The organism is Neobacillus sp. K501 (assembly GCF_053749995.1).
Genome location: NZ_JBSLYA010000005.1, coordinates 55,784 through 170,235, shown reverse-complemented (window position 1 = coordinate 170,235; position 114,452 = coordinate 55,784). Strand labels below are relative to the sequence as shown.

The window sequence follows — 114,452 nt, the reverse complement described above, 5'->3', positions numbered from 1 at the left end:
AAATTCGGAAATTTACTAAAATCATAAAGTTAAATTTTTACATTCATATATTTACTTATTTTAAGAGATTCTAACATACCTTATTCCAATTAGCCTTAATTTAACTTAACTAACCCTAATCTCATTCATTTATTGAAGTTTATTATTATAAATCAGGTCCATACAAATACGTTTACAGAGGAAAAATATTGAAAACAAAAAAACTGTTAGGTTTATCCCCAACAGTTTAAAAATGCTGTTAGCTATCTATTTTTTAACACCTTTAATGGTGAAAATTCTTTATGCCGATCTCGAACATCATTTCCGAAAAGATTTACGTATGTCTTTACTATTTCCATACTTGAATGACCTAGAATGGCTTGTAACTCAAATATATTTGCCCCCTGCTGAACACTAAGTTTTGCAAATGTATGCCTAAACGTATGACAACTGCAGCGAACGTCCTTTAATTTTGCCATGCCTCCATAAGTAGTAATCCTTTGCTGAACGCCCCTTCTTGTTAATCTAGTACCATCTACAGTGACAAATAAAGCGTCACTTTCAACATATCCACGAATAGCAATATATTTCTTTAACTGGTCTTTCATAACCTTCTGAATAGGCACTAAACGTTCCCTGTAACTCTTAGCGTTCCGGATACATAACAGATTATCTTCCCAACGAATATCAGCTAATGACACACCCACTAACTCATTCACACGTATTCCAGTTTCAAGCATTAACATCATTATGGTATAGTCACGAACACCAGTAAAGGTTTTTAAATCAGGCTGCTTGAATAATTTATTTAGCTGTTCTTTTGAAAAGGTCGCTATGATGGTTTTCCTATCCTTCAATAACTTGATATTTTCCATTGGATTTACTGGAATATGTTTAGCCTTGTAAAGAAAGTTATAGAACGTCCTTAATGCCCTCAAGCGAGTATTTATAGTTACTACCTTAAGACCCTTATGGTTCCGCATAAAGAGTATTACGTTTTCTTTTATATGTTCCTCAGTAACCTTATAAGGCTTTAATACAGTAACATTTATTTCCTGTACAGTTAATGAATTAAGAAAAGCCTGAAATTCATTCAAATAATACTTAATAGTGAATGGTCGGAGGTTTCTTAATTCGCAATCCTTAACAAATAGATCAATAGCGTCTTTAAAAGTTTCAACATATACTTTACTTTTTTTCTCGATAATCGCCAGTTCACTTTCATCCAAGACATTTTTCCTTCTTGCCATAATTAAACAACCCTTTCCTACTTACACACACGACTGTATGCACACGATTTTAATATATTTTGTCGTGTGAAAATTGAAGAAAAAAACAACAAAAAACGCCCCTACAATAACTGTAGAGACGTTAAATTAACGTTGATATTACTTAATTCTTCTGTAATTGACGATAATAAAAAAGAATAAAAAGTGATACCGGTGGTCGGGGTCGAACCGACACTCCTTGCGGAACACGATTTTGAGTCGTGCGCGTCTGCCAATTCCGCCACACCGGCATTTGGCAGGGGTAGTAGGAATTGAACCCACACCAAAGGTTTTGGAGACCTTCGTTCTACCTTTAAACTATACCCCTATGTAAATGGTGGAGGGGGACGGATTCGAACCGCCGAACCCTGAGGGAGCGGATTTACAGTCCGCCGCGTTTAGCCACTTCGCTACCCCTCCACTGAAGGAAAACTTTATGAAAAATAATATGGCGGAGGAAGAGGGATTCGAACCCCCGCGCGGTTTAACCCGCCTGTCGGTTTTCAAGACCGATCCCTTCAGCCGGACTTGGGTATTCCTCCGCAGTATAAATATTTGGTAGCGGCGGAGGGGATCGAACCCCCGACCTTACGGGTATGAACCGTACGCTCTAGCCAGCTGAGCTACACCGCCAAATATAGGATATAAAATTATGGTGGAGCCTAGCGGGATCGAACCGCTGACCTCCTGCGTGCAAAGCAGGCGCTCTCCCAGCTGAGCTAAGGCCCCAAATTGTTGTTTAGGAATGGTCGGGAAGACAGGATTCGAACCTGCGACCCCTTGGTCCCAAACCAAGTGCTCTACCAAGCTGAGCTACTTCCCGATATAATATGGCGCGCCCGAAAGGAGTCGAACCCATAACCTTCTGATCCGTAGTCAGACGCTCTATCCAATTGAGCTACGGGCGCATATATTATTAAATGGTGCCGAGGACCGGAATCGAACCGGTACGGTAGTCACCTACCGCAGGATTTTAAGTCCTGTGCGTCTGCCAGTTCCGCCACCCCGGCAATTCATTTGGAGCGGAAGACGGGATTCGAACCCGCGACCCCCACCTTGGCAAGGTGGTGTTCTACCACTGAACTACTTCCGCATATAAAACTGATTGGTGCGGGTGAAGGGAGTCGAACCCCCACGCCTTGCGGCGCCAGATCCTAAGTCTGGTGCGTCTGCCAATTCCGCCACACCCGCATACTAGAAAACGATTTTACTAACTTCACCACTTCGCAGCGGCGACATTGATAATATTACAATGGATTCCGACAAAAATCAACACTAAATTTAAAGTTTTATTTTGGAAATAGATTTCCTCCTGATCGAGGGTATGGGAATAGCCGTAAAGAAAAAAATAGGTTTATATCCTTTTTTATGGGAAAAAATACATTAAGTAAATTGTTTTCAATTAATAGGGAGTTGATGTAGATTGAGTTTTAAAAAAGAGGAAGAGAAATTAAAGGAGCTTGAACAACACACATCTGATTCAGAAAAAAGTAATAGCATCCCTGAATTTGATGTCCATGGGACCGCACTTAATGATATCCACAGTCTATTCGAAAGTTAAAACCCTTTGCACTGTGCAAAGGGTTTTTCTTATTTAAATTCAAGGACAACAGGACAATGATCGCTACCCATTATTTCTGCATGAATGTCGGCTGTTATTAATCGGTCACGGAAGCTAGCTGAGACAATAAAGTAATCAATACGCCAGCCAATATTCCGCTCACGGACCTTATTCATATAGCTCCACCATGTGTAGGCTCCCTCTTTTTCAGGATTAAAGTGTCGGAAGCTATCAACAAATCCATTTTCCAATAATGATGTCATCTTTCCACGTTCTTCTACGGTAAAACCTGAATTACCATGATTAGATTTTGCATTTTTCAAATCAATTTCCTGATGTGCAACATTTAAATCCCCACATAAAACCACTGGTTTATTTTTATCCAATTCTTTAAGATGTAAAAGGATTCGATCTTCCCACTCTAAGCGGAATGGCAGCCTTGCCAAATCTCTCTGAGAATTAGGGGTATAAACATTGACTAAATAAAATTCATCAAATTCTAAAGTTAGGACTCTTCCCTCTGCTTCAGAATCTTCCTCACCTAATCCATAGCGAACGGAAATAGGTTTGACCTTTGTGAAGACAGCTGTACCAGAATACCCCTTCTTGACGGCATAGTTCCAGAATTGGTGATATCCCTCTAATTCAAGGGCAATTTGCCCTTCTTGCAATTTGGTCTCTTGAACAGAGAAAATATCGGCATCTACCTCTTTAAAATAATCCAAAAACCCTTTATTGACACAAGCCCGCAGGCCGTTAACATTCCATGACACGAGTTTCATACTTGATTCTCTCTCCCTTACTGCCTCGTAATCTATTTTTTGTATGACAGCATTTTATCACAAAACAAGACAACTCGCAGTTGCCTTGTTTTAAGGTATGAAATATTGTTCGACCAATTTTCCTGAGAATAGTTGTGAAACTGGGACTATCTTGATATTTCTCCTATCAAACTCTTCCATAGATTGGAAAACACCCACTGAACACACTTTACCAGTTACGCCAACATGTCCGATCGCAATTCCTCTTCCCGTGATTTCGGTAATCTTGGCAAGTTCGATCATTTGTTTTCTTACATGGGAGGAGGAGGAAATATCATCAAGAAATACATCCCTCTTTAATAGCGGAACCCCTAGTTCCTTTGCCACTTTCGAAAATTTTGATTTCGGGCTTGTGGCACTATCAATAATATACAATTTCTTTTCCTTAGCCACCTCAACAATCGCTCTAACGATCTCTTCATTTTCAACAGCCAAGGAACCCATATGATTATTCATTCCCACAGCATGTGGAACGGTTTTAAGCGCTTCTTTTACTCGTTGCTTTACTTCTTGATGAGAAAGATCAACCGTAATCGGTTTCGGTCCAAGCCATGACCGCTTTCCTCTCTTCGGCTGCATCGGCAAATGCACCATTACCTCAATCCCATTTTTATGAGCCCATTCCGCATGTTCCTTCGAGTTTTCTGTAAATGGCATGACAGCCGCTGTAATCGGAACTCCACCTTCTAAAAAATCCCTTACACCACCGGTTCCTCCTCCAAAATCATCAATAATAATCGCTGCCTTCAATGATTTGGGTTGTTTTTTTTCAGCCATTACAGGATCATGAGCCGAAAACAGGAACAATGAAATAAGCAATAGTGCTAACTTTTTCATAAAAACCCCCAAGAGTCGTTTTTAATATAATTTGCCCTTTAGGGGTTGTATCATTCTAATCGGCACAAAAAAGAGAGCTATTTACTAGCTCCCTCGTTCTTCTTATTCTGCATCAAAGACCTTTACTTCAACCATTTTATCGCCATTACGCATTGCCTTTGCTGTTTCAAGTCCAGAAGTTACTTGTCCGAAAACAGTATGGACACCATTTAGGTGAGGTTGTGACTCGTGGACAATGAAGAATTGGCTTCCACCAGTATTTCTGCCTGCATGTGCCATTGATAATGAACCTGGAACATGTTTGTGTGGGTTTCCTTCTGTTTCACAATTGATTGTGTAACCTGGACCACCCATCCCTGTTCCAGTAGGATCCCCACCTTGGCTTACGAATCCAGGAATAACTCGGTGGAAAACAACACCATCATAGAATCCTTCGTTTGCTAATTTTTCAAAGTTTGCAACAGTACCAGGTGCTTCTTTTGCAAACAAATCAAATTCAATTTTCTCGCCATTCTCCATTACTATGTATCCTTTTTTAGCCATGAAAAAACATCTCCTTTATGTAAAAACTCCTTACTATCATACACTTTTTAAAATCGAAAATAAAGTTTGATGTTTATTTCACTCAATCTGTGGTAAAATAACTCTACCCCTTCCGAACATTCGCTTGTTGCGGGACACTTAACCACTGTACGGACGGAAGGGGTACGTTGTGCCGCTCTTCCGCGACATAACAAGAAGCCAAGACTGCGGTCTTGGCTTTTGTTTTTATCTAGACTTATTCATCCATTGCGAAAAGGCAAAAATGACCGTTAAAAAAAGGAGATAACCAAAAAACGAGTAAATATGCTTCCACTCATCCGAATGCACGAAAAAACCAAACAACTCAGCAAACCTTTCAAAAATCGGCATGACTAAGCTTAAAAAAACTACGATTCCCACCTTCCCCCAGTTATTCACTTGATTCATCAGATGTAGATAAACAAAAATCATAATGGGCAAAGCTGCGAGGTTGAAGGCGATATTGATAGAAAAAACCTCCGGAATCGGCCGAACTGGAAACATGTACATTTTTGTTCCAACCAAATAAAGATCCAGATACGTTCCAAGTAAAGCAGCTAAAAGTACCCCTGGTCCATAGGCTTTAATCCAGGATCGAGATGACTTTTTTGGCAAAGGCGGCAAGCTCGAGTCTTTCAAGTGTTTTGCAGTATTCATCTTTAATCTCCCCACTGATTATTTCTGTGTGTTCAGAGAGATAATCGGCCACTTCTACATCCTTTAACCAATCTCCCTTTTCCGCTTCCTGATGATCAACATTTTTCCAAGCTGAACGTAAATCGGGACTGTAAATTCTTCTTGCCCCCCGTCTTAATTTGCAAGAATGGAGGCGGAGTTGGTAAACAAAACCAGGTATCCCTTCGTTCACATTATTAAAAATATGAGGCCAATAATCTTTTCTTGAGCCGGTATGCGGCTGACTTTTTGCCCATTCCACTACTTGCTTTAAAAATGCCTGATTTTGAAAAAGCAAAGTATACAAGCGTTTCCCTAAAAGAATGCGTTCATGCAAGGATCCAAAATGATGGAGTGTCAGTCCGACGAGGGAATTTTTTCGATATGGAAATAGAATATGATTAAACGAAAGAAGGTCTTGAAGCTTAAACTCCAAAGTATTCAGCACATTTTTTTGATAGAGGGGATTTTGAATCACCCTTTGTTCCAAATAACTTTGTTCATTGATAATCATCCCGACTGTGAGAATGTAGGGATCTCCACTCCTCCAGAATTCATTCCAAACAGTCTCCATAAAGGCGGATATGTTCAGATGTGGAAATAAATAAAACAGCGGTTGATTTCTTCGCAAGCTCTCCCTGTAGAGGAGAAATTGTGGAAAAGCATCTTGGAAAATCAACCAATTCCCGCGCTCTAAAAAAGTAAAATAGTCATTTCGTTCGCTTCTAGATAATAACCGTGTAAGCAGATCCCCTTTTAAATCGGTCATATTCCAGCCTCCATTTCTGGAAACCATATGACCTAAAAATGCCCAGTGAATCGTTGGATGGTTTTGGTAAAAATCAAAATAGGCTTTTGTCCTAGTTACATTGTTTTCGTTTAATTCTCTCGTATCATTTTTGATTTGCTCTAATAGCGTTTTTTCCTCCATGGTTAAAGGATTCAGTAACAGCTTTTTATTCACTTTTTTCCTTAAATCCTCCTTAATCCGTTCAATAGCGGTTCTCTCCCGATTTCGTATAAAAAAAATGACCGTTCCCTCCCTTCACGAATTCTCAATCCCTTAATGGAATATGTATAGATGAGAATAATTAACTGGGAGAGGAATGAGTGCAGAATATGCGGTCAACGAAAAAAGGCATCAACTGGATCATTGAAAGGTTAAGAAAAGATCAATCTCCCGATGGTTCATGGAATTATCCGTTTGTGACGGGAATCTCTACAGATGCTTATATGATCATTTTATTACGGTCATTAGAAATAAATGATGAAGAATTAATACAAGGTCTAGCGGCTAGAATTTTGTCTAAACAACAGGGGAATGGAGCATGGAAGCTTTTTTATGATGAAGGAGAAGGCAATCTCACGGCAACTCTGGAATCCTATTACGCGCTGCTTTATTCTGGCTACTATGATAAAAATGACAACAGACTCCGTTCAGCCAAAAAATTCATTTTAGCAAATGGCGGTTTAGAGGGAGTAAATATGTTCACAAAGATCATGCTGTCAATTACCGGGCAATACCAATGGACCTCGTCTCCCCCTCTGCCCATCGAGATCATTTTACTACCGCTTATTTTTCCAATAAACTTTTATTCCTTTTCTGTTTTTGGAAGAGCCAATCTTACTCCCATCATGATTCTCGCTGATAAGAAATTCGCATTAAAAACAAGTAACAGCCCTTCCCTTTCAGACTTGCACATAAGTAGAGATATTGAGATAGAGGATTCGTGGGTTCGTTCTCATGAATTGAGGTCCGTATTATCCTTTCTGGAAGAAGGTGTAAAAAAATTAATTGGAATTCCAGAAAAGCTCCACCAACTGGCATTAGAGCGGGCCAAAAAATATATGCTCGATCATCTTGAGGAAGATGGTACTTTTTATAGTTACTTTAGTTCGACTTTTCTAATGATATTTGCCCTTCTCTCACTTGGATATAAGAAAGACGACCCTGTCATTACGAAAGCTGTCGAAGGTTTGCTCGCGATGAGGTGTGATATTGACGGTCACCCCCATATGCAATATACAACCGCAAATGTTTGGAATACTTCACTCATTGGCTATGCCCTTCAAGAGGCGGAGGTCTCATCTATTGATGAAATGGTTGTGAAAGCAAATCGTTTTCTTTTACAAAAGCAGCAGGTTAAATTTGGAGATTGGGTGATTCATAATCCCACTACCTTACCTGGCGGCTGGGGTTTTTCTCATATAAATACAATCAATCCTGATGTGGACGATACATCTGCCTCACTCCGCTCCATCTCACGAATTGCCGCAAAGGAAGGTCATGCATGGGACAAAGGCGTAAACTGGTTACTTTCGATGCAGAATGATGACGGCGGCTGGCCGGCATTTGAAAAAAATACCGATACAAAATTATTTGAGTTTTTGCCAGTGGAAAAGGGGGAGTTTATCCTAACAGACCCTTCTTGCGCCGATCTTACGGGTAGGACATTAGAATTCCTCGGCCAATACACGAATTTGTCTCGAGAACATAAAGCGGTGAAAAAGGGAGTCACTTGGCTGTTGAAACATCAAGAAGAGGATGGCTCGTGGTATGGAAGATGGGGAATTTGTTATCTTTATGGTACATGGGCAGCAGTCACAGGATTACTAGCAGTTGGCGTTTCACCTAATGATCCCGCAATCCAAAAAGCTCTTAAATGGCTGCGGAGTAAGCAAAACAAAGATGGCGGTTGGGGGGAATCCTGTCATAGTGATCGCAAGAAAACATTTGTAGCACTTCATTCTAGTACATTAACTCATACAGCCTGGGCATTAGATGCTATCATTACAGCATCTGATAAGCCAAAAGCCGAAATCCAAAAAGGAGTGGCCTTTCTACTAGAATCATTGGATAAGGATGACTGGACAACCGATTATCCAAAAGGACAGGGCATGGCTGGCGCCTTTTATATCCATTACCACAGTTACCGCTATATTTTCCCATTACTAACATTGGCACATTATCGTAATAAATTTGAAAAATGAATCGACGGCTTCTATTTTTCCGCAAATAATTACCTTTTGGAATGAAGAATCCAAGGTATGGGAATCATTGATCCTGAATGATTCCCGCTAATCCTAAAAATTTCAACCAACAGGCATCATTCCACCTGATATTCCCGAAATCAGTATCATTTTAATAGGTTAAGCCCCTTATAAATTTCAACAATCTCCTCAAGCTTCATTCGAACAAGTCCGCTTGAGGATGGTGCGACAAAATCAATCGTACCTGGGACAAGCACCGTTTCTTGTTTCCCCCAAGGGACCTTTTTCACCCCACTGTATTGCTGATATACTCCTTTTCCTACAAAACAAACGATCTCCGGCCGAAATTTTTTAATTTTCTTCCGCAAAATTTCCTTTCCCTCACGATATTCTTCCTTTGTAATCTCATCCGCTGCTTTTGTTGGTCTCGCAACAATATTCGTCAGACCCATTCCTAGCTCTAGCAGTTTGTAATCTTCTATAGCTTCAAATTTACGAGGTGTCAATCCAGCTTCAAACAGTATTTTCCAAAAGCGATTATTGGGATTAGCAAAATGATGACCCATTTCGCTTGAACGAATACTTGGATTAAAACCAACAAATAAGATTTTTAAATTCGCTTTTAAATGATCGTTAACTAATTTCAACTTAGCTCCTCCATTCATGAAAAGGATTGACCCCATTTTACTTTATTTCCTTGCTTTTTCTCAATTAAGTTCTCCGATAGGATGTGATAATGGTTGCTATTAATCCGACGATCGACACAATTAATAATGAATAAAGGAGTCGGGGTTCTTGAAGGATGAAAAGACTTGTCATAATAATAATCAGATCCATGATAAAAGCGATAATCCCAACATTTATTTTCGACCACTTGGCGATTAGGAGTGCGAGTAAGTCCATCCCTCCTGGACTGATATGATTTCGAAGCATGGTACCTACTCCAAGGCCAACAAAAGTACCACCGATAATAACACTGCTGATAATCGGCATATGAAAGACATCATTAAGCGGCACCAGCAATTCAATCATAACCCCTGAAGTGAACGCCCCGATGATGCCATACAAAAAATAAAAATAGTCTGTTTTTAACGCATATAGATAAACGGGAATATTTAAGAAAATGAACATCAGCCCAATTTTTAAATTCCATAAATAGTTTAATAGCAGGCTGATGCCAAACATCCCGCCATTCATTAAATGGAATGGTAAGATAAACCCATTAATGCCGATACCAATCATCGTGCTTCCGAATCCAATAACCACTAGTTTTTTCAGCATGTGATCCATCCCTTGTCCAAGTTCTCTATATAACCACATATATGACAAGATCATGGACTTCATGCGGGATCGAAATAGAAAGAGAGCCGCGTATTAGCAGCTCTCCTAAATGTATTAAAAGGTATTATAAATATTGGCACACTCTTCTCCTGTTGGCTCGTAAAAACAGTGAAGTTTAAATCGTCCCACAAACGGCTGATTATACCATGTTTGTGGACAATCCCCTGGTGGTCGAAAATACCACAGACTGAATTTTGCAGGCCAGATTCTATCTCCAGCAATTGCCCTGCGTGCAAGTCGCCGTTCCACTTCTCGTGCTCCCTGGTAAAAATATCCCTTTGTCGTTGCTTCAAATGCATGTGGCTGGTAGACCATTTGTGGAATCGTCCGAAGCCCTTTAAAATCAGAGCAGTTGGCTCGAATCCGATTGATTCCGACATTTCCAACCATGAGCATCCCCTGTTGACCTTCGCCTTCCGCTTCCGCTCTCAGCAGCCTCGCCAAAAGGTCAATATCCGAAGACCTAGCTTTCACTACTGCCATGTTGTCACCCCCGATGTGTGTTCACCCATATAATATTCGTGAACCACCGAATTTGACGATGAATTATTCTATACAACTTCCTCCAGTTGTTTATACCAGTGATCCCTTTCGCTCTCTAGCTCTGCTAATTCAACATACAGTTTCTGAAGTACTTCAACATCTATCATGGTATCCATTTCTTTTTTCAGCGAAAAAATATTAGCTTCCAATTCTTCTAGTTTCAGTTCAATTTCCTCAACTGATACGGTGACCGTTTTTGGTTTCTCTACCTTTTTGGTTGTTTTAGGAGCGATAGGACTTGGTACTGCTGTGGAAACAGTCGTTAATTTTCCCTTTGCCCAGTCGTAACTCCCATCAAAAAAATGAACCTTGCCTTGATTGAGCCAATAAATTTTCGTAAACAACTTATTGAGAAAATAACGGTCATGGGAGACAGCCAAGATCGTACCCTTAAATTGTTCCAAAGCCTCTTCGAGCACTTCACAAGAATCAATATCCAAGTGGTTGGTTGGCTCATCTAGAACGAGCAGATTAATATCCGAGTACATCAACTGGGCTAGTCGGAGACGCATCCTCTCCCCGCCGCTTAATTGGTTGACCTTCCGAAATACAGCTGGCCCGTAGAATAAGAAGCGCGCGAGTATATGCCGTGCTTCCCCTTCGGTCACCGTGACTTCTGAGCGAAAAACATCAATTAATGTTTCATCTTTCATATCATGAAAAACATGCTGAGATAAATAGCCAATTTTTACGTTACTTCCAACCTTAACCATCCCATGGTCTGCTTCACATTCTTGAAGGATCATTTTTAACAGTGTTGATTTCCCGGTGCCATTTTCACCGACAATCGCAGTCCGGTCTTTAAATTGAACATGCATATCCACCTTATCAAATAGAGTCTGACTGCCGAAGCTTTTTGAAACATTCTCCATTACGATGACATCTTTCCCACTACGGTCATACGTATCAAAATCAATCGCCATTTTCTTGACATCAATCTTAGGCCGATCGAGCTTCTCTATCCGATCAAGTGCCCGTTGCATATTGGTTGCCCGCTTATGAAGGGCTGCACTCGGCGGGTTGGCACGATTGGCCCAGTCACGCAGTCGTTTGATTGCTTCTTTCATTTTTTTAATTTTGCGTTGCTGCTCCTGGTATTCCTGAAACTCCCGTAACAGTCGTTCTTCTTTTTCCTTCACATAACCGCTAAAGTTTGAATGGTAAAGGTCGATTTCACCATCTTCCATTTCAAGAACCTTCGTGACGACCTCATCTAAAAAATAGCGGTCATGGGAAATCAGAATAATGGTTCCAGAATACTCCCTTAGGAAAGAGCCGAGCCATTCAATCGCCATTAAATCTAAATGATTCGTTGGCTCATCCAGTAATAACAGATCTGGTTTCTTTAATAAACTTAACGCAAGGCCTACTTTCGTCTTTTCCCCGCCGCTCAGTAAAGCAAAGCTTTTTACTAAAAGGTGGGTGATTTTTAATCCATTGGAGACACGGTCAAGCTCTGCATCCATCTCATATCCACCATTTAGAATAAAATCATCCTGAAGTTTTCCATATTGATCCATCAGTCGTTGTAAATCGTTTGGGGCGATTTCTTGACTCATTTCCATTTCTAGTTCCCGCAATTTTATTTCCGTTGTAACCAATTGCTCAAAGGCTGTCTTTAACACCTCTTTTACCGTCTTATTTTGAAACTCTGGAATCTGAGCAAGATAACCGATCTTTAACCCTTTTTTCCAATGAATCACACCTTCATCGACAGTGTCTTGATTGGCCAGCAGCCGCAATAACGTTGTTTTTCCAGAACCATTTCGGCCAACTAAACCAATCCGATTGCCTTCATGAATTTCAAACGATAAATCTTTAAAGATGCTATTTCCACCAAATGATTTTGCTATATGATTAACACTACAAACGATCATGTTCATTTCTCCTTTTTTTGAACACTCTCTAAACACAAATAAGCAGCTTGCATCCATCGATACCCGCTGCTAAAAAAGAGCATGAAAAAAGAGGGCATCCAAGCACCCTCTAATTACCTGATCACTGGGTAAAGAGATGTGTTTCGTTCTATTTCACTATGCAGTTTCGAAAAAAGGGCAGACTCCCCCCTTGGAAAACTACATCATGAAAAATTGCACGGCACAAATAAAGGGCCTCTAACCACTGGGCACGTACAATCATCGAACGTTTCATCTCTTTACACCTCCGTTCCATTTCAAGATACTACCATTGTATAAAATCTGGATACTCATTGCAAGCCTAATTATCTGATTAATCGAATGATTCAATGTAGATATTTTTTTCTGGCAGAAAATCTTCGACGATAAACAAATTTCCTCACATTATCCTCAAATAATTTGTCATCATAGGCAGCAAATAATAATGATTGGTAATCAGGAAAATGATCCATGACAAAAAGGGCGAACTCCTTTCGTCCACCCTTTAATTTATTCTTAAATTCCTCTGTATTCAGAATGTTTTCAAGTTGATTCTGATAAAATCCCTTCGTGTCTTCCCATTTCTGCTTTCTTTTCTCTAAAATGTCCTGGGCATAGTCTGGCAGTTTTTCAATGACTTGATCAATATAGCCCTCTGACCACATGAGCATTTTATCTTTCTCAGGAAGTTCCATCACCATTTTCATCAGTTGGACATCATCTACGTCTTCACTCGCTGCATATCTTCCAACTTGATTCACCTATTTCACCTCGTATCTTTTAGCCTGTTACCGTTTCAAAAGAATTTTCAATATCATAATCTTTTTTCTTCTCTTCTAACCAGGTTGGATACTCTGTTTCCATTTTTTCCTCGAGCAAGGTTTCCTTCATTTTATCCTTACTATCTTCGAAATTTGCTTCTTTCGCTTCTTTCTTGTCCTCTACCTTAATAATATGATACCCATATTCTGATTTTACTGGGTCACTAATTTGATTCACAGGTAATGTAAACGCAACCTCGTCAAATTCGGCTACCATCGTACCTTTTTCAAAATACCCTAATTCCCCGCCGCTTTCCTTCGTGCTTTCATCCGTTGAAAATTCTTTTGCTAATTCAGCAAAATCTTCCCCGGCATCTAATTTAGCCTTAATTTCTTTTGCTTTATTTTCATCTTCCACAAGAATATGGCTAGCTTTAACCTGTTCGGCTTCACCTAAACTGTCTTTGTTTTCATCAAAGTACGTCTGCAAATCTTCATCAGAAATTTCAATTTCCTTTTCTAATAATTTTCGCAGTGTTAAATAGTTCGTAATATCATCTTTTAGTGCCGCAAGTGTCGTATTATTAGATTCTAGCATTTGGTTAAATGCGTCTTCACCGCCATATGATTCCTTCAACTGGTCTAGTTCTTTATCTATTTCCTTCGTAGAAATGGTGATCTTTTGCTTTTTCGCTTCCGCAACAACAATTTTATCTGCAATGATTTGATCAACTGTGGCAGCACCATAAAGTTCGACCATTTCATCATAAAGTTCTTCCTTACTAATGGACTCACCATCAAACTTAGCAATTGCATCATCTTTAACAAGTGTTAAACTCAGAAAAACAACCACCACTAGAATGAAAGCGGTCATGATAATAAACATTTTCTTATTATTCTTAATAAAAGCCATTCAATTTAATCTCCCTCAACCTATTTTGAAAGTTGGACAGTAATGGTTGTTACTTCACCGTTACGATTCACTTCCATTTTGATCTCATCTCCATTTTTCACTTCAGTATATAAATACTTTCTCAATTCTGTGGAATTGGCAATTTTCGTTCCATTCATCGAGACTATAACGTCCTTTACCTTTATACCAGCCTTTGCTGCAGCAGAATTGTCTTCTACAGTAGTAATCATGACTCCGCCATCTACATTAGCTGGCCAATAAAATTCTGGGATTTGCTCTAAATCTGCTAGACCGACACCTAGATACGGACGCTCAATTTTCCCATTTTCAATCAATTCGTTTACGATTGGGATGACATCATTGCTCGGTATGGCAAATCCAATACCTTCTACACCACTTTCCGCTATTTTTAAACTATTGATCCCGATGACAAGTCCTTCAGGATTGATTAATGCTCCACCACTATTTCCTGGATTAATCGCCGCATCGGTTTGAATGACATTGGTATCCCAATTACCTGCAGAGGTTGAAACAGCGATGCTGCGATCAATGGCGCTAACAATCCCTTGGGTAACTGTCCTTGATAGTTTAAGTCCAAGCGGATTCCCAATGGCGTATACATCATCGCCTGGTCGAAGTCCAGATGAATCTCCAAACTGTGCGGTTGCCTCTACATATTTGGCATCAATTTTTAATACTGCCAAGTCAGTTAAAGCATCTGTTCCGACAATTTCAGCTGATACCTTTTCGCCATTATATAAAGATACGTCCAATTTAGCTGCACCTTCCACTACGTGATTATTAGTCACAATGTAGGCAATATCATTCTTTTTCTGAAAAATCACACCAGAGCCTGTACCACTTTGAACCGTTTCGGATGAATTAGAACTGCCATAAAAGTTCCGACTTTGTTGCTGCTGATAATTCTCAATCCCGACAATCGTTTTCGAAAGCTGTTCCACTGTGTCCGCAATTGAGCCATTCGATTTAGACGAAGTCTGTTGGAGAGAAACAGGTTTTATTGCTGAATCATTTGTACTTTGAACTGGACTCTCCACCTTTGATTGGAAGTTTTCCATATAATCCGTGTATGGAAGAATCGTTAAAGTCAACACCGAGCCAACTACGCCTGCAGCTACCATGGAAGCAAGGCCTTTGAAATTTCTTTTTTTGTTACTTTTTTTCTTTTCAATCCGATTATTCATCGTTGATTCATCGCTAGCACTTATTTCTGTAAAAGCACTTTCGTGACTTTCAGCAGGTTGCTCAGGAATTCGTTCACTGTCCACGACATGACGATTCTCAATATAGCTTGGTTCAGTTTCCGTTTCGTTTAAATATTTATCATCAGATTCTTGATTATTCGGCTCTTTTTCAAATTCATTGAAATTCATCTTCCTTCTACTCCTTCACAGTAAATCATTTATATATCTATACTTTAGCCAACAATTATGAAAAAACTGTTAACAAACTTTAAAGCAAATTGGAAATAATTAAGAAAAAAGTAGCAAAAAGCTGCAGGAATGTCCTGCAGCTCAGCCTTTAAAACGTATGACAAACTTCGTTCCTTTCCCTTTTTCACTAAATACATGAATCTCACCGTTATGAAGCTGCACTAACTGCTTGACAATGGATAGACCTAGACCAAATTCACCATATGGATTCGTGGTTCTTGAAAGATCAGCTTTATAAAAACGACGCCAGATGTTCTCGACTTCGCTAGGATCAATCCCGATACCAGTATCTTCGATTTCGATGATTGTATCCTTCTCTTCCATTCTACCTCTAATCCAAATGTTCCCATTTTCCGTAAATTGGATACTGTTTTTAATAATATTTATTAAAATTTGAACGAGACGATCATAATCCGCATTCACCATCGTCCTATCATCAGCGACGACAATAATTTCAATATTTTTTTCATCAGCTTGTGGCGACAATTGTTCTTGGATGATTTCAAACAGCTCGACTAACTGAATATCTTCGCGAAATAACTGAATTTGATTGGAACGAATTTTTTCATAATCCAGGTTTTCATTTACAAGACGAATCAGCCGTTTTGCTTCTTGACTGACTAATTGAATTCCTCGTTCCTTATCCTCTTCTGGAATCATGTCATTTTTCAAGCCTTCAACCACGCCGCTAATGGTCGTTAACGGGGTCCTCATTTCATGGGAGACATCTGCCATAAATTGACGCCTGCGGTTCTCCAGATTTTCAATTTCCTCCATTGAATGATTTATTTTTTTAACCATATGGTTAAAATCATTGGCTAATTCACCGATTTCATCAAAATTAGAGGAAGGTACATGGACATGATAATCTCCGGCTGAAACAGCCGATGTTGCTTCACGGAGACGCTTGATTCGATTCACATGGATAAACGATAAAAGCAAGCTTAGGAGAAAAGATACTCCAAGTGCAATCAATATCGCGTAAAATAAGAATTGATTGACTTGCTTAATCATTGCGCTTGAGCCACTTATTGGAGATGTTAATAAAATTCCCCCGACAAATGTTCCCTGGTTTTTATACGGTATAACAACAAACGTCATACCCTTATCATATCTCTTATAATCACTTAGAAAAATAATTGTTTTTCCATTCTTAACTTGTTCCCACTCATCTTTATTCAATTCAATGCCCGGTCCTTTTTTTCCAACCGAATATAAACGAGCCTCCTCGTCAAAAACACTAAAACTGATATTTCTAGAGCTTAGAACATTGCTATATTGATTGAGAATTTGATCCTGTACAGCCGGCGAGTTCCTATCAATGTCTGATAAAATCGCTTTTCCATATGTTAAAAGCTCATCCGCTTTGTTTTCATAAACCAAATTCCCAACATAATGCGAAAACATCAAACTTAATACTAAAAAGGCGACGATAATAATACTAATATGGCTAATAAATTGCTGATAAATATAGCGAATCCTAATCGGCTTTTTGCGACTCATCAAACTTATAACCTACTCCCCATACGGTGTGGAAGAATGGTTGTGATTCCAATTCGACTTTCTTTCGCAGTCTCTTAATATGAACATCAACCGTTCGTTCATCACCATAAAATTGGTAACCCCAAACCCGCTCGAGAAGCTGCTCACGGGAAAACACTTGGCGCGGATGCTCAATCATATAATAAAGAAGATCAAATTCCTTAGGGGTTAGGTTGGTGATTGGCTTCCCATCCACCATCACTTCTCTCGTGTTTTTACTAATTTTAAAATGCTCTGTCTCTAAAAAATCAATAGGCTGGCTCTGTGTCACTTGCGTTTGAACCCTACGCGTGACGGCCTTAATTCTTGCCATTAATGTTAACGGACTAAAGGGCTTTGTTACATAATCATCGGCGCCCATTTCTAGCCCTAATACTTGGTCAGACTCGGTATCTTTGGCTGTCAGCATGATAATCGGTACTGTATGTTTTTCTTCTCTTATTTTTCGGCAAATCGTTACTCCGTCCATTCCAGGGAGCATCCAATCGACTATTAACGCATCCCAAGTGCCTGACTTAAAACGGTTATAACCTTCTAAACCGTCATTGACAAATACACCTTCAATTCCTTCTTTCGCAAAAAACATTTCGATCATGGAACAAACACTTGTATTATCTTCGATCACTAATATTTTCAAATTGTTCATCTCCTAATACACAAAACTATCCTTTCCTTCAGTTTATACCATTTTTCAACCATATCAACTAGGTAGCCCAATCTTCCCAGTGATTTAATAATTTGTTCATAGTTTATTAATAAAAAAAAGAGGCTTGAAAAGCTTCAAGACCTCTAACGTTTCTTATACTTTTATAGGTGAACCATTGAATAGGGCTACTGCATTTGTACCCAGCATTTTTTCAAGCTGAACTTCTGTTATTCCATTTTCTCGCAATAACGGCAGGATATTCTCAAATATATGGGACGGTTGCCAGTTCGCCATAATTTGGGAAACTTCTTCATTCATCACAGGCGCCCGGCCGAGCCAAACGATGATCGCATCATGTGACAATAGGATTTGGTCCTCATAGCCATCGGCAATTAATGACAACAATGTTGTTACCCGTTCTTGATCAAACGGAGCTCCGACTAACACTTGTACACCAAAACGGTCAAAGCCAATCCGAACACCTTGATCCATGACTTCCTTATGGTAATTGGGATCTGTGTTTCCACACATATGACCGATGATGATTTTGCTTGGATCGACACCAAGCTCAATTAAGTATTTCGCCTGTTCCTGCCCCATTGTTCCTTCCTGCGTGTGCGTTAGTAGAACAATTCCCGTTTCTTTATGAACTCTCGCGGCAGCACGGAAAAACATTTTCTCGTACTCCGTTATTTTATCCTTACTAGAAGCTAGCTTTATGATACCTGGTTTGATTCCCGTTCCTGCAATTCCCTCGGCAATCTCCGTTTTAAACATTTCATAAATATCTTCTTCTGCTGTTCCGAGTCCGTAACGTAGTTGAAAATAGGGTGGTGCACCTTCGCCTTCATAATAATAGCCGGTAGCACAAATAATTTGCAGCCCTGTTGCCTCAGAGATTTTCTTTAAAAATAAAGGATTTCGCCCACATTCATTCGGGGTCGGATCGACCACTGTTTGAACTCCGAAACTCATCATCTGCCTGGCGGCTCCAATCGCAGTCTCTAACGCTTCCGCTTCGTTAAAAGCGCCTAATGTGACATCTCCTTGATAGCCTGGATAACCGAAGGCAAAATGCTCGTGAATTAAGGTCTTACCTAGTTGATCAACAGAAATTGGGCCAGTTACCGTTTCAACCATTTCCATCCATGCTCCACCCTCTATATTAGAATTATGGTTCTAAAATCAACTTACCCATCGTTCGGCGAGACTGTAGGAGTGTATGAACCTTCGCTGCTTCCTCTAACGGGAATACACCGCCAATCGTAAGCTTTAACTTGCCTTCCGCGAGAAATGTTAGCAACTCTACTAAGCTTGATTGAAATAATTCTGGTTTCCTCATAATTTGCGGTAAGAAAAAGCCAATAACTGATTGGTTTCTTCCCATTAATGCCCCTGGATAAAATTTCGCTTGTTCGCCGCTCGCTGCACCGAAAATGACCAAACGGCCAAAGGTAGCCAGGCATTTTAAGGTTTGATGAAAAACCTCGCCACCCACCATTTCAAGAGCAACATCCACACCTTTTCCACCTGTAGCTTCAAGGACTTGCTCCACCCAATTGGACTCGGTATAGTTAATCAGGACATCCGCCCCCATTTCGCTGGCAAGTTCTAATTTTTCTGCCGAGCTAGCAGTCGCAATAACTTTTCCGGCACCGAATAATTTTGCCAACTGTACAGCAATGGTTCCCACACCGCCGGCTGCAGCATGTACGAGAACCGTTTCCCCTGCTTCTAAACGACCCATTGTTTTCAAAATATGATAAGCGCTTAGCCCTTGAAGCGGTAAAGCCGCTGCATTCTGATAGTCTAAATTCTCAGGTAGCGGGATTAATGAACGTTCATCAGCAAGAGCAAAATCAGCGTAACCACTTGATTCAATGAGTGTTACCACGCGTGTTCCTGGCTTCACCTTTGTTACTTTCTCTCCTACTTCAGTGACGATACCCGCAATCTCTGCTCCTGGTATAAACGGCAGTGGCGTTTTAATGACATATTTCCCTTCTCTCCGGGCTGTGTCGGCATAATTCACCCCAATTGCCTTGATTTCAATTAAAACTTCATGTCCTTTTGGAACTGGCCGCTCTAATTCAACTAGTTGTAATACCTCGGGACCGCCATACTCTTGTAATTGAACCGCTTTCATTGTAAGCTCCTTTTCTACCTGCCCTTAAATGCTGGTTTTCTTTTTTCTTTAAACGCTGTAACGCCTTCTTTATGATCTTCTGTTTGCACCATTAATACTTGGGTAAGACGCTCTTCTTCTAGAATCTCTTCCAATGTAGAAGTTAACGAATGATCGATTAACTTCTTAAGTTTCCCGTATGCTCTTCCAGGTCCATGGGCTAATTTTAATGCAAGCTTCGTCGTTTCTTCCTGAAGCTTTTCAAGCGGAATCAGCGCATTAATCACACCTAATTGATAAAGTCGCTCTGCAGGAATCGGCTCTGCACTAAAAAAGAACTGCTTCGCTAAATGAGGACCAATTAATTTTGGAAGAAAATAAGAACCACCGCCATCAGAGACAAGCCCCACTTGAGAAAAACTTAGTGCGAACTTACTATCCTCTGCTGCCACGATTAAATCGCAAGCTAAGGCGAGATTAACTCCAGCTCCAGCGGCAAAGCCATGAACAGCCGCAATGATCGGCTTTTCCAGATTCTTCATTGTCAGAATGAGTTGGTTTAATTTGCCGACATGATCATATACTTGAGTCGGACCGGCTTGCCCCATTGTTTTGACATCTCCACCAGCACTAAAGGAACGACCGGAACCAGATAGTACAATGACCTGAACATCATCATCATTTTGCGCCTCACGTATAGTGTTGGTTAATCCTAATATCATTTCCGGACTAAAAGCATTTAAACTTTCTGGGCGATTTAACGTTAAGGATAAAACAGGGCCTAATTTCTCCACTAATAAATGTTCTTGGGTCATTCCAATCATCCTCTCAAAATATTATTTTATTAACCAGCCACCATCTACTAAAATATCAGAACCAGTCATATAGGAAGCTTCACTAGAGGCCGCAAAGGCGATGACATTGGCAATTTCCTCAGGATTCCCCACTCTCCGTAGAGCCGTATTTCGCTCTATCGCTCGGACAAATTTCTCATTTTGGAGCCCTTGCTCGGTTAAAGGTGTTTCAACAAAACCTGGTGATACGGAATTCACCCGTATTCCATAAGAAGACAACTCGAGCGCGAGCGACCTCGTGAAATTGATTACAGCTGCTTTCGCTGCACTATAATGCGGGATTTCCGCACCTGCCTGATGCCCAGATAAAGATGCAATATTGACAATGGCACGGTCTCGCTCGTCGCGCATTGCTCCTTCGGTCATGATTTTTCCAAGTGCCTGTGAGACAAGAAAGACACTTTTTAAATTGACATTCTGAATATCATCCCATTCTTGAGCAGACATTTTTAATATTCTTGTATGAGACGATCCACCAGCATTATTGATCAATACATGTAAATCTCCATATTGCTGCTCAATATACTCTGCTAATTCCCTGACATCACCAGGATCGGTGACATCAGCTGCGAAAATTTCTGCCCTCGGAATTTTAAAGCACTGATTGATTTCACGCGCTGCTTCCTCGAGCTTTGCCCTTGTTCTCCCGACGAGAATCACCTTTGCCCCTTCACTTGCAAGCCGGTGGGCAGCAGCCTTTCCTATTCCACTGCCTGCTCCGGTTACTACCGCAATTGCTTGTTGAAATCTCACGTAAACCGCCCCTTTTTACGAAAATGCAATGGTTGTTGCGTGATTGATTAGTACCTTTACCTTTTCATTCAAATTGGCAAAGCGCAAATCACTCGTCTGCCCTTTTTTATATCGGTAGTAGATTTGCTGACAAATCACCGCCAATTTAAAATAGGCAAAGGTTAAATAAAAATTCATATTCGTAATATCCCTGCCGCTTTTCTGGGCATAACGTTCGATGATTTGCTCTCTAGTGAAGAATCCATCTTGGCAGGTTAGGTTAGAACCCATCCCTATTTGGAAATCTTCAGGGTCATCCGCTTGAATCCAATATCCAAGTGCAACCCCAAGGTCTGCGAGTGGATCGCCGACTGTTGTCATTTCCCAATCAAACAAACCAACCATCTCCGTTAAGCTATCGTTGAACATCATGTTATTGAATTTATAATCATAATGAATTATGGCTGCTTCATGTTTTAAGGGAATATTATCAATCAGCCATTTTCTCAAAGATTCCACGGTATCAATTTCCTCGGTTTTTGCCCGGTCATAGCGGCCAATCCAGCCATGAACCTGTCTTTCCATAAAGCCCTCCGGCTTACTCAATCCAGTAAGACGGGTTTCCTTGTAGTCAATTGAATGTAATTCAACGAGCTTATCTACCATCAATTCTGATATTTTTTGGCAAAGCTCTTTGGTTACTTGAATCCCCTCAGGGAATATCGTATCAATCACTACACCACGTTTACGCTCCATAATGAAAAAGGGGCTGCCAACCAATTCAAGCTGATTTGAAAACAGTAGCGGCTTAGGCGCGGCAGAATAAACGGGATTCAGCTCCGAAAGGATCTTGTATTCTCGTTCCATATCGTGAGCTTTAGGTGCAACCGGTCCGAGCGGCGGCCGCCTTAATACTGCTTCCCAATCCCCCATTTTTATCTGATAGGTTAGATTCGAGTGTCCAGCGGAAAATTGTAAGATTTCAAGAGGACTGTTCGGCAGATTTTGGATCGATTCTCGTAAGAACCCTTCTAAAACAGCTAGGTTTAGTTCCTCCCCTTTACGAACAGGAATGGTATCCTTACTCATTTGATGAGGCATCATATCCCTCCAATCAATTCAAAAAATTCTGATATTTACATCGAGACTTCTAGATTAACCTCTAGGAGTGAACGAAATAATGCTGTAAACCTTCTTTTAATATTTCTGGGAGCGGTTCACTTTGCTGCTTTTCAAAATCGAAGCAAACCATAATGGCATTACCTTTAGCAATGAGTTTGTCTGTTTTCGCATCGATAATATCATGCTCGATTTGGAAGCTTTTCGTGCCAATTTTTGAAACATACGTTTTGATCATAAGCGTTTGGTTAAAGTACCCTTGGCTTAGAAAATCACATTTTGTAGAAGCAAGGATAAAATTCCACGCTTCAGTATTCATATCGAATCCTAATACTTCGATAAAACGAATCCGTGCTTCCTCTAAATAAATAAAATAACTGGTGTTATTAATATGACCGAGAGCATCGGTTTCGCTGAAACGAACATTTACTTGAATTTCATGCATGAACTTTATCACCTCATAATAGCGAACCAAGGAATACCAACCAGTTGGTATGTAATTGATAAAAGGGGAGAGGCTTGTATTCACAAACCCCTTTTATCATTTCTTCAATTCGCTTGGATTCCCTCTAAAATCATTTCGACAAAAATTTCGGCGACTTCACGATCAGTGGACGCACCAGCTGGATTAAACCAATGATAACTCCAATTGGCTGCTCCAAGTATTCCAAAGGTAATAATTGGCGCATTGATATCTGCTCTAAATTCTCCATTATCAATTCCTGCTTTGATTACATTCTCAATATTAAAACGGAATTGATCACGTTTTGGAATGATTAAATCAAGGCGTTCTTTACTTAAGTTTTGAATTTCTCTAAAAAAGATTTTTGCAGCAGATCTCTGTGTTTTAATATTGCTAATCAGCATATAAACAATCTCAAACAACTTTTCTTTACAACTAGTATCAGCATTAATAATTTGCTCTTGGTAGGCTAGTAAACCATTGATGTATCCGATGTTAATATCCATCAAAAGTTCTTCTTTACTGGAAAAGTAATAGTAAAAAGTTCCTTTCGTTACACCAATGGCATCCACGATATCCTGGATTGATGTTTCAGTAAATCCCTTTTTTTCGAATAATCGGATACTTTGTTCTGTTATTTTTTCTTTCACCTTAAAAATCCTCACAATCTCTAATATGTCTAGTGAAAATTATATCATAATTTACTAGCCCAGCCATTTGAACAGACTTCTATATTATTTTACCGTTTCTTCTCTTAAGGAACGGCGAAGAATTTTTCCTACGGCTGTTTTTGGCAGCTGTTCACGGAATTCAATGATTCGTGGAACCTTATAAGCTGACAAATTTTGCTTGCAATATTGAATAATTTCCTCTTCAGTGGCTGATTTCCCCGCTTTTAACACGAGACATGCCTTGACGTCTTCTCCTCTATACGGATCAGGTACACCGATTACAACTGCTTCTTGAATAGCAGGATGTTCGTATAATACTTCCTCAATATCCCGAGGGTAAATATTAAAACCACTGGCAATAATTAAGTCTTTTTTCCGGTCAACGATATACAGGTAGCCATCCTCATCGACTTTCCCGATATCACCAGTGAATAGCCAGCCATCCCTTAGGGTATTGGCCGTTTCTTCCGGCATATTCCAATATCCCTTCATAATTTGCGGCCCTTTAATAATAACTTCACCCAGTTCACCCACAGGAACTTCGTCTGTCCCCCTTCCAACATCAACAATTTTATATTCTGTAGATGGCACTCCTATTCCTACACTTCCAGGCTTTCTATCTGCGAAAGGTGGATTACAATGAGTAGTTGGAGATGCTTCTGAAAGTCCATAACCTTCTAGAATCTTAGCACCTGTTTTTGCTTCAAAATCACGAAGTAATTCTACTGGCATCGGTGCGCTGCCGCTATTACATGTTCTTATACTTCCAAGTCCATACTCTTCTGCATGCGGATGGTTCGTTAGTGCCACATACATGGTTGGAACCCCAGGGAAAGTCGTTGGTTGTTCGGTTTTGATGGTATTTAGCACTTCTTCTAAATCAAAACGAGGAAGCATAATCGACTCAGCACCAGTAAAAATACACAAATTCATGCAAGATGACATCCCAAAAACATGGAATAGTGGAATGACCGTTAAACAGCGTTCTTTCCCAAATTCCATTTCATGTTTAAAAAATTCATAGCTTTGCAGGACATTCGCTAAAATATTTCGGTGTGTCAGCATCGCACCCTTAGACCTGCCTGTTGTACCGCCTGTATATTGAAGAATAGCTACATCATGCTCTGGTTCAATTGTTACCGGGGTAACTTTTCCATTCCCATCTGCAAGGAATTGTTCAAAGCTGCGGTCAGGTGAAAAATCATGACCAGCTGGTTGAAGACTGACGACAATAATATTTTTTAAGCTAGTGTTTGCCTGTACACTTTTCACTCTAGAATAGAAAGCATCCATAACAATGATCGTTTCTGCTCCGGAATCGGTCAAAATATACTCAATCTCCCGCTCCACACTCATAGGGTTAACTTGAGTAACAATGGCCCCGGCACCCAGAATACCATAATATGAAATGACGTATTGAGGGCAGTTTGGCAGCATGATCGCCACCCTGTCACCTTTCTGCACTTGATTCTGCTGGAGTGCTGAAGTAAAGCCTTGTGCTAATCCGAGTAATTGCTGATAACTAATTTTATCACCGAAGAAAGAAAGAGCGTTATTTTCCGGATATTTCGCGGTCGTTTCTTGAAGAATTTGGACCACAGTTTTATCTGGAATGGATATCTCTTTTGAAATTGTGTCTGGATAATGTGCTAACCATGCTTTCTGACCCATCGAATTCCCTCCGAAATTATAAACTTTAGTATTAAAATGTAAGACCGCCGCCGTCTACTGACAGGGTCGCACCAGTAACAAAAGACGCTTCATCAGAAGCTAAAAATAACACCGCATTTGCAACCTCATCAGGGTTACCAATTCTCCCTAGTGCATTCGCCCGCGAGATAATCGGCCATTTCCGTTCATCCTGCTTCCAGTCCTCAATGATATTGGTATCAATCACTCCAGGAGCAATTGCATTTACTCGAATATTATTTTTCCCATATTCAAGTGCTGCATTTTGGGTTAACAGGACAACACCTGCTTTGGAAGCATTATAGGCTGCTTGATATTTTTTGCCCTTTAACCCTAGTAAACTAGAAGTATTAATAATTGCCCCACCGCCAGACTTGATTAGTTCAGGAACTGCATATTTGATCCCTAGGAAAACACCCTTTAGGTTAATATCAATAACTCTGTCCCATTCTTCTTCATCAAGATCAACACTTTTCACTTCTGAATTAGCTATTCCAGCATTATTAAACAAAATGTGCAATCCACCAAAGGAGCTAACCGTTGTGTTAACAGCGTTACTAATTTGCTTGGCATCCTTCACATCTGTTCTGATAAAAATGGCTTCTCCGCCATTATCCTTAATCAAACTGACGGTTTCTTCGCCACCTAAGGAATCTAAATCAGCCACTGTCACTTTGGCACCTTCTTTGGCAAAGCGAATCGCCGTCGAGCGTCCGATACCGCTGCCGCCGCCTGTTACCAATGCAACTTTTCTCGATAATCTCATTTTTTTTCACAGCCTTTCAAACTAGCAAACTATTGGTATTTTCTAAGTTCAAGCTTTGCAAGTTGAGCACGATGGACTTCATCAGGACCATCAGCAAGTCTCAACGTTCTAGAACTTGCCCACATTGCAGCAAGTGGGATTTCATCCGAAACTCCAGCTCCGCCAAATGCTTGGATCGCACGATCAATGACCCGTAAAGCCATAGATGGAGCCACTACCTTGATCATTGCTATCTCCGTTTTTGCCTCTTTATTTCCAACTGTATCCATCATATAAGCAGCTTTTAAGGTAAGCAGTCTTGCTTGCTCGATTTCAATTCTTGAATCCGCAATCCATTCTTGGATTACTCCTTGAGAGGATAATGGTTTTCCAAAGGCGACACGATCCTGAACGCGCTTACATAAAAGTTCAAGAGCTCGTTCTGCGGCGCCAATTAATCTCATGCAATGATGGATTCTACCTGGTCCTAATCGACCCTGGGCAATCGCAAAGCCTTTTCCTTCTCCCCAGAGGATGTTCTCTTTCGGAACACGAACATTTTCATAATTGATGATTCCATGTCCATGTGGGGCATGATCATAGCCAAACACCGGCACCATTCTTTCAATCGTTACCCCTGGTGAATCAAGTGGTACAAGAATCATCGATTGCTGCTCATGACGATTAGCATTAAAATCGGTTTTCCCCATCACAATTGCAATTTTACATCGTGGATCTCCAGCACCAGATGACCACCATTTACGGCCATTAATAACGTACTCATCACCATCTCGTTCAATCCTGGCCTCAATATTCGTTGCATCCGATGAAGCCACCGCTGGTTCTGTCATCGAGAAGCAAGAACGAATTTCTCCTGCTAATAAAGGTTTAAGCCATTTTTCCTTGTGTTCCTCCGTTCCATAGCGGACAAGAACTTCCATATTACCTGTGTCAGGAGCACTGCAGTTAAACACTTCAGGTCCAATCGGAGAGCGTCCCATGATTTCACATAATGGGGCATATTCTTGATTCGTCAGCCCTGCTCCATATTCACTCTCTGGTAAAAATAAATTCCAAAGACCTTCTGCTTTCGCTTTTTCCTTCAGTTCCTCCATAATCGGTGGAACCGCACTCCAGCGGCTTTCCTGTTCATTTAATTGCTGCTCATAAACTCGTTCGTTCGGATAAATATGTTGTTCCATGAAGTTAGAAAGTTTTTCTTGCAATTCCTTAACTTTTTTAGAATATGAAAAATCCAATCTCTCCACCTCTTTCTACATACTAACCAGTTGGTATGCTACAAGTACTATTATACCTCCAAATATTAAATATTCAATTTATTTCTTAATATTCTAAAAAAATTTAAAGCAGATGTAAATGATTACGACTCTGCTTTAAAATCTTTTTTGCGCTTTCTTTTGTTTATTCATGATATCATGCGATTTTTCAATAATATCGGTTAAGACATCCCCTTTATAGATCCGTCCTAATTTTAGATTTTCTTGATAATACTCAACGATTTCATCAAGCATCGCAGCTGTTTCTTTTGTAATTCTTACATTTAATTGAATTCTACCGTTTTCAACCAAGATTGACACTCCCTATCATATAAATAGCACACTGCTAGCACTTTGCTTTATTTCGAGTAATTACTTGATAATATACTATCATTCTACATTTCTTTCGCCTATTATCGCAAGAGATTAAAGCAAAATAGGGCTGTCGTCCTGACACCCCTTTTGCGTATAGAATAAGTTGTTGATTTGCACTCCATTCAACGAAGTTATAATGGCTTTGCTTTAAATGACGATCGTTTCTTCTTTTGATTTTTTTGCATTGTGATTATGAAACCAATCATTTAATAGCTTCATTAATTCTGGATGGACTGGAAGGTCAGCCTCAGCAAGGATATCCTTTTTGGCTGATAAAATGTTGGATGTAGTAGACTGAAATTTTAAGGAATGCCCCATATTTTCAACAACATGGTACTCGGCGTCACTCTTCACATACTTAGGCAGATCTTTTAGTACCTCTGGGTTAGCTTGAATGTCTCTTGCGCCGGTTATCGCTAAAACGGGACATGTCACCTTAACTAAGTCCTCTCTTGCATTATAAGAAAAATGTTCGCGCAGCCATTTTGCATTCGTCTTCATACCGCTGACTCTGATAACATCTTCTGTCGATCGAAGCACTTTCTCAATTTGTTTTTGTGCTTGTTGTTCCACTTTTTTATGTGTTCCTAATAACCGGAGCAAAAATCCTTGAAACCCCTTAAGCCTTATAATATCTTCGGTAGCAATTTCTCTTTGGCGCTTTAATGCTTCTGGTAACGTCTCGACAGCACCTGCTAGTAAAATTAACCCTGCAAGTGGTTCACGTGCTGCTATGGCTGTACCTATGAATGCACCCTCACTATGACCTAAAACCATCACCTTGTCGGGGTCCACTTCAGGCACTGTTTTTAAGTATTGTACAGCTGCTCTAGCATCGTCAATCAAATCCCATAGACCCGTCGCTAAGTAATTCCCTTCGCTTTCTCCTACCCCGCGTTTATCATAGCGCAAACTTACAATCCCTAATGAGGAAAGAAACTCTGCTAATTGACGGTACAAGCGTAAATCTAATTTTTTCGATACTTTTCCGTTTCGGTCGATTTTTCCTGTCCCTTGAATGATTAACACAGCTGGATTCTTTTCAGCTTGCTTCTCAGGTATATTTAACGTCCCATTAATTGCCACCTTACTTTGAATCGTTACTTCTCTCTCCCTAAATTTCATTCAAATAACCCCCTTTATTTTCCCTTTGGCTCTGGTATCATCATGGTCGCTACCGTTCTTCTTCTTCTGTTCTCAGCTGGCTGATTATGAAAAAACTTAGAATAGACGGTTGTAAGTTCCTTGAGAAACTCATTAAATTCCACATCACTTAAGTAAATGGAAGCTTGGCGAAAAGATACCCCGTCAGCAAGAAAATCTACTTTTTCTTGAATAACATATCGTTCAAATTCCCCCATTAAATTGGCCATATATTTAATAAACAAGGCCATTTTTTCATCTTTCGGCAGGATATTAATTTCATCTGGACCAATTACTCCCGCATTTGGATCCTGCATCGAATAGACTTTTTCGACTGTTCCCCGTACCGGTATTTCATCAACAATATGAATGACCTCCGCTTCTACTAATTTTTTTATGTTTCGATATAGAGAAGCTTGCGGTATATCTGGAAGCAATTCCCTCAATTGCTGGGCTGAAAGCTGACGATTAATTAAAAATTGAATAATTCTCATCCGAACGGGATGTAAGATTACGTCTACTGTTGATTCTTTCGTCATGTATTTGAACTCCTGTTTTTTTATTATCATTCTCAATAATGATAATATTATAGTTTTTGATATTTGTAAAGGTAAAAAAGGAAATTTTTTCATTTCTTATTTTTACATGAAAAGGGATTTTTCGACTAAATCTATCTTGAGGAGGTTTGGCCCATGATTTTAGCTTGGATTTTAGGAACATTGTTACTTGGCTATCAAGCACCCGCATCCGATAGTTTAACGATCACATTGGAAGGACAACCGGTAGCGACTGTTAACCGCTTGGATTATACTGTCGGAAATACGGGGATACCACTTATCAATTCCAATAAATTAAACCATTTGCTTGAAGACCTTAATAAGTTAGTTTCAATCCCACCTAAAGATGCAGCATTAGATATACACGAAAATATTATTCCGGAAAGGATCGGTTCTACCCTTAATCGCAGAGCTTTTACAGCGCAATTTTATGATTATTTTTTAGGTCATAACATGAAACAAATAGAAATACCTGTTCTTTCCGTCTACCCAAGAGTCGATAGTGAAATCCTTTCAGAAATTCGAAGTAAAAGGATAGGTCGATATATCACTTCTTATAATCCTAGAAATTCAAGACGTGTGAAAAATATTCAATTAGCAACCGAGGCCATTAATAATACTGTCGTTTTTCCAGGTGAGAGCTTTTCATTCAATCGCATAGTGGGGAAAAGAACAGCAGCTAAGGGATATTTAAAAGCAAAAGTGATCGTTAGAGGAGAATATGCAGAGGATATTGGCGGAGGTATTTGCCAAGTATCCTCTACATTATTTAATGCCGTTGATAGTGCAGGACTGAAGATTGTCCAGCGATTTTCACATAGCAGGCATGTCCCTTATATTCCCCCAGGCCGGGATGCAACGGTAAGCTGGTATGGACCCGATTTTGTCTTTAGAAATAGTTATCATCACCCTGTTTTGATTCGTGCCAAAACGATTGGAAATTTAGTCGTCATTTTAGTCTATTCTTCAGAGGAAATGGAATATTCACCTCGTAAAGTTCCCTTTCCACCCCTGTAAAAAAGCCCGCAAAAATGCGGACTTTTTTTACTTTCTATTTTTATCATTTTTTAACGCACTGGCCAATAATTCTTCGGAAAACTCAGCTAACGCGAGGTTGGTCATCCCATTTCGTGAATTCATATTCTGTTGAAAAGGCAGTGCAATGTCTTTTCTTCTTCCTCTAGTCATTCCAAACACTGCTGCGCTTAATCCGAGTCCAATCAGAGAGGCCCACATTGTCCCGCTCCTCTTCCGTTTTTTAACAAACATATTGAAAAACGGAAGTTTTAATATGTCCCGCATCCAAAGCACTCCTTTCCTTTAGAGATGGAAAGATAAAATACCCTTCCATTAGCTTAATCTGTACATTAACGGTGAAAATATAAATGGAAAACAACTTATTCTTTGTAATTTGCTTACAATCTACAGCCAATTAATCTTTTGTTTTTTTGTGTCATGAACAAAGTATATAATCATTCATTCGTCAAAGAATAAACGTGTGAAAGGATGAGGTGATGGATGGAATGGATAAAACTTTGGGTTATCTTCGTGAGATTTTATCTAATTATACGGATCAACACTCTGAAGGCCGACAGCTATTTCGGAAATTATCGGAAGGAAATTATTCCAATGAGGGGATGTTTGTCAGGGACCTAACTAGTAAGGAGATCGATTTTTTAAATCATATTCTTCCGAAAGAAATTAACTATGCACAGGAAGAACAAGATGAAAAGCGCGCTTATCAACTAAACGAAGTTTATGAATTATTACTTTAACAATGAAAAGAGATGGCAACTGAGTTGACCATCTCTTTAATCGGGAAATATAAGAAGATTTTCCTAAAAATATTTCCGAGGTAAGCGCAATGTACGACAAAAGTTGAGATGTGAAATTGGATGTTTTCTTCATTAAACGACAGGATATGAGGTAAATTGATTCATTTCCAGGCGCTTCCGACAAAAAACACTATTTTTTATCAACTATCCTTCTTGTTCGATTTCTTTAGTCTTCCCGAATCCTTTAATGCTTTTTTGATGATTAATTCAATTTGGGCATTCACACTACGAAATTCATCCTCTGCCCATTTTTCCAGCGAATCATATACTTCCTGGTCCATTCGTAGTAAGAATCGTTTTTTTTCAGCCACTAGATCACAACCCTTAGTAAATCGTTCCTGTGTTGATGACAGGCTGGCTCCCCTTATCAGCAACTAATGCTACCATTAAGTTATTTACCATTTGTGCTTTCTTTTCTTCGTCTAGCTCGACAATTCCTTCAGAACTTAATTGATCTATCGCTGATTTTACCATTGAAACGGCACCGTCCACAATAACCTTCCTTGCAGCTAGGACTGCTTTTGCCTGCTGTCTCTGTAACATCGCATGGGCAATTTCACTTGAATAAGCTAAATGCATGATCCTCGCCTCGATAATTTCAACACCAGCAAGCTCCAGTCTTGTTTGTAAATCCTTTGTCAATTCATCCGCCACCTCGTCTGAATGCTGACGTAATGAAATTTCATAATCATTATTAAAATTATCATACGGATACTGACTAGCGATATGGCGAAGACCCGTTTCACTTTGTGTATGAACAAATTCTTTATAATCTTCCACATCAAAGACCGCTTTCGCAGAATCAAAAACTTTATAAACAACCACTGCAGCAATTTCAATTGGATTTCCTTCTAAATCATTTACTTTTAATTTATCACTGTTAAAATTGATAACTCTTAAAGAAACGTTTTTCCTAATGGTTAGTGGAACGCTCAACCAAAAGCCTTCCTGTTTAATAACACCTAAGTAGCTCCCAAAGAGGGTGAACACTTTTGCTTGGTTGGGCTGAATGATGGTGAAGCCCGAAATAAGGAGAAAAGTAAGAACTCCAAATAAGATTGCTAAGACTAAGGCTAGTATACTTTCATTCAAACCAAATTGTATTAAGTTCCAAGCAGTTAATGCCCCACCGAGCAAAAACAGAAGTACTCCTAAAAAACCATTGACCTTAAACATTTCTTTCTCTTTCATACGATCACTCCTCGTAACATCTTCCTTATATCATTATGATATCACTTTGTTATCAAAAAGGAAAGCCTAAAAAAGCTTGCCGAGCCCCGGCAAGCTTTTAGTGAATATCTCTTTTCTTAAATCTTCCGCCACGAACTTCTGCAATATCTGCAACCGCAAGAAAGGCCGTTTCATCACTTTCCGTAACAATTTCTTTTAATTTTGCTTCTTCAAGACGATTGATCACACAAAAAATGACTTGCTTATCATCTCCAGAATAAGCGCCTTCACCATGTAAATACGTAACACCACGGCCAAGACGATTCATGATAGCATCGCCAATTTGTCTCGCATTATCACTAATAATCCAGACTGACTTAGACTCATCAAGCCCTGTGATGGTAATATCAATTGTTTTATAGGCAACAAAATAGGCGATTAATGAATACATGGCTCGATCCCAGGAGAAAACAAAACCTGCACTACCAAGAATAAATAGATTAAAAAACATAATGATTTCGCCAACTGAAAATGGAAGTTTTTTATTAAAAAGAATGGCTAATATTTCTGTACCATCGAGTGAGCCGCCATAACGAATGACCATGCCTACCCCAATTCCAAGGACAATTCCACCAAATACAGAGGCGAGTAATATATCCTGAGTAAAGGCTGGAACAGGATGTAGTAATGTAGTTCCGATTGAAAGGATGATAATTCCATAAAGTGTAGATAAAGCGAAGGTTTTTCCAATTTGCTTATAGCCGATAAAGAAAAATGGAATGTTTAGGATAAAGATAAATAGACCCAATTTCCAACTGGTTAAATAGGAAAGGATAATCGAGATTCCAACGATACCACCATCAATAACATGATTTGGAACAAGAAAGATTTCAAGCCCCACTGACATTAATAGTGCACCTAGTGTAATGAGTAATGCCCGCTGCAGAATTTTCCCTTTTGTCATGCTGCGGTGCTGAATTGGAATATTCCCCATGATCCTTTCCTGTTGTGCGTTTAAACTCATCTTCTGAATTTCTGACATTATCTGGCCCCTTTCGTATGAACTCCTGATTATAGTATATCAAACAACGCTTTCATTTTTATTTTTTTATGCATATACCTCCCATTTTTTTTACCTTTATACAAAGAAAGAAGCCGCCTCAAATGAGACAGCTTCTTGGCAATTAACCTCTTAGGGGACCCAACCATGACATTAGCCAAATGAACATTCAAATACTTCAAATTTAAAAGTATTTTTAGCTAATGTGTGCTTGTTCCGTTGAAGGAATTAATTCACATGATATTCAATGGAATTCAAATTCCTTTAAAGAAACATTTTTTTGGCCAAACCGGTAAGACTCAATTCCATTAGCGTGGATCCGCTTCTTGGTAATGAAGTATTTGATTGGTGATAAAATTTTACTGATAATAGTCATTCATCAGTTCATTTATCTGTAAATCGATTTCCTAGTAACCCTTTATTAAGTGCCTAACATAAAGGATCTGTTAATGATTTACTCGTTACCAAATCAAATCACATTACTCCACTTCCCCACTATTATTAAGGGAAAACCTTTTAACACTCGTTCACAAACGGAACGAACACCTATGGTTGAGCCTCCAAAGAAGTTAATTTATTTTTTCTACACTCTTATTATATCACCTAATTTATATGATGAATGCACAGGTTGTGACAAATCGATGAACTTTTCGAAATATTTATAATACTATTCAAACGTAATACTATTTAAAAGATATTGAAATTTTAATCCCACTTGATTAACCTATTAACTAGGTTAGGGGGAGATTATGATGATTAGGAAAATGACAAAAAATGATCATGAGCGGGTTTTAGCTTTTTTAAGTGAAGAACCTTCGATAAATTTATTTATCATTGGAGATTTAGAGGTATTTGGATACGATTCTGAGTTTCAGGAAATCTGGGCCGAACTGGATGACCAGGATGAAATAAGCGCCGTTCTTCTAAGGTTTTATCAATCCTTCATTCCTTATGCTAAAGAGGAATTCGATGTTAGCAGCTTTGTTTCGATTATGAAAGATTATCCCCAGCCTATTTATCTGTCCGGAAAAACTGAACTTGTAGAAAAATTTGAAGTCTTTCCAGAATTAAAGCTCGGGAAAAAGCAAGTAACACTTTTTGCTGAATGCTTGTCAGACTTATATCTTGGTTCCAATCGACACGAAATTAAAAAAGCAAGCTTAGACGATGTAGACCGGATTATCGAGCTCAGAAGCAGCATTGAGGAATTCACACTTAGAAGTGATGCCAGAGAAATCTTAGTCCAATCCATGAAAACCAATACATCAAGAACCTATTATATGGAGGAAAACGGCATCATGTCAGCATGTGTTTCAACCACTGCAGAAAATTCACTTTCTGCAATGATTGTTGGTGTCTGTACAAGAAAAGAATTTCGACGGCAAGGACTCGCAACGGCGATCATGCAAAGACTGTTTAAAGATGTACTAGCAGAAAATAAGGTCCTTTGTTTATTTTATGACAATCCAGATGCAGGTCGAATTTATAAGCGGCTTGGATTTAATGATATTGGCAAGTGGACAATGCACCGATAATGATTTCCTATTTGCAAAAAAAGGGTCTTCCGTAACGGAAGCCCTTTTAATCTACGATTGGATTTTCAAAATTATCTTTCATAACGATATCGTGCTTCTTCACTATTTCTTCAATACGATATTGGTTTTCTGACAATTTGTCATTGAAGGGAATCGTTATCACTTTTCCATCCTTCATTTCAAATTGAAACTGGTAGTAGCCAGTAGACCCCTGATGGTTGCGATAAACCTTATGTAAGGTTTCTACATTTTCCCAGCGGAACTCTCTTTCCTGAAAGCCAGTGATAAAATTATAATGAATTCCTTTATCATCGAGATAATAATAATTTGTCATACTTAAAATAAAAAACGGAATACTTAGTAGAACTAAGCTAGCAATGATCCATTTATAAACACTCCCTTTCCACTTTTGTTTAAATATTAGATAGAAAGTAAACACGGTCGCAATAAATACCATTCCTGACATAAATACGAGATATGCTGTAAACGGCGTTGTAAAAAACCAATGTGATTTCGAGGTATAGGCCATGCTTTGATAGCTGGCTATCACCACAAAAGGTACAAACAAGCTACTGATGTATAAGATGATCGTATATGCTACTAATTTCACTTGACTTTCCTCAGATGCTTCTCTGTTTCTGGCTAATAACAATTTTTTGCCCCCTTTTCAATATCCCATTTTGAATATTATAAAAATTAAGATAGAGCGATTACAGTAAATTTACATTATTTCTTACACTTATACTATAATTTTCCAATACTTTTTTTACATATAAGAAGCATTTTCTCGTCAAACTATATCATGGAAATTTATTTTACTAAGAAAGAAGGATAAACATGACTGTAGGAACACAGGTAAAACAAGCAATGGCTAGTTTAAAAAGTGCTCAAGCTAGTTTTGAGACGTTTGCATTGGCAACAGATAATCAAAATGCAAAAAAACTATATCAACAAGCTGCACAACAGACCCAATCCGTTCTGGATAGTCTCGAACCACGATTACAAGAAATAATCAGTGAAGAACCGCAATACAATCAATAATTCTTAAACAGGTTGGCTTTTAGCCAACCCATTTTCTATTCCCTAGCAGAAAGGAGTTATTCCCGTGACCGTTGGTTCTGAGGTTAAGCAATGCCTTAGTAATATCAAATCAATTGAAGCGCAGTTAACATCACTCGCCTTAAATTCTCTTGATGAAGGTGCAAAGGAAGTATTCCATAATACGATGTTAACCATGACCAGCGTAAAAAAGGACTTACAAGCTCGGGTTTTGGAACTCGAACGACTGGAACCGCAATACAGAGGCAATTGATCATTGAGGTGAAAACATATGCCAGGTTGGATTGACATTTTTATTCGTTCTTTCGTCTTCTTAACACTTTTGTTTTTCATTACAAAAATTTTGGGGAAAAAGCAAATTTCTGAACTTTCATTTTTCGAATATGTTTCTGGTATAACGATTGGCAGTATTGCTGGTGAAGCGATAACAGGTCTGGAAAAGAATATATACCATGGAATTTTAGCGATCCTCATCTTTGGATTAATCACCCTGTTATCCGACTACTTAGCGCTAAAAAGCAAAACCATACGTGACTTTATTGATGGTAGAGGAACGGTTTTTATTAAGGATGGGAAGATATTAGAAGAGAATTTAAAGAAAGAAAAATATACCATTGATGAATTAAATGCACTACTCCGTCAGAAAGATATCTTTCGTGTTGCTGACGTGGAATTTGCGGTACTCGAGCCTAGAGGAAATTTAAGCACTTTATTAAAAAGAGAATATCGCACATTGACACCTAAGGATGTTCATTTAACAATGCCAAATGAGAAAGAGCCGCAAACGGTAATTATGGATGGAAGCATTTTAGATGAAGCCCTAAGATCAGCAGGTAAAAGCAGAGGTTGGTTGGACGCCGAATTAGCAAAACTAGACGTTACCCTTGATAATGTATTCTTAGGACAAGTAAATTCATATGGGGAATTAACGATTGATCTTTATGATGATAAGCTACAAGTCCCTTTACCTATGGGCCGCCCCTTATTATTGGCCACATTGAAAAAAACACAAGCTGATTTAGAAATTTTTTCATTAGGGACTGAAGACGAAAAAGCAAAATCGATGTATAGGAAGAACGCGGCTTTGGTTCAAGAATCCATTGATACACTATCACCGTACCTTCATGGTTAAAAAGAGGACCCTATCATCATTGGATTAGGGTCCTTCTTTTAGGCACTTACTTTTTTGCTTTTCGGAAGAACGGACTTGTGTGAAACATAGCTATGTAGGATCATTCCGCTCATAACTAGAACCATTCCGCTCCATGAAATTGCGGATGGGAAGGCGGTTTTCAAAAGCAGCAGTTCCCCAACTAACGCAAATAATACCTCCATTGATTGTGTTGCCTCAACAGCTCCAAGCTTTTGCATGTTTCCTCTGACAAGATCAGTCGCTTGAAAAAATAAAACGGTCGCAATTACCCCTGAGGTGATCGCAACAAGGCCTGATTGTACTGATTGCCCGAATGTTGGTGGTCCTGCCGTAAGCAATCCATATACAGCTAAAGCTAACCAAAGTGGTAAACTGGCAATCGTCATTCCTAGAACTCGTTGGTAAACATCCAGCCGTCCTCCGCAAAGATCCATCATCTTTCGATTTCCTAAAGGATAAGCAAATGAGGCAATCAAGATTGGCACTACCCCTAAGAATAATTCCGCAGCAGATAGCTGACTGGCTTGGTCAAGCTGCATCAATATAATCCCTAGCAAAATGATTAGCGACATCGATAACCCTTTAAAAGGGATTTTCCCTTTCACCTGTACAGGACCTTTTTCCGTCATAATCGTCTCCATGAACAATGGTGCCAGTAATGATCCCGAGATTATCGTAATTTGCCAGGTGGAAGCAATTAGCCACCCAGGTGCATAGGCTGCTGAAAAACATATCGGTCCGTAAAACAAACCAAATCCCACTATACTCCACAAAACCCACTCGCGAGGATTCTTTTTCATTTCCAAAATCAACGGCTTCAGATTCTTTCTTCCCAAAACAATGATTAAAAGAAAAGGAATCATGAAGAAATATCTCAGGGAAGCACTCCAAATCCAGCTTCCACCTTCTAATTCCATGGATCTATTTAAAATAAACGTAAAGGCAAAAAAGAATGCGGCAAAAACGCCTAAGATGATTGGACGCATGTATAATTTCTCCTCTTACATCAAATTCATTTTTACATTATAACAGATTTCTGAATTCTTTGTTAATAACTATCAAAGAATAGTTCCGTTTAATCGTGCATAAATTATTCTGTCATTCAAAAAAGTTTGAAACTTTCTTACGATTCACTCGTACATTTGAATGGAATTTATTTTTAAAAAGCGAGGTAGATAACATGTTTGGAAAAGTGGCTTCTGATATTTTAGGTTTAAGTGATGTAGGTTCGGTCATTAGACCAGAAAATTATGACAAGGTTGATGCTGATGATTATGTTATGCATGAGGATAATGAAAAGATCTATTTTTTAATAAAATCCAAATCAGATGAATATTGCTTTACCAATAATGCGCTAATTCATTTAGATGGTACGAGTGCCGCGAGTAAAAAAAGGATGCTCCACCGCTATAGTTATGTGAAAAACAAAATTTCTGATGTAAAGCTTGAAACAGCCGGAACTGTCGACCTTGACGTTGAAGTCAAATTTAAAATCGGCTCACAGCCATTTTCCATCGATGTTCATAAAAAACATATTGAAGAAGTAAAGGATTTGTACAAAGCCCTTATCAAAATTTCAGAAATTACGCACGAAAACGATATTTCGCTTCAATTTGCAAAACAAAGTCTTGATGTTGCTTCCACGACATTAGGCCGTGTGACAAGTCCCGACAGTAATTTGGTGGTGCAATTTAAAATGTTAAACCAAGCAGCATTTGAATGGTTAGAAAATACGAAAAAGCAATACTGTGTGAAAGACTTTGGCTTTGTTTTTGAAAAATATATTAATAATTAAGCATAAAGAAATACCTCTAGTTCACTAGAGGTATTTCTTACGTTGTGCTAGGACGGTGAAATAGCCCCATCACTTCTATTGTTTCGGTTATATTCACAAATGCTTGCGGATCCACTTCTGTAATAAGAGTCTTTACATCATTTAATTCGTAACGTGAAATGACGGAAATTAGAACCTGCCGGCTATCATTTGAATAGCCTCCAACACCATTCATAATCGTTAATCCGCGATATAAATTCGTCAATAAGTGCTGGCGCATTTCCTCCCCTTTTTCGGTAATGATCATGACCGTTAATTTAACATGATCCGTATAAATCGCATCCACTACTTTCCCAGTGACAAAGATAGAAACAAGTGTATATAGGGCAGAATCCCAATCAAATAAAAATCCACTTATGACAATCACAATGGCGTTCATTCCTGATAGTAAGATTCCTATTGGAAAATCTCTCTTTCTCGAAACAATCATTCCAATAATATCAAAGCCACCAGTTGATCCAGAGCACCGAAACACAAGTCCGACACCAAGACCCGTTAAAGCACCCCCGAAAATAGATGAAAGAATCTTGTCATCCGCGACGATATGTACCGGAACAAGATAAAGTCCTATTGATATTATGACAACAGAAAATATCGTATTCATAATAAATTTTCTACCGAGCATTTTATAACCAATAATGAGTAAAGGAAGGTTTAATAGAAAGTTGGCCAACCCTGTATCGAGAGGAGTAATCATTCCTATTATCATGGAAAGGCCGCTCATCCCACTGCTTAATATTTCATGGGGGATTAAGAATAGGTTAAACGCTGAAACAATTATGAAAGAACCAACAATCAATCCAAGAAACTGCATGATTTTATCCTCCTAAAGCAAACGCATACTTAATAAAAAATAATACCCTATTCAATCAATCCATGTAAATATAATAGTTTTTTATAATAATAATTAATAATCAGTAAAATTATCCAAAAGTAATAGATTTATTATTCTGCATATTTCATTATTGGTTGACTTAATAGAAAAATCCATTAAAATTTATTATTAGATTAATTGAATATGATAAATCCTCATCAAACCGATGAGGTAGAGGTCGCGGTTTTTATAAGTAAAGCGGACGAGATGCTGAGACATCCATGACTCCGTTTAAAAGGAAAAATCGCCGAAGTTTGCTTTCTTCTCTGGAAAAGCAGGCTGGGGCTGTCTCCAAATAGGAACAGAACTGTCACAATTGTCCCTACCAGTCAATTGTGTTGAGCTATCTTTCGGAAGGTATGATGCGGGGTATTAGGAATGCCATCGAATCTTATCGGTGGCATTTTTTGTATTCCAAACTCCTTCTCGAAAAAGAAAAACAAGAAAAAGGAGTTATTTTCATGCAAACAGCACAGGTAAGAAAAGAGTCTGTTCAAACCCAAACAATTGAACAGCCAACAACCGAACTAAGACGCGGATTAAAATCCCGCCACTTAACAATGATTTCATTAGGCGGAACAATTGGAACTGGTTTATTCCTCGCCACTGGCGGTGCCATTCATTCTGCAGGTCCAGGTGGAGCCCTTCTAGCCTATCTCATTATTGGTGTAATGGTTTACTTTTTGATGACAAGTCTTGCGGAGATGGGAGCGTACATGCCAGTTGCTGGAAGCTTTAGTACGTACGCAACAAAGTTCGTTGATCCTTCCCTAGGTTTTGCCCTTGGTTGGAACTACTGGTACAACTGGGCAATTACGATTGCCGCAGAATTAGCTGCCGTAACCATGGTCATGAAGTTTTGGTTTCCAGACAGCCCATCCTTATTATGGAGCAGTTTATTTTTAGTTATTATTTTTCTGATCAATTATCTTTCTGTAAAAGGCTTTGGAGAAACTGAGTATTGGTTCTCTTTAATAAAAGTTGTAACGGTCATTATTTTCATTATTACTGGCACATTAATGATCTTCGGTATTATGGGTGATCACGCAGTTGGTTTTGAAAACTTTACGATTGGTGATGCCCCATTCAATGGCGGATTTATGGCATTGCTCGGGATTTTTATGGCAGCAGGTTTCTCCTTCCAAGGAACAGAATTACTTGGTGTCGCTGCTGGCGAAACCGAAGATCCAGGAAAATCGATTCCTAAAGCGGTAAAAACGGTGTTTTGGCGAATTCTCTTATTTTATGTGTTAGCGATTCTTGTTATCGGATTGCTGATCCCATATACAGATAGTAATTTAGCAAACAGTGATGTTACCGTTAGCCCCTTCACACTCGTATTCGAAAATGCCGGGATTGCATTTGCTGCCTCCGTCATGAATGCGATCATTTTAACAGCTTTATTATCAGCAGGAAATTCAGGTATGTATGCCTCTGCTCGTATGCTTTGGGATCTAGCTCGTCAAGGCAAAGCACCAAAATTCCTTGGTAAACTGAACAAACACGGCGTTCCTGCAAATGCACTCATTGCAACTGCATTAGTTGGGTGTCTTGCGTTTCTTGCCTCCTTCTTTGGCGACGGAACCGTTTATGTATGGTTATTAAATGCTTCAGGTATGTCCGGTTTTATCGCATGGCTCGGGATCGCCATCTGTCACTACCGTTTCAGAAAAGCATTTCATGCTCAAGGAAAAGATTTAAGCGTTCTGCCTTATCAATCGAAATTTTTCCCATTTGGACCGATTTTCGCATTTGTTCTTTGTGGAATTGTTGTTCTCGGGCAAAATTACTCCGCCTTTATGGGTGATCAGATTGATTGGAAAGGTGTTTTGGTATCATATATTGGACTACCCTTATTTTTGATCTTATGGCTCGGCTATAAATTCACGAAAAAAACCAAAGTCATTCCATTAGAGAAAGTAGATTTAGAGGTATAAAGGTTAAAAACACGCGAATTGGTCGCGTGTTTTTTTGTATGTGGATTTGGTTATGACCGGATACTTGGCTGGTATGACCGTGAAATGAGGAATTATGCTCGAATTTTTTAAAAATATGACCGACTTTCCGTTATTTATGACCAAAATAGTGAACATTTCGTGACAACTACCACATCCACGCCACCCATCAAATAACAAAAAGCAGACCCCATAATGTTCGGATCTGCTATAAATGTTTTAACGCTCTTTTAAGCTTTGTGTAAATTCATTTATTCTTCCGGTACCCAAACGTATAAATCCTCAATCTGACAATTTAACTCTTTTGAAATGGTCATGGCTGTACTTAAATTCATAACTTTCTTTGTCATGTAATCATTTAGCTGGCTCATCGGAATGCTGGTATTTTCTTCTAATCGCTCCAAATTCATGCTGTTTTTGGAAAGCAATTCTTTGAGGTTACTCTTTTTTGCTTTATAATTGGTCAAAATGACACCTCACTTTTTTCATTAGCATAACACATTAAATAATTTATTGATAGGAAAGACTAGGATTATATATGTGGTATACTTAAATTGCAGTGATAAAGGAGTGTTTACAATGAGAAACTCAACGAACCGATTCAGTAACGGTCAAACTGTAAATATTAAAGAAACAGGCGAAGAAGTAACCATCCTAAAATGGCAATATGTAAAAAATATGAAAAGATATTCATATACCGTTAAGGAACGTCCCGGTACATTCTATTTTGAAGAAGAATTACAAAGTCAATGAAATGAAGCAAAAGAAGACCAAACACGATTGTTTGGTCTTCTTTTCTTATTCAACTTAAAATTCTGCATTACCCGTCGTTCTTGGGAATGGAATCACATCTCGGATATTGGACATCCCTGTTAAGTACATGATTAGACGTTCGAAGCCCAGTCCATAACCTGAGTGTTTTGTCCCACCGTATTTTCTTAGTTCAAGATACCACCAGTAATCTTCCTCATTCATACCAAGCTCATTAATTTTACCAGCAAGAATCTCTTCACGTTCTTCACGCTGACTTCCGCCAATTAATTCACCAATTCCAGGTACAAGTAAATCTGTCGCAGCAACAGTTTTGTTATCCTCATTCAATCTCATATAGAAAGCTTTGATTTCTTTTGGATAATCGGTCACAAATACTGGCTTTTTAAATACTTTTTCACAAAGGAAGCGTTCATGCTCCGTTTGCAGATCGAGTCCCCATTCAACAGGATAAGCAAAGTTCTCTCCTGACTCTTTTAATAATTCAATGGCTTCCGAATAGGTTACACGGCCGAATTCCGCTTTGTGAGCATTTTGCAGACGGTCTAATAAACCTTTTTCAATAAAGCTATTGAAGAAGTTCATTTCTTCTGGAGCTTCTTCGAGCACATAACCAATCACATATTTAACCATGTCTTCGGCAAGATCCATGATATCTGGAAGCTCAGCAAAGGCTAATTCAGGTTCAATCATCCAGAATTCTGCTGCATGTCTAGCTGTGTTAGAGTTTTCCGCTCTAAACGTTGGGCCGAAAGTGTAGACGTTGCGGAAGGCTAATGCAAAGGCTTCAGCTGATAATTGTCCGCTTACTGTTAAGTTGGTTTCTTTGTTAAAGAAATCCTTTGTTAAATCCACTTTACCTTCTTCATTTTTTGGAAGGTTGTCCATATCAAGGGTCGTGACTCTGAACATTTCACCTGCACCCTCTGTATCACTTCCGGTAATGATTGGTGAGTGGACATAGACAAATCCTTTTTCTTGGAAAAACTTATGAATCGCATAAGAAGCTAATGAACGAATTCGGAATACCGCTGAGAACGTATTTGTTCTTGGGCGTAAATGCGAAATCGTTCTTAAATATTCAAAGGAATGCTTTTTCTTTTGTAATGGATAGTCAACGTTTGATACGCCTTCGATCGCAATTTCTGTCGCCTTAATTTCAAAAGGCTGTTTTGCTTGCGGAGTGTGAATGAAATCTCCTACTACTTTAACGGTTGAACTTATCGGTAGCTTCGCAATTTCTTTGAAATTTTCCAAATGTTCGTCAAACACAATCTGAACACCTTTGAAAAAGCTACCGTCATTTAATTCAATAAAACCAAATGTTTTCGAATCGCGAATGGTGCGAATCCAACCAGACAATTGTACCTTTGCTTCTATGTAACTTTCCGTATTTCTGTACAAATCCTTTATTAAGGCTTGCTTCATTACCAAAAACCTCCTATGTATAAATAAAAAACCCTCTATCCCTTAGGGACAAAGGTTATTTTTTATCATTACGACTTTCTTTCTTCTATCCCTTCAATATTATACAAATATCCCTCCAAATAAGCAATATTCAACAAATTGGTGTTTATCGCATCATTAAATTTTTATGCTTTTCTGAAAATTAGCAGGAAAAAATTTAAATAAAGTCGAATTACTATCATATGTTCGATTCTTGATAGATGAGGAGTGCTATTCATGGATAAAGTTACTTGTATCGCTTTTCTCCTGTACCAGTCATCAAAGAGTCAAGACATCCAAGAAAAAGCCATTCAATTGTTGAATGGCGATGTGTCGATTCGTGATTTAAAAAGAAATGTTCATTTCCAAGCACATTTGGTGTTAGCTGAATCAGCTCTAAGAAAAAATAAGATTGACAAAAACCAGGTTCAGAAATTTGCTGAAGAATTTTTATTAATTGAAGTGTAAGCTTCCCTCGGGAAGTTTTTTTATGTCCAGCTCCATGGCCCTAGCGCTTCACAATTCTTTAATCTATCTCCTTCTCGAAAATAAAAATTTCCTTGCCAAATTTCCACAAAGCTGTTTTAATATAAAGAAACCCTAATGCTTCCCAAAAGCTTATCGCTTTTTCATTATCTTTTAAGACACCAATACGAACGTGCTTTACGCCTCGATTACGCATTTCATTTTCATAAAGAGCATATGCCTGTGACCCGAAACCATAACCTTGGTAATCACCATGTATCATTAACAGACCCAGCCATGGGTACTGATCCTTTGGATTTTCCATTAGATAATCTAAAACCCCAATATAGGTATCATCAAGCTTAACAAACACACTAATTGAATCTGGCTTCATAAACTCTTCTTCCATATCTGAAAGATTTCTACTTTCACTCCCATTTTCCAGCATATTAAATTCTGGATTCGAATGGATAATCTCAAGTGCAATATAGAGCGTTTCTTTTGTGATTTCTTCAAAATACATCAGCAGTTTTACCCTCCGATTTTTTAAAAACTAACTCAATCATAACAATACAATTACATGACATAAACAACAATCCTTTTTACAGGAATGTTTTTTTGAAATTTTATTAATAGAAAGGTGATGCACAATGGTCCAAGTTAATGTAAAAGTAAATTATGCAGGAAAGAACTATTTAACCAATGTTCTAACCCATCCGAACACACCTGAGGAAGAAATTTACCGCCTTGCCTTTGAACAGGTCGAAAAACAATGGAATCAAAAATAAAAGAGAAGCAGCGGTCGAGATTCCATCGGCCGCTGTTTTCTTCCATCACGATTGAATATGAAATAATTCAGCTGGTACACCCTTCATTAACGGGCTTATCCCATCTACCGCAAACAAACAAAGCTCATGCATAGCTCTTGTGCAGACCGTATAAAATAATTTTCGTTCACTTTCTGTCTTATATTGTGAACTATCATAGACAATTACCGCATCAAATTCGATTCCTTTTGCCAAATAGGATGGGATAACTAGGATCCCTTGCTCATAGGAAATCGTTCCCTTTTCAATTAGATGAATAGAGAAATTATTTTTCAGTTCGTTAAAAACGCCGATACTTTCCGCTTCCGTCCTACAGATAACAGCAATCGTTTTATAGCCTTTGTTTTGAAAATTATTGATTCTTTCTTTAATCAATTCATGTAAGGAAGATAGAGAAGTTTGTTTCAACGACGGTTTTTCGCCTCCGCGATTAAATGGTTCAATCTTTTCCCCACCATCGATTAAACTGCTTGTAAATTGCACAATTTCGCGGGTAGACCGATACGTTTTTCTCAAAACAATGATTTCCGCCTCATCAGAAGCAAGCGAAACGTCGGAAAGAACAGTGGCCGAACCAGTAGCACCCGAAAAAATCGCTTGATTAAAGTCACCGAGCAGTGTCATTTTACTATAAGGGAATAGCCTTTCAATTAAGGCAAACTGAAATGGTGAATAATCCTGTGCTTCATCAATAAAAATATGACGGATCCCCGTACTAGATTTACGACCTTCAATTAAGTCCTGTAAGTAAACATAAGGAGTAGCATCCTCGTACGAAATTTCCTCCTTTAACAACGATTCGATTGTCAACGAACAAATTTCTGCCCAACCGTCGAGATGAATTTCCCTATAATTGGTTCCCTGTTCAAATAACTGCCGATAGACACCCAGCATATCAAGAAATTTCAACTTTTTGACCATTTTAAAAATCGGCTTAAACTTTTCTTTTACAACCATTTCAGCAAGTATTTTTTGTTCCTGTTCAAAATCATCAAAGCTATTGTCTGAAAAGTGGTTCTGTTTTTGCATTTGTTTATATACTTTCAAATAGTCTTCTTTATCAAGATATTGAATTTCTTCCTCAACCCAGCTTTTCGAACGTTCTCTTCTTACTTTCCGCTTTAATTCACGGAGGAGCCATCCCCGCACGAGTTCTAAACGATTAGGAATCGAATAATTGAGATCCAAAGTATAAAAGTAATCATGGATCTCCTCCTTTGAAATAATCACTTCACCGCGAAAAAGTAAATCTTTAAACAATAATCCACTCGTTGATAATTCATTCGCATATTGATCAATGATTTTTTTAAAATCAAGACTAGCTTTATAGCGAATACTTGCTACTCTTGATTGATTATCTTTGTGTTTATCTTCATTTAGCAAATACTCCATTTGCGCGAACGGATCCTCCACAGCCAATCCTCTTCCGATTCGATGATTTATATATTCCATAAACGTTGCCTGCTGCATATTCTCTTCCCCAAGCTCAGGAAGCACCGTGGCAACATAGCTATTAAACAACGGATTGGGTGAAAAAAGCATAATATTCTCAGACCTTAACGTATCACGATAGCGATAGAGCAAGTAAGCCACCCGCTGGAGAGCCGCTGATGTTTTCCCACTCCCTGCAACACCTTGAACAATAAGCACCCTGCTCTTTTCATTACGGATAATTTGATTTTGTTCCCGCTGAATCGTCGCTACGATACTCTTCATTTGTGCATTAGCATTATTGCCCAGCACTTCCTGAAGCATTTCATCCCCAATCGTTACCCCCGTATCAAACATTGCTTTAATTTCAGAAGATCGAATAATAAATTGCCGTTTCAATTCCATTTCACCACTAATGTTTCCGTCTAAAGTATGATAATGAGCAGGCCCAGGCGAAAAGTCATAATAAAGGCTGGAAATCGGTGCACGCCAATCGTAAATCAAAAAATTTTCTTCCTGTTCATCCATAAAGGAAGCAATTCCAAGATAAACGTGGTCAATGCTTTTCTCTCCCTTTTCTAAAAAATCAATTCTTCCAAAGTATGGAGAATATTTCAAACGGTCGAGAGTTTTCAATTGTTGGTCCAATTGCTTATAGGTTAATTCTCTTTCTGAAAGTAGCTCGGCTTGTTGCTTTATACTCGCAGCTGTTTCGATGACATCATCTGGATCATCAAGATTTATCGTTACATCCTGCCAAAACGTTTTTCGAAGCTCGAGAACATCGGAGCTTACGCCTCCCGTATTTTTCTGGAGTTTCTCTTTCTTCTTACCTATTTGCTCGATTACATTATCCACTCGATTTTGTTCTATTTTTAAAATTGTTTTCTGTACATCGCTCATTTCATCACTCTCCAGAAAAAATTTGGTCCATTTGTTTGACAACCATTTCGCATTATGGTAATGTTAATATAGGGATTATTATATTAATACATTCCTTACTTAAATTTAGACCAAAAATTATTTTACCATTACATAAAAAAAAATACAATACATAAGTAATCGCCCTAAAGGCGATTTTTTTGCATCTTCCTCATCTAATCATTAGATTCTATCTTGTCTCCGTAAACCCACTCTCTAAATTGTCCAAATAAAAGAATCATTGCGATGCGTATCACAAAATAATCCACCAAATGAAATTTAGTCTTTGCTAATTTCAACTTAGTAAACAGCTTATTTATACCGATAACAAAGAGTAAAATTCTCAGTTTCGCAAGCAAATCATTCTTTTTCAACAGTGACCAGGCTGCGAAAAGTGAAACCGAAATGGCATAGAATGGTACCAAAATAAAATGTTCATACCAAGAATGATAGTTACCGATACCGAAACGAAGTTTACGGATTCCTGCAAATAAAAATAATATATTGGCTTCGGTTACCAAATTCATCAGGAATAAGGAAATAAATTGCACAAATCCCTTGTTTTGATCTAAATTACGTTTCCAAAGATCACTAAATTTGAAGTAAATCGGTATTAAAAGGAATGTATAAATCGTTTTCCACCAATGATGTTTATAGACCTTCAGCCTCAAGAATATGATTTCAACCAGTGTAAAATACAGTCCACCGAAAACTTTTCCCAACCATCCAGTGTTTAGCGAAGTCAAGAATACAGCTGTAAATGGAACAAAAATGGCTTGCGACAAAATCGCTCCAAAAATATTATCATGATAGGAATTCTTTAGTACTTTAGGTTTATAGGAATACGCCCCAAAAATATTTAACACAAAATACTCAAAGAGATAGGCAAAACCAATGTTAGACATTAACAAGGAAAATAATTTCTTTCGCTCTTTACTTTTATAAAAGGAAAAAGCTAAAAGCAATGAATGAAGAAAAAATAATATCAGAAACGGAAATGAATTTCGTTTTAATAATTTCATTTTCATGTCCCAACCGTTTGACGTAATAATTGTAGTATTTGAAATCACCCCCTTTTCATTCCTCTTCCATTTCAAGAAAAAAAATGTTTGACAATAGCAGGTCCCAGAATTTATAATTTATCTTGAATTAAGTTATTTAGATTTCAAGATAAACAAATTCAAACGAAAATTGGAGGAGAAAAAAATGACAAAAACAAAATGGGCCCTTGATCCAGCACACAGCAGTGTTGATTTTTCTGTTCGTCACATGATGATTGCAAATGTAAAAGGTTCTTTTAACAAATTCGAGGCTGCAATTGATGCAGACCCTGCAGATTTAACATCCGCTAACATTGAATTTTCTATCGATACTGCCAGTGTAGACACTCGTAATACTGATCGTGATGCTCACTTAGTATCCGGAGATTTTTTTGATGTAGAAAATCATCCAAATATGACATTTGTTTCAACTACGATTGAAAAAACAGATGAAGGTGAATATAACGTAACAGGTAATCTAACTCTTCGTGGTGTGACGAAACAAGAAACATTTGCAGTCACTTTTGAGGGTCAGGGCAAGGATCCATGGGGTAATGAAAAAGTAGGTTTTAGTGCAGCAGGTACAATCAATCGTTCAGACTATGGACTTGTATGGAATGCAGCACTTGAAACAGGCGGCGTTCTTGTCGGCGATAAAGTAAAAATCAATCTACAACTTCAAGCGGCAAAAGCATAAATAAATTCAAAAGCTCCCCTAATTTTTTGGGGAGCTTTTCTTATTGATAACCTAACTCTGATTGTAAAAACTTTGCTAACTCAAGCATGCCAAATTTTCCTGTTACCGCCTCGGCATCAGCATTATAATTTGTATTTGTATTAATATCATATGTAAAAATCTCACCAGCAGCATTCCGGATAAACTCAATCCCCGCAATCTGGATGTTATTTTTCACTAGAACCTGCTCATATTTCTCAATAATGGGATCAGAAAATCCTTCAATGATTTGAAACTTTGGTTTCTCCTTAACCTCTTCCCCAACTGGGCAAAATAAATCTCCAATTTGACAAGCATCTGCTGGGCATAGCTGAAATCCTTCAGAAGTATCCACCTTCACGGCATAGATAAATTTCCCTCCGACAAATTCACAGCGGGTAATATAGCTTTCCGGTGATTGAATATATTCTTGAAGCAAAGTAATCCCATCAACAGGTTCTTCAAATTCAGAACTTTCAACATAAGCTTGTAATGCAGCTAGCGATTGAAATAACTGCACCCCAAGACCCTTCCCTGCTCGATTGTGCTTTGTAATAAAAGCAGTCCCATCAAACTCTGAGGCTGCCTCCAAAATTTGCTCTTTCCCAACAGCTGCAATTGTACGGGGTGTTGGAACCCCAAACTTTCCTAATTCTAAATATTGCTGAACCTTACTCACTTCAAGCTGAAGAGCACGTGAACCATTAAACACTTTCCTTCCATGAGCCTCAAGCCAGGATAATACTTGTAAGGTAAATTCAGGTGCGTAACGATGGCCTCTTGTATGTGCGGATGCACTCATGCGATTATAAAAAATACCTTCTGGCGGTTCTTTCGATAAATCGAGTCTGCCATTATCAAGATGCCACTCTTCATATGGGACACCCAACTCGTCAAGCCGCTTTGTTAAATGAATGGTCCATTCTTTATTTTCATGGATGATAAATGCCTTTTTCATCAGAAATTCTCCCCTTAAGAAACCCTAATCTAATTGAATTCTAACAATTCCATCATTATATTGCTATAGACATTTTTCATTTCCTTATAAATCTATAAATGTTTTCATGAATATAGGAGGGTCGATTACTAAATAAATTGACCCCCCTATCTATTACGGACGAATCATTACCTTCGTTCCATTCGGAACCATTTCTGCAAGCTGAAGTACATCCCGATTATGCATTCTCACGCACCCGTGAGATACTGCCTTCCCAATTGAACTTGGATCATTCGTACCATGAATTCCATAACCTTGTTTGGACAATGACAGCCACATAACCCCAAACGGTCCGCCTGGATTCATTTGCCGATTCACAATCACAAAATCTCCTGTCGGCGTTGCGGTGAGCATTTTTCCAACCGCAATAGGATAGACTTTAACGAATTTTCCACTCTTATATAATGAGAGCCGTCTTTTTCCGATTGAGATTTGAATGGTGTAAGGAATCGTATTTGGATCCGGCAAACCAGGTATTTCAATCCTTTGTCCAATATATAATTGCTGATGGTTAATGCCTGGATTGGCAGCATAGAGGCGGCGCAGGCTGACCCGATAATCGAGGGAAAGTTGATATAATGTATCTCCGGGTTTCACAATGTGAATCATGAGATCCCACCTTTTTTCCTACTAGCATATGATGGGACATAAGAGCCGTTTCCTAATTATTACTCTAGGTGAAACAATCGGCGCATATCCTCTCTAACTTGGTGAACGTAAAAATAGTCATTGCTGTTTGGGTCGTATACGTATTCCTTTTTCCATTCCTCGATATTCTCTGTAATCTCCTTTATCGCCCTAACAAACATAAGAATTTCTTGATTTTTCATTATCGGATGAATCGAGAATCTGACCCAGCCAGGTTTTTCTGACAATTCACCCTGATTTACTTTTTCCATGATTTGCTTTGAAGTTTGCTGATCGATGTTCAGTAAATAATGACCATATGTGCCAGCACACGAGCAGCCACCACGGACCTGGAAGCCATAATGATCATTTAATAAGCGGACAAGTAAATTATATGGAATTCCTTCGATTTGAAAAGAAACGATTCCGAGACGACTTTTAACCCGACTTTCCAATAGCTTCAGCTTTGGAATTTTTTCTAAGCCTGATAAAAGTATGCTTAACAATTCAGTCTCCCTTTTTAAAATATTCCTGACTCCCATTTCATCTTTTAGATTGATACATAGTGCAGTACGAACAGCTTGGAGAATACCCGGGGTCCCTCCATCCTCACGCAATTCGACATCTTGAAAGTATTGGTGTTCGCCCCATGGATTTGTCCATGTTACCGTCCCGCCGCCCGGTTGATCTGGAATCTGATTGACATACAACCGTTTATCAAACACGAGCACTCCGCTTGAACCAGGTCCTCCTAAAAATTTATGTGGTGAAAAAACAATCGCATCAAGCTTCTCGTTTGGATCCTTCGGATGCATATTCATCGTTATATACGGGGCTGAGGCTGCGAAATCAACGATACAAATTCCTCCATATTTGTGCATCAATTTTGCCATTTGATAATAAGGAGTTTGGATACCTGTGACGTTAGAGCATGCGGTAACCGAGCCAATTTTAATCTTCCGATGTTGATATTTTTCCAAGAGGTATTCTAAGTGTTGTAAATCCAGCAGACCATTACGATTAGGAGGAATGATTTCAACTTCCGCAATCGTTTCAAGCCACGAAGTTTGATTGGAATGATGCTCCATATGACTAATAAAAACGATGGGTCTTTCCCATTCTTTGATGGATCCAATTATTTGCTCCTTCCACTGTTCAGGGACTCTTAAACCTAAGATACGCTGAAATTTGTTCATAACAGAGGTCATCCCAAAACCATCTAGTATCAGGGCATCCTGTTCATTTGCATTCACATGTTCTTTAATGATTTTTCTTGCTTGATGATAGATCCCTGTCATCATCTGACTGGTGACATTTGATTCGGTATGGGTATTTGCCATATAAGGTCCAAAAACCTCTGAGATTCTTTCCTCGATTGGTTTATAGAGTCTGCCGCTTGCCGTCCAATCAGCATAAATGATTGTTTTTTTTCCGAATGGCGATTCAAATTCTTGATGGATACCAATCACCTGAGACCGGAACTTTTGAAAATAATCCTCTAAATTATCAGACAACCGATAAGTACTACTACCGATTCGTGCAGTTATCATGGGACTTCACCTCTCGTTCGAATCCTGCTAATTAATATATGCAAACAATCTTTCATATGGTTTTTCTCCACAAAAAAACAGCCTGATCAAAATGATGATCAGACTGTTTAGGATGCCGTTACCTTTGCAGATTCTTTTCGATTTACTTCATCTATCTTTTGAATAAACATTTGAAAAACACGCCGTTTTTCCTCTAAGTCCTTTATGTATTCCTTTAGTTGATTATAGCTTTCTTCAAAAGGCTTATGATACCTTTGACGAATGCTTTCAATAATTTCCTCGTTCACAGTAGATTGAATGACTTGCTTGGTAATTCCATATTTATAGGAATAAACTTTTAACTCTTGCGCAACCTCATCATATTCATTGGCAATTTCCGAGAGAACCTGAGATATATCATCTTTCCACTCTTCCAATGATTTTTGTAAATAAGATTTTACCATTGACTCTTCCATCCTGACACCGCCCCAAAATTCGATTTTCATTGCTACTCCTATTATAACGATGGATGTTTACATAATAATTTCGGGCAGTTTACAATGGTATATCAAACTCTAGTACAATTCTCACAGCTTCAATAAAAAAACAAGGATTCCATTGCAGGTCCTTGTTTTTACTAGTTTAATAGATCATTACGAAGCTGCAGCGATTCTAATCGGAACCGTTTGCGTGATATTATTAGCGTTTCCAAGGTCAATATTAATCATTAAAGAATACTCAATCGAATGATCATCATTTTTAATTTCATTAGGGACATTAAGTAAGAAGGTAATTTTATCTGTCTGGTTCGGACTACATTCAAGAGAACAAAACACGGAGTGACTATTTAATGTTTCCTCTACTAACTCTTTTGAATCGTTACAGATTAAATCAACATCATATCTCTTTATTTTATTTTTCAACAGTCCACCTGTAATTTCAATCGTACCATGGATAACACTTCCTGCTTCGTACACGTGTTTATCGAGATGGACGATTGTTTTTGGCAAACCAATTTTCATTTTTATTAAATAATCCTTCAGTGTCATGTCGTCACCTTTTTCTTAAAAATAGGCATAAATAAAAGACCCACAAGAATAAACTTTGGCGGTCTTATTGACCTCCTTCGCTTTAGCCGACGAAGTTAGCTGACGGGTAGGATGGCGAAAGAGCATTTACATCCTTTCTACGCTGTAGAATTAACCCCAATAGATTGGTTCCTCCGTACTCGAGTCTCGAGTTTAGGCCGATATATTTTTTTCAATTTCATTCTGACGCTTATTTTATCTCCATACTGAATCCTTGTAAAGATTGATATTCACGCAAATAACCCGCTTAATGCTTGATTTTACATTTAAATAGTGACTTTACTATTGATTGCTTACGAAATGTATCAAATGCTCCACTTCTTAAAATCCTTCAATAATAAAACTACTTGCTCGGATTTCAGCTATAAATAAATGATAAACTACAGGTAATAACAACTGAAAAAGGAGAAACAACCATGTCGGATTACAAGGTTTTATTTTTAGATATTGATGGGACCATCATTGGACCAAATGATTCAATTGAGGAATCGACAATCACCGCTATCAATCAAGCTCTAGAAAAAGGAATTGAGGTTTTTCTAGCTACTGGAAGACCGTTACATGAAATACATGACCTTGCAAAAGAATTAAATATTCACTCTTTTATTGGATACAATGGTGCTTATGGGATTTATCAAGGAAAAGACTTATTTCAGGAGCCTATGAATGCAGTGATGGTTAGAAATATATTAACAATTGCTGAAAAACATAAGCATGAGGTCGTCATGTATACAAAAGACAAAAATACTTTTACAAATATGAATCATCCTTCCATCAAAGAGTTTATTGAAAAATTCTCCTTAAAACAAAATAAAGATTTTTCTCCATCTGATGTAAACGGTGTGCTCGGTATGACCTTAGTTAATTTGAAAGAAAAGGATATTACTCATTACCAAATGGACGAGGGAATTCATCTTTCCCAAGTACATGTCCATGGAATGCTTCATTGTTATGATGTTATTCGAGATAAAGTAAATAAAGGGATGGGGATTCAATTTGTTTTAAATCATCTAGGAATACAAAAGGAATATGCGATTGCCTTTGGCGATGGAATGAATGATAAAGAAATGCTAATGAATGTAGGCGAAGGCTTTGCAATGGGAAATGGACATCCTGATCTTTTTCAGTATGCAAAGCATAAAACCACTTCGGTCAACGATTCTGGAATCTATCACGGATTAAAAATGTTAGGGATTATCAACTGAATAGAATCTAAAGCTATGCGAGCTGCATAGCTTTTTTGCTGTATTTTGTTGGTATACCAAGATAACCGTCTTGTTTTGATAGCTTTTGTCATCTGGCAGGAAAATTGGGTGTGTTATGGTGAATTTACTATCCATGGATGTTTTAATCGTAATTTAGATAGAAAGGACTGAAAACAATGAAAACTTTCACGTTAAAGGAAGTTTCAAAAAAAATAAATGTACCACCTGCAACCCTGAGAAAATGGGAAAAAGATCTAAAGGAAATTCTTATCATTCCCCGGACAAAACAAGGAGCAAGACTTTATTCTGATTTAGAAATAAATCTCTTAATGAAAATTAAAGAAATGACGATAAACCAATATAATAATGAAATGATCATTGAAGCACTACAGAAAAAAATGGAACCTCCTAATGAGGAAGAATCCAATACTCCCACTTCTTCCTTGGCAATCGTTTCAGAAACCATCACCCCAATCCAAAATAATGAAACTGCAATCGAATCTGCTGATCAATTCTTTGATGCCATGGATACGTATAAGCAAACTTTTTTAAATGAGGTAAAGGATGAAATCAGAAGTGTCCTCCGTAAGGAAGTAGTCGAGGAATTTAGAAAAGAAATTTCAAAAGGTACCTTAGTAACCGTAAAAACCCTCTCTGATTCGATCTATAAATCATCTGCCAATACTCAAGCAGAACTTGAGGAAATATCTGATCAGCTTGAACAAGTATCAGAGCGTACGACTGAAAGACTGCGATATTTATCTGATAATATTACACATGCCTCGATCGAGACATCTGAAGAAATCTATACTCTTTCAAAGCAATTATCCGATTCCACAGAGGAATTAGCTAACTATGTTACTAGTACGCATTCTGAAATTTCTAGTCTCGCTGAGGCCATTGAAAGTGAGCGCGAAGATTCCAAAATGGAACGTGAGCAATATTTGCATGAAATTAGACAAAGAGAGGCTGCATTTCAAAATATGTTATCAAGCTTTAGGGATGTTGCTGCTGCAAAGGAAAAGAAATGGTGGAAATTTTGGTCATAAACCAGGGCAAATGTTTCATTTAAACTTTTCTGGGGAGGGATCTCGATGAATACAAGTGAAGTAGCTAATTTACTGGGGGTATCCTCCAGTACCATTCAACGATGGGTTAAACAACTTGAGTTGCCGATGGAGCGTAATGAACGAGGGCATTATTATTTTAATCCTGATGATATCGAGCTTCTAAAAAACATTCAAGATCAAATTCATAATGGTGTACTCCTCCAGGAGATCACACCAGTTAAGGAAAAAAAGACTCGAAAAGGCTCAGTAAAAGCCGTTGAAAACCATGCAGAAGTTGAAAGATTATACATGATTGTTACCGAATTAGAGGCAAAGGTGAATTCAAAAGCTGACTCTGTTACCTCTTACCAACTTCTTCAGCATCGTCGCGAAATTGAAGAGTTACAAAGTCAAATAAATGAATTGACCACCCAAGTACACCAGCTCCAATCAAAGCTTAATGAACTCCTACCCCCTGCCGCTAACAACCATTCACTTGCCTTTGACCAAGAAAAAGTAAAGAGAAAAAAGAAGAGTTTTGTAAGCTCCTTGTTTGGTTTTTAGAATACAAAATTGGCCGGACTGTGAAAAACAGACCCGGCCAATTTTGTGCTAGCTTGAATTTATAATTTTAATTCAATTAGTGGTTGTGTATATTTTTTAATTAAGAAACTTCCTAAAGTTAAACAAACAATTAATGACACCGATAGCAAAAAGAAATAATTTTCTAAGAAAATGTCAGGTAATACGGATTGTATGGTTTTGATAATAAAACCATGAAGCAAATAAACATAAAGTGTTCTTTCTCCGATCTTGGTAATCCGATATTGACCGGACGGAATCAAAGAAAAGAAACCAAAGATGACGATGATGGTGAAGGCATATTGAATTCCCCGCCATAAACCGTCTGTTAGCTGCTCTCCTCCCATCGTTTGATAGGATTCATCCCCTAATAGCCAAGAAACCGATTCTTTTGAAATATCCGATCCAAAAATCATGAGTGTCAAAGTAAGAATAAATATCCCAATTGGAACTGAGTATTTTGTTCGAATCACATTTTTTAATTGTTCTCCGTTAAATAAGAAGCCTAGTAAGAAATATGGAAAAAACACAAATGTCCTCGATAAGCTTAGGAAACTTCCAACCTCATCAATATAACCAATTCCGATCCCCAGAACAACTGCAATAAAAAAACCCTTCCATTTCAACCTCGCAAAAGCATATAACATAAGATTCCAAAAGAATAAACTCAACAAAAACCACAGTGACCAATGAGGCTGAAGAAAATCAAATTCAATCGTTTCTTCTTTTCCAATTAAATAATAGACAACCGAGTAGATAATTTGAAAAAGAAAATAGGGTAGTAATATCTTTTGAAATGATTTTTGTAGGTAGCCCTTTTTACGAAAGCCTTTTGCAAAATACCCTGAAATAAAGATGAATGCAGGCATATGAAACAGATAAATAACGGTATATATAGTAAATAAAATTTTATCATGCTCTTTCAAAGGACTTATCATATGACCAAATACGACAAGAAAAATCAGGATAAATTTTGCATTATCAAAAAATTTACTCCGACTTGTATCTGCAGCCATCGAATCCCTCCTTTAATGATTGTTATCCTAATAAAATAATTCGTGCTTGGATTTCCTAATTTTTTTCATTACCTAATTGTACCTAATGAATGTTACAGAACCATTGTGGGGAAATTACGTTCTATTTCACATAATTTACAATTTCAAAATAATAATATAAAAGTCCTACGATTATATTACTAAAGGTTATTACTCGACCAAGAAGAATACACATTAATAAAAAAATCAAAAAAAATAAGCCACCCATCAAGGGTTGGCTATTGTTCCTTACACTAAGGTAAATTCTTTATTTTACTTGCTATCGGCGTTCTTGTTTTTGGATCTGGAATTACTTCCGGATACCCTACTCCAAAAACTCCAAGCACCTCATAGTGATCGGGTACTCCTAATATTTGGCGATTTTTTTCGGTGATCGCAATCGATGACCAGAGCGTCCCTACCCCTTCAGCCCAGGCCGCAAGATTAAAGTTTTGGATAAAACAGGCGGTTGCCACTTTATTTTCCTCTGTTTCTATATTAGTCGAACCATTCTTTGATACTATTGCCAATAAAACAGGAGCATTGCCAAAATTGGTTTTATGATTGAGCTTTTTGCGTGTTTCAGGACCAATAAAATAAACCTCCCAGGGCTCCGTCATCCGATGATTTGGTGCCATTGCAGCTGCTTCCAGCCATCCATGAATAAGTGCAGCATCAAGCCTATCAGATTTAAATTTTTTTATATTTCGCCTATTTTTGATCAATTCAAGGATATCCACCTTTATTCCCCTCTTCTTTGGAGATTTAAATTGCTCATAATTAAATCGTATGCGAAATCGAAGTTGATATTAACCAATTAATATTTTACTGTATTTTTAGAAAATAATTAACTCCATAAAAATAGCCAACAATATTTCCATTGTCAGCTAAAAATCATTCATTGGTTTTCGAATTTTTATATATTCTCTAGGTTGAAAGTTCCAAGTTTCCGCTTCTACTTCGGTCGGAGTAAAAAGCTGATCCCCTATTGCCTCACGATCTTTTATGACCATCTTAATATAATTCCGATTCGTTTGTTCGTTCAATAACCATGCACCAACTAATAAAAATCCAAATATAGTTAGGCAAACTATTACCTTTTTCTTCATAGAAATCAACCACCTTACTCATAGTTTTCCCTATAATTAAGGTGAATCATACGTTTTCGAAAAAAATTATTCCCTTAAAAATGACCGCTTTCTACTTATTTAATAAGTTCATTCAAAACCCTAGGATTAGGCTCTTACATGCAGTGCAAACAAAAAAGTAATAGGTTATACTTTTGTTTAAGCATCGGAATATAAATTATTTCTAACTTCCATTTGTTAAATAAATTAGCTGGACAAACTATGGAAGGTATAATATACGCTAGGGGGGAGTTTATGACGAGTCTTCATTGGGCGGTTTTCGCGCCATTTTTATTGGCGATTTTCGTGCCATATTTATACAAAAAATTCCGAAGCATACATACTGGATGGTTAATCCTCTTTCTACCTATACTCTTATTTGCTTATTTTTTTCGTTATATTTCAGTTACTAAGCAAGGCGATACGGTTACCGAAAGTTTTTCATGGATTCCATCACTACAAATTAGTATCGATTTTTATGTGGATGGACTAGGATTACTGTTTGCCCTGCTTATTACAGGCATAGGTTCATTAGTCATTCTTTATTCTATTTTCTATTTATCAAAAGAAAAGGAAAAACTAAACCAATTTTATGTCTATTTGCTCTTATTTATGGGAGCGATGCTTGGAGTAGTTCTGTCGGATAATTTGATTGTCCTATATATGTTTTGGGAATTTACAAGTCTTTCTTCATTTTTACTCATTGGCTATTGGAATGAACGTGAGCGCTCCCGTTACGGAGCACAAAAATCATTACTCATTACGGTATTAGGTGGTCTAAGTATGCTTGGTGGTTTTGTAATGCTAAGCATTATAGGAGGCACCTTCAGTATCCGTGAACTCGTTTCTCAAAGTGGAGCATTAATGGAACAGCCACTATTTATTCCAGCTCTTTTACTAGTTTTGTTAGGGGCTTTTACAAAATCAGCACAGTTTCCGTTCCACATCTGGCTTCCTGATGCCATGGAAGCACCAACACCAGTCAGTGCCTATCTTCACTCAGCCACTATGGTGAAAGCCGGTATATACTTAGTAGCACGTTTAAGTCCTGTTTTCGCAGAATCTGGTGTTTGGTTATGGCTTATTTCAGCGGTTGGTTTGCTTACTTTGTTCTGGGGCTCTTTCTCAGCCGTCAAACAAACAGATTTAAAAGGGATTCTCGCTTTTTCTACCGTGAGCCAGCTAGGCTTAATTATGTCTTTATTGGGACTTGGAGCTGCTGCCCTTCATTTTGAAAATTTAGATGATAATCTTTATTTGGCTGCAACGGTGGCGGCGGTTTTTCATTTGATCAATCATGCTACCTTTAAAGGAAGTTTATTCATGGCTGCTGGAATCGTCGATCATGAAACCGGAACTCGAGATATTCGGAAATTAGGCGGTTTAATGCCTTTTATGCCAATTACGTTTACCATTACGTTTATTGGTGCCTTTTCAATGGCTGGTCTACCGCCATTTAATGGGTTTTTAAGTAAAGAAATGTTTTTCACTGGGATGCTGAATATCCTCCAGCTAGATATATTTAATTTCGAAACATGGGGTATTCTATTTCCTATTTTCGCGTGGATTGCCAGTGTTTTCACCTTTATTTACAGCATGATTTTGGTATTTAAAACCTTTACCGGCAAGGTTCAACTCGAGAAGCTTGAAAAAAAGCCACACGAAGCACCTATTGGAATGTTAATTTCACCTGTTATTCTTGCTTCTTTGGTTATAATATTTGGATTATTTCCAAATATATTATCTTCAAACATCATTGAACCTGCGGTTTCCAGCATTCAGCCAGGATTAGCAGATCATGATTTTCATGTTCATATTTCTTTTTGGCATGGATGGTCAACAGAATTAAAAATGACCATTGGTGTTGTTATGTTTGGTACACTGCTCTACCTTTCTCTCTCAAAGTGGAAAGGAGTATACCAGATACTGCCAGAACGCTTATCGTTTAATACTCTGTATGATGCATCACTTAGATTAATGGATAAATGGAGTAGCGTACTTGCGAAGAAGGTCATGACTGGCTCGATTCGCAGTTATTTAATTTATATTTTTATCTTTTTTGTTTTCATATTAGGATTTTCCCTATATCAAAAGGACGCATTCCTTCTGGATTATGGTAATCTCGCACCAATAGGGATTTATGAATTAATTCTTGCTTTTGCAGTAGTGATTGGTGCGATTTCTATTCTATTTGCCAAATCACGCTTAACTTCGATCATTATTTTGGGCGCGGTCGGATATACGGTATCTTTATTTTTCGTGCTTTTCCGGGCACCTGACTTAGCTCTAACACAGCTCGTCATTGAAACAATTTCCGTTGCCCTCTTCCTGCTTTGTTTCTATCATCTTCCCAAGCTTGCAAGCAGGAAGGAAGAACGAATAACCTTTAAATTGAATAATGCGCTTGTTTCTATTGCTGTTGGGGTGGTCGTCACCTTAATAGCCTTATCCTCACATAGCCAAAAGCTATTTGATTCAATTTCAAGCTTTTATTTGGAAAATGCTTATAAAGAAGCAGGAGGAAAAAATGTCGTAAACGTCATTCTCGTCGATTTCCGAGGACTTGATACGATGTTTGAAATTACGGTCTTAGCCATTGCTGCTCTTGGAATTTTTTCCATGATTCGATTACGGCTGACAAGGGGGAAAAACCAATCATGAAAAATGATATCATCCTTCAAACCGTAACAAAAGTGGCTGTTTTCATCATACTGCTCTTCTCTGTATCGATCTTTTTGGGCGGACATTACTCGGCAGGAGGTGGCTTTGTCGGAGGTCTCATGACTTCAACTGCCATCGTTCTGTTGATGCTTGCTTATGATATTAAAACAGTAGCCAATATTTTACCTGTCGATTATAAATACGTCATTGGGGCAGGCTTATTGATTGCAGCACTAACTGTTACTGGGGCCATATTTTTTGACGTCCCGATGATGACTCATGCTTTCAAATATTTTGACTTACCTTTATTAGGACATACTTCACTGCATACAGCTGTTTTATTTGACCTAGGAGTATATCTTGTTGTAGTCGGTGTAACGATGACCATTATTCAAACAATCGGGGAGGATGAATAATGGAAATAGTAATGGCCATTGTCATTGGAATTCTATTTATGTGCGCAACTTACTTACTGCTTTCAAAAAGTATTTTGCGAATTATTGTTGGAACGGGATTATTAAGTCATGGAGCCCACTTGCTCATATTAACGATGGGCGGATTGAAGCAAGGAGCGGTGCCGTTACTAAGCGAAAAAGCCGAATCCTATGTGGACCCGCTTCCACAAGCACTTATTTTAACCGCGATTGTCATCAGCTTTGGGGTTACAGCCTTTTTACTTGTCCTGGCTTACAGGGCTTATCAGGAATTAGGAACGGATGATATGGAGCGCTTGAAAGGAAACGATACCCATGAATAATCTTATACTAATGCCTGTTATATGGCCGCTCCTGACAGGTATTATCCTTATATTTTTTGTAAAACAGATTAGAATACAAAAAGTGATTTCTTTACTGTCATCGCTTATTGCAATCAGCTTATCCGCTTCAGTAGTATTTATGGTTCAGCAAAATGGAGTCATATCACTTGCAGTCGGGAGCTGGGAAGCGCCATTCGGGATTATTATTGTTGCTGATATGCTGGCGGCCTTATTGGTTTTAACCACGAACATTATTGGAGCCGCAATCCTGATTTATTCCTTCAATGGAATCGGAGAAGAACGTGAAAAATACTATTATTATGTTATTTTCCAATTCCTTCTTGTCGGTGTGAACGGTGCGTTTTTAACCGGGGATATCTTTAACCTATTCGTCTTTTTCGAAGTCATGTTAATGGCCTCCTATGTTCTTCTTGTTCTTGGAGGCACGAAGATGCAATTAAGGGAATCATTGAAATATATCATTGTGAACGTGTTGTCCTCTGCCCTGTTTGTCATTACGGTAGCTTATTTATATTCCATCGTTGGAACTCTAAATATGGCTCACTTAAGTGAACGAATTGCAGAAGTCAACCAGCCAGGGATTATCAGCGTTATTGCGATTTCCTTTCTGGTCGTTTTCGGATTAAAAGCAGCGATTTTTCCGCTCTTTTTCTGGCTGCCAGGTGCCTATTATGCACCGCCAATCCCTGTTATTGCCTTGTTCGGCGCCCTGTTGACCAAGGTTGGTGTTTATTCGATTTTCCGAACGTACACACTACTTTTTTATCATGACCAAGCTTTTACCCATATGATTTTAGGTGTCTTATCACTCGTAACCATTATCGTCGGTGTGATTGGAGCCATCGCATATTGGGACGTAAAAAAGATCATCATTTACAATATTGTGATTGCCGTTGGTGTGATTACGTACGGAATATCATTGATGAACGATGATGCCATCGCGGGTTCGATTCTTTATTTGATCCACGATATGTTGATAAAGGCAGCGTTATTCTTATTAGTCGGAATCATGATAAAAGTTAGCGGAACAACTGATTTACGGAAAATGGGTGGTTTGATGATACATTATCCTGCCCTTGCCTGGACATTTTTCATTGCTGCTATTTCCTTAGCAGGTATTCCGCCATTTAGTGGTTTTGCTGGTAAGCTTCTGATCCTTAAAGGAGCCGTATCTGCTGAATCCTACATAGGGCTAGCCGTTATTTTATTATCCAGCTTAATGGTCCTCTATTCTGTTATGAAAATTTTCATTTATGGTTTCTGGGGGAATGCTAGTTTAGACAGCAGCAAAAGCATCTCTATTGCAAAATTGCTTACTCCTGCCATCATTCTTGTAACCATATCGATTTTTTATGGTGTTGGAACAGAATCGGTCTACGCTTTCATTTCTCAGGCTGCAGAGACCATTTTAGACCCAGAAATCTATATCAATCGTGTACTGGGGGAGTAAAGCGATGTCCTTCCAAATTTTATTAAATGTTTTTCTTGCCTTCATTTGGATGTTTTTAAAAAATGATTATAGTTCAAGTACTTTTTTCGTTGGTTATCTTCTTGGGCTCCTAATTATGATCCTTTATCGCAGGTTCTTTAAGGAACGATTATATTTAACAAGAGTTATAGCGGTCATCAGTCTGATCTTACTCTTCTTAAAAGAACTCGTGTTATCAAATATCAGTGTTCTTAAGCATGTACTTAAACCCAAATTGGACATGCGCCCAGGAATATTTGCTTTAGAAACGGAGTTAACAAAAGATTGGGAGATTACCATTCTAGCCAACTTAATCACATTAACACCAGGGACTCTTGTTGTGGATGTTTCTCTCGATAATAAAATTCTCTATATCCATGCAATGGATGTTCCTGAGAAACATGAAGCAATTGACAGTATTAAGAATTCCTTTGAAAAAGCCATTATGGAGGTGAGCAAGTAATGTTCGAGATGGTCATGAAAATTGCTTTACTTGGCATCTCCCTCTCGATTTTGGGACTTATTTATCGGTTAATCAAAGGACCTTCCATGCATGATCGTGTCATTGCTCTTGACGCGATTGGAATCAATTTGATTGCTCTTGTTGCCTTGATATCGATTGTTCTTAAAACAAGTTCCTATCTAGAGGCGATTCTGTTGCTCGGAATCCTATCCTTTGTCGGGACCATTGCTTTTGCCAAGTTCCTTGAGAAAGGAGAGATTTTCGAACGTGAACGAAACCTTTAAATTCATTGCGATGATTTTTATCGTTATTGGTACTTTTTTATCGTTAGCTTCAACATTCGGGATGATTAGACTTCCTGATGTATATACACGTAACCACGCAGCATCAAAAAGTACGACATTAGGGATTATGGCCATCCTGCTCGGAACCTTTTTGTATTTTCATTACGTCCATGGCCATTTTGATACACGCGTTCTGCTTGGCATTTTCTTTATTTTTTTGACCAGCCCTGTTGCCGGTCACATCATAAGCCGCTCCGCCTATCATTCCGGAGTGAAAATGTGGGATAAAAGTGTCGAAGACGATTTAAAAAATGCAAAAGACAAAATATTTATATAAAAATAAACGAAGGGCCGCTTCTTTTAATGAAGCAGCCCCTTATTATTCGGCAGTATTTGAAATGGCGGGTTTATTTCTCTTTCCTGCTAAAAAAGATGATTTATATTTTTCCAAGCAATTTCCTTAGTCCCCTAGGTTTAAGCTTCATTAACAATTAGACCATCACTCATTTTAATGACGTGATCAGCGTAAGAAAGCATTTCTTCGTCATGAGTAACCATTAAGGTAGTAATGTTTGATGATTTCGTTAAATCTCTTATTAATCCCATAACATCTTTAGACCTTTTTGAATCTAGACTTGCAGTTGGTTCGTCTGCGAAGAGAACTTTAGGCTTATGAATCATTGCACGAGCAATTGCAACTCGCTGTTTCTCGCCACCTGATAATGAGGACGGATAGGCATTTTTTCGATGGTCCATTCCAACTAATTTTAAAATTCTATCCACTTCACTTTTTTGTTCATGCTTCTTTAATCTAGATTCAGAAACATCTAGCATTAGCATTAATTGTTCTTCTACTGTGAGAAAAGGAACAAGATGTGCAAACTGAAAGACAAAGCCGAATTTGCTTGCACGTACTTTTCGAATTTGCTCTGCACTCATAGTAGTCATATTTTCTCCCTCAAATTTGACTTGTCCATCTGATGCAGGTTGAAGCCCAGCCGCGATTGTAAGAAGTGTACTTTTACCAGATCCCGATGCACCAACTAAAGCTGTTACCTCCCCTTCTCTTAGAGAAAAATTAATACCTTTTAATATCTCTTCCTTTACTTCCCCATTCGTAAATGTTTTTCTAACTTCATCAATTGTAAATATTGTCATATTAAACCTCTCCCTGTTGTATCGCTTGTAATGGTTCGACTTTCTTTATTTGTATACCTGATAGTGTAGCACCAATAAAGCCGATAATTAGAAAGACTATAGACAATTTAGCTGTTGTTTCAAGTTTTAAACTGAATGGCATATTTTTAGGTGCAATCATATTAAATCCTTGACTAAGTGCAACAGATAAACCAATTGCTATTACTGTAATAAAAAGCATTTGTGTCCACATCATTTTGAATAGGGCAGTTGTTTTCAATCCAATTGCTTTTAAAATCCCGTACAATCCAATTTTTTGAACATTCATCATATAGAAGAAAATAGCAAACAACATTCCACTAATTACTACTAAAAACCAAACAATCATATTTAAAGACATCTGTTCTGCGCTATAACTTGGAATTGTATTGAGAAATTCTTTCTTTGAAAATGCTTGTAATCCAGCTGCTTCTAGTGCGTTATCCTTCCCTGGTACAAAAACTAATTGCATTTCATTTACCCTATATATTTCTTTGTAGTTTTCTAAATTTATAAAAGCGACAGGCGCATGGCTAAATTTCTTCTGGTCTACAAAGCCTTTTACAATAAACTCACCACTAAATTGATTGTTTGTTAAAACATCTCCAACTTTTATACCCTTATCCTTCATTGAGCGATCCAAGATGATCTCCCCGGCTTTGACAGCCTTAAACAGCTTTGTATCGGTTGAGGTGACAAAAGCAACACTTTGCTGTTTGCCATTTTTATCATTTAAAAAGCCCATTTGAATGGATAGTGCTGTAGCATCTTTCTGTTCGTTTAACAATTTTCCCTGAATACTGTTATCAATTCTCGATAAATTATAAGTCTCGTCTGCATCTGCATTCATATAAAATTGTCCGTTTGGTAAATCTTTAATTAATGCAGCATTGTCTTGTGATAATCCATTTGCCAAACCAGAAATAATAAAAGTTAATAGGCTAACAAGAAAAACAATTGAGCCTAATATCAAAAATCTTACCTTATTTTTCATCATTTCTTTCCACGCAAGATTCATTATTCATTCCCCCACTCTCATTTTACAAACCTAGAATAAACCTCTTATGTGAATGGAAGATGAATAAAACTTTACATTTAAGATTTCAAAACACTGTCCCTAGCCTAAAAATCGCAAGGAATATTAAAAAAAACCCATTTTTCTACGTAAAAGAAGAAAAATTAGGGTTTTTTCATTTCGGAAGCACGATCTTAATGGTTGTGCCTATCCCTTTTTGGCTTTCTATTTCAATTTTTCCATGATGTAAATCGATAATTGATTTTACAATTGATAAACCGAGGCCAGTCCCTTCAACAGATCGTTCCCTTGAAGTATCTGCACGGTAAAAGCGGTCAAAAATCCTTTCTTTTTCCTGTTTGTCCAATCCAACTCCTGAATCAATAAAAATAACCTCTACCTTTGATTCTAAATCAATTAATTCTATATCAATCGTTCCGATTTCTCGATTGTATTTAATCGCATTCGTCAGTAGGTTTTCCCAAACCGAATATAACAAGGAAGCATCTCCATTGAGCCAAGTATCTTGGAGGGAATAACTAATCATAATCCCTTTTTCCATGATGGTCCAATGGTATTGTCGGACTAAATTTGTTATTTGGTTGGCAATATTCACTTTGCTTATTTCCATTATATCTCTCTTACTCTCAATGGAGGCTAGAAGTAAAAGCTGCTTTGTAATCTTTGAAAGTCGATCAACTTCTGAATCTATGACACCAAGATATTTCTCATTTTCCTCATCTTTCACCATTAGCGTTAAATAACCTTTTATATTGGTGAGCGGTGATTGAATATCATGAGAAATATTCGAAATTAATTCCTTCCGAAGCATATCCATTTTATCCAGCTTTTCTGACATTTTTGTGAAATTTAAAGCTAAATCGCCCAATTCATCCTGACGAGTAATATCCAGCTTGATCGAATAGTTGCCATCTGAAATTTCCTTCGTTGCAGTATTAAGCTTTTTAATCGGTTTAACTAAATATTTCGTGCTGATTAAGACCAGGATTATACTTAATAAAATAGAGATTACTAAAAGCCATCCGAATAGGATATGCATCTCATTAAACATTAGTTTAATATCCGGTCTGATAAAAAGTGCAAACTTTTTATTCTCAAATTGAAAAGGTACACCCACTGAATTTTTTAGTTCATTGGCAAAAAAGCCTGTAACAAAGGTTTTATGGGGAAAATTCCGAATCCCATGATATACATTTCCATTTAAAACCTCTTCTAGAATTCCTTCAGACAAATTCTTTTCTCTAAAAGGAGAGCCAAAATATCGCTTATTTCCATCTTGACTGACTAAAAAAATTTGGTAGCCTATTGTACCGATATGATCCAAGTAATCGTCTAAATCGATCCCGGGATGTTCACTAGCAAAGTCAGCAATCTCTAATGAAAAATTCATGATCTTTTCGTCATTTTCCTGTTTTAAATTGGTTTGATAGTAAAGATTTGATAGAAAAAAAGAAATAATTCCGCTGACCACCATAATCATAATCGTAATAAAGGCAAATTTACTATATAGTGTCCTCATTTCCTACACCTCTAGGGAATACCCTACCCCTCTGATCGTTTTAATAACGAAATCCTCGGCAATTTTTCCAAAACGTTCACGCAGTCGTTTTATATGTACATCTACTGTTCTTTCATCGCCATCAAAATCCAGCCCCCACACTTTTTCAATGAGATGACTTCGACTGAAAACCTGATTGGGATGTGTAGCCAAAAAGGATAACAGTTCAAATTCTTTTAAAGGGAGCATGAAGGTTTTATTATTGACTCTAATTTCATAGCTTTTTTTATTTATGTGTAAAGTTCCTAAATTAATATTAGCCTCACTAGAATTTCCGTACCTTCTTAACAGTGCATTTACCCTAAAAATCAATTCTTTTGGTTCAAATGGCTTGATTAAGTAATCATCGGTTCCTGATTCAAAGCCCTCTTCTTTATCTTCGATCTGGCTTTTGGCTGTTAATAAAATAATCGGGATGTCATAGAATTTTCGAATCTCCTTCGTTAACTCATATCCATCCATAATTGGCATCATTACATCGACGATTGCTAAATCACATAATTGATCTTTCAACAGCTTTGATGCTGCCGCCCCATTTTCAGCAGAAAGAACTTTGAATCCTTCTTTCATCAATATCCCTTTAACAAGAAAGAGGATATGCTCATCATCATCAACGATTAAAATTGTTTTCATTTATTCACCTGCTTGATCATTTTCCTCATTTTATTGTAATCATTGCGAATAGAAATGGAAAGTTTATAGTACTTTATGTTTACGCAAATTCGACAAAGTTACAACTTATGTGATATTATTAAGTTGTTGCTATGAACGAATGAAATTTTTAAGGGGGAAAAAATTTGATACAGTTTAAAGATATCGTAAAGAAATACCGAAACAAGACGATTATAAAGCCCTTCACATTAGATATTGAACCAGGGCAATTAATTGTCTTCATCGGTCCAAGTGGTTGTGGGAAAACGACTTTACTTAAAATGATCAATAAATTAATCCAACCGACATCGGGTAAGATTTTTGTTAATGGTAAAGATATTTCTACTATGGATGCGATTAAGCTTAGGAGAAATATCGGCTATGTTATTCAGAACACAGGTCTATTCCCACATATGTCGATAAAGGAAAATTTGGAACTGATTCCTAAACTTAAAGGGGAAGACCCTGATGCAATTGCTAAGAAAACCGAGGAATTGCTTCATGTAGTCGGTTTAAACCCAAAAGATTTTATGAATCGATTTCCAAAGGAACTGAGTGGCGGCCAGCAGCAGAGAGTGGGGGTAGCAAGAGCCTTTTCCACTGATTCAGATATCATCTTAATGGATGAGCCCTTTAGTGCTTTAGACCCCGTAACGAGAAGTTCGTTGCAGGATGAACTGGTTCAAATGCAGAAGGAATTAAATAAAACCATCATCTTTGTCACTCATGATATGGATGAAGCGATAAAAATTGCTGATAAGATTTGTATTTTAAAAGATGGTGATGTCCTCCAGTTCGATACACCAGAAAACATTCTCAAAAATCCAGCCAATGAATTTGTTGAAGACTTTATTGGTAAAAGAAGGGTTTGGAATAATCCAGAATTATTAATGGCCGAGGACCTTATGATTCAGGAACCAGTGAAGATCACGTCAAAACGAACTGTCCTACAAGCAATTGAAATTATGAAGTTTAATAAGGTTGATAGTTTAATGGTTACAGATAAAAATAATATTTTAATAGGGATGGTTACCTTAAAAAGCATTCAATTATTAGACCGAAATTTCGGGATTGAAAAAGTCATGGAAGAAAATGTTCTTTCGGTTACGGAGGATACGAATTTAATTTCGGTATTAGCAACCATGAATGAACACAAGATTGGTTATGTTCCTGTTGTAAACAGTCAGAAACAATTGTCAGGTCTCATTACGCGAAGCAGTATTCTATCTGCATTAAGCAGCCAATTAATTGACATGGAGGTGGCATTTTGATGGCTGAATTTATAAAGTATATAACGTCAAACTACGAACAAATTTTGAATTTAATTGGGCAACACCTTTATTTAAGTGTATTTTCTGTGTTAATTGCAATTGTTATTGGGATTCCCCTTGGTATCTTAATTTCCAGGGAGCCTAAACTCTCCAAACCGATTATTGGAGCAACGAACGTCATTCAAGCCGTTCCAAGCTTAGCGCTGCTCGGGTTCCTGATTCCTTTTATCGGTATCGGCAGTACCCCAGCGATTGTAATGGTCGTCCTTTACTCGCTCCTGCCAATTGTAAAAAACACTTACACAGGATTAACAAACATTGATGCTGATATTCTGGAAGCCGCCAAAGGTATCGGTTTAACAAAGAGCCAAACGATGAAAAAGGTTCAGTTGCCATTAGCCTTCCCGATGATTATGGCGGGTATCAGAATTTCTGCGGTTACTGCTGTAGGCTTAATGACCATTGCAGCCTTCGTGGGTGCAGGCGGACTTGGTTATCTCGTCTTCTCCGGCGTTCAAACCGTGGATAATTACATGATTTTAGCCGGAGCCATCCCAGCCTGTATTCTTGCTTTATTAATTGACCTTGTTGTTGGCAAGCTCGAAACTTCTTTTTCTTATACAAATAAACAAAAATCACGCTCTAAGTTTGGTACAAAAGCTAAGAAACTAATCATTGGATTTGCAAGTGTTATCTTAGTTGCTGCAGGTGCATTTACGGTTTTTACAAAAGCGAATGCGGCTGATAAAATTGTCATTGGCTCCAAAAACTTTAGTGAGCAGCTGATACTTGGCAATATGCTTGCTGAACTAATAGAAAACAAGACTGATATAGAAGTAGAAAGAAAACTAAATCTTGGTGGATCACAAGTTGCTTTTAGTGCTTTAAACAATGGAGATATTGATGTTTACGTGGAATACACAGGTACTGGACTTGTTAATATTCTTAATCAAAGCCCTCAAAGTGATCCTGACAAGGTGTATAATTATGTGCAAAAAGAGTTTAACAAAAAATATGGAATTGAGTTATTGGAGCCGCTTGGCTTTAATAATACCTATGCTTTGGCCGTACGCCAGGACACTGCAGAACAATTTAACTTAGAAACGATCACCGACCTTGCCAAGGTTAGCGGTGACTTGATTATGGGACCAACGATTGAATTTCCTAACAGAGAAGATGGTTTAATCGGGCTTGAGAAAGCCTATAATATGGGGTTCAAAGAAGTCAAAGCGGTTGACGGCGGCCTACGTTATACAGCTCTGGACAACCATAAAAGTGATGTCATCGATGCCTTTTCTACCGATGGCTTGCTTGAGGAATTTGGCTTGAAAGTATTAAAGGATGATAAAAACTTCTTCCCTCCTTACTACGCTGTACCAATCGTTAAAGAGGAAACGTTAAAAGAACATCCTGAAATGAAAAAGGCACTCAATACCCTTGCTGGTAAACTATCAGATGAAAAAATGCGAAAGCTCAATTACAAGGTTGACAGCCTTAAAGAATCACCAGCTAAAGTGGCAAAAGAGTTTTTAGTTGAAGAAGGATTATTGAACTAGAACAGAGCCGGTTATTGCAACCGGCTTTATTTTTTGCTTTTCGGTAAAAAATACTGACGATTTTTGTTCCCTCCAGTATGGATAAGATTCAATGAGGTCAGAATTTTAGTAGCCTTTTGTCGAGAGGGTATATGTAAAAATTCACGGAGATCGCGATTGGTAATAGATGAATTTATTAAGAGCATATAATCATAAATCGCGTCATGATGTGCCGATTTTGAACAGGTACTACATTGAGGGCATCTCCATGTTCCTTTTATAGGTTTCATTGGGGCTGCCAAGCACTTGGGACATTGAACGCCTGTGAGGATATCATTTTTAGAAAGATTATATTTTTCGAGAAGGTTGGGAATGAACGGGGTATTGTCTTTCAATAAATTCTTATTCATTATCTTCAATTGTTTCATTGTTAAACTCTCATTCTTATAGTAACGATCGCTATTCTCAATGAACTCAAGGAGTTTTGTTAAAGGCAGGACTCTTTTTCTTACCTCATGATTACGGGTATTCATTTTTATTATGGACGAAGGTTTACTTACAACAACGGTATATTCTATAGGAGTTTTCGGAAAATGGTTCTTTTCCAGCCATTTTTGGAGTTGTTTCTTATGCAATTGAACTTGTGAAATTGGATCCTGAAAGCCTTCTTCTTTTTCTTCAATAATTCGAATAAATTGACCAAATTCATCAAAAAGTAATGTTCCAGCGATGTTTTTTGCTTCAACTATTAAGATAAACTTGGTTGTTACAATTAAGAAGTCCATTTGGAAATAATATTGGCCAATTTTTAACCGCAAATTATGAAAAATATAATACTTTTGTTCATCAAGAAAGGTTAACATTCGGTAAACAGACTTCTCACCATTATATCCAGCATTCTTTTTAGCCCAATCTGCTTTAATTTCATCCATTTTGATGTGATTTTTAGATAATCTCTTGAGTAAAATCTCATACATGGTTAATTCTATGGGTTTCTGAAATTCTTTTCCTATCAAAAGCAGTACTCCTCTCCTATTTTGTTACTTTATTTCGATATATCACTGGTTAAAACCTGCTAATTTTCATTGCGGAGATATGGATATTTTGTGTATGACACGTTTTTGGAGATTTATGACGGCACAACGTTCACTTATTCTCCGAAAATTAGAATTTATGACCCAATTTCAAATAATTATGACCAAAATGGTGACGATTCTGTGAACAGCATCAAATAACAACAGCCAGCCCCCAATGGGACCGGCTGTTCATCTCATTCTTCCTGTAAAAAGTGAATGACTCGATCATATGTTTCATCCCCGCCAATAATTAACAGAACATCTCCTTCTAGAATTAAGGCGTATGGTCCGGGGGAGATAATTAATTCCCCTTTTCTCTTCATCCCAATAACCGTACCACCTGTATTTTGCCAGAATTTCACTTCCGAAATCGTTTTTCCAATATGAATACAGCCAGAGGCAACCTCAATTTCAATTGGTGCCAAGGGGTTCGTGTGCCGGAGCTTACCAGAATAGTCCATAATTTTTCTTAAGGTATCAAATAATTCCTCGTCAAGTTTGTCTCTTTCGCTGATAAGGGTGTTCATTTGTTTTTCAAGATCCTTGATGCTTGCTAAATTTGAGAAGCGATGAATATATTTATAAGCATTTTCCCTTGAAGAAATGACAATTCCACTGCCCTTGGTCGAGTGAACGATTTCAACGTCCTCGAGTATTTTTATCGCTCTTCGAACCGTTTCTGGAGATACTTTATATTCACTGGCAAGAGTTGACCTGCCATGAATTTTTTCTCCCACTTTAAATTTTCCATCGTAGATTCGATTCGCTAAATCAATCGCAATCCGCTCGTATGTTGGTATTTGTGCCTTCTGCATAGCTTCCTCCATCTTACTTTTCTAATTATAATATACCTTTTTATTACAAAGGAAGCGAGTACCTCCATTTATCTCTTATTTTTTCTATTCTAAATGGATATAATTGGCGTAACAATACAAATGAGGTGAAAGCAATGAATCGAAAGCTTGTACTCATCTTAAGCGCTCTTTATGTTCTATTTATGATATTTTTATTCTTTTATTTTCGTTCACAAGAGGAACCTTTTAAATCAACTGTTGCCATAGGTGGTATTGTCTGCGGAGCGATTCCCCTTCTTTTAGCCCTTTTTACTAAGCTGCATTTCAATCTCCCAATCGTGATTTCGTACTTAGTTTTCCTAGTTGGATCACAATATTTTGGCTCGATCTTAGGCTGGTATGGACTTGGTTGGTGGGATACTTTCATGCATTTTCTTAGCGGTGCGATTCTTGCCTTTTCAGGAATTGCCTTATATGAAAGATTGATTCATAGAGATGCAAGGAATGACATTTCTCCATGGTTTGTTTTTCTTTTCACTTTGTCATTTGCTGCCCTTGGCGGTGTCTTGTGGGAGGTCTACGAATTTAGCTCTGACCAATTTTTTGACATGACGCTGCAGGGCGGAGGTAACGATGACACCATGATTGATTTGATTTCTGATACTGCTGGTGGGCTAATCATTGCCGCCTGGTCAGGCATCAAAACGAAGAGGAAGCTAAAGAAAAATCATGAGTATCCACAGATATAGAAAAAAGCAGTTCACATGTGTGAACTGCTTTTTCCCATTAAACTGTTACGGCTGCAAAGAACTCTTCATATAGGGCCTGAACGGCTCTTTGTTCATCCACTTCTTTCACGCCAAACATCATGCTGACTTCTGAGGAGCCTTGATTGATCATTTCGATATTAACCTTTGCCTTTGCCAAGGCTTTAGCAGCACGTGCCATTGTTCCAACATTGTGGCGCATGCCTTCTCCTACAACCATAATGAGGGCAAGACTGTGTTCGATTTTTACTTCATCTGCATGAAGCTCTGTCTCAATTCGCCATTTGATTTCATTTTCCAACTCAAGATCAAATTGACTTTCCCGTAAAATGACTGAAACGTCGTCAATTCCAGAAGGTGTATGTTCATAGGATATTCCATATTCTTCCAATATACCTAGAAGTTTACGGCCAAAGCCAATTTCTCTGTTCATTAAGTATTTGCTAACATAAATGCTGCAAAAGCCATCATCGCTGGCAATCCCGATGACTGGACCATTCGTATTATCCCGTTCATAAACAATTTTGGTCCCAGGTGCAGATGGATTGTTTGTGTTTTTAATATGTACCGGTATCCCGGCACGAAAGGCAGGAACAAGTGCCTCGTCATGAAGGACGGTAAATCCAGCATAAGAAAGTTCACGCATTTCCCGATAGGTTAAAACTTTAATTTCCCTTGGTTTTTCAACAATCATTGGATTAACAGAATAAACAGCATCTACGTCCGTAAAATTTTCATATAGATCCGCTTTTAATGCATTGGCCAAGATTGAACCTGTAATATCAGAACCGCTTCGTGAAAAGGTAAACACTTCCCCTTCTTTGCTATAACCGAAAAATCCAGGAAAAACCAAAATTCCTGATCGTTCACGCAATGAGAATAACTGAGCATATGCTTCCGGAAGGGCTATGGCATTTCCTGGATGATCACTTACCAGCATCCCCGCTTCTTTTGGGTCTACATAATGAGCTTCTATCCCTTGCTTTCGGAAATAAGCAGCCACTAGTTTTGCATTATTATCCTCACCACTCGCTTTTAAAAGATCGATAAAACGTTCAGGTTTGCTTTTATCACTGTTTAGTCTAGTCGTTAAATCGTTGTTTATTTCTGTCATAATTTCTGGCGGAAGCTCTAACTCTGTCGCGATTAAGGAATACCGTGCCATAACAGCATCAAATTTCACCTTTGGATCTTTATCTAGTAGACATAAATCTGCGCATTCGATTAATAAATCCGTTACCTTCTCATCTTCAGCAAACCGTTTCCCAGGAGCAGAAACAACCACTACTTTCCGCTCAGGATCAGACATGACAATTTGGAAAACCTTCTCAACTTGTTTTCCAGATGCTAAAGAGGATCCCCCAAACTTAACGACCTTCATTGTGCCATCTCCTAATCTATGAAAAATATAACTTTAATTTTATTACAATTCAGAAAATAATCAAGATCTTTTTCCACCCTATATGGACATTTGTCTTTTGTAAGCGCACACAATTCAAAAGCGGAAGCGCCTTGTCCAGGGGCGACAGGCATAAGACGAGCCGGCGAGAAGATTGCTTTTTAACCTTCTTGACGGATCGGCTTATGACCCCGAGCCCCTAGGCGCTGGAGCTAGACGTTAATCAAAGTTAAGTTTGCTATTTATTTTTAAATAAAAAGCACAGTAAAAATAAATTTCACTGTGCTTCTAACGTAGAACTTCTATAAAATGAGCAAGGATCCTTGCGGTCAAACCCCATATAGCTTTTTCTTCATAAATATAAAAATACTCATCCACCGCTCTTGTCCGCCAATTGTAGTTTTCACCGCCAATGATTAAATCAAACGGGAAGTTTTCCTCCGGCTCTACCTTGAAATGGACATGATAAATCTCCGGATCATTTTCGAGAAAATAAGAAATAGGAACGGTAAAGATTTCACCCACTTCATTCGGATTTGGTTGGATTTTTTCTGGGCTTTCTATGAGACCCACATATGGATAAATCATCATTCCAAATGGAGAAATCATAAAATCTAATGGGAATACGCCCGAAATATCTTCTCTTTCAATTCCTAATTCTTCAACCGTTTCCCGAACCGCCGCACTTTTCTCATCTATATCCTGTGCATCTATTTTTCCACCAGGAAAACAAATTTCTCCAGGTTGTCTTCTCATCTTAAGAGACCGAACTTCAAATAAAACATGTATCCCATCTTCTTTTTGAATGAGCGGAACCATGACGGCATATTTTGAATATTCCTTGCTGCCCAAAATAGAGGGTGTATGACTTTTTAATCGAGATAAAATAGGTTCTAAATTCACGATTCCACCTCCAACTTTATTTACTATACTACCACTATTTGTAATGTATACAATTCATAATATATCAATTTAACGATAAAATAATCCTGATTAACAGTAAAAAGGGAACGATTCTTATAATTATCGTTCCCTATCTTCTCTATTCCTTCTTTTCAACCCAAGAATACATATATGCGGGGTCTTCAATTGCAGCAACGGATTTTACTATCTTAAGAGGATGGAAGGTATCGATCATAACCGCTAGTTCAAGTGTTTCTTTTTTCCCTATACTTGCTTCTGTTTTTCCTGGATGAGGACCATGCGGGATGCCGCTAGGATGAAGCGTGATGGATTCAAGCTGGACCCCTTTACGACTCATAAAATTACCCTTCACATAATAAAGGAGCTCGTCGCTATTCACATTACTATGATAATAAGGGGCAGGAATTGCCTCCGGATGGTAATCAAATAATCGCGGTACAAATGAACACACGACAAAATTATTACCCTCAAAGGTTTGATGAACAGGAGGCGGCTGATGGATTCGACCCGTAATCGGTTCAAAGTCCTCAACATTAAAGGCCCAGGGATATAAATACCCATCCCAGCCAATAACATCTAACGGATGATGACCTACTATATGAGAATGGATCGCTCCCCTCGATTTTGTTAAAACTTCATACTCACCTTTTTGATCAAACGTTTCGAGCACTTCCGGACCTCGAATATCCCGCTCACAAAACGGGCTATGCTCCAATAACTGCCCGTATTCATTTCGATAACGTCTTGGCGTTGTAATTTGACTGAAGGATTCAATAAACAGCATTTTCGTTACTTCATTTTCATTTGGAATTATTCGATAAATCGTCCCTATAGGTATTAAGAGGTAATCCCCAGGACGATAAGTAAGCGTTCCAAACATGGTTTCCAATTTACCTGTACCATAATGAATAAACAGCATTTCATCTCCATCACCATTACGATAATAGCTCTTCATCGGCTCGGTAACATGTGCAGTGCCAATGAATAAATCCTGATTACCTAAAATATATTCTCGTGCCTGAAGCCCATCTCCGTTTTTGACTCCTTTACTCGTTATAAAATGACGATGCTTCAAGGATTGCTGCTCTTCAAATTCTGGCAAATAACTGCCCACCAACTCTGATTTCACCACTTCCGTAGGCATATAATGATGATATAGAATCGATTGTGTTCCCGAAAAGCCTCGAGTTCCCATTACCTGCTCCCGGAACAGACTGCCATCCTCTTTTTTGAATATCGTATGACGCTTGTGAGGTATTTCCCCCATCTGACGGTAAAACATTATTCCACCTCATCCTCGACAATCGAATTCTTTAAAACTCCAAGTTGATCAATTTCAAGTTCAACCCTATCTCCAGGTTGAAGCCAGCGATGAACCTTCGTACCGAGTTCAAGAATACATCCAGTCCCAACTGTTCCTGAACCGATGATTTCACCTGGATACAGGGTAACACCTGCAGAGGCCTTTTCAATCATCTCTGCGAACGAATAAAAAATGTCCTTCATATTCCCTTCAGAGAGCTGGATCCCATTTACCATAGCTCTCATGACGAGATTAAAGCCTTTCCCTGCTTTCCGTGGTTCCAATTCATCTCGTGTAACGATCCACGGTCCAATCGATGTTGCAAAATCCTTTCCCTTCGCTGGCCCTAATCCCACTTTCATTTCCTTTCGTTGTAGATCTCGGGCACTCCAATCATTTAAAATGCAATAACCAAAAATATAATCCTCTGCCTCCTCAGCCCGGATATTTCGACCCTGCTTTCCAATTACACACGCCATCTCCAGTTCATAATCAAGCCACTTGCATTTTGCAGGCCTAACGATGTCCTGTCCAGTTCCCTTAATAGCCAGGTGATTGGAAAAATAAAACACAGGAATTTCGTACCATTCTGGGATCATTTCCAGTCCCCTGTTCTCCCTAGCCGTTTTCACATGCTGTTCGAACGCATAGAAATCACGAAAGCTTCTTGGTTCAGGTAACGGAGCTCTTAAATAAATATCGTTCAAATGATAAACACCATGATCCTCTTTTGTAAGGGTTAGTAATTGGGCAGCTTGTTTCTGATATTCCGTACACTTCCCAATGTAATCCAGCATTTTTTCAGGAAGCTGACCATGCGAAGCTTCATCCATGTCAACCACATAATTCGCACCCAACATTACACCAGCACGAACGGTTCCATCCTTCTTCTCAAATGTTACAAATCTCATCTCTTCACCTAATTTCTGGCCTTATCATCTCAAAGATTTTTCCAAGAGGATTGGTATAACTATTTCCTGCCATTCTTCCAATTGGCTGGAGCAAAGTCGTATCGATTCTCCAATTAGATAAAAGCTGGTCTGCAACTTGAACATTCACGACCTTCCCGATTACTAGACTGCCTGAGCCGGGATGATCGCCAAAATCCAAGATTTGATAGAGTTCACATTCTAAATGGACAAGTGATTCCTTAATGCGTGGCACCTTAACCTTCACACTTGGTTCTTTCGTTAGCCCTACTTGTTCAATCTCATCCACTTCAGGACCATATTCGGCTGCTGAATCATTGATTTGCTTTGCCATTTCCTCACTAACGACATTAATCACAAATTGCTTCGTATTTTCGATGTTTACTAATGTATCTTTTTTAGCACCATCCGATCCTCTTCTCATCGGTGAAAAGCATATTAACATAGGCTCGGCACAAATAGCTGTAAAAAAACTAAATGGGGCTGCATTGGCGACACCATTGATATCCATTGTAGACACGAAGGCAATCGGACGAGGAAGAATCGATCCAATCAGCAGCTTGTAGGCATCTCGCCATCCAAGGGATTCTGGTGTAATTTCCACAAAAACACACCTCACTTTCTTTTAAAAAGGGAGAGTCGCCTCTCCCTTTTGACACGGTATTTAGAGATTTCCTCGTTTTTCTTGTTCTCTTTCAATCGACTCAAATAAGGCTTTAAAGTTTCCTTCACCAAACCCTCGGGCTCCTTTACGCTGGATAATTTCAACGAACAGGGTAGGACGATCAACAATTGGTTTCGTGAAGATTTGCAGCAAGTAGCCTTCGTCATCCCGATCAACCAAAATATTTAGTTCACGCAGCTTTTCAATTTCCTCATCAATTTTTCCGACTCGCTTACTTAGATCTTCATAATACGTGCTTGGTGTATTTAAAAACTCAACCCCATTTTTCTTCAAGGCTGCAACAGTCGAGACAATATCTTCGGTTAGAATCGCAAGATGCTGGACACCAGGACCATTATAGAATTCTAAATATTCCTGGATCTGCGATTTCCGCTTTCCTTCAGCAGGCTCATTAATCGGGAACTTAATCCGTCCTCCATTATGCATGACCTTAGACATCAGGGCAGAATACTCCGTAGTAATATCTTTATCTGTGAAGTGCTTCATCTCTACAAATCCCATTACCTTTGAGTAATACTCCACCCATTCCTCCATACGCTCTACGTTTCCGACTACATGATCAATGCCAATTAAACCTGTGTCATCAATTGGTTTTGAGGCTGAATAAGGCTCATAGCCCGGCATAAAAGCACCCTGATAGTTCTTCCGTTCAACCAACGTATGGATCGTATCTCCATATGTACCGAGAACGGCTTTTTTAATCATTCCCTTTTCATCTTTTAGTTCAAATGGCGGAATATGAGCAATCGCTCCCCGCTCCACGGCTGCTTGATAAGCCTTTTCAACGTCATCGACCAGGAGGGCAACATCTTTAACGCCATCGCCATGCTGTTTAACGAATTGGGATACACGAGTGTCCTCCTTATAAGAACCTGTTAGTACAAGCCTGATATTTCTTTGTTGGAGCACATAGGAAACGCTTTCACGATTCCCGGTTTCAAGGCCGGAATAGGCAACTGGTTTAAATCCAAATGCAGTGGAAAAAAAGTGACAGGCCTGCTTGGCATTCCCTGTATAAATTTCGATATAATCAACATCCCTTACCGGGAAAAAATCATTAACAAGTTCTTCTGCCTTCATTCTCTTTTCTTTCATACATATTCCTCCTATTATCAATTAATTATTAATATTCAGAATATATATTAAGTGATACTTGCCTGTTCGTTCAAGAGTAGCCATTAAAGCTATAACGCTTTTAGGTAATGAAGATATATTATATTAAAAAAGAAACAGCCTATAGAAGACTGTTTCTTTTGTTTAGGATAAAATTGCTCGGTCACTGGCCATTTGAACGCCGCGGATTCTTTTGAATTCGTCTAACAGACCTTCGATAGTAAGGTTTTTCTTATTTTGCTCGTCAACTTCCAGGATGATTTGACCTTTATCCATCATAATTAATCGATTTCCAAGATCAATTGCTTGCTGCATATTATGAGTAACCATAAGCGTAGTAAGATTATATTTTGCCACGATTTCACGTGTTAGGTTGGTAATCAATTCCGCTCTGGATGGATCCAATGCAGCTGTATGTTCATCGAGAAGCAAAATAGCAGGCTCTGTGAAAGTTGCCATTAACAACGAAAGCGCTTGTCTTTCGCCTCCTGACAACAGACCTACCTTAGCACTTAGTCGGTTCTCTAGGCCAAGGTGTAATGATTCCAGAACCTCCCGAAAGTAGTCACGTCTTTTTTTCGTTACTCCTTTTCCTAAGGTTCTAGATTTATTTCGTGAATAAGCCATTGCTAAATTATCTTCAATCGTCATGCTTGGAGCTGTTCCTGCCATTGGATCCTGAAAAACGCGACCAATCATTTTCGAGCGCTTAAACTCAGACATATTGGTTACATTTTTTCCATCAATATAAACGTCACCAATATCCGGAAACAAAACACCAGAAATCATATTCATTAACGTCGATTTTCCAGCGCCATTACTTCCGATAACCGTTACAAAATCCCCTGGTTTCAATGACAAATTCACATGATCGATTGCTATTTTTTCATCAGGGGTTCCTTCATTAAAAATTTTATGAATCTGATTTAATTGCAGCATGAGTATCCTCCTTTCCTCTGCCAGAAGTTTGGAGTACATTCAGCTTCTCGAGCCTTCTTTTGGCTTTTCGCTTTTTCTCTTTATAATGATCGATGATTTTCGGCATTGTTAAGGCAATAATAACGATCAATGCCGTAATCAGCTTCATATCCCCTGGGTCAAGGAAATCGACCCTTAATGCTAACGTTACGACTATTCGGTAAATGATCGAGCCACCAATAACCGCAAGAGTTGCTCTTGCAATGGATTTCGTCCCAAACAGTGCTTCACCAATAATGACAGATGCTAAGCCAATGACAATCATCCCGATTCCCATACCAACATCCGCAAACCCACCCTGCTGGGCAATCAGGGCTCCAGAAAAGGCAACCAAGGCATTGGATATACCAAGACCTAGAATCGTTAAAAGATTTGTATTAGCCGACAAGCTTCGAATCATCCGCTTGTTATCACCCGTTGCTCGAATCGCAAGACCAATTTCGGTTTGTAAAAACAAATCTGTCAGTAGTTTAATGACAAGAGTAACGATCAACATAAAGAATAAAATTCCCCAAGTATCAGGGAGGCTGTCACCAAGACCTAACATGGTTAAAATATTATTGCAAAAGGAATCGATGCCGAGGTCCTCAAAGAATGTACTGATTTTTGTAAATGCCGTATCGGTATTCAATAAAGGAACATTCGATCTCTCCATGATTCTAAGATTAATAGAATAAAGAGCAATCATCATTAAAATACCAGAAAGTAAATTATTAATCTTTCCAAAAGTGTGAAGTAGCCCTGTCACACATCCTGCAGCGAAACCAGCAAACAGTGCCATGATGGTAGCAATAAAAGGATTGGTTCCATTCACAATCATTACTGCCGAAATAGCAGCACCTGTTACGAAGCTTCCATCCACCGTTAAATCGGGGAAATCGAGAATGCGAAAGGAAAGATAGACACCCAGTGCCATAATCGCATAGATGATACCTGCTTCAAATGATCCAAATATGGCTGTAAACATAGAGATCGTCCCTTCTTTTTAGTCCTATATCTCATATAAGAGCATAGTGTATGTACGAATCAAGGAGTCAACTAAAACAAGCCGACTCCCACTATTACTTATATCTATTCCTCGTAAAATTCACCAAGGTCTTTCCATTCGTCTTTCACCGTTAATCCTTGTGCTTCGGCGGCTTTTTTATTAATAACTAGAGCTAAGCTCTTTGGCAATTCAACTGGAATTTCAGAAGGCTTTTTATTTCCGCTTAAAATTTCAGCCGCCATTACCCCAGATTGATATCCAAGATCAAAATAGTCAAAGCCACTGGCAGCGACAGCACCTTTTTTCATTGAATCAAGCTCTCCAACGAAAAGCGGGATTTTTTTGCTGTTAGCAACTGAAATGACCGATTCAAGAGCAGATACAACTGTGTTATCAGTTGGAATATAAATCGCGTCGACACGGCCAACTAATGACTCAGCAGCCTGCTTTACTTCTGCAGTGGTTGAAACGGAAACCTCTACAAGCTTTGCACCTTTCTTCTCTGCTAATTCTTTTACTTCGTCCACTTGAACTACAGAATTCTGTTCACCTGAATTATAGATCACACCAATATTCTTTGCTTTCACTTCATCGGTGATAAAATTAATTGTTTTGGCTGTTCCTTCGGGATGGTTATCGGTTGTTCCGGTAATATTTTCTCCCGGTTCGTCAAATGCTTTGACTAATTCTGCTCCTACTGGGTCTGTAACGGATGTAAAAATAATCGGAATATCTTTTGTCGCATTTAATGCAGCCGTTGCACTAGGTGTCGCATTAGCGAAAATCAAATCTACTTTATCTCCGACAAAATTATCGGCAATTGTTTTCGTATTGTTCATATCTGCTTGGGCATTTTGTTCATCTGCTTCAAACTTAATACCTTTATCCTCTAACGCTTTTTTAAACCCCTCGGTTGCAGCATCTAATGAAGGGTGTTCCGCAAACTGGGTAATCCCAATTTTGAATACTTTTTCTCCCCCTTCTTTTTCCCCGCCTCCAGACGTTTCACTACTGCCACAGCCAGCAAGCATCAGCAGCCCAGCCAATGCTATTGATAGCCCTTTCACCTTCTTTTTCATTATGATAATCCCCCTCTGTTCCATTTTTAATTTTCCAAAAATTTATTATATTTTAAAAATTATTCTAGTATTTTTTCACCTTTAGGTCAATAGAATTACAAAAAAATATTTTTTTGCTTTAAAGCGACAAATTTTTTAACAAAAAGAAAACTCGCCGATTGGCGAGCCGTTAGGTGAAGACAGAGGCGTAATTGCACACATGCCTGATAGGAAAGTTATACAAAAAAACCTTCCTATTATTTAGCGAAGGTCTTTATATGACGAAATATATCTTTATATGTAAATTACCAATCACGAGTTCTCTCAAGCAATTGATCAATCTCAACCTGTTTCAATTTATTTCCATTCTTCTCAGATGTTAGATCTGCAGTAGATTCTAGTAGTTTATCAATATCAACGATTACAAGTCCCATAATCTAACCTCCATTGTTTATTTACTACAGAATTCGTACGCTGTTGATGTTGATTGGGGGTCAAATGAAAAATAATTTACTAGAAATTATTCTTGCACAAATTCAAACAGGGTATGATAAAATTCACTATTTTTTCACAAAGAGAGGATTAAAATGGAAGGTGGAATTAAATTGGGGGTTGGGGGACTTCCTATTTAATTAACAAAACTAGGGGGGATATATATGTACCAATCTATTGCCTGGTACACTACATTATTTCTCGTATTCCTACTTACTTTGGCATTTTCCTTTGTATATGGGGAATCGAGAAAATTAAAAGACTATGGACCTATTCAAGAAAAAGGCTACAAGATTCGAAAATTATATTTTCTTGGCCTCTTGGCCATTATGGGATTTGCAACAGCACTTTCTCTTAGCAAGCTTCCTTATCACAACCAGCACGCACAAGCTGAGGAACACAATAAAATTGTTGATGTTGTAGGACTTCAATTTGCTTGGGAATTAAGCGACGAAGAATTTACGGTTGGAGAAGAAGTTCAATTCCGTGTCACAAGTAAAGACGTGACTCATGGATTTGGCATTTATGACGAAAAGTTGCAGTTAATTGCACAAACACAGGCGATGCCCGAGTATACCAATACAGTGACGATCACTTTTGATAAACCTGGTACTTATAAAATTTTATGCTTAGAATATTGCAGTGTCGGTCATCATGTCATGATTAAAGATATTACGGTGTTGCCAAAAGGAGGAATGAACCATGATTAATAAAGCACGCAGCCTATCAAACAGAGGCGTTGCTTTATCCTTAATGGTCACCTCTGTCATACTTGTATTAATGATGATTTTCGGTGTCATCATGTTATTGAATCAAGGGAATGTGATTCAAATTTCACCTCAGCTATTCTATCAGATCATGACCATTCATGGAACTGGAATGATCGGTATTGCGGCGTTAGGTGGAAGCGCACTCATGTGGTACTTTTTATCGAAGCATATCCAATTAAACCCAAAGGTGTTTTTCGCCAATTTAATTTTGTCGTTAATTGGTGTTAGCATGATACTAATCGCCATTTTTGGCTTTAAATTCTCTGATGGCTGGACATTTCTATATCCGCTCCCTGCTTACTCAGCCAATATTTATGGTAAAATAGGTGCACTTTTATTTTTAAACGGGCTTTTATTGGTTGGTGTTGGTTATTTAGTGATGTACTTTTATTTAGCAGCAAGATTGATCAAAGAATACGGTGGATTAGGTAAGTCCCTTGGCTGGGATTATATTTTTAGAGGTAAAAAAGGATATGGACCTGCACCAGCTTCAGTCGCAACCACGATGGTGATTATTGCAAATTCTACAGGCGTTCTGGCAGGAGCATTTGTATTGGTGGCCTCGATCTTAAATATCCTGAATCCAGTAATAACCATTGATCCTATGCTGGCCAAACATCTTACCTATGCCTTTGGACATATCTTTGCAAACTGTACAATCTATATGGCTGTTATCGCTGTTTACGAAATTCTATCTGAATATACGGGACGTCCATGGAAATCAAATAAAGTCTTTTTAATAGCCTGGAACTGTTCCACTCTCTTTACTTTAATGATTTATACCCATCATCTTCTGATGGATTTTGCTGTGCCAAGATGGATGCTCATTATCGGTCAGGTATTTTCATATGCCAATGGCCTTCCTGTTATGGTTGTTACTGCCTATGGTGCATTAATGATTGTTTTCCGTTCCGCTATTAAATGGGACTTTGCTTCAAGCATGATGTTCTTATCGATGTTGGGCTGGGTTGCCGGAGCCGTACCAGCGATTATTGATGCGACCATTGTTGTAAACCATATTATGCATAATACAAAATGGGTACCAGGTCACTTCCATACCTATATGGGTATAGGCGTAATTGCGATGATTTTTGGCTTTATGTATTATTTTAATAAAACAGAAGGAACTCAAAAACAAAATAGCTATGATAATTTTGCGATATTCACCTATTTTGTCTTCTTCACCGGCTTAGTTGGATCTTTCCTCTATGCCGGAAAAATTAGCGCACCGCGCAGATGGGCTGAACATTTGCCTGAATGGACCGGAACTGACCAGGTGGGTGCCCTTTGTGGGATATTTATTGTCATATCAGCGATTATTTTCACGATCCGCTTTATTATCGGCTTAAAAAATACGGGGCAACAATCACCACCTTCAACCAATTATAAATCTGCCTCTTAATCCAAGGGAAAGATCAGTCATTTCATAATGACCAGGTCTTTCCCTTTTTTATTTACAGCCCTTTTTATAGTATTCGGTATTAATCATGTAAATCGTCCAATCTCTAGGACATGCTTTAACATACATTGAATTAGTATTATGGAGGAGGTGGGAAGAATATGGGCTACAGCGGCGGCAACAACAATAGTTTTGCGTTAATTGTTGTATTGTTTATCCTTTTAATTATTGTAGGAACTGCATTTTATGGTGGCGGTTATTAGTCACGATTGAACCTCTACGATTACCTCCTGTAAGCGCCAGCAATGGCGCTTATTTTCTTCAGAGATAATACTGTATCTTTAGCCTAAAAATCGGTATGATAATATTATTATGAAATAGTTGGAGGAAAAGATGCTTACATTTAATGAAAAACTGGCAATCATCGAGAAATTTACAGAGTTAGAACGAAAAAACGTATCCCTTGGTCGTTTAAACTTCCAGCTGCCACACAGCATATCTGACAAGAAAAATATCATTTATCATTTACATCCTAATGGGAATGGTTTTGTTTATGCCGGTTATCTGGAAAACTATGATACAGACGAAAAAGGAATGGTCAATATTCGTGATTTTTCAGCTGAAGAATTAAAAAAGTTGATTGAAGAATCCATCCAATCCTTGTCACCGATTGAAAAATCTGCAGCTGAATTAGCCATTATTGATAATCAACAGGAAGAACGCTGGGTAAATGAAGATAAGGATCATCTAATCCTCATCAATGAAAATGATACCTGGAATATATACTTTGGATTAAATCTTGATGCAACATTCGATACATATGAAGAAGCAGAAGAGTTTTTGAAAGAGGAAGGGTTTCATCGAGTTTAAGGCAAATGATTTTATCGAAACAAGCTGTGCACTCAAAGCACAGCTTGTTTATTATCTATGTTTAATAGGCTATTTCCTTATCAATCCATTCGTCTAAACGTTGGATGCTTTGTCTTGCTCGGTCGTATTCGATTTTGCGATAATGATGCATCCCCCCTTCTTCTTCATCCTTCTCATCCGCCCATTTTACGACTTGCTGAAGTGGTGTTCTGACAATATCATTTGAAGGTAAAAAGGAATCAGTATGAAAGAGAATGGCTAAGGCAATGGTTTTTGCTCTAATCGGATTTTCTCCAAGTCGTATTAATAACTTATGGGCTCTTTCAGCTCCTTTAATGGGATGAATGTCATTTTGCTTGTATAAATCATAATCCCATTTGCCATTTTTATACCAGGTGTAGTGGCCCATATCATGTAATAACCCGGCTTTAGCGGCAATATCCACGTCCAATTGGTGATCTTTTCCTAAATGAAAAGCATGATAAGCAACGGCGATCGCATGGGCAAGTCCCGATCGATTCAAGTATTTTTGTGCAATATGATGTTCAAAGATTTGAATTAACTTAACGTCTCTCATTCAAACTCCTCCTGCCCATGTATTTTTTATCAACCATTATATTATAAACATGTATCCAATTCTATATTTATGTAAAAAAATCAGACATAAAAAAAAAGGGAAGCTTTGATCTTCCCTCATTTAACGAATTAACCTTCAGTTGTTTCAGTTAATTCATCTGTTTCAGTTGAATCTTCTGTTTCTTTCGTTTCATCGGTTTCTTTCGAGTCTTTTGATTCCTTCTTTACCTTTGGTCCAATATATTCATAATCACGTGGATTAATCGGTGTATATCCTTCTGGTTGATAGAATCTTAATAGATCTTTATAAACGATTTCATCTGACATTTTAAGCTCAGTGTTGACTTTATCAGCAATCTCTTTACAAATATCTATTTTTTCTACCAATTCACCTGTATCAGTATTGTAACATTTACCTTTTACTTGAATTACTTCAGGAGTGACAAAGTCACCATTTCTAAATAAAGCCCAGTTACGATGAGTAGGAGAAAGTAAATCCGAACCAAATTCCATGTAATCTTTTGTATCAATACCTAATAAATGAAGTACTGTTGAACGAACGTCAACTTGGCCACCATATTGATGCTGGACGCTTCCTTTAACTCCAGGTACGTGAATGAACAATGGAACACGCTGCAACCCTGCGCTTATTGCCGGAGTCACTTCTTCAACCCCAAGCACCTTTGCCATTGCTTCATTATGGTTTTCAGATATTCCATAATGGTCACCATACATGACAACGATGGTATTCTCGTATAAACCTTCAGCCTTTAAGTCATTGAAGAATTGTTCAATTGCCTCATCCATATAGCGAGCGGACTGAAAATATTGGTCAACCACTTTATTTCCTGTATCACCCGCAGGGAAATCGGTATCCTCAGGATCCATTTCAAACGGGAAATGGTTTGAGAGCGTTAGGAACTTTGTATAGAAAGGCTGTGGCAGGCTTTTTAATAATGGCATTGACTCAGTAAAGAATGGCTTATCCTTTAAGCCATAGTTCTTTGTATCTTCTTCGCTCATATTGTAATATTCTGCATCAAAGAATTGATCATACCCTAAAGCTTTATACATAACGTTGCGATTCCAAAACGTTTTATAGTTACCATGGAAGGAAGCTGAATAATAACCTTGCCCTTTGAGTATCGCAGGCAATGCCTGATAGGTATTTTGCGCTTTATTCACGAAGACAGCACCTTGAGCCATTGGATAAAGACCGTTTTCCATTAAAAATTCAGCATCCGATGTTTTTCCCTGACCAGTTTGGTGGAAGAAATTATCGAAATAGAAAGCTTCCTCATTTTGAACCAAAGAATTTAAAAACGGAGTGACCTCCTGCCCATCCGGCATCTTATAATCAATGATAAAGCTTTGGAGTGATTCCATTGCAATATAAACAACGTTCATCCCCTTTGCTTTCCCAAAGTACTCAGGGTTCGCTGGTGAAAAAGTTGCTTTCCGATAGTTCTCTACTTCCGTTATATCACTGCTATCCGCAAGTGCACGCTGTCCTGAAGATTTGATGTTTTGAATAACATCATAAATGGTAAAATTATATGCTCCTAAATATTTCACCAAATAATTGCGATCAAAGGAACGGCTTAATAACTGCGGACGATCCTTTTCAGCCAACCCAAGGTTAAATAAAAAGACCGTAATCGAAAACAATAAAACAACCTTAAATGATTTTCTACTCTCTACGGTTACCTTTTTAAATACGGTCAATGCAAGGACTATTAAGACAAAAAAGTCCGTAAAATATAAAAAATCAAATGGCGACATTAACGATAGGGCACTGTCACCAAGTTGTCCCGCATTTGTTTTAGTTGACATAAGAACTGGAACCGTGATGAAATCACTAAAAAATCGATAATAGGCAATATTGGCATATAACAAAAAGGACAAAATGAAATTAGTGACAATCATCACAAGTTTCACGCGTTTTTTAAACAATAAAGCAAATCCGAAAAAGAAAAGTGCTGAGCTTAATGGGTTAATGAATAATAAAAACTTCTGTAAAGTATTATCGATTCCCAAGCTAAATTCAATTTGATAGGCTGCATAAGTTTTGATCCAAAATAAAACAACAGCAATCGCAAAAAAGGCAATATGTCCGCTATTTTGTATATTTGGAAATCTAAGCTTTTTCATTTTATAATTCTCCCCTCACTTACCAACGACTACGGTAAACGAACCTCAATTAATATATCATATTTCATCTAAAAACAAAATCAATAATTCTCTCTTTAATCATGGATTCGTTCGTCAATTTTCCCCAAAATTACGAAGGTTTTAATCACTTTAAACCTTTGGTTAATTAGATTTTTGCCGTCAATTTCTCTGAATAAATTAGGGACTCCTTAATATAAGACGAATCAACCCTAAATAAGTTTCATTAATTTCCTCTTACATTTATTACAGACTTTTGGATGGGGAATGATTTGTAAGTAATCATAACCCCCTGCATTCTAGTGTGCAATATGATATTAGTCTTATTCTTTAAAGATATAAGACAACCTTTAATTTTAGAAGTGTGTGTCAATAAGATTTTTTGAATAGTAATAATTATCATTGTGAAAGCTAAGTAAAAACTTATGAAAAGAGGATAATTGGATGCCACGAAAAAGACCTGAATTTATGAATAGTGCTTATTTTGTTGATGAACCAGGGAATTGGCATTTAAAACCAGGTGCACCTAAAGAACTACATGCTGAGTTTAATAATTATATTAAATCCCTTGAAGTCATTGATGAGCCTGGAACGATTAATGGGGTACACATCGACACATATAAACTTTGATCATGCACAATCTGTAAATAAAGAAAAGATCAGTAAGGGTTACATACTTTTTCATCTATATATAGAAGAGAGCGGTTACAAAATTAAATTGAAATGACACGGAATGAAAACAAAAGCCATGGTAAACAATATAACGACAATTTTTATGGGAGTGAAACGAATGAAGGAAAACCGAGTAAAACAAATTTTATCATCTTCTGCTGATATTGAGGTAAAATATAACGGCGCTTCGGTGTGGATTGATCAATTAAATGAGGATGGTAGAACGGCGACTGTTCACTTGCGAGGTCCGCTTGAAGAAAGAACTATTGTTGAAATTGATGAACTTGTCGAAGAGTAAACGCTAAAACCCACTTTTTACTTAAAGGTGGGTTTTAGCGTTCTATAAATTGCATAATTAAACTTTATATGGTTGAATCGCAGAATTTGCAAGGAGTTGAATGGTCATATCGTCCATTGGCGGGTTATGCAGTCCCGCCCGCACATCACGGTAATAACGTTGGAGGGGATTTTTGGCAGATAGGCTTTTTGCCCCCACAATTCTCATGGCAATGTCGACGACCGAAATTGCTTCATTGGTTACCGTTAATTTGGCTGCTCCCAAAATTGGCCCCATCTTTGCCCTCTCTATCTCATCTGCTTGATCCCATTGCTTAGCAGCTGAATATAAAATTGCCTCGGATTGTAAAATCTTTAATTCGATTTCACCAATTTTTTGTCTCACTCCCGCTAATTCAATAATGGGGCCGTTTAGACTGTTGGGTGAGTATTTTAATGCAAACTGTACTGCATACCTCTTTGCCGCTTTAGCAATTCCTAAATAACAAGCAGGAATATGGAGCAGCCAGCCATTCGGTTTTTTCCCCTCCGTCCCAAGCTTCTCGACAAAGTATTCGTCAGGAATACTTACATTATGAAGAATTAGATCATGACTTCCTGTACCTCGTAATGCAATACTGTCCCATGTCTCTTCAATCATAATGCCAGTAGCGGTCTTCGGAATTAGAAAGTTACCGACTTCATCCGAATTATCTATGCTTGCACTCACAATAAAAAAGTCAAGGACTGGTGCCATGGTTGTGAATGTTTTTCTTCCAGTAATTACCCAACCATCCCCTTTTTTTACTGCCTTAGTTTCAGGTTTTCCTCCACGTGTTGGGCTTCCAGTTCCTGGCTCAGTCGCTGCACTATTGATTAACGAGCCCTTTTGTACATCATTACAAATCATTTCAAAAATGGGCTCTTTCCATGTCTGTTTTTCTGCCAAATTTTTAATGATCCCCATATGCCAACCAATTGACAAAGCGGTTGAACCATCACCCTCAGCAATTATTTCTTGAAAGCGGAGCATTTCATATAAAGAGATTTCCTGTCCTCCATATTTTTCAGGAACGGTTAAGGATGTATATCCGCTATCTTTTAATTCTTGGATATTTTCATAGGGAAAGCTCCCTTCCACATCATTTTGATGGGCCCTTAACAAAAATTGATTCGAAAGTGTTGTCATTAATTCCAATTGGTCTTTAAAATAATTTTTTTCCTGAAAAGTCATTTTAACTCACCTATCCTTTAATACCAGTATAAATAAGGTTGATATTTTTTTGTAGAAAAAGGATGCAAAAGAAGGTATTTAAGGTGTGCAGGCCGCTAACCATACCTTCCACTTAAATTTTTTCGAATTTATTACAGATTTGTGGCAAAACTCACTGTCTAAAGAAGATAATTCATTTATACTATTTGAAGGAAAATTTACCAATAGAAAGTAGCAAGATAAAAATGTCTTTTTTATCCTGCCATTAGGAGATACTACAATTAAAGGTAATCAAGGGGGATTTGGATGAATCAAGGAACAAGACAATTATTTGTTCAAACAGCCAGCCTGGTAGCTGGTTTTATGGTCTGGGTACTTATTTCGTCACTTATGCCATATATTCAAACCGATATTAAGCTATCATCAACTGAAATCGCTTGGGCTACAGCCATACCTGTCATCCTTGGATCACTCTTGCGTGTTCCAATTGGATTTTGGACGAATCGATACGGTGCTAGAATACTATTTACGATAAGTTTTATCATTCTCCTCATTCCAATTGCGATTATTGGTTATGCCAATTCTTTATTCATGCTGGTTTTGGGAGGATTTTTCCTTGGTGTTGGCGGTGCAGTGTTTTCAATCGGTGTTACGTCCCTTCCAAAATACTATCCAAAAGAAAAGCATGGGTTTATAAATGGAATTTATGGAGCAGGAAATATTGGTACAGCGATTACTTCATTTTCTGCACCTGTTTTAGCCGATGCATTTGGCTGGAGAACCGCTATTCAGATATTCCTAATAGTCATTATCATTTTTGCACTCTTAAACTTTGTCTTAGGTGATCGGCAGGAACAAAAAACGAAGGTTCTATTTAAAGAACAATTCAAAGCAGTATATAAGAATCCGAAACTGTGGTTTTTAAGTTTATTTTATTTCATTACATTTGGTTCGTTTGTTGCATTCACGATATATTTGCCATCCTTTTTAGTGAATCATTTTCAATTAGATAAAGTTGACGCAGGCTTCCGTACCGCTGGTTTCATTGCAATCGCAACTATTATCCGTCCAATCGGCGGATGGCTCGGTGACAAAATCAATCCGTTTCTTATCTTAATCGGCGTATTCACAGGACTTACTTTCGCCGGTTTTCTTTTGTCGTTTACACCCTCATTACCAATTTATTCATTCGGCTGCCTATTAGTTGCTTTTTGTGCAGGGATTGGGAATGGTGCCATCTTTAAATTAGTTCCGTTGTACTTTTCAAAACAAGCTGGTATTGTGAACGGTATTGTCGCAGCAATGGGTGGTCTGGGTGGATTCTTCCCTCCTATCATATTAACCATTCTATTTAATTGGACTGGACATTACGCAATCGGTTTTATGTCATTATCTGAATTTTCTCTGGCAAGCTTAATATTAGTTGTATGGCTCTTCTATCAGGAAAAGTTAGAAATATCAGCGAAAATTGTTAAATATGCCTCAGATGGAATTACCGTCACGGATTCTAATGGAATCATTCAAAGTGTTAATCCTGCTTTCACGAGAATTACAGGTTACACACCTGAAGAAGTGATTGGAAAAACTCCAAGTGTTCTTCAATCTGGGGAACATAACAATGAATTTTACAAAGATATGTGGAACAGTTTACTTACAAAAGGCCATTGGGAAGGCTTCATTTGGAATAAACGGAAAAGTGGAGAAATATACAAAGAATGGTTATCCATAACGGCCATTAAGGATGATCTTGGAGAAACGAAAAACTACATTGGCATGTTTAACGAAATACTTGAAGATTCATCAAAAAAATGATTCTTAGACTTTCTCATCAGAAGGTCTATTTTTTTTTGCAAAAACAGATGTCTTAGTGCAAAATATTACAACTTTTTGACTTTCAGCCTGAGTTCACAGTTCCTTCACTATTTTTGTGACGAACGTCACAAAAATCATGTTAACATCTGATTTATAGTAACAACATAAACAACAACAACTTTGAAAAAAGATTAAAATAAACAGGAAATAGGGAGAGATTAAAATGGCACGAATTAATTATTGGAAACCTGAGGATGAGACGTTCTGGAAAACAGAAGGTAAAAAACATGCACAACGAAATTTATGGATCTCTGTACCATCATTAATGCTTGCTTTTATCGTTTGGCAAATTTGGTCAGTGGTAGCAGTTCGCCTTAACGATATTGGCTTCAGCTTTACCAATGAACAATTATTTACTTTAGCTGCAATCCCAGGTCTTGTGGGTGCGACCCTTCGCTTTGTTTATACCTTTGCTGTCGGGACCATCGGCGGTAAAAACTGGACAGTTATTTCCACAGCCGTTTTAGCGATTCCGGCAATCGGTATTGGTATTGCTGTTCAAAATCCTGACACTTCTTACACTACTATGCTAATACTTGCAGCACTTTGTGGTCTTGGCGGCGGAAACTTTTCATCTTCATCTGCTAATATCAGCTTTTTCTTCCCACAAAAAGAAAAAGGTACAGCACTTGGTATTAACGGTGGTTTAGGAAATATGGGTGTATCTGTTGTTCAATTCGTAACACCATTAATTATTACAACTGGAGCTTTTGCTTTTGCTGGAAAAGGTCAAGTTTTAGCTAATGGTCAAGAGGTTTGGTTACAAAATGCAGCGTTTATCTGGGTTATTCCAATTATTATCATGACACTACTTGCTATGTTCAAAATGGATAATGTTCCAGGAGCAAAGCAATCTGTATCAGCTCAATTTGTCATCGTAAAACGTAAACATACTTGGATTATGACTGTTTTATATATTGCAACTTTCGGTTCATTCATTGGTTATTCAGCAGCATTTCCGCTTTTATTAAAAGCTCAATTTCCAGAACATATTTCACTTGCCTTCTTAGGAGCATTAGTCGCTGCTGCAGCAAGACCTGTTGGTGGTTGGCTTGCCGATAAACTAGGCGGTGCAAGAGTAACAGCTTATGTATTTGTTGTCATGACCATTGGCGCACTAGGTGTTGTTTACTTCTTAAATTTAAATCAGTTTGCTGGATTCTTAATGGCATTCTTGGTTTTATTCTTGGCAGCAGGGATTGGATCTGGATCTACGTTCCAAATGATTCCGAATATTTTCATTCCGAAAGAAGCAGCACCTGTAATTGGTTTTACTGCAGCATTTGCAGCTTATGGTTCATTCTTAATTCCAAAGCTTTTCGGCTGGTCTGTTAATACTACAGGCAGTTATGTTACAGCATTCTATTTCTTCATTGGCTTCTACGTCATCGCATTTGCATTAAACTGGTATTTCTATCAAAGAAAAACAACCGTTGCAACTCAAACAGTAAAACAAGCCGGGTAACCTCCGGCTTGTTTTTTATTGTCCTGCCAAATTTGCTTTGCATCTATCTATTCAACATTGATTTTTTACACAGCTATAAAAAAAACTGCCCAACTGTCGGCAGTTTAGTTTATGATTTTGACTTCTACTTGTTTTTTACCCCAATTTAAAGCGTCTTGCTGTTCAGGGATGAATACATCGATTTTGTTTCCTTTAATAGCACCGCCTGTATCAGCAGCTGTCGCGTAACCATAACCTTCAACATAGACTTTACTGCCTAATGGAATAACCGAAGGATCAACCGCAATCACCTTTTGATCAGGATTTTCCAAAATATTAACACCAGTCGCTGTTATACCTGAACATCCCTCACATGTAGCCGTGTATGCAGTTGCTGTTACGGTAAGTTCCTTGCTTTCCTCTTCTACTTGTGTGGATTCTGTGTCAGGTTGAGGTGTTTCCGTTGTTTCGATTGCAGCATATTCTGTATGATTTTCTGCTTCTTGAACTTCTGTTTTATTGGATAACTCTCCAGCTTCTGCAGAATCTGCTACCTCGCTTATTTCAATCTCCAAACCTGGTTGAATAACATCTGAACTGAGGCTGTTCTCCTCTTTAATCTTTTCCACTGAAACTTGGTGATCAACTGCTATATCTGATAAAGTATCCCCTGGCTCGACCGTATAATGTTTTACTTCCGGTTCAGCTGAAACTTCTACTTTCTGTACCACTTCTGTCTCTTTATCTAATTTAGTTTCTACTGCTATCTTTTTGGTGGATGATTCTTTCCCTAGTGAATCTCTATTTTCACTAACCTCTTTTGCTAATGCATTAGCACTTACAGTGACAGAGAGTGCAGCAACTGCCATGAATATTTTTAATTTATTCATATTAATACCTCCTGTGTTCTTTCGTCGCTAACTTTGTCCATCTTAACATGGATAAGCTCAAATCAAAGAACAGGGAGATGAAGATTGGTTTACATCTAAATTAATTATATTACAATAACATTTCTAGTTTACTTACAATTTAGAAACGAAACAAAAAGGCAAGGGTTGTAATCCCTGCCTAAAAAATCATATTCGAGTTATCGCTACCGCACACGCCTTATACTCAGCCGTACCGGATATAGGATCATACTCATTTAAAGTCAAAACATTTGTCGGTGTTTCACTCCAATGAAAGCTCATAAACACAAGTCCAGGAACAACTTGCTCGGTTAATTTTGCTTTTACGTTAAGCTCTCCCCTTCGTGAGCGAACATGAACCATGTCGCCATCCTTAATCCCAAGTGCTAATGCATCATCTGGGTGGATATCCAGGGTTTCTTCTGTCTGTTTCACTTTTACTCCTTGAGCATAATATCGTGTTTGGGTGTGAGTATTATATGATTCATACCGTCTACCAGTCGTGAGTGTAAAAGGGTACTTTTCATCAGGAAGCTCCAACGGTGGAGTAAAATCTACCGGAACAAATGGAGCCTTTCTTCCATCATTATCTTCATGATGGAACTGCTCGTGCAGCACGAATGTACCAGGATGGTTCTCATTTGGACATGGGTAATGGATACTATATTCTTTTTCAAGCCTTGCATAGGAAATGCCTCCATACATCTCCCAAGCAACTCTTCTTACCTCATCCCAAATTTCCTCACTGTTAGAATAGTTCATTGGATAACCCATCAATGTAGAAAGTTCACAAAGGATTACCCAGTCCTCTTTCACATTAGGCTCTGGTTCAACTGCTTTTCGAACCCGTTGAATTCTTCGGTCAGTATTTGTATAAGTCCCATCCACCTCTCCCCAAGAACTAGCAGGAAGCACGACATCGGCCATTTGTGCTGTTTCTGTGAGGAAAATATCTTGGACCACTAGCAAATCTAATTTTTCCATTAGCTTTTTCGTATGATTCATATGAACATCAGCAAGCAACGGATTTTCACCTATTACATAAAGAGCCTTCAATTCACCTGCTTCCAGCCTGTCAAAGGTTCTCGTTTGGGTATCACCTGCATGAGGATTCAAGGTAACATTCCATTCTTTTTCATACCTCTCTCTAAATTCATCATTTGTCAAACTCATTGCCCCTGCTAATTGGTTAGGAAGGCAGCCCATATCACCAGCACCTTGGACATTGTTCTGACCTCTAAGCGGCATAATTCCCGCTCCTTGCTTGCCAATATTCCCTGTTAGTAAAGCCAGATTGGCAATATCAAAGACATTATTAACACCACAGTGATGTTCCGTAATTCCCAGTGTGTAGGCAATCATTGCTCCGCTAGCATCGGCATATTCTCTTGCCGTTGCGAAGATATCTTCTTCTTTTAATCCCGTTATTTTTGAGGCATATTCAGGAGTAAATCGTTCCACCTTTTCTTTTAACGATTCAAAATCAATTGTAAATTTCTGAATAAATTCTTGGTTATATAGGTTTTCTTTTATAATGATCCGAAGGAAAGCATTAATTAGCGCAATATCAGTACCAACATTGATTTGGAGGTGTCGATGCGCAAACTTAACCATATCAATTTTTCTCGGGTCAATGACAATAACCTTAAGTCCTGATTTAATTGCCTTCTTTATCCGATTTGCAATGATTGGATGTGCCTCAGTTATATTGGACCCCATGAGGAGCAATACTTCCGCTCTATCAAAGTCTTCCAGTGTATTAGTAGGGAAACCGTTTCCAAAAACAGTTGCCAGACCGGCAACGCTTGGGGCGTGTCAGGTTCGGTTACATCCATCGATATTATTACTCCCGATGACAGCCCTCATGAATTTTTGCGTAATGAAGTTCGATTCGTTTGTCGTTCTTGCGCAGGCAAACATCGAAATGGCATTAGGTCCCCAAGTATTCTTTATATTGGATAATTGATCAGCAATAAATTGATAAGCTACATCCCAAGTGGTTTCTACTAATTTTCCGGCCTTTTTTATTAATGGAGTTGTTAATCTTTTGTTAGAATGTACATATTCATATGCAAAAGCACCTTTTACACAGGTTTGTCCCTTATTAACAGGGGCATCCTTATCCCCGCGTATTTTCATGATTCGATTATTTTGGACCTCAAGGACTAGTCCACACCCTGTACCACAATAACCGCATATTGTTTTCACTACATTTGCTTCGCCCATTCTTTCCCCTCCAAAATAAACTTTATTTCATATATTATATTAATCTATAAAACAAGAAATTAGCTTACCTTTCATTAAAATTTTTTGAAATTAAAATAAAAAAACGAGAGAATTAGCTCTAACGGGTTCCGTTGAAGGGGAGAAACAATATAATTAGCATAATAATTAGAAGACCAATTCGCATAGCAATTTGGTCTCTTTTTTTGCCCATAAATGTTGATTTAAAGACATTTCCTCTTCAAATTAGCAGTAGTTTTAGCACAACAATTTTTCGTTGACTAATAATTATTAGTCGGTGTCTAATTTGTATGCTAAAATACCTACTGAAATATATGTTAATTTATTTAGGATTAGGGATTACCACCAATAAGTTGAAATAAAATACAGTTATTCTTAACTTTCAGTAACAAGTAACTTAATGAGGGGGAATAAATTTGGAGACACCGAAATTGTTTACAACAATTTTGAGCAAACCCGAAATAGTTGATAATCTTATTGAATACTATGACTTTGAAGTGATTGAGCCTAATTCAGATACAGAAGAATTTTATTTTAAGATAGATGAAAAAGCTACGATTCTTGCTCAAGACGCGTCGGGTGGAATTTTTGTATTAATTGGTTCTGGTGAAGTTGAAAAGCTCCCGGTTATATATATTGATTCAGAAGGACAGGCTGGAAAGGTCGGGAAAAGTTTTAATGGTTTTATTTCAATAATGTTGGCTTGTCCGTACTGGCGTGATTTATTAAAGTTCTCTGGTAATGGACAAATTTCAGAAATGATGAAGGCACAACCATTTTTAGAAGCGGAAATGGTTGAGGATTACCCTGGGATAGCGGACATTAAGGGTAAAGTTATATCTCAACTTTTAATCGAAGAATTGTTCCATACGGTAGAAACATTATATGAGTCAATGATTTCTCAACCTCAAATTTCTGTTTACTCACTCGAAGGGGATAAGTATGATTCACTATTTAACTCATTCGTTGTAGCAGATAATCCACAATGGAAGAACAAAATTAAATAATGATGATAATTCCTATGTAAATTAGTACAAAAAAAGAGGTGCGAATCGCACCTCCTTTATTAATGTTATTTTAGTTGTTTCTCCCTCTGAACGGAACCCGTTAGAATTAGCTCTCCCGTTTTTTATGCTGGTTTTGCTGGTAATAGAATATTGAAAGTTGTTCCTTTATTCGGTTCACTCTCAACAAATACTTTCCCATTATGATTTTCGATAATCTTAAAACTAACCATTAATCCTAAACCATTTCCATTTTTCTTTGTGGTATAAAATGGTTCTCCGAGCCTTTTCAATTTTTCTTCAGGAATGCCTATACCAGTATCCTGTATCGAGATTTGCACATTGTTATTCTGAATCATTGTTCTAATACGCAATTCACCGCCATTCGGCATTGCTTCAATTCCGTTTTTAATGAAATTTAAGAATACCTGTTTTAAACGGTTTTCGTCACATTCAATTTGAATAATTTCATGCTCACAATCAAAAGAAAGCCGAACATGCCTCTTTCTAGCCTCAAATTCCAACAAAGAAACTACATTTTTAATGACAGGAACAACATTCATTTCTTCTAATTCAATCATTTTTGGCTTTGCTAATACCATGAAATCTTCCACAATCGTATTAACCCGTTCAATTTCATCGAGAATAATATTCATAAACTCTAAGCGTTCCGGATCTTTTTCATCTAGCGTTAGGAATTCTGCATAACCTTTCATGGATGTTAGAGGGTTTCGAATTTCATGGGCAACACCTGCCGCTAATTGACCTACAGCCGCAAGTTTATCCTGGCGGTGGAGCGTTTCTTCTGTTTTCTTACGTTCTGTTATATCATTTCTAATTGCTACATACTGATACGGCTTACCATGCTCATTCAAAAATGGAACAATCGTTGTATCCACCCAATAGAGTGTCCCATCCTTAGCCTGATTTCGTATTTCACCTTTCCATACCCTTCCCTGACCAATGGTTCTCCATAAGTCTTTAAAGTACTCCCTCGAATGATATCCAGAATTTAAGATGCTGTGGTCTTTACCAATAATTTCTTCACGACTGTACTTTGAAATTTCACAGAATTTATCATTGACACTTGTAATAATCCCCTTCGCATCAGTAAAGGCAACAATCGTAGATTGGTCAAGAGCAAATCGAATATCTGTATTATCTTTAATCGATTCTTTCAAGTGAACTTCTTGTCTTTTCCGATCAGAAATATCCGTTCTTATCGCAACATATTGATATGGTTTACCTTTTTTATTCAAAAACGGCACAATCGTAGTATCTACCCAGTATGTCGAGCCATCTTTTGCTCTATTGCAAATTTCCCCTTTCCAAACTGAGCCTTGGCCGATTGTACGCCATAATTCTTGAAAGAACTCTTTTGAATGGAGACCCGAATTTAAAATTCGGTGATCCTGACCCAATAATTCATCACGACTATATTTTGAAATTTCTTCAAATTTTTCGTTCACAAAAGTGATTTTTCCTTTCGGATCCGTCATCGCGACAATGGCAGAAGCATCAAGAGCTGCTCTGATATCCTTTAAGTTTGTATCCGATTCAACCAGAAGTTTTCCAATCATATTACTAGAGGCAATTAATCCACCAATGATTAAAACCGTGATAAATAATACTAAATATATAAGAAATGCATTTTCATTTCCAGAAACAATCTGTTGATTTTGGGTAGAAATTAATGTTGAACCTCTTTTTAATAGAAAATGTCCTTCAGCAATTGTACCGGACATTATTAGTGCACTAATCGGTTTTAACCAAGTATGACTCCCGTTTAATTGGCTTTTAGTAGAAAAAAGAATCCATAAAGAAAAGAAAAAGGAGCCAAAAATCAAGACACCTGAGAAAATAAAGAGAAAAAGATTATATTCAAGTGATAAGTTCATCGCATAAATACTGATAAAATGAATGGCATAAACAGAAATGGTTAAAAATGAACTGCCAGTTAAAAGATGAATAAAGTGAATTGTTTTATTAAAAAAAGGAAAAAATGCCATTGCTGAAAAAGCAATTGTGATTAAAATAGATAACACGGTTAACGGGATTTGGTAACTTGAAAAACGATCGTTATCAGCAGCAATGATACCGATAAAATTCATAATCCAGATTGCCAATCCTATCGCGATTGAGCCGCCAAGATACAATAGTCTACTATTTTTTTTAGAATTCTTAATTAAAGTAAACATATCTAAACCAGTATAGGAGGCCATGATCGTTAAACCAATAGCAATAAATATCAAAAATGGATGAAAAGTTACTGATACTGTATCCATTTACAGCACCCCTCCAATTGTTACAATTCTGTGTCTCATTTGATTGTAAAGGAATTTTGCAAGTTATGGAAGCATTAATAATAGGAATATTGACCCATTAATTAGAGAGTTATATTTAGCAGGTTGCATTTATTTTTATTTATCGGTTCAAACTAAACTGAGATGGGATAAATGTATCATTTTAGAAAAAATTTATTTTTTTTTCAAAAAAGTCTACACAAATCCCTTTTTTTTGATTATACTGTACTACAACAGACAAGAACTTAATAAACTGTATTAAATAAGGAGGAGTCCAAAATGTTAATGAGTCCGGTTGAATTTTTCCGTAATCTCCCAAAGAAGGAATGTCCTGAGTGTGGTCAACACATTGACGAACAAGCTGAAAGTTATTTAATCGAATGTGATCGCTGTTTAGCAAAAAAAGAAGAATAAGCCATTTTTTGTACTATCTGTACTACAACAATTATTATATTTTCGTTCTGTATTGAAAAAGGAGGAATATGAAATGTTAATGAGCCCTGTAGAATTTTTCCGTAACCTGCCAAAAAAAGAATGTCCGGAATGTGGTCAGCACATGGAAGAACAAGCAGAAAGCTACCTAATGGAATGCGACCGTTGTTTAGCCAAAAGAGAAGAATAACCACTAAAACTCTCCATTATGGAGAGTTTTTTCTTTGTAAGCAATCGGAGGGGATAATCTTAGCCGTTATGCAAATCCTTAAAATAGGAGGGGGTGCTCCATGGCTAAAGCTAAAAAAGATGATTACTTAACGACAGCACCAAAGGAACCGCAAATGACGAATAATTATGGAGACATATTGCCAAAACAAAAATATGTTCCAGGTGATTCAGTGGATGAACATGAAAGACTAAAGGAAGCTAACACGTTGATTACAGGTGATGAAATTCGTCAGCAAAATGAAAATCTTTAAAAAAGGAAAGACTGTCTACCAGTGTGACAGTCTTTTACAATTTATATTTTAGGAAGTTCTTTAATCTCATGAATCATTTCATTTCCACACATCGGACAAAGCAAATCATCCGTGACAAAATCCTTTCTCATCCAGCCAATGCAAGAATCATCTATACAGGAGTAAATTTCAGTATCAATCATGATGGTTTCAAATTCTTCATCCCTAGCTCTTTTACCATAAAAAATGGGAATCGCCTCCTTTTTTTATAGTATGTACCAAAACATTCGTTTTCATTGCTAAAAGTAATCCTTTTACCAAAACAAATTAAGAAGGGACCTAAAAAAATGAGGAATTCCAAACAAAAAAACTATACAGTTGCTGGGACGGATATCAACGAAGTAAAAAGATTAAATAGTCAATCAGGCTTAAGCTACAACCAGGTCAAGCATCTGCTCGCAGAAAAATATTTAAAAAATAAGAAATAGAAGAAACGACAAAAATATAGCCTTCCAAAAAGGGAAGGCTAAACTTTTATCTTTTTCAAATAGATGGGATTTGTTTCATTATTCATTTTTGAAGCATGTTTTTCCACAGCCTTTTTTTGCTTGACCGAGGAAGTGAGGAATACATATACACCACCCACAAATAACCCACCTCCAATTATATTACCAATTGTCACGGGAATTAGATTATGTATGGCACCCATTAATGATATCGTTTCAGGATGTGGAACCATTAAGGCAATTGAAAAAGTTACCATATTGGCCACACTGTGCTCAAAACCAGAAGCAACAAAGGCAAAAACAAGCAACATCATGACAGAAATTTTGGCCGCATCCCCTTTTACATGCATCGGCAGCCAAACGGCTAAGCAAACAACCCAATTACATAAAATAGCACGAAAAAACAGTTCTATAACTGAATAATGCATTTTTCCCGATGCTGTAGCCATAATTAACTGACTATTTTCAGGTGTCGAGAGAATTCCAGAAAACAGAATGATCAATGCAAAAAAGACTGCTCCCATTAAATTACCAAAATAACATGCGATCCAGTTTTCAATCAGATCCTTGAAGGTTGTAGCTTTTTTTAATGTACTCATTGTAAAAGTCATCGTGTTACCTGTAAATAATTCTGAGCCTCCATATATAATCAGGACAAGTGCAATTCCAAAGAATATCGAGGTCATTATCGATGCAACAGGGGAATGAATGTCATAAAAGCCCTCTCCTAGTCGAAAAGATAATATAATTCCAAATCCAATATAAATACCAGATAAAGCTGCTCGTATTAAGTATTTGCTAATTGATTGTTGTAAATATCCTTTCTTTTTTATCGCATTTTGGATGACTTGATCCATTGGTTGCAGTTCCATTGACAAGACTCCTTCATTTTTAATTAAGTTTGTGATGTTCTTCACATAATGTACAGTTACATATTAAACCTAAGGATTTCATTTGTTAATAGATTTCCTATGAACGTTATTTGACAGTTTATTAACCGTTTTCATTTGAAATTCATATTTTGTTCATTGACTTTTATCAACCAAAAGGATGACACCGCCAAATGGTATCATCCTTTCTTGGTTTATTCTGAGAAATCAATTGTAATTTCTTCATCATGTCTTTTGGATAGGATTTTACTTTTCTTACGATTTTCCTTTGATTGAAAAATAATATCGAAATCATAGTCCTCTGGATATAGCTCTTTTGCTGAAATATATAACTTTAACCTTTTATGATTAACAGTCTGCTTTTCCTGTTTTACTTGGACAATATAATTCCCTTGTGAATCAGGACCTGAATAAACGATTCCGAATTCATTTGTTGGAGATATTCTCACATTGTCACCTTGGATGTAAACAGGAATATTCACTTTTTGCTCCGATGATTTTCTTTGGTTTTTGTACTTATTCACAATCACTTGTTTTTCAAGTTCCTTACGTTTCCATCTATCGACTTCTTCATATATATATTTTTTATTTTCTTTATACGTAATTTGATGAGCTCGTTCTATGATTTTTGGATGAACTCCTAGTTTGAGTGCGATGGCAAATGCCTGACTCTCCCCTCCTCTGCCGATTGTTAAACGATAAGTAGGACTAAGTGTTTTTAAATCAAACTCCATCGACCCATTCAAAAAGCCTTGATGGTTTTCAGCAAACTCCTTAATTTCACTATAGTGTGTAGTGGCAAATAGCACAGCTCCTTTTTCATACAGCTGCTCTAGTATCGCTGTGGCTAACCCCATACCTTCGCCTGGATCTGTACCCGATCCAAGTTCATCTAATAAAACGAGTGTACTTTCATTTGTTTCCTTTAAAATATCAATAATATTTACAATCCGTGAACTAAAAGTACTGAGATTTTCTGTAATGCTCTGACCATCGCCAATATCAACAAGAATCCGTTCAAAGATACAAAGATTACTTTCTTCTGAAGCGGGAATATGAAGACCACACTGTACCATTAATGTTAAAAGTCCAACCGTTTTTATGGTAACTGTTTTTCCTCCTGTATTAGGTCCTGTAATCACAAATGCCGATTGTCCCTCGTCCATTTCTAATGACAATGGCACAGCCTTTTCCCCCAGAAGTGGATGTTTTGCATTAATTAGCTTAATCTTTTGGTCTTGATTAATATGAACCTTCACTCCATTAATCGAACGGCTATATTTTGCTTTAGCAAACAATGTATCATAGTGTACCATCGTTTCGATGGCTAAACGAATTTGCTGTTCTCTCTCTTCAACCAAACCTGTTAAATAGGTAAGAACTTTTTGTTCTTCCATCTCTTCATCTGCCTGTAGCCATGTTATTTGATCTTGATAATGTGAAATTTCTTCTGGTTCAATAAATAGAGTTGAACCGGAAGCCGATGTATCTAGCACAGCTCCTTTTATTTTATTGCGGTACTCCTTTTTAATGGGAATCACATAACGCCCATCTCTTTGGCTGATAACATTTTCTTGTAAATAATTTTTATACTTATTAGAACGCAGCAATTGCAACGTTTTTTCTTTGAGTCGTTCTTCGTAAATAGCCATCTGTTTTCTAATTTTCAGTAACTCTTTACTTGCATAGTCATCCACTCTTCCATTTCGAATGCAGCGAGTGATTTCATTGGCAAGCTCTGGAAGTTCCTCAATTACACTCACATAGGCAGAAACTCTTGGTGCTAGGTATCCTTTGTCCTGCATAAACCTTCGCATTTTCCCACAACAATCCAAGAAATCGTTAAGCTTGACAAATTGCTCTGCTACGAGCGCAGCACCCTTGTTTAATTTGTTTAAAATTAGCTCCATTCCACTCAATCCATGTACAGGTACACTTGAAGACTTTGTCAAAATTTCAACTGCTTCGGTTACTTCATCCAACCAGGCTTCTATTTGTTTAAGATGGGCGGATGGAGACAAATGATTAATTTTCTCCTTACCTTCGTTTGTTAATGCATACTGAGCAATCATTTCTTTAATTTGTTGAAAATCTAAAACAGAAAATGTATGTTGATTCATTTTTTTGCCTCCTAAAAATAAAAATAGCCGCAATGAACAATGTCATTGCGGCCTAGTCAAATAAAATGAGAAATGTACTCATTTTTTTGTATACAAATTTAACCATAAAAAAACTGCCTACACGGATGTACACAGCTTACATAGGAAAAATTGTATGCTTTGGTATGCCCATTGTTCTTAACTTCATTCCATAAGCGCACACAAATAAACCTTGATTAATTTCATAAAAAATCAGGTATGGCTGGAATGAAAATATCCAATTGTTTGGATTAGTTAAGAACGACACCTAACATACAACATACTCCTTTTGATAAAAAATACATTTATAGGATATTACAAATAACAAAAGTTGTCAAAAAATTTATCTGATTATTAACAACCGTTGTTTATTTTATGTAAAAAAAGAACATAGATACATTAAATTTACAAAAAATATGGGATGATATATGGAATCAAGATAGAAGTTAGCACACCTGCAATGCCCATTGCCGCACCTGCAACTGCACCTTGAATTTCTCCTTCTCTAACTGCTTCTGCAGTTCCAATTCCGTGGGCAATGGTTCCAATTGACAATCCTCTCGCAAAGGGATGATCTACCTTTACCATATTCAATAATTTTCCACCAAACATCGCCCCAATTATCCCAGTAAAAATAACAAAGCCAACGATAAGTGGTAAATTTCCGCCTATCATTTTCCCTACTTCGAGAGCAATTGGTGTTGTTACTGATTTAACACTCAAAGAAAGAAACATATCTCTCGGTAAATGAAACATAAGCGCTAATAGAATGGCTGAAATGATGGTTATAATTGAACCTGATAACAGGCCAAACATGGATGCACTAAAATATTTCGCCATTACCTTTCTATTTTTATAGATGGGAACAGCAAGCGCAACCGTTGCAGGTCCTAAAAAGTATGACATGATATCTTTTGCAGGAGTATATTCCTCATAGGAAATATTCGTTACCAATAAAACAACAATGATCACAGCGGTGCTAAAAAATACAGGATTCGTAAGCGGAGATGAAGATTTTCTAGCCAATGTAAGACTCAAATTGTATATTAGGATTGTCATGATAATACTAAAAATCGTGATTATGAGCATCCACTTTCACTTCTTTTCTTTTAATGAATGTTTGCGTAACTTTCCCAGCAGTAATAAGTCCCAAAACACCACTAACCACCAAAATAATCAAAAGTGGAATTCCGTTTTTTACGATGACTATCCCAAGAGTCATTAACCCGACAGAAATCGGAATAAAGAAGAAGCCTAAATGTTTTAGCATCCAGCCTGCTGCAACTTCAATCTGATCTATTTTTATTATCTTCATCCACAACAAACATAAAAGAAAAAGCATCCCTACTACATTTCCAGGTATTCTCAGGTGAAAGAATCGTGTTATTTGATTGCCAAGATGATAAATAATTATTAAAATCAGCAATTGAGTAGCAAACACCCAAACTTTTCTCGCCACGAAACTCACCCTTCTATATCTTTTCATATAGTATAACGGAATTTTTTCCCGTCTGTACAAGTTTTTGTTCACAATATATCCATATCTTTTTTAGAAAAACTTCTTTATCTTTATGATAGGAGGGATATTGATGAAGAAAGTCTATCTTATTTCCAGTCTTGCCGTTTTCTTGCTGATTGCAGGTGGAATTTCTTTCTTTCTTATTCGAGATGCGAATACAAAAGTACCTGCAGATATCACCTTGATTGACCAAAACGGTGATTCTTACAATATTGGCGAAAAAAAATTAAAACTTGTTGAATTTATTTACACTCATTGCCCAGATGTTTGTCCCACCACGACTCAGAAAATGGTTAAATTACAGGGTGATTTAGTAAAGGATGGAGTATTTGGTGAGAGTATACAATTTATTACGATTACCATCGACCCTTATCGTGATACTCCAGAAGTCTTGCAAAAATATATGAAAGGTTTTCAAATTGATAATAGCAATAATTGGATTTTTCTAACTGGTGATCAAAACAATATTAAAGAAGATCAGAAAAAAATTAGAGAACTTGGCGAATCACTGCAATTTCAATATAAAGACCCTGGAAATGGTCAGTATGTTCATACTACATTCACCTATTTACTTGATGAAAACAATAAATTTATCGAGAAGTTCCCTATGGGTGAAGATTTCGACAGACAAGTAGTATATGAAAAGATTATGAAGGAAATAAAATAGATCAAATAAAAAAAGCGGTTAGTCCTTTGGATTAATCGCTTTTCATTACCTATTTAATTCACCGATGAAGGATACTTTTTTAATTGTTGTAGAGATAAAAGGTAATTGGACTTTGGTTTTGTTAAACTGGCTTTAATTCCTGCCTTTTTTAGCTTGTTAACGAGATCAGTAAGCTGTTTTTTCGTCATACTTCTCACCTTCTTCATTACTTCATAATCCAATTCTACAACAAAAATATGAATAAAGTATGAAAACCACGAAAAAATTTTAGAAAATTTTTCTTCAATAAATCCAAATTTACCCTATCAGCCTCCCCATTTCACCAAAGAATTCGCTCTTCCATTCTTTTAATGGTATAATGAATAGATATTTTGTTCTTGGAGGATTTCATAATGATCACTGTAAGTAATGTAGGCTTAAGATATGGAGATCGAAAGTTATTTGAAGATGTTAACATCAAATTTACACCTGGGAACTGTTATGGACTGATTGGTGCAAATGGAGCTGGGAAGTCAACCTTTTTAAAAATATTATCTGGTGAAATTGAAGCACAGACTGGTACCGTTCAACTTGGTCCCAATGAACGGATGGCTGTTCTAAAACAAAACCATTTTGAGTATGAAGAACATGAAGTCTTAAAAACAGTTATTATGGGCCACGCTAGACTTTATGAAGTCATGCAGGAAAAAGATGCGATCTATATGAAGGAAAATTTCACTGATGAGGATGGAATGAGAGCAGCTGAACTTGAAGGTGAATTTGCTGAACTAAACGGCTGGGAAGCAGAATCTGAAGCGGCCATCCTATTAAAAGGACTAGGAATCGGCGAAGACCTTCATTATAAAAAAATGGAGGAATTGAGCGGATCTGACAAAGTAAAAGTTTTACTTGCCCAAGCCCTTTTTGGTGCACCAGATGTATTACTCCTTGATGAGCCAACAAACCATCTAGATATTAAGGCAATTCAATGGCTCGAAGAGTTCTTAATCAACTTTGAGAATACTGTTATCGTCGTTTCCCATGACCGTCACTTTTTAAATAAGGTTTGTACAAGTATTGCTGATTTAGATTTCGGTAAAATTCAGCTTTATGTAGGGAATTATGATTTTTGGTATGAATCAAGCCAATTAGCTCAAAGAATGGCTTCTGATGCTAATAAAAAGAAAGAAGAAAAAATTAAAGAATTACAAGCATTTATTGCCCGCTTTAGTGCAAATGCTTCTAAATCCAAGCAGGCAACATCTCGTAAAAAACTATTAGACAAGATTACCCTTGATGATATTAGACCTTCTTCCCGCCGGTACCCATTTGTAGGCTTTACACCGGACCGTGAAATCGGTAATGATTTGTTACGTGTTGAAGGCTTAACGAAAACTATCGATGGTGTTAAAGTTCTTGATAATATTAGCTTTTTCATGAATAAAGGAGATAAAATTGCTCTTGTTGGTACGAATGAATTGGCGAAAACGACTTTATTCAAAATATTAATGGGTGAAATGGAAGCTGACAGCGGAACCTTCAAATGGGGGATCACTACTTCACAAGCCTATTTCCCTAAGGATAACTCCGAGTATTTTGAGAATAGTGATGTAACGCTAGTAGATTGGCTGCGCCAATTTTCACCTAAAGATGATAGCGAAAGCTTCTTAAGAGGATTTTTAGGAAGAATGTTGTTCTCTGGTGAAGAAGTTCTAAAAAAAGCAAGTGTTCTCTCAGGGGGAGAAAAAGTTCGTTGCATGCTTTCGAAAATGATGTTAAGCGGAGCAAATGTTTTGCTTCTTGATGAACCAACAAACCACCTTGATTTAGAATCAATTACAGCATTGAATAATGGATTAATTAACTTCAAGGGCTCCCTTTTATTTGCTTCACATGACCATCAGTTCATTCAAACGATTGCAAATCGAATCTTTGAATTGACACCAACTGGTTTAGTTGATAAGCAAATGACTTATGATGAGTATCTAGAAAATACTGAAATTCAAAAACAGGTTGCTGAAATGTATAAATAATTCAAAGCGGGCACTTAAGGATGCCCGCTTTTTCTTTAGAATTTCTTCTCTTTTCTACGGGACGAAGATTCTTTTCGTCTGCCTGTTTCTGTGTTTGTAGTACCCTGACCTTCAACCTGCGGTGAACTAAGTCCAATCGTTGAAGGATCCGCTTTCCGTTTTCCCATACTAACACCTCCACTATTAGCTTTTGGTAGAATTTCGAGACTTATACCGAATAATTGCCAGTAACTTTGGCAAGATAAACTACAGGAGGAGGTGTTTTGTATGGCAAAAGTGGGAGTTGAACAATCTCTAACAGATATTCAACAAGCTCTACGTGAAAAAGGTTATGATGTCGTTGAATTAAAACAAGAATCAGATGCCCAAAATTGCGATTGCTGTGTTGTAACCGGTCTAGATTCAAATGTGATGGGAATGGCAGGTACTAGTACAAAAGCTTCGGTCATAGAGGCTAGTGGATTGACTGCTGAAGAGGTTTGTCAACACGTGGCAAACAGAGTCCAATAAAAATGTGAAAAATTTAGCACATTATTAACTTGAATACCGTCTAAAACTGCCTGCAAGGCAGTTTTTTTTATGTCATTATACTTTTAGGATGATACACGTTTCGTTATAATGATGTAAGAAAGTGACACAAAGGTAATTTGAGAGGAAGAAATAGATGAGAAAATACTCTCTAATTGGAACGGTCTTCATAGTTTTATTATCGATAAGCGGTTGTACAAAAAATGAATCCCAAACTGTTGAACTCACGATTTCTGCGGCAGCAAGTCTTCATGATGCGTTAACGGAAATCAAAGGTAATTTTGAAAAGGACCATAAAGAAATTACTCTGCACATTAACATTGGAGGTTCTGGTGCTTTGAAGCAGCAAATTCTCCAAGGGGCCCCAGCAGACCTCTACCTTTCTGCTGCCCAAGATCATTTTAGTGAATTAACTCAAAAAGGGTTGATTGAGGCAGACAAACAGGTTGAATTATTAAGTAATAAACTTGTATTAATAACAAACAAGAATAATACGAAATCATTGGTAAACTTGGTTGATTTAAAAATGGATAAGATTAATAAAATCGCCATCGGCATCCCTGAATCAGTACCAGCAGGAATGTATGCGAAGCAGACGCTTCAAAATATAGCTATATGGGAGATCGTTGAGCCGAAATTAGTGCAAACAAAGGATGTCCGCCAAGTACTCGCTTATGTGGAAACGGAAAATGTGGATGCAGGTCTTGTCTATCAGACAGATGCAATGGCATCTAGCAAGATAAAAATTGTTGCCACTGCGAACGAACAGAATCATGACCCTATCATTTATCCTGCTGGAATCATAAAGAATTCCAAGCATCAAAAAGAAGCTCTACTATTTTTTGATTATTTACAAAGTGAATCAGCTAAATCTATTTTTAAAAAATTTGGTTTTACAGTATTGGATTGATCGTTATGTCTCAGAATGAGTTTTGGTCACCTCTTTTATTTTCCCTAGAAGTAGCTGCTATATCAGTTATGATCGTCTGTTGTTTAGGGATTTCATTAGGAAGATTTCTTTACAATAAACAATTTAAAGGGAAGATGTTAGTCGAAACCTTTTTAATGCTGCCAATTGTTTTACCGCCAACAGTGATTGGTTTTTTACTTATTTACTTTTTTGGAAAAAATGGTCTTATCGGTATAATTATTGATCAATTGTTTCAACACTCGATCATGTTTACACCTGGGGCTGCCATAATTGCTTCGACAACAGTAGCCTTCCCGCTGATGTATCAATCTGTTAAATTAGGGTTCCAATCAGTGGATAAAGATATTGAAGAAGCCGCAAGAGTGGATGGGGCTAATGAATGGAAGGTATTTTTATATGTTTCTTTACCACTCTCCCTCCCTTCCATTATTTCTGGATTAGTCATGAGCTTCGCAAGAGCATTAGGAGAATTTGGCGCGACGCTAATGTTTGCAGGGAATATACCTGAAAAAACACAAACTGCTCCAACAGCTATATATGTTGCCATGGAATCTGGAAACATGCGATTAGCATGGTTATTAGTTCTTTCTATGGTGCTGATTTCATCTATAATGCTGCTGCTCACTAACTTAACACAAAAACAGAAGCCATGAAGAGCTAACTCTTACATGGCTTCTGTTTTTTTATGTTTATTGGCTATCTTTTTTCTTATTCCGATAAAAATTCCCGCTAACGCAAAGATCGCAATCCCATACATGCCATTGATGCTGCTTTCTTCCGTTGTCATTTGCTTATCCTCTTTCATTGTCATCTGTTTCGGCTCCTCTTTTAAAAGAAGCTCTACCGTTTGATATACCTGACCATTATTAACAACAGAAAGAATTCCTTTATCATCAACACTTAATTGCGAACCTGTTAAAGGTTCGGTGATTGTTATATCCCTATCTGGATAAAATTCTTTCTTACCACTTTCAAAAATTTCATTTTTCGCTAAAGACCTGTGATGAAAGTTCTGAAAACCATAATCAAGCAATACCTCAGTATCTTGATAAGCATCTTTATTAGCATTCGCTTTTAATACGATTGCTGTTAATTGTAATTCGTTTTTTGCGGCAGTTGTTGCAAGTGTATGTTTTGATTCATTTACAAATCCAGTCTTCCCTCCAGTAATTCCTTCGTATGGAAATTCACCTTTTAAAAGGCGGTGATGGGTAATGAGCTTCGTCTCCCAAGACTGTCCGGACCATGGTAATTCTTTTGTTCCAAATATTTCAGCAAATACCTCATTCTTTGCTGCATAATTGGTTATTAAAGCTAAATCCATCGCAGTGGTATAGTGTTGTTCATGGAACAAGCCATTCGGATTTGTAAAATGGGTATTTACCACACCTATTTCGTCCCTTAGATACATATTTATACTTTCAGAAAAGGACTCTACCGAACCATCTAGGTGCTCAGCAATCGCGACAGCAGCATCGTTTCCTGAGTTTATAAGCATTCCTTGGATTAGCTTCTTAAGCGGCACTTGTTCACCTTCGACTAAAAATACCTTTGTTCCTTCTTCTGCTACAGCTCGTGAACTAATCGTTACAATATCATCTAATTGTCCTTTATCAATGGCATAGATGGCTGTTGCTATTTTTGTCAAACTTGCCGGAAACAGTCTTTCTTCAGCATTTTTCGCATATAATATCGCCCCTGTTTCTGAATCTAATAGAACAGCGGCCTCACTTTTTATTTCAACTGCAGGAATTTCTGCAGCATAAGCGCTTACTTGATTTATAAATACTAGAGTCATCGTAATGATAATTGTAACCAACCTTAACAATTCGTAACCATCCTATCTATTACTTATTTCCTACAATTTTAGCAAATTATTTTTAAATAGAAAATCATTATCCTAAGATGTTAATAAAAAGATACATAATTAACTAGATCCGCAATTATGAAATATAACCTTCACAAAAAAAATTCACTTGAAATAATAAATTTTTATTGGGAAATCCAAATACTTGATAAAAAGTAAGGTACTAAATAAAAACGGCAGTAAATAATAACCAATTCGATAAAACAAAAGCAAGACTAGGACTTTTTCCTCAGGTGTTTGTAAATATTGCATTCCCCAAATAAACACTAAATCAAAAGTGCCCAAGCCACCTGGAACCATGCTAATTATTCCAGCACAAATCGCAATCACAAATACTGGAAAAAGCTCTTCAAAAGAGACAGCGATATTCATGATTTCACATAATAACCAAAATGCTAAGAATAGTGACGACCATTCTAAAATGGATATAAAAAAGAGCTTTACTCCTGTTCTAACCGTAATTAGAGACTCCTTGTCGTTTAAGTTTTTATATAAATGAAACCCAATAAATATCGGTAGATAGAATG

At 37.7% G+C, this 114,452-nt stretch carries 125 protein-coding genes, 11 tRNA genes and 2 riboswitches (1 of these 138 cut by a window edge); of the genes, 45 read left to right on the top strand and 91 right to left on the bottom strand.

Annotation, left to right across the window (positions count from 1 at the left end; all coding sequences use genetic code 11):
• Positions 1-242 precede the first annotated feature (242 nt).
• From ACWM35_RS13690 to ACWM35_RS13635, 12 genes are all read right to left on the bottom strand, one after another.
• A complete protein-coding gene (locus tag ACWM35_RS13690; protein WP_454819294.1) occupies positions 243-1,229 on the bottom strand; it encodes a tyrosine-type recombinase/integrase in 987 nt (328 codons plus the stop codon).
• Positions 1,230-1,416: 187 nt separating this feature from the next.
• Positions 1,417-1,498 (bottom strand) — tRNA-Leu (locus tag ACWM35_RS13685).
• Positions 1,499-1,501: 3 nt separating this feature from the next.
• Positions 1,502-1,575 (bottom strand) — tRNA-Trp (locus ACWM35_RS13680).
• Between the two features lie 7 nt (positions 1,576-1,582).
• Positions 1,583-1,667 (bottom strand) — tRNA-Tyr (locus tag ACWM35_RS13675).
• A 29-nt stretch (positions 1,668-1,696) separates the two neighbouring features.
• Positions 1,697-1,789: transfer RNA gene (locus ACWM35_RS13670), tRNA-Ser, on the bottom strand.
• A 14-nt stretch (positions 1,790-1,803) separates the two neighbouring features.
• Positions 1,804-1,880: transfer RNA gene (locus ACWM35_RS13665), tRNA-Met, on the bottom strand.
• Positions 1,881-1,900: 20 nt separating this feature from the next.
• Positions 1,901-1,976 (bottom strand) — tRNA-Ala (locus ACWM35_RS13660).
• A 17-nt stretch (positions 1,977-1,993) separates the two neighbouring features.
• Positions 1,994-2,070 (bottom strand) — tRNA-Pro (locus ACWM35_RS13655).
• Positions 2,071-2,078: 8 nt separating this feature from the next.
• A tRNA-Arg gene (locus ACWM35_RS13650) sits at positions 2,079-2,155 on the bottom strand.
• 13 nt (positions 2,156-2,168) lie between these two features.
• Positions 2,169-2,257 (bottom strand) — tRNA-Leu (locus tag ACWM35_RS13645).
• Positions 2,258-2,265: 8 nt separating this feature from the next.
• Positions 2,266-2,340, bottom strand: a tRNA-Gly gene (locus ACWM35_RS13640).
• 13 nt (positions 2,341-2,353) lie between these two features.
• Positions 2,354-2,438 (bottom strand) — tRNA-Leu (locus ACWM35_RS13635).
• Positions 2,439-2,670: 232 nt separating this feature from the next.
• On the opposite strand from ACWM35_RS13635, the gene ACWM35_RS13630 reads away from it, so the two are divergent.
• A complete protein-coding gene (locus ACWM35_RS13630) occupies positions 2,671-2,808 on the top strand; it encodes a hypothetical protein (protein ID WP_454819293.1) in 138 nt (45 codons plus the stop codon).
• 29 nt (positions 2,809-2,837) lie between these two features.
• On the opposite strand, the gene ACWM35_RS13625 is transcribed toward ACWM35_RS13630, so the two are convergent.
• The 5 genes from ACWM35_RS13625 to ACWM35_RS13605 form a co-directional block, all read right to left on the bottom strand.
• Positions 2,838-3,590, bottom strand: coding sequence for an exodeoxyribonuclease III (locus tag ACWM35_RS13625; RefSeq protein ID WP_454819291.1), 753 nt, complete (start codon positions 3,588-3,590; stop codon positions 2,838-2,840).
• A 90-nt stretch (positions 3,591-3,680) separates the two neighbouring features.
• On the bottom strand, positions 3,681-4,466 hold the full coding sequence (locus ACWM35_RS13620) for a divergent polysaccharide deacetylase family protein (protein ID WP_454819289.1): 786 nt from the start codon (positions 4,464-4,466) through the stop codon (positions 3,681-3,683).
• Positions 4,467-4,568: 102 nt separating this feature from the next.
• Positions 4,569-5,009, bottom strand: a complete 441-nt coding sequence (locus ACWM35_RS13615) for a peptidylprolyl isomerase (protein ID WP_454819287.1) — start codon at positions 5,007-5,009, stop codon at positions 4,569-4,571.
• A 225-nt stretch (positions 5,010-5,234) separates the two neighbouring features.
• Positions 5,235-5,684: a CBO0543 family protein gene (locus ACWM35_RS13610; RefSeq protein WP_454819285.1), complete on the bottom strand. Its 450-nt coding sequence runs from the start codon at positions 5,682-5,684 to the stop codon at positions 5,235-5,237.
• Entirely contained in the window at positions 5,611-6,666 is a 1,056-nt protein-coding gene (locus ACWM35_RS13605) for a DUF2515 domain-containing protein (RefSeq protein WP_454819283.1), read from the bottom strand. The genes ACWM35_RS13610 and ACWM35_RS13605 overlap by 74 nt, the downstream gene beginning before the upstream one ends.
• A gap of 155 nt (positions 6,667-6,821) precedes the next feature.
• Here ACWM35_RS13605 and shc point away from each other — a divergent pair, with 155 nt between their 5' ends.
• A complete protein-coding gene (gene shc / locus ACWM35_RS13600) occupies positions 6,822-8,693 on the top strand; it encodes a squalene--hopene cyclase (protein ID WP_454819486.1) in 1,872 nt (623 codons plus the stop codon).
• A 146-nt stretch (positions 8,694-8,839) separates the two neighbouring features.
• Here the strand turns inward: shc and mug are convergent, their stop codons facing one another.
• The 23 genes from mug to ACWM35_RS13485 all read right to left on the bottom strand — a co-directional run bounded on the left by mug (position 8,840) and on the right by ACWM35_RS13485 (position 29,520).
• A complete protein-coding gene (mug, locus tag ACWM35_RS13595; RefSeq protein WP_454819485.1) occupies positions 8,840-9,358 on the bottom strand; it encodes a G/U mismatch-specific DNA glycosylase in 519 nt (172 codons plus the stop codon).
• 46 nt (positions 9,359-9,404) lie between these two features.
• Complete coding sequence (locus ACWM35_RS13590) at positions 9,405-9,974, bottom strand: YitT family protein (protein WP_454819281.1); 570 nt, start codon at positions 9,972-9,974, stop codon at positions 9,405-9,407.
• 114 nt (positions 9,975-10,088) lie between these two features.
• Complete coding sequence (locus ACWM35_RS13585) at positions 10,089-10,517, bottom strand: cell wall hydrolase (RefSeq protein WP_454819279.1); 429 nt, start codon at positions 10,515-10,517, stop codon at positions 10,089-10,091.
• 68 nt (positions 10,518-10,585) lie between these two features.
• Positions 10,586-12,454, bottom strand: a complete 1,869-nt coding sequence (gene abc-f / locus ACWM35_RS13580) for a ribosomal protection-like ABC-F family protein (RefSeq protein WP_454819278.1) — start codon at positions 12,452-12,454, stop codon at positions 10,586-10,588.
• 148 nt (positions 12,455-12,602) lie between these two features.
• Positions 12,603-12,716, bottom strand: a complete 114-nt coding sequence (locus ACWM35_RS13575) for an RAxF-45 family protein (protein ID WP_454819484.1) — start codon at positions 12,714-12,716, stop codon at positions 12,603-12,605.
• Between the two features lie 103 nt (positions 12,717-12,819).
• Entirely contained in the window at positions 12,820-13,233 is a 414-nt protein-coding gene (locus tag ACWM35_RS13570) for a hypothetical protein (protein ID WP_454819276.1), read from the bottom strand.
• A 19-nt stretch (positions 13,234-13,252) separates the two neighbouring features.
• A complete protein-coding gene (locus ACWM35_RS13565) occupies positions 13,253-14,146 on the bottom strand; it encodes a peptidylprolyl isomerase (protein WP_454819274.1) in 894 nt (297 codons plus the stop codon).
• A 20-nt stretch (positions 14,147-14,166) separates the two neighbouring features.
• Positions 14,167-15,540: a S1C family serine protease gene (locus tag ACWM35_RS13560; RefSeq protein WP_454819272.1), complete on the bottom strand. Its 1,374-nt coding sequence runs from the start codon at positions 15,538-15,540 to the stop codon at positions 14,167-14,169.
• A gap of 141 nt (positions 15,541-15,681) precedes the next feature.
• Positions 15,682-17,103, bottom strand: a complete 1,422-nt coding sequence (locus tag ACWM35_RS13555) for an ATP-binding protein (protein ID WP_454819269.1) — start codon at positions 17,101-17,103, stop codon at positions 15,682-15,684.
• Positions 17,081-17,779: a winged helix-turn-helix domain-containing protein gene (locus tag ACWM35_RS13550; protein WP_454819267.1), complete on the bottom strand. Its 699-nt coding sequence runs from the start codon at positions 17,777-17,779 to the stop codon at positions 17,081-17,083. Before ACWM35_RS13550 ends, ACWM35_RS13555 begins: the two co-directional genes overlap by 23 nt.
• 162 nt (positions 17,780-17,941) lie before the next feature.
• Positions 17,942-18,934, bottom strand: a complete 993-nt coding sequence (locus ACWM35_RS13545; protein WP_454819265.1) for a phosphotriesterase family protein — start codon at positions 18,932-18,934, stop codon at positions 17,942-17,944.
• 25 nt (positions 18,935-18,959) lie between these two features.
• Positions 18,960-19,934, bottom strand: a complete 975-nt coding sequence (locus ACWM35_RS13540) for a quinone oxidoreductase family protein (RefSeq protein WP_454819263.1) — start codon at positions 19,932-19,934, stop codon at positions 18,960-18,962.
• Positions 19,935-19,948: 14 nt separating this feature from the next.
• Positions 19,949-20,728 carry an enoyl-CoA hydratase/isomerase family protein gene (locus ACWM35_RS13535; RefSeq protein ID WP_454819261.1) on the bottom strand — a complete coding sequence of 260 codons (780 nt, stop codon included), beginning with the start codon at positions 20,726-20,728 and terminating at the stop codon, positions 19,949-19,951.
• Between the two features lie 21 nt (positions 20,729-20,749).
• Positions 20,750-21,520, bottom strand: a complete 771-nt coding sequence (locus ACWM35_RS13530; RefSeq protein ID WP_454819259.1) for an SDR family NAD(P)-dependent oxidoreductase — start codon at positions 21,518-21,520, stop codon at positions 20,750-20,752.
• A 15-nt stretch (positions 21,521-21,535) separates the two neighbouring features.
• Positions 21,536-22,600 (bottom strand): phosphotransferase family protein, encoded by a 1,065-nt coding sequence (locus tag ACWM35_RS13525; RefSeq protein ID WP_454819257.1) that lies wholly within the window; start codon positions 22,598-22,600, stop codon positions 21,536-21,538.
• A gap of 61 nt (positions 22,601-22,661) precedes the next feature.
• Positions 22,662-23,063, bottom strand: a complete 402-nt coding sequence (locus ACWM35_RS13520; protein ID WP_454819255.1) for an acyl-CoA thioesterase — start codon at positions 23,061-23,063, stop codon at positions 22,662-22,664.
• 104 nt (positions 23,064-23,167) lie between these two features.
• The gene (locus ACWM35_RS13515) at positions 23,168-23,731 is read right to left on the bottom strand and encodes a TetR/AcrR family transcriptional regulator (RefSeq protein ID WP_454819253.1); all 564 of its coding nucleotides are present in this window, start codon (positions 23,729-23,731) and stop codon (positions 23,168-23,170) included.
• Between the two features lie 84 nt (positions 23,732-23,815).
• A complete protein-coding gene (locus tag ACWM35_RS13510; protein ID WP_454819251.1) occupies positions 23,816-25,423 on the bottom strand; it encodes a long-chain-fatty-acid--CoA ligase in 1,608 nt (535 codons plus the stop codon).
• A gap of 31 nt (positions 25,424-25,454) precedes the next feature.
• Positions 25,455-26,207, bottom strand: coding sequence for an SDR family NAD(P)-dependent oxidoreductase (locus ACWM35_RS13505; RefSeq protein ID WP_454819249.1), 753 nt, complete (start codon positions 26,205-26,207; stop codon positions 25,455-25,457).
• 29 nt (positions 26,208-26,236) lie between these two features.
• Positions 26,237-27,445, bottom strand: a complete 1,209-nt coding sequence (locus ACWM35_RS13500; protein WP_454819247.1) for an acyl-CoA dehydrogenase — start codon at positions 27,443-27,445, stop codon at positions 26,237-26,239.
• Positions 27,446-27,580: 135 nt separating this feature from the next.
• On the bottom strand, positions 27,581-27,775 hold the full coding sequence (locus ACWM35_RS13495) for a hypothetical protein (RefSeq protein WP_454819245.1): 195 nt from the start codon (positions 27,773-27,775) through the stop codon (positions 27,581-27,583).
• A gap of 210 nt (positions 27,776-27,985) precedes the next feature.
• Positions 27,986-28,963: an alpha/beta hydrolase gene (locus tag ACWM35_RS13490; protein WP_454819243.1), complete on the bottom strand. Its 978-nt coding sequence runs from the start codon at positions 28,961-28,963 to the stop codon at positions 27,986-27,988.
• 14 nt (positions 28,964-28,977) lie between these two features.
• Entirely contained in the window at positions 28,978-29,520 is a 543-nt protein-coding gene (locus tag ACWM35_RS13485; protein WP_454819241.1) for a helix-turn-helix domain-containing protein, read from the bottom strand.
• Positions 29,521-29,673: 153 nt separating this feature from the next.
• Between ACWM35_RS13485 and ACWM35_RS13480 the strand changes: the two genes are divergently transcribed.
• Complete coding sequence (locus ACWM35_RS13480) at positions 29,674-30,555, top strand: VanW family protein (protein ID WP_454819239.1); 882 nt, start codon at positions 29,674-29,676, stop codon at positions 30,553-30,555.
• 27 nt (positions 30,556-30,582) lie between these two features.
• Here ACWM35_RS13480 and ACWM35_RS13475 read toward each other — a convergent pair whose 3' ends face one another.
• Positions 30,583-30,840, bottom strand: coding sequence for a hypothetical protein (locus ACWM35_RS13475; RefSeq protein ID WP_454819237.1), 258 nt, complete (start codon positions 30,838-30,840; stop codon positions 30,583-30,585).
• Positions 30,841-31,061: 221 nt separating this feature from the next.
• On the opposite strand from ACWM35_RS13475, the gene ACWM35_RS13470 reads away from it, so the two are divergent.
• The gene (locus tag ACWM35_RS13470; protein ID WP_454819235.1) at positions 31,062-31,313 is read left to right on the top strand and encodes a sigma-G-dependent sporulation-specific acid-soluble spore protein CsgA; all 252 of its coding nucleotides are present in this window, start codon (positions 31,062-31,064) and stop codon (positions 31,311-31,313) included.
• 200 nt (positions 31,314-31,513) lie between these two features.
• Here the strand turns inward: ACWM35_RS13470 and ACWM35_RS13465 are convergent, their stop codons facing one another.
• From ACWM35_RS13465 to ACWM35_RS13455, 3 genes are all read right to left on the bottom strand, one after another.
• A complete protein-coding gene (locus ACWM35_RS13465; RefSeq protein WP_454819233.1) occupies positions 31,514-31,684 on the bottom strand; it encodes an Arc family DNA-binding protein in 171 nt (56 codons plus the stop codon).
• 13 nt (positions 31,685-31,697) lie between these two features.
• Positions 31,698-32,564, bottom strand: a complete 867-nt coding sequence (locus ACWM35_RS13460) for an SPFH domain-containing protein (protein ID WP_454819232.1) — start codon at positions 32,562-32,564, stop codon at positions 31,698-31,700.
• Between the two features lie 97 nt (positions 32,565-32,661).
• Positions 32,662-33,537, bottom strand: coding sequence for a YitT family protein (locus ACWM35_RS13455; protein ID WP_454819483.1), 876 nt, complete (start codon positions 33,535-33,537; stop codon positions 32,662-32,664).
• 818 nt (positions 33,538-34,355) lie between these two features.
• Here ACWM35_RS13455 and ACWM35_RS13450 point away from each other — a divergent pair.
• Entirely contained in the window at positions 34,356-35,138 is a 783-nt protein-coding gene (locus ACWM35_RS13450) for a GNAT family N-acetyltransferase (RefSeq protein ID WP_454819230.1), read from the top strand.
• Positions 35,139-35,184: 46 nt separating this feature from the next.
• Here the strand turns inward: ACWM35_RS13450 and ACWM35_RS13445 are convergent, their stop codons facing one another.
• On the bottom strand, positions 35,185-35,790 hold the full coding sequence (locus ACWM35_RS13445; RefSeq protein WP_454819228.1) for a hypothetical protein: 606 nt from the start codon (positions 35,788-35,790) through the stop codon (positions 35,185-35,187).
• Positions 35,791-35,975: 185 nt separating this feature from the next.
• Here ACWM35_RS13445 and ACWM35_RS13440 point away from each other — a divergent pair, with 185 nt between their 5' ends.
• From ACWM35_RS13440 to ACWM35_RS13430, 3 genes are all read left to right on the top strand, one after another.
• Positions 35,976-36,179, top strand: coding sequence for a DUF1657 domain-containing protein (locus tag ACWM35_RS13440; RefSeq protein ID WP_454819226.1), 204 nt, complete (start codon positions 35,976-35,978; stop codon positions 36,177-36,179).
• A 64-nt stretch (positions 36,180-36,243) separates the two neighbouring features.
• A complete protein-coding gene (locus ACWM35_RS13435) occupies positions 36,244-36,450 on the top strand; it encodes a DUF1657 domain-containing protein (RefSeq protein WP_454819224.1) in 207 nt (68 codons plus the stop codon).
• 18 nt (positions 36,451-36,468) lie between these two features.
• Positions 36,469-37,329 (top strand): DUF421 domain-containing protein, encoded by an 861-nt coding sequence (locus ACWM35_RS13430; RefSeq protein ID WP_454819222.1) that lies wholly within the window; start codon positions 36,469-36,471, stop codon positions 37,327-37,329.
• Positions 37,330-37,367: 38 nt separating this feature from the next.
• Here ACWM35_RS13430 and ACWM35_RS13425 read toward each other — a convergent pair whose 3' ends face one another.
• Positions 37,368-38,336: a DMT family transporter gene (locus tag ACWM35_RS13425; RefSeq protein WP_454819220.1), complete on the bottom strand. Its 969-nt coding sequence runs from the start codon at positions 38,334-38,336 to the stop codon at positions 37,368-37,370.
• Between the two features lie 194 nt (positions 38,337-38,530).
• On the opposite strand from ACWM35_RS13425, the gene ACWM35_RS13420 reads away from it, so the two are divergent.
• Entirely contained in the window at positions 38,531-39,145 is a 615-nt protein-coding gene (locus ACWM35_RS13420) for a PH domain-containing protein (RefSeq protein ID WP_454819218.1), read from the top strand.
• 37 nt (positions 39,146-39,182) lie between these two features.
• On the opposite strand, the gene ACWM35_RS13415 is transcribed toward ACWM35_RS13420, so the two are convergent.
• A complete protein-coding gene (locus ACWM35_RS13415) occupies positions 39,183-40,001 on the bottom strand; it encodes a YitT family protein (protein WP_454819482.1) in 819 nt (272 codons plus the stop codon).
• A gap of 221 nt (positions 40,002-40,222) precedes the next feature.
• Positions 40,223-40,412: riboswitch (Lysine riboswitch) on the top strand.
• 107 nt (positions 40,413-40,519) lie between these two features.
• Here ACWM35_RS13415 and ACWM35_RS13410 point away from each other — a divergent pair.
• Positions 40,520-41,995 carry an amino acid permease gene (locus ACWM35_RS13410; protein WP_454819216.1) on the top strand — a complete coding sequence of 492 codons (1,476 nt, stop codon included), beginning with the start codon at positions 40,520-40,522 and terminating at the stop codon, positions 41,993-41,995.
• A gap of 269 nt (positions 41,996-42,264) precedes the next feature.
• On the opposite strand, the gene ACWM35_RS13405 is transcribed toward ACWM35_RS13410, so the two are convergent.
• On the bottom strand, positions 42,265-42,480 hold the full coding sequence (locus ACWM35_RS13405) for a helix-turn-helix domain-containing protein (protein ID WP_454819214.1): 216 nt from the start codon (positions 42,478-42,480) through the stop codon (positions 42,265-42,267).
• Between the two features lie 112 nt (positions 42,481-42,592).
• On the opposite strand from ACWM35_RS13405, the gene ACWM35_RS13400 reads away from it, so the two are divergent.
• Positions 42,593-42,766, top strand: a complete 174-nt coding sequence (locus ACWM35_RS13400; RefSeq protein WP_454819212.1) for a hypothetical protein — start codon at positions 42,593-42,595, stop codon at positions 42,764-42,766.
• A 54-nt stretch (positions 42,767-42,820) separates the two neighbouring features.
• Here the strand turns inward: ACWM35_RS13400 and asnS are convergent, their stop codons facing one another.
• Positions 42,821-44,212: an asparagine--tRNA ligase gene (gene asnS / locus ACWM35_RS13395; RefSeq protein ID WP_454819210.1), complete on the bottom strand. Its 1,392-nt coding sequence runs from the start codon at positions 44,210-44,212 to the stop codon at positions 42,821-42,823.
• A 255-nt stretch (positions 44,213-44,467) separates the two neighbouring features.
• Here asnS and ACWM35_RS13390 point away from each other — a divergent pair, with 255 nt between their 5' ends.
• Positions 44,468-44,698, top strand: coding sequence for a hypothetical protein (locus ACWM35_RS13390; RefSeq protein ID WP_454819208.1), 231 nt, complete (start codon positions 44,468-44,470; stop codon positions 44,696-44,698).
• A 58-nt stretch (positions 44,699-44,756) separates the two neighbouring features.
• On the opposite strand, the gene ACWM35_RS13385 is transcribed toward ACWM35_RS13390, so the two are convergent.
• Positions 44,757-45,218, bottom strand: coding sequence for a GNAT family N-acetyltransferase (locus ACWM35_RS13385; RefSeq protein WP_454819206.1), 462 nt, complete (start codon positions 45,216-45,218; stop codon positions 44,757-44,759).
• A gap of 127 nt (positions 45,219-45,345) precedes the next feature.
• Between ACWM35_RS13385 and ACWM35_RS13380 the strand changes: the two genes are divergently transcribed.
• Entirely contained in the window at positions 45,346-45,483 is a 138-nt protein-coding gene (locus ACWM35_RS13380; RefSeq protein ID WP_454819204.1) for a BA3454 family stress response protein, read from the top strand.
• 45 nt (positions 45,484-45,528) lie between these two features.
• On the opposite strand, the gene helD is transcribed toward ACWM35_RS13380, so the two are convergent.
• Positions 45,529-47,856 carry an RNA polymerase recycling motor HelD gene (gene helD, locus ACWM35_RS13375; protein ID WP_454819202.1) on the bottom strand — a complete coding sequence of 776 codons (2,328 nt, stop codon included), beginning with the start codon at positions 47,854-47,856 and terminating at the stop codon, positions 45,529-45,531.
• A 194-nt stretch (positions 47,857-48,050) separates the two neighbouring features.
• Positions 48,051-48,896, bottom strand: a complete 846-nt coding sequence (locus tag ACWM35_RS13370) for a hypothetical protein (RefSeq protein WP_454819200.1) — start codon at positions 48,894-48,896, stop codon at positions 48,051-48,053.
• 184 nt (positions 48,897-49,080) lie between these two features.
• Here ACWM35_RS13370 and ACWM35_RS13365 point away from each other — a divergent pair, with 184 nt between their 5' ends.
• Complete coding sequence (locus tag ACWM35_RS13365) at positions 49,081-49,611, top strand: YceI family protein (protein ID WP_454819198.1); 531 nt, start codon at positions 49,081-49,083, stop codon at positions 49,609-49,611.
• Between the two features lie 40 nt (positions 49,612-49,651).
• Here the strand turns inward: ACWM35_RS13365 and ACWM35_RS13360 are convergent, their stop codons facing one another.
• From ACWM35_RS13360 to ACWM35_RS13340, 5 genes are all read right to left on the bottom strand, one after another.
• A complete protein-coding gene (locus tag ACWM35_RS13360) occupies positions 49,652-50,587 on the bottom strand; it encodes an ATP-grasp domain-containing protein (protein WP_454819196.1) in 936 nt (311 codons plus the stop codon).
• 153 nt (positions 50,588-50,740) lie between these two features.
• A complete protein-coding gene (locus tag ACWM35_RS13355) occupies positions 50,741-51,235 on the bottom strand; it encodes a L,D-transpeptidase family protein (protein WP_454819194.1) in 495 nt (164 codons plus the stop codon).
• 59 nt (positions 51,236-51,294) lie between these two features.
• On the bottom strand, positions 51,295-52,803 hold the full coding sequence (locus ACWM35_RS13350) for an aminotransferase class V-fold PLP-dependent enzyme (RefSeq protein ID WP_454819192.1): 1,509 nt from the start codon (positions 52,801-52,803) through the stop codon (positions 51,295-51,297).
• Positions 52,804-52,910: 107 nt separating this feature from the next.
• Positions 52,911-53,288 (bottom strand): hypothetical protein, encoded by a 378-nt coding sequence (locus tag ACWM35_RS13345; protein WP_454819190.1) that lies wholly within the window; start codon positions 53,286-53,288, stop codon positions 52,911-52,913.
• 147 nt (positions 53,289-53,435) lie between these two features.
• Positions 53,436-53,831 (bottom strand): sporulation protein, encoded by a 396-nt coding sequence (locus ACWM35_RS13340; protein WP_454819188.1) that lies wholly within the window; start codon positions 53,829-53,831, stop codon positions 53,436-53,438.
• A 69-nt stretch (positions 53,832-53,900) separates the two neighbouring features.
• Positions 53,901-54,040, bottom strand: a riboswitch (cyclic di-AMP (ydaO/yuaA leader).
• A 246-nt stretch (positions 54,041-54,286) separates the two neighbouring features.
• On the opposite strand from ACWM35_RS13340, the gene ACWM35_RS13335 reads away from it, so the two are divergent.
• The 3 genes from ACWM35_RS13335 to ACWM35_RS13325 all read left to right on the top strand — a co-directional run bounded on the left by ACWM35_RS13335 (position 54,287) and on the right by ACWM35_RS13325 (position 56,688).
• On the top strand, positions 54,287-55,075 hold the full coding sequence (locus ACWM35_RS13335; RefSeq protein WP_454819186.1) for a Cof-type HAD-IIB family hydrolase: 789 nt from the start codon (positions 54,287-54,289) through the stop codon (positions 55,073-55,075).
• 176 nt (positions 55,076-55,251) lie between these two features.
• Entirely contained in the window at positions 55,252-56,124 is an 873-nt protein-coding gene (locus tag ACWM35_RS13330) for a MerR family transcriptional regulator (RefSeq protein ID WP_454819184.1), read from the top strand.
• 45 nt (positions 56,125-56,169) lie between these two features.
• Positions 56,170-56,688 (top strand): MerR family transcriptional regulator, encoded by a 519-nt coding sequence (locus ACWM35_RS13325; RefSeq protein ID WP_454819182.1) that lies wholly within the window; start codon positions 56,170-56,172, stop codon positions 56,686-56,688.
• Positions 56,689-56,747: 59 nt separating this feature from the next.
• Here ACWM35_RS13325 and ACWM35_RS13320 read toward each other — a convergent pair whose 3' ends face one another.
• The 3 genes from ACWM35_RS13320 to ACWM35_RS13310 form a co-directional block, all read right to left on the bottom strand.
• Positions 56,748-57,722, bottom strand: a complete 975-nt coding sequence (locus tag ACWM35_RS13320; protein WP_454819180.1) for an acyltransferase family protein — start codon at positions 57,720-57,722, stop codon at positions 56,748-56,750.
• Between the two features lie 272 nt (positions 57,723-57,994).
• Entirely contained in the window at positions 57,995-58,480 is a 486-nt protein-coding gene (locus ACWM35_RS13315) for a nitroreductase family protein (RefSeq protein ID WP_454819179.1), read from the bottom strand.
• Between the two features lie 147 nt (positions 58,481-58,627).
• Positions 58,628-58,849 (bottom strand): hypothetical protein, encoded by a 222-nt coding sequence (locus ACWM35_RS13310; RefSeq protein WP_454819177.1) that lies wholly within the window; start codon positions 58,847-58,849, stop codon positions 58,628-58,630.
• 273 nt (positions 58,850-59,122) lie between these two features.
• On the opposite strand from ACWM35_RS13310, the gene ACWM35_RS13305 reads away from it, so the two are divergent.
• From ACWM35_RS13305 to mnhG, 7 genes are read left to right on the top strand one after another with little or no spacing between them, the layout of a single operon-like run.
• On the top strand, positions 59,123-61,528 hold the full coding sequence (locus ACWM35_RS13305) for a Na+/H+ antiporter subunit A (RefSeq protein WP_454819175.1): 2,406 nt from the start codon (positions 59,123-59,125) through the stop codon (positions 61,526-61,528).
• The gene (locus ACWM35_RS13300; protein ID WP_454819173.1) at positions 61,525-61,944 is read left to right on the top strand and encodes a Na(+)/H(+) antiporter subunit B; all 420 of its coding nucleotides are present in this window, start codon (positions 61,525-61,527) and stop codon (positions 61,942-61,944) included. The genes ACWM35_RS13305 and ACWM35_RS13300 overlap by 4 nt, the downstream gene beginning before the upstream one ends.
• Positions 61,944-62,285, top strand: coding sequence for a Na(+)/H(+) antiporter subunit C (locus tag ACWM35_RS13295; RefSeq protein WP_454819171.1), 342 nt, complete (start codon positions 61,944-61,946; stop codon positions 62,283-62,285). Before ACWM35_RS13300 ends, ACWM35_RS13295 begins: the two co-directional genes overlap by 1 nt.
• Positions 62,278-63,756, top strand: coding sequence for a Na+/H+ antiporter subunit D (locus tag ACWM35_RS13290; RefSeq protein WP_454819169.1), 1,479 nt, complete (start codon positions 62,278-62,280; stop codon positions 63,754-63,756). Before ACWM35_RS13295 ends, ACWM35_RS13290 begins: the two co-directional genes overlap by 8 nt.
• 4 nt (positions 63,757-63,760) lie before the next feature.
• Positions 63,761-64,237 carry a Na+/H+ antiporter subunit E gene (locus ACWM35_RS13285; RefSeq protein ID WP_454819167.1) on the top strand — a complete coding sequence of 159 codons (477 nt, stop codon included), beginning with the start codon at positions 63,761-63,763 and terminating at the stop codon, positions 64,235-64,237.
• 8 nt (positions 64,238-64,245) lie between these two features.
• Positions 64,246-64,521, top strand: coding sequence for a Na(+)/H(+) antiporter subunit F1 (locus ACWM35_RS13280; protein WP_454819481.1), 276 nt, complete (start codon positions 64,246-64,248; stop codon positions 64,519-64,521).
• A 10-nt stretch (positions 64,522-64,531) separates the two neighbouring features.
• Positions 64,532-64,858 carry a monovalent cation/H(+) antiporter subunit G gene (mnhG, locus tag ACWM35_RS13275; RefSeq protein ID WP_454819480.1) on the top strand — a complete coding sequence of 109 codons (327 nt, stop codon included), beginning with the start codon at positions 64,532-64,534 and terminating at the stop codon, positions 64,856-64,858.
• Between the two features lie 137 nt (positions 64,859-64,995).
• Here mnhG and ACWM35_RS13270 read toward each other — a convergent pair whose 3' ends face one another.
• The 4 genes from ACWM35_RS13270 to ACWM35_RS13255 form a co-directional block, all read right to left on the bottom strand.
• Positions 64,996-65,679, bottom strand: a complete 684-nt coding sequence (locus ACWM35_RS13270; protein ID WP_454819165.1) for an ABC transporter ATP-binding protein — start codon at positions 65,677-65,679, stop codon at positions 64,996-64,998.
• Between the two features lies 1 nt (position 65,680).
• Positions 65,681-66,715, bottom strand: coding sequence for an ABC transporter permease (locus tag ACWM35_RS13265; protein ID WP_454819163.1), 1,035 nt, complete (start codon positions 66,713-66,715; stop codon positions 65,681-65,683).
• 172 nt (positions 66,716-66,887) lie between these two features.
• Positions 66,888-68,252 carry a HAMP domain-containing sensor histidine kinase gene (locus tag ACWM35_RS13260; protein ID WP_454819161.1) on the bottom strand — a complete coding sequence of 455 codons (1,365 nt, stop codon included), beginning with the start codon at positions 68,250-68,252 and terminating at the stop codon, positions 66,888-66,890.
• A gap of 3 nt (positions 68,253-68,255) precedes the next feature.
• On the bottom strand, positions 68,256-68,924 hold the full coding sequence (locus ACWM35_RS13255) for a response regulator transcription factor (protein WP_454819159.1): 669 nt from the start codon (positions 68,922-68,924) through the stop codon (positions 68,256-68,258).
• 164 nt (positions 68,925-69,088) lie between these two features.
• On the opposite strand from ACWM35_RS13255, the gene ACWM35_RS13250 reads away from it, so the two are divergent.
• On the top strand, positions 69,089-70,213 hold the full coding sequence (locus ACWM35_RS13250) for an ABC transporter ATP-binding protein (RefSeq protein WP_454819157.1): 1,125 nt from the start codon (positions 69,089-69,091) through the stop codon (positions 70,211-70,213).
• Positions 70,213-71,769, top strand: coding sequence for an ABC transporter permease/substrate-binding protein (locus ACWM35_RS13245; protein WP_454819156.1), 1,557 nt, complete (start codon positions 70,213-70,215; stop codon positions 71,767-71,769). Before ACWM35_RS13250 ends, ACWM35_RS13245 begins: the two co-directional genes overlap by 1 nt.
• A gap of 26 nt (positions 71,770-71,795) precedes the next feature.
• On the opposite strand, the gene ACWM35_RS13240 is transcribed toward ACWM35_RS13245, so the two are convergent.
• Complete coding sequence (locus ACWM35_RS13240) at positions 71,796-72,764, bottom strand: nuclease-related domain-containing protein (protein WP_454819154.1); 969 nt, start codon at positions 72,762-72,764, stop codon at positions 71,796-71,798.
• 254 nt (positions 72,765-73,018) lie between these two features.
• Entirely contained in the window at positions 73,019-73,639 is a 621-nt protein-coding gene (locus tag ACWM35_RS13235; RefSeq protein WP_454819152.1) for a TrkA C-terminal domain-containing protein, read from the bottom strand.
• A gap of 134 nt (positions 73,640-73,773) precedes the next feature.
• On the opposite strand from ACWM35_RS13235, the gene ACWM35_RS13230 reads away from it, so the two are divergent.
• Positions 73,774-74,367, top strand: a complete 594-nt coding sequence (locus ACWM35_RS13230; RefSeq protein ID WP_454819151.1) for a hypothetical protein — start codon at positions 73,774-73,776, stop codon at positions 74,365-74,367.
• A gap of 37 nt (positions 74,368-74,404) precedes the next feature.
• Here ACWM35_RS13230 and ACWM35_RS13225 read toward each other — a convergent pair whose 3' ends face one another.
• The 10 genes from ACWM35_RS13225 to ACWM35_RS13180 form a co-directional block, all read right to left on the bottom strand.
• Positions 74,405-75,766: an aspartate kinase gene (locus ACWM35_RS13225; RefSeq protein WP_454819149.1), complete on the bottom strand. Its 1,362-nt coding sequence runs from the start codon at positions 75,764-75,766 to the stop codon at positions 74,405-74,407.
• Between the two features lie 306 nt (positions 75,767-76,072).
• Positions 76,073-76,687: an NUDIX hydrolase gene (locus tag ACWM35_RS13220; protein WP_454819147.1), complete on the bottom strand. Its 615-nt coding sequence runs from the start codon at positions 76,685-76,687 to the stop codon at positions 76,073-76,075.
• 139 nt (positions 76,688-76,826) lie between these two features.
• The gene (locus ACWM35_RS13215) at positions 76,827-77,990 is read right to left on the bottom strand and encodes a homogentisate 1,2-dioxygenase (protein WP_454819145.1); all 1,164 of its coding nucleotides are present in this window, start codon (positions 77,988-77,990) and stop codon (positions 76,827-76,829) included.
• Positions 77,990-78,922, bottom strand: a complete 933-nt coding sequence (locus tag ACWM35_RS13210; RefSeq protein ID WP_454819144.1) for a fumarylacetoacetate hydrolase family protein — start codon at positions 78,920-78,922, stop codon at positions 77,990-77,992. The genes ACWM35_RS13215 and ACWM35_RS13210 overlap by 1 nt, the downstream gene beginning before the upstream one ends.
• 4 nt (positions 78,923-78,926) lie before the next feature.
• Positions 78,927-79,544 carry a flavin reductase family protein gene (locus ACWM35_RS13205; protein ID WP_454819142.1) on the bottom strand — a complete coding sequence of 206 codons (618 nt, stop codon included), beginning with the start codon at positions 79,542-79,544 and terminating at the stop codon, positions 78,927-78,929.
• A gap of 60 nt (positions 79,545-79,604) precedes the next feature.
• Positions 79,605-80,720: a 4-hydroxyphenylpyruvate dioxygenase gene (gene hppD, locus ACWM35_RS13200; RefSeq protein ID WP_454819140.1), complete on the bottom strand. Its 1,116-nt coding sequence runs from the start codon at positions 80,718-80,720 to the stop codon at positions 79,605-79,607.
• A gap of 162 nt (positions 80,721-80,882) precedes the next feature.
• Complete coding sequence (locus tag ACWM35_RS13195) at positions 80,883-81,677, bottom strand: ABC transporter ATP-binding protein (RefSeq protein WP_454819138.1); 795 nt, start codon at positions 81,675-81,677, stop codon at positions 80,883-80,885.
• Complete coding sequence (locus ACWM35_RS13190; RefSeq protein WP_454819137.1) at positions 81,652-82,683, bottom strand: ABC transporter permease; 1,032 nt, start codon at positions 82,681-82,683, stop codon at positions 81,652-81,654. The genes ACWM35_RS13195 and ACWM35_RS13190 overlap by 26 nt, the downstream gene beginning before the upstream one ends.
• Positions 82,684-82,787: 104 nt before the next feature.
• Positions 82,788-83,783, bottom strand: coding sequence for an ABC transporter substrate binding protein (locus ACWM35_RS13185; protein WP_454819136.1), 996 nt, complete (start codon positions 83,781-83,783; stop codon positions 82,788-82,790).
• Between the two features lie 284 nt (positions 83,784-84,067).
• On the bottom strand, positions 84,068-84,196 hold the full coding sequence (locus tag ACWM35_RS13180; RefSeq protein WP_454819134.1) for a hypothetical protein: 129 nt from the start codon (positions 84,194-84,196) through the stop codon (positions 84,068-84,070).
• A gap of 222 nt (positions 84,197-84,418) precedes the next feature.
• Between ACWM35_RS13180 and ACWM35_RS13175 the strand changes: the two genes are divergently transcribed.
• The 4 genes from ACWM35_RS13175 to ACWM35_RS13160 all read left to right on the top strand — a co-directional run bounded on the left by ACWM35_RS13175 (position 84,419) and on the right by ACWM35_RS13160 (position 87,293).
• Complete coding sequence (locus ACWM35_RS13175; protein WP_454819133.1) at positions 84,419-84,964, top strand: cytochrome c oxidase subunit II; 546 nt, start codon at positions 84,419-84,421, stop codon at positions 84,962-84,964.
• Entirely contained in the window at positions 84,957-86,426 is a 1,470-nt protein-coding gene (locus tag ACWM35_RS13170; protein ID WP_454819131.1) for a cbb3-type cytochrome c oxidase subunit I, read from the top strand. Before ACWM35_RS13175 ends, ACWM35_RS13170 begins: the two co-directional genes overlap by 8 nt.
• 158 nt (positions 86,427-86,584) lie before the next feature.
• Entirely contained in the window at positions 86,585-86,686 is a 102-nt protein-coding gene (locus ACWM35_RS13165) for a YjcZ family sporulation protein (RefSeq protein ID WP_454819129.1), read from the top strand.
• A 130-nt stretch (positions 86,687-86,816) separates the two neighbouring features.
• Positions 86,817-87,293, top strand: coding sequence for a hypothetical protein (locus ACWM35_RS13160; RefSeq protein WP_454819127.1), 477 nt, complete (start codon positions 86,817-86,819; stop codon positions 87,291-87,293).
• 61 nt (positions 87,294-87,354) lie between these two features.
• Here ACWM35_RS13160 and ACWM35_RS13155 read toward each other — a convergent pair whose 3' ends face one another.
• Both ACWM35_RS13155 and ACWM35_RS13150 read right to left on the bottom strand, forming a co-directional pair.
• Positions 87,355-87,870, bottom strand: a complete 516-nt coding sequence (locus ACWM35_RS13155) for an HD domain-containing protein (RefSeq protein ID WP_454819125.1) — start codon at positions 87,868-87,870, stop codon at positions 87,355-87,357.
• A gap of 128 nt (positions 87,871-87,998) precedes the next feature.
• On the bottom strand, positions 87,999-90,020 hold the full coding sequence (locus ACWM35_RS13150) for an LTA synthase family protein (RefSeq protein ID WP_454819123.1): 2,022 nt from the start codon (positions 90,018-90,020) through the stop codon (positions 87,999-88,001).
• A gap of 462 nt (positions 90,021-90,482) precedes the next feature.
• On the opposite strand from ACWM35_RS13150, the gene ACWM35_RS13145 reads away from it, so the two are divergent.
• Together ACWM35_RS13145 and ACWM35_RS13140 are read left to right on the top strand one after the other, a co-directional pair.
• A complete protein-coding gene (locus ACWM35_RS13145) occupies positions 90,483-90,668 on the top strand; it encodes a hypothetical protein (RefSeq protein ID WP_454819121.1) in 186 nt (61 codons plus the stop codon).
• Between the two features lie 160 nt (positions 90,669-90,828).
• A complete protein-coding gene (locus ACWM35_RS13140) occupies positions 90,829-91,008 on the top strand; it encodes a small, acid-soluble spore protein, H family (protein WP_454819119.1) in 180 nt (59 codons plus the stop codon).
• Positions 91,009-91,065: 57 nt separating this feature from the next.
• On the opposite strand, the gene ACWM35_RS13135 is transcribed toward ACWM35_RS13140, so the two are convergent.
• The gene (locus ACWM35_RS13135) at positions 91,066-92,220 is read right to left on the bottom strand and encodes an acyl-CoA dehydrogenase family protein (RefSeq protein WP_454819117.1); all 1,155 of its coding nucleotides are present in this window, start codon (positions 92,218-92,220) and stop codon (positions 91,066-91,068) included.
• Positions 92,221-92,505: 285 nt separating this feature from the next.
• Here ACWM35_RS13135 and ACWM35_RS13130 point away from each other — a divergent pair, with 285 nt between their 5' ends.
• Together ACWM35_RS13130 and ACWM35_RS13125 are read left to right on the top strand one after the other, a co-directional pair.
• Entirely contained in the window at positions 92,506-94,011 is a 1,506-nt protein-coding gene (locus ACWM35_RS13130) for a nitrate/nitrite transporter (RefSeq protein ID WP_454819115.1), read from the top strand.
• A 223-nt stretch (positions 94,012-94,234) separates the two neighbouring features.
• The gene (locus ACWM35_RS13125) at positions 94,235-95,536 is read left to right on the top strand and encodes a NarK family nitrate/nitrite MFS transporter (protein WP_454819113.1); all 1,302 of its coding nucleotides are present in this window, start codon (positions 94,235-94,237) and stop codon (positions 95,534-95,536) included.
• 104 nt (positions 95,537-95,640) lie between these two features.
• On the opposite strand, the gene ACWM35_RS13120 is transcribed toward ACWM35_RS13125, so the two are convergent.
• Together ACWM35_RS13120 and fdhF are read right to left on the bottom strand one after the other, a co-directional pair.
• The gene (locus ACWM35_RS13120) at positions 95,641-96,405 is read right to left on the bottom strand and encodes a 3D domain-containing protein (RefSeq protein WP_454819111.1); all 765 of its coding nucleotides are present in this window, start codon (positions 96,403-96,405) and stop codon (positions 95,641-95,643) included.
• Between the two features lie 186 nt (positions 96,406-96,591).
• Entirely contained in the window at positions 96,592-98,649 is a 2,058-nt protein-coding gene (gene fdhF / locus ACWM35_RS13115; RefSeq protein ID WP_454819109.1) for a formate dehydrogenase subunit alpha, read from the bottom strand.
• A 449-nt stretch (positions 98,650-99,098) separates the two neighbouring features.
• Between fdhF and ACWM35_RS13110 the strand changes: the two genes are divergently transcribed.
• Positions 99,099-99,674, top strand: a complete 576-nt coding sequence (locus ACWM35_RS13110) for a hypothetical protein (RefSeq protein ID WP_454819107.1) — start codon at positions 99,099-99,101, stop codon at positions 99,672-99,674.
• 122 nt (positions 99,675-99,796) lie between these two features.
• Here the strand turns inward: ACWM35_RS13110 and ACWM35_RS13105 are convergent, their stop codons facing one another.
• The gene (locus ACWM35_RS13105; protein WP_454819106.1) at positions 99,797-101,956 is read right to left on the bottom strand and encodes a PAS domain S-box protein; all 2,160 of its coding nucleotides are present in this window, start codon (positions 101,954-101,956) and stop codon (positions 99,797-99,799) included.
• A gap of 297 nt (positions 101,957-102,253) precedes the next feature.
• Between ACWM35_RS13105 and yhfH (ACWM35_RS13100) the strand changes: the two genes are divergently transcribed.
• From yhfH (ACWM35_RS13100) to ACWM35_RS13090, 3 genes are all read left to right on the top strand, one after another.
• Entirely contained in the window at positions 102,254-102,388 is a 135-nt protein-coding gene (gene yhfH, locus ACWM35_RS13100) for a protein YhfH (protein ID WP_454819104.1), read from the top strand.
• Positions 102,389-102,461: 73 nt separating this feature from the next.
• A complete protein-coding gene (yhfH, locus tag ACWM35_RS13095) occupies positions 102,462-102,596 on the top strand; it encodes a protein YhfH (protein WP_454819102.1) in 135 nt (44 codons plus the stop codon).
• A 100-nt stretch (positions 102,597-102,696) separates the two neighbouring features.
• Positions 102,697-102,888 (top strand): hypothetical protein, encoded by a 192-nt coding sequence (locus tag ACWM35_RS13090; RefSeq protein ID WP_454819100.1) that lies wholly within the window; start codon positions 102,697-102,699, stop codon positions 102,886-102,888.
• Between the two features lie 41 nt (positions 102,889-102,929).
• On the opposite strand, the gene ACWM35_RS13085 is transcribed toward ACWM35_RS13090, so the two are convergent.
• A complete protein-coding gene (locus ACWM35_RS13085) occupies positions 102,930-103,115 on the bottom strand; it encodes a cold-inducible protein YdjO-related protein (RefSeq protein WP_454819479.1) in 186 nt (61 codons plus the stop codon).
• Positions 103,116-103,214: 99 nt separating this feature from the next.
• Here ACWM35_RS13085 and ACWM35_RS13080 point away from each other — a divergent pair, with 99 nt between their 5' ends.
• Complete coding sequence (locus tag ACWM35_RS13080; RefSeq protein ID WP_454819098.1) at positions 103,215-103,355, top strand: hypothetical protein; 141 nt, start codon at positions 103,215-103,217, stop codon at positions 103,353-103,355.
• Positions 103,356-103,393: 38 nt separating this feature from the next.
• Here the strand turns inward: ACWM35_RS13080 and ACWM35_RS13075 are convergent, their stop codons facing one another.
• The 4 genes from ACWM35_RS13075 to ACWM35_RS13060 all read right to left on the bottom strand — a co-directional run bounded on the left by ACWM35_RS13075 (position 103,394) and on the right by ACWM35_RS13060 (position 107,860).
• A complete protein-coding gene (locus tag ACWM35_RS13075; protein WP_454819097.1) occupies positions 103,394-104,245 on the bottom strand; it encodes a formate/nitrite transporter family protein in 852 nt (283 codons plus the stop codon).
• A gap of 212 nt (positions 104,246-104,457) precedes the next feature.
• Complete coding sequence (locus ACWM35_RS13070; RefSeq protein ID WP_454819095.1) at positions 104,458-106,383, bottom strand: endonuclease MutS2; 1,926 nt, start codon at positions 106,381-106,383, stop codon at positions 104,458-104,460.
• Between the two features lie 423 nt (positions 106,384-106,806).
• On the bottom strand, positions 106,807-107,490 hold the full coding sequence (locus ACWM35_RS13065) for an LrgB family protein (protein ID WP_454819093.1): 684 nt from the start codon (positions 107,488-107,490) through the stop codon (positions 106,807-106,809).
• A complete protein-coding gene (locus ACWM35_RS13060; RefSeq protein ID WP_454819091.1) occupies positions 107,468-107,860 on the bottom strand; it encodes a CidA/LrgA family protein in 393 nt (130 codons plus the stop codon). The genes ACWM35_RS13065 and ACWM35_RS13060 overlap by 23 nt, the downstream gene beginning before the upstream one ends.
• A gap of 130 nt (positions 107,861-107,990) precedes the next feature.
• Here ACWM35_RS13060 and ACWM35_RS13055 point away from each other — a divergent pair, with 130 nt between their 5' ends.
• Positions 107,991-108,587, top strand: a complete 597-nt coding sequence (locus ACWM35_RS13055; protein ID WP_454819089.1) for an SCO family protein — start codon at positions 107,991-107,993, stop codon at positions 108,585-108,587.
• A 53-nt stretch (positions 108,588-108,640) separates the two neighbouring features.
• On the opposite strand, the gene ACWM35_RS13050 is transcribed toward ACWM35_RS13055, so the two are convergent.
• Entirely contained in the window at positions 108,641-108,775 is a 135-nt protein-coding gene (locus ACWM35_RS13050; RefSeq protein ID WP_454819087.1) for a hypothetical protein, read from the bottom strand.
• A 204-nt stretch (positions 108,776-108,979) separates the two neighbouring features.
• Between ACWM35_RS13050 and ACWM35_RS13045 the strand changes: the two genes are divergently transcribed.
• Positions 108,980-110,599 (top strand): ABC-F family ATP-binding cassette domain-containing protein, encoded by a 1,620-nt coding sequence (locus tag ACWM35_RS13045; protein ID WP_454819085.1) that lies wholly within the window; start codon positions 108,980-108,982, stop codon positions 110,597-110,599.
• 35 nt (positions 110,600-110,634) lie between these two features.
• Here the strand turns inward: ACWM35_RS13045 and ACWM35_RS13040 are convergent, their stop codons facing one another.
• Positions 110,635-110,766 carry a YuzL family protein gene (locus ACWM35_RS13040; protein ID WP_454819083.1) on the bottom strand — a complete coding sequence of 44 codons (132 nt, stop codon included), beginning with the start codon at positions 110,764-110,766 and terminating at the stop codon, positions 110,635-110,637.
• A 100-nt stretch (positions 110,767-110,866) separates the two neighbouring features.
• Here ACWM35_RS13040 and ACWM35_RS13035 point away from each other — a divergent pair, with 100 nt between their 5' ends.
• The 3 genes from ACWM35_RS13035 to modB all read left to right on the top strand — a co-directional run bounded on the left by ACWM35_RS13035 (position 110,867) and on the right by modB (position 112,711).
• Positions 110,867-111,109, top strand: coding sequence for a YkuS family protein (locus ACWM35_RS13035; protein ID WP_454819081.1), 243 nt, complete (start codon positions 110,867-110,869; stop codon positions 111,107-111,109).
• 154 nt (positions 111,110-111,263) lie between these two features.
• The gene (gene modA, locus ACWM35_RS13030) at positions 111,264-112,037 is read left to right on the top strand and encodes a molybdate ABC transporter substrate-binding protein (protein WP_454819079.1); all 774 of its coding nucleotides are present in this window, start codon (positions 111,264-111,266) and stop codon (positions 112,035-112,037) included.
• A gap of 5 nt (positions 112,038-112,042) precedes the next feature.
• Entirely contained in the window at positions 112,043-112,711 is a 669-nt protein-coding gene (gene modB / locus ACWM35_RS13025; RefSeq protein ID WP_454819077.1) for a molybdate ABC transporter permease subunit, read from the top strand.
• An 11-nt stretch (positions 112,712-112,722) separates the two neighbouring features.
• On the opposite strand, the gene ACWM35_RS13020 is transcribed toward modB, so the two are convergent.
• Both ACWM35_RS13020 and ACWM35_RS13015 read right to left on the bottom strand, forming a co-directional pair.
• Entirely contained in the window at positions 112,723-113,886 is a 1,164-nt protein-coding gene (locus ACWM35_RS13020) for a D-alanyl-D-alanine carboxypeptidase family protein (RefSeq protein WP_454819075.1), read from the bottom strand.
• Positions 113,887-114,030: 144 nt separating this feature from the next.
• Positions 114,031-114,452 carry the end of a lysylphosphatidylglycerol synthase domain-containing protein gene (locus tag ACWM35_RS13015; protein ID WP_454819073.1) on the bottom strand. The gene runs 511 nt beyond the window's last position, so only the last 422 of its 933 coding nucleotides appear in the window; its start codon lies beyond the right edge, outside the window — the gene reads right to left on this strand; it ends in the stop codon at positions 114,031-114,033.

Coding starts and splice junctions, on each gene's coding strand:
- ACWM35_RS13690 (WP_454819294.1), bottom strand. CDS start 1,229: ATGGCAAGAAGGAAAAATGTCTTGGATGAAAGTGAACTGGCGATTATC.
- ACWM35_RS13625 (WP_454819291.1), bottom strand. CDS start 3,590: ATGAAACTCGTGTCATGGAATGTTAACGGCCTGCGGGCTTGTGTCAAT.
- ACWM35_RS13620 (WP_454819289.1), bottom strand. CDS start 4,466: ATGAAAAAGTTAGCACTATTGCTTATTTCATTGTTCCTGTTTTCGGCT.
- ACWM35_RS13615 (WP_454819287.1), bottom strand. CDS start 5,009: ATGGCTAAAAAAGGATACATAGTAATGGAGAATGGCGAGAAAATTGAA.
- ACWM35_RS13610 (WP_454819285.1), bottom strand. CDS start 5,684: ATGAATACTGCAAAACACTTGAAAGACTCGAGCTTGCCGCCTTTGCCA.
- shc (WP_454819486.1), top strand. CDS start 6,822: ATGCGGTCAACGAAAAAAGGCATCAACTGGATCATTGAAAGGTTAAGA.
- mug (WP_454819485.1), bottom strand. CDS start 9,358: ATGAATGGAGGAGCTAAGTTGAAATTAGTTAACGATCATTTAAAAGCG.
- ACWM35_RS13590 (WP_454819281.1), bottom strand. CDS start 9,974: ATGCTGAAAAAACTAGTGGTTATTGGATTCGGAAGCACGATGATTGGT.
- ACWM35_RS13585 (WP_454819279.1), bottom strand. CDS start 10,517: ATGGCAGTAGTGAAAGCTAGGTCTTCGGATATTGACCTTTTGGCGAGG.
- abc-f (WP_454819278.1), bottom strand. CDS start 12,454: ATGATCGTTTGTAGTGTTAATCATATAGCAAAATCATTTGGTGGAAAT.
- ACWM35_RS13575 (WP_454819484.1), bottom strand. CDS start 12,716: ATGATTGTACGTGCCCAGTGGTTAGAGGCCCTTTATTTGTGCCGTGCA.
- ACWM35_RS13565 (WP_454819274.1), bottom strand. CDS start 14,146: ATGGCTTTTATTAAGAATAATAAGAAAATGTTTATTATCATGACCGCT.
- ACWM35_RS13560 (WP_454819272.1), bottom strand. CDS start 15,540: ATGAATTTCAATGAATTTGAAAAAGAGCCGAATAATCAAGAATCTGAT.
- ACWM35_RS13555 (WP_454819269.1), bottom strand. CDS start 17,103: ATGAGTCGCAAAAAGCCGATTAGGATTCGCTATATTTATCAGCAATTT.
- ACWM35_RS13545 (WP_454819265.1), bottom strand. CDS start 18,934: ATGGAAATGGTTGAAACGGTAACTGGCCCAATTTCTGTTGATCAACTA.
- ACWM35_RS13540 (WP_454819263.1), bottom strand. CDS start 19,934: ATGAAAGCGGTTCAATTACAAGAGTATGGCGGTCCCGAGGTATTACAA.
- ACWM35_RS13535 (WP_454819261.1), bottom strand. CDS start 20,728: ATGACCCAAGAACATTTATTAGTGGAGAAATTAGGCCCTGTTTTATCC.
- ACWM35_RS13525 (WP_454819257.1), bottom strand. CDS start 22,600: ATGCCTCATCAAATGAGTAAGGATACCATTCCTGTTCGTAAAGGGGAG.
- ACWM35_RS13520 (WP_454819255.1), bottom strand. CDS start 23,063: ATGCATGAAATTCAAGTAAATGTTCGTTTCAGCGAAACCGATGCTCTC.
- ACWM35_RS13510 (WP_454819251.1), bottom strand. CDS start 25,423: ATGGGTCAGAAAGCATGGTTAGCACATTATCCAGACACAATTTCAAAA.
- ACWM35_RS13505 (WP_454819249.1), bottom strand. CDS start 26,207: ATGAGATTATCGAGAAAAGTTGCATTGGTAACAGGCGGCGGCAGCGGT.
- ACWM35_RS13490 (WP_454819243.1), bottom strand. CDS start 28,963: ATGAAATTTAGGGAGAGAGAAGTAACGATTCAAAGTAAGGTGGCAATT.
- ACWM35_RS13485 (WP_454819241.1), bottom strand. CDS start 29,520: ATGACGAAAGAATCAACAGTAGACGTAATCTTACATCCCGTTCGGATG.
- ACWM35_RS13480 (WP_454819239.1), top strand. CDS start 29,674: ATGATTTTAGCTTGGATTTTAGGAACATTGTTACTTGGCTATCAAGCA.
- ACWM35_RS13475 (WP_454819237.1), bottom strand. CDS start 30,840: ATGCGGGACATATTAAAACTTCCGTTTTTCAATATGTTTGTTAAAAAA.
- ACWM35_RS13470 (WP_454819235.1), top strand. CDS start 31,062: ATGGATAAAACTTTGGGTTATCTTCGTGAGATTTTATCTAATTATACG.
- ACWM35_RS13460 (WP_454819232.1), bottom strand. CDS start 32,564: ATGAAAGAGAAAGAAATGTTTAAGGTCAATGGTTTTTTAGGAGTACTT.
- ACWM35_RS13455 (WP_454819483.1), bottom strand. CDS start 33,537: ATGGGGAATATTCCAATTCAGCACCGCAGCATGACAAAAGGGAAAATT.
- ACWM35_RS13450 (WP_454819230.1), top strand. CDS start 34,356: ATGATTAGGAAAATGACAAAAAATGATCATGAGCGGGTTTTAGCTTTT.
- ACWM35_RS13440 (WP_454819226.1), top strand. CDS start 35,976: ATGACTGTAGGAACACAGGTAAAACAAGCAATGGCTAGTTTAAAAAGT.
- ACWM35_RS13430 (WP_454819222.1), top strand. CDS start 36,469: ATGCCAGGTTGGATTGACATTTTTATTCGTTCTTTCGTCTTCTTAACA.
- ACWM35_RS13425 (WP_454819220.1), bottom strand. CDS start 38,336: ATGCGTCCAATCATCTTAGGCGTTTTTGCCGCATTCTTTTTTGCCTTT.
- ACWM35_RS13420 (WP_454819218.1), top strand. CDS start 38,531: ATGTTTGGAAAAGTGGCTTCTGATATTTTAGGTTTAAGTGATGTAGGT.
- ACWM35_RS13410 (WP_454819216.1), top strand. CDS start 40,520: ATGCAAACAGCACAGGTAAGAAAAGAGTCTGTTCAAACCCAAACAATT.
- ACWM35_RS13400 (WP_454819212.1), top strand. CDS start 42,593: ATGAGAAACTCAACGAACCGATTCAGTAACGGTCAAACTGTAAATATT.
- asnS (WP_454819210.1), bottom strand. CDS start 44,212: ATGAAGCAAGCCTTAATAAAGGATTTGTACAGAAATACGGAAAGTTAC.
- ACWM35_RS13390 (WP_454819208.1), top strand. CDS start 44,468: ATGGATAAAGTTACTTGTATCGCTTTTCTCCTGTACCAGTCATCAAAG.
- ACWM35_RS13385 (WP_454819206.1), bottom strand. CDS start 45,218: ATGTATTTTGAAGAAATCACAAAAGAAACGCTCTATATTGCACTTGAG.
- ACWM35_RS13380 (WP_454819204.1), top strand. CDS start 45,346: ATGGTCCAAGTTAATGTAAAAGTAAATTATGCAGGAAAGAACTATTTA.
- helD (WP_454819202.1), bottom strand. CDS start 47,856: ATGAGCGATGTACAGAAAACAATTTTAAAAATAGAACAAAATCGAGTG.
- ACWM35_RS13370 (WP_454819200.1), bottom strand. CDS start 48,896: ATGAAATTATTAAAACGAAATTCATTTCCGTTTCTGATATTATTTTTT.
- ACWM35_RS13365 (WP_454819198.1), top strand. CDS start 49,081: ATGACAAAAACAAAATGGGCCCTTGATCCAGCACACAGCAGTGTTGAT.
- ACWM35_RS13360 (WP_454819196.1), bottom strand. CDS start 50,587: ATGAAAAAGGCATTTATCATCCATGAAAATAAAGAATGGACCATTCAT.
- ACWM35_RS13355 (WP_454819194.1), bottom strand. CDS start 51,235: ATGATTCACATTGTGAAACCCGGAGATACATTATATCAACTTTCCCTC.
- ACWM35_RS13350 (WP_454819192.1), bottom strand. CDS start 52,803: ATGATAACTGCACGAATCGGTAGTAGTACTTATCGGTTGTCTGATAAT.
- ACWM35_RS13345 (WP_454819190.1), bottom strand. CDS start 53,288: ATGAAAATCGAATTTTGGGGCGGTGTCAGGATGGAAGAGTCAATGGTA.
- ACWM35_RS13340 (WP_454819188.1), bottom strand. CDS start 53,831: ATGACACTGAAGGATTATTTAATAAAAATGAAAATTGGTTTGCCAAAA.
- ACWM35_RS13335 (WP_454819186.1), top strand. CDS start 54,287: ATGTCGGATTACAAGGTTTTATTTTTAGATATTGATGGGACCATCATT.
- ACWM35_RS13330 (WP_454819184.1), top strand. CDS start 55,252: ATGAAAACTTTCACGTTAAAGGAAGTTTCAAAAAAAATAAATGTACCA.
- ACWM35_RS13325 (WP_454819182.1), top strand. CDS start 56,170: ATGAATACAAGTGAAGTAGCTAATTTACTGGGGGTATCCTCCAGTACC.
- ACWM35_RS13320 (WP_454819180.1), bottom strand. CDS start 57,722: ATGGCTGCAGATACAAGTCGGAGTAAATTTTTTGATAATGCAAAATTT.
- ACWM35_RS13310 (WP_454819177.1), bottom strand. CDS start 58,849: ATGAAGAAAAAGGTAATAGTTTGCCTAACTATATTTGGATTTTTATTA.
- ACWM35_RS13305 (WP_454819175.1), top strand. CDS start 59,123: ATGACGAGTCTTCATTGGGCGGTTTTCGCGCCATTTTTATTGGCGATT.
- ACWM35_RS13300 (WP_454819173.1), top strand. CDS start 61,525: ATGAAAAATGATATCATCCTTCAAACCGTAACAAAAGTGGCTGTTTTC.
- ACWM35_RS13295 (WP_454819171.1), top strand. CDS start 61,944: ATGGAAATAGTAATGGCCATTGTCATTGGAATTCTATTTATGTGCGCA.
- ACWM35_RS13290 (WP_454819169.1), top strand. CDS start 62,278: ATGAATAATCTTATACTAATGCCTGTTATATGGCCGCTCCTGACAGGT.
- ACWM35_RS13285 (WP_454819167.1), top strand. CDS start 63,761: ATGTCCTTCCAAATTTTATTAAATGTTTTTCTTGCCTTCATTTGGATG.
- ACWM35_RS13280 (WP_454819481.1), top strand. CDS start 64,246: ATGGTCATGAAAATTGCTTTACTTGGCATCTCCCTCTCGATTTTGGGA.
- mnhG (WP_454819480.1), top strand. CDS start 64,532: ATGATTTTTATCGTTATTGGTACTTTTTTATCGTTAGCTTCAACATTC.
- ACWM35_RS13270 (WP_454819165.1), bottom strand. CDS start 65,679: ATGACAATATTTACAATTGATGAAGTTAGAAAAACATTTACGAATGGG.
- ACWM35_RS13265 (WP_454819163.1), bottom strand. CDS start 66,715: ATGAATCTTGCGTGGAAAGAAATGATGAAAAATAAGGTAAGATTTTTG.
- ACWM35_RS13260 (WP_454819161.1), bottom strand. CDS start 68,252: ATGAGGACACTATATAGTAAATTTGCCTTTATTACGATTATGATTATG.
- ACWM35_RS13255 (WP_454819159.1), bottom strand. CDS start 68,924: ATGAAAACAATTTTAATCGTTGATGATGATGAGCATATCCTCTTTCTT.
- ACWM35_RS13245 (WP_454819156.1), top strand. CDS start 70,213: ATGGCTGAATTTATAAAGTATATAACGTCAAACTACGAACAAATTTTG.
- ACWM35_RS13235 (WP_454819152.1), bottom strand. CDS start 73,639: ATGCAGAAGGCACAAATACCAACATACGAGCGGATTGCGATTGATTTA.
- ACWM35_RS13230 (WP_454819151.1), top strand. CDS start 73,774: ATGAATCGAAAGCTTGTACTCATCTTAAGCGCTCTTTATGTTCTATTT.
- ACWM35_RS13225 (WP_454819149.1), bottom strand. CDS start 75,766: ATGAAGGTCGTTAAGTTTGGGGGATCCTCTTTAGCATCTGGAAAACAA.
- ACWM35_RS13215 (WP_454819145.1), bottom strand. CDS start 77,990: ATGTTTTACCGTCAGATGGGGGAAATACCTCACAAGCGTCATACGATA.
- ACWM35_RS13210 (WP_454819144.1), bottom strand. CDS start 78,922: ATGAGATTTGTAACATTTGAGAAGAAGGATGGAACCGTTCGTGCTGGT.
- hppD (WP_454819140.1), bottom strand. CDS start 80,720: ATGAAAGAAAAGAGAATGAAGGCAGAAGAACTTGTTAATGATTTTTTC.
- ACWM35_RS13195 (WP_454819138.1), bottom strand. CDS start 81,677: ATGCTGCAATTAAATCAGATTCATAAAATTTTTAATGAAGGAACCCCT.
- ACWM35_RS13190 (WP_454819137.1), bottom strand. CDS start 82,683: ATGTTTACAGCCATATTTGGATCATTTGAAGCAGGTATCATCTATGCG.
- ACWM35_RS13185 (WP_454819136.1), bottom strand. CDS start 83,783: ATGAAAAAGAAGGTGAAAGGGCTATCAATAGCATTGGCTGGGCTGCTG.
- ACWM35_RS13180 (WP_454819134.1), bottom strand. CDS start 84,196: ATGGGACTTGTAATCGTTGATATTGATAAACTACTAGAATCTACTGCA.
- ACWM35_RS13175 (WP_454819133.1), top strand. CDS start 84,419: ATGTACCAATCTATTGCCTGGTACACTACATTATTTCTCGTATTCCTA.
- ACWM35_RS13170 (WP_454819131.1), top strand. CDS start 84,957: ATGATTAATAAAGCACGCAGCCTATCAAACAGAGGCGTTGCTTTATCC.
- ACWM35_RS13165 (WP_454819129.1), top strand. CDS start 86,585: ATGGGCTACAGCGGCGGCAACAACAATAGTTTTGCGTTAATTGTTGTA.
- ACWM35_RS13160 (WP_454819127.1), top strand. CDS start 86,817: ATGCTTACATTTAATGAAAAACTGGCAATCATCGAGAAATTTACAGAG.
- ACWM35_RS13155 (WP_454819125.1), bottom strand. CDS start 87,870: ATGAGAGACGTTAAGTTAATTCAAATCTTTGAACATCATATTGCACAA.
- ACWM35_RS13150 (WP_454819123.1), bottom strand. CDS start 90,020: ATGAAAAAGCTTAGATTTCCAAATATACAAAATAGCGGACATATTGCC.
- ACWM35_RS13145 (WP_454819121.1), top strand. CDS start 90,483: ATGCCACGAAAAAGACCTGAATTTATGAATAGTGCTTATTTTGTTGAT.
- ACWM35_RS13140 (WP_454819119.1), top strand. CDS start 90,829: ATGAAGGAAAACCGAGTAAAACAAATTTTATCATCTTCTGCTGATATT.
- ACWM35_RS13135 (WP_454819117.1), bottom strand. CDS start 92,220: ATGACTTTTCAGGAAAAAAATTATTTTAAAGACCAATTGGAATTAATG.
- ACWM35_RS13130 (WP_454819115.1), top strand. CDS start 92,506: ATGAATCAAGGAACAAGACAATTATTTGTTCAAACAGCCAGCCTGGTA.
- ACWM35_RS13125 (WP_454819113.1), top strand. CDS start 94,235: ATGGCACGAATTAATTATTGGAAACCTGAGGATGAGACGTTCTGGAAA.
- ACWM35_RS13120 (WP_454819111.1), bottom strand. CDS start 96,405: ATGAATAAATTAAAAATATTCATGGCAGTTGCTGCACTCTCTGTCACT.
- ACWM35_RS13105 (WP_454819106.1), bottom strand. CDS start 101,956: ATGGATACAGTATCAGTAACTTTTCATCCATTTTTGATATTTATTGCT.
- yhfH (WP_454819104.1), top strand. CDS start 102,254: ATGTTAATGAGTCCGGTTGAATTTTTCCGTAATCTCCCAAAGAAGGAA.
- yhfH (WP_454819102.1), top strand. CDS start 102,462: ATGTTAATGAGCCCTGTAGAATTTTTCCGTAACCTGCCAAAAAAAGAA.
- ACWM35_RS13090 (WP_454819100.1), top strand. CDS start 102,697: ATGGCTAAAGCTAAAAAAGATGATTACTTAACGACAGCACCAAAGGAA.
- ACWM35_RS13080 (WP_454819098.1), top strand. CDS start 103,215: ATGAGGAATTCCAAACAAAAAAACTATACAGTTGCTGGGACGGATATC.
- ACWM35_RS13075 (WP_454819097.1), bottom strand. CDS start 104,245: ATGGAACTGCAACCAATGGATCAAGTCATCCAAAATGCGATAAAAAAG.
- ACWM35_RS13070 (WP_454819095.1), bottom strand. CDS start 106,383: ATGAATCAACATACATTTTCTGTTTTAGATTTTCAACAAATTAAAGAA.
- ACWM35_RS13065 (WP_454819093.1), bottom strand. CDS start 107,490: ATGCTCATAATCACGATTTTTAGTATTATCATGACAATCCTAATATAC.
- ACWM35_RS13055 (WP_454819089.1), top strand. CDS start 107,991: ATGAAGAAAGTCTATCTTATTTCCAGTCTTGCCGTTTTCTTGCTGATT.
- ACWM35_RS13050 (WP_454819087.1), bottom strand. CDS start 108,775: ATGACGAAAAAACAGCTTACTGATCTCGTTAACAAGCTAAAAAAGGCA.
- ACWM35_RS13045 (WP_454819085.1), top strand. CDS start 108,980: ATGATCACTGTAAGTAATGTAGGCTTAAGATATGGAGATCGAAAGTTA.
- ACWM35_RS13040 (WP_454819083.1), bottom strand. CDS start 110,766: ATGGGAAAACGGAAAGCGGATCCTTCAACGATTGGACTTAGTTCACCG.
- ACWM35_RS13035 (WP_454819081.1), top strand. CDS start 110,867: ATGGCAAAAGTGGGAGTTGAACAATCTCTAACAGATATTCAACAAGCT.
- modA (WP_454819079.1), top strand. CDS start 111,264: ATGAGAAAATACTCTCTAATTGGAACGGTCTTCATAGTTTTATTATCG.
- modB (WP_454819077.1), top strand. CDS start 112,043: ATGTCTCAGAATGAGTTTTGGTCACCTCTTTTATTTTCCCTAGAAGTA.